At 64.7% G+C, this 112,680-nt stretch carries 106 protein-coding genes (1 of these 106 only partly in view); 38 read left to right on the top strand and 68 right to left on the bottom strand.

Annotated features, from left to right (window positions below; all coding sequences use genetic code 11):
- A protein-coding gene (locus tag BMG00_RS14840) for a TCR/Tet family MFS transporter (RefSeq protein ID WP_078530089.1) crosses the window boundary here: on the bottom strand, positions 1 to 730 show its 5' portion. The gene continues 491 nt to the left of window position 1, outside the view; the window shows 730 of its 1,221 coding nt (coding positions 1–730); it begins with the start codon at positions 728 to 730; the stop codon falls past the left edge of the window.
- A 50-nt stretch (positions 731 to 780) separates the two neighbouring features.
- The gene (locus tag BMG00_RS14835) at positions 781 to 1,458 is read right to left on the bottom strand and encodes an HAD-IA family hydrolase (RefSeq protein ID WP_078574895.1); all 678 of its coding nucleotides are present in this window, start codon (positions 1,456 to 1,458) and stop codon (positions 781 to 783) included.
- 110 nt (positions 1,459 to 1,568) lie between these two features.
- Here BMG00_RS14835 and glmU point away from each other — a divergent pair, with 110 nt between their 5' ends.
- The 3 genes from glmU to BMG00_RS14820 are packed head-to-tail and all read left to right on the top strand — an operon-like array spanning position 1,569 to position 5,581.
- Entirely contained in the window at positions 1,569 to 2,915 is a 1,347-nt protein-coding gene (gene glmU, locus BMG00_RS14830) for a bifunctional UDP-N-acetylglucosamine diphosphorylase/glucosamine-1-phosphate N-acetyltransferase GlmU (protein WP_078530091.1), read from the top strand.
- A 3-nt stretch (positions 2,916 to 2,918) separates the two neighbouring features.
- Positions 2,919 to 4,733, top strand: a complete 1,815-nt coding sequence (gene glmS / locus BMG00_RS14825; protein WP_078530092.1) for a glutamine--fructose-6-phosphate transaminase (isomerizing) — start codon at positions 2,919 to 2,921, stop codon at positions 4,731 to 4,733.
- Positions 4,730 to 5,581: a DNA alkylation repair protein gene (locus BMG00_RS14820; RefSeq protein WP_078574894.1), complete on the top strand. Its 852-nt coding sequence runs from the start codon at positions 4,730 to 4,732 to the stop codon at positions 5,579 to 5,581. Before glmS ends, BMG00_RS14820 begins: the two co-directional genes overlap by 4 nt.
- Here the strand turns inward: BMG00_RS14820 and BMG00_RS14815 are convergent, their stop codons facing one another.
- From BMG00_RS14815 to BMG00_RS14805, 3 genes are all read right to left on the bottom strand, one after another.
- Positions 5,582 to 6,265, bottom strand: coding sequence for a D-lyxose/D-mannose family sugar isomerase (locus tag BMG00_RS14815; protein ID WP_078574893.1), 684 nt, complete (start codon positions 6,263 to 6,265; stop codon positions 5,582 to 5,584).
- A gap of 25 nt (positions 6,266 to 6,290) precedes the next feature.
- On the bottom strand, positions 6,291 to 7,064 hold the full coding sequence (locus tag BMG00_RS14810; RefSeq protein WP_078574892.1) for a gamma-glutamyl-gamma-aminobutyrate hydrolase family protein: 774 nt from the start codon (positions 7,062 to 7,064) through the stop codon (positions 6,291 to 6,293).
- Positions 7,065 to 7,166: 102 nt separating this feature from the next.
- Positions 7,167 to 8,228 (bottom strand): Hint domain-containing protein, encoded by a 1,062-nt coding sequence (locus tag BMG00_RS14805; RefSeq protein ID WP_078574891.1) that lies wholly within the window; start codon positions 8,226 to 8,228, stop codon positions 7,167 to 7,169.
- A 214-nt stretch (positions 8,229 to 8,442) separates the two neighbouring features.
- On the opposite strand from BMG00_RS14805, the gene BMG00_RS14800 reads away from it, so the two are divergent.
- Both BMG00_RS14800 and BMG00_RS14795 read left to right on the top strand, forming a co-directional pair.
- Positions 8,443 to 8,688, top strand: a complete 246-nt coding sequence (locus tag BMG00_RS14800; protein ID WP_078530097.1) for a hypothetical protein — start codon at positions 8,443 to 8,445, stop codon at positions 8,686 to 8,688.
- 3 nt (positions 8,689 to 8,691) lie between these two features.
- On the top strand, positions 8,692 to 9,033 hold the full coding sequence (locus BMG00_RS14795) for a hypothetical protein (RefSeq protein ID WP_078574890.1): 342 nt from the start codon (positions 8,692 to 8,694) through the stop codon (positions 9,031 to 9,033).
- Positions 9,034 to 9,093: 60 nt separating this feature from the next.
- On the opposite strand, the gene cynS is transcribed toward BMG00_RS14795, so the two are convergent.
- The 28 genes from cynS to BMG00_RS14655 form a co-directional block, all read right to left on the bottom strand.
- On the bottom strand, positions 9,094 to 9,558 hold the full coding sequence (gene cynS / locus BMG00_RS14790) for a cyanase (protein ID WP_078530099.1): 465 nt from the start codon (positions 9,556 to 9,558) through the stop codon (positions 9,094 to 9,096).
- Positions 9,559 to 9,602: 44 nt separating this feature from the next.
- On the bottom strand, positions 9,603 to 11,327 hold the full coding sequence (locus BMG00_RS14785; protein ID WP_078574889.1) for a bifunctional protein-serine/threonine kinase/phosphatase: 1,725 nt from the start codon (positions 11,325 to 11,327) through the stop codon (positions 9,603 to 9,605).
- Between the two features lie 84 nt (positions 11,328 to 11,411).
- Positions 11,412 to 12,257 carry a formate/nitrite transporter family protein gene (locus BMG00_RS14780; RefSeq protein WP_078574888.1) on the bottom strand — a complete coding sequence of 282 codons (846 nt, stop codon included), beginning with the start codon at positions 12,255 to 12,257 and terminating at the stop codon, positions 11,412 to 11,414.
- Positions 12,258 to 12,295: 38 nt separating this feature from the next.
- The gene (gene nirD, locus BMG00_RS14775; protein WP_078530102.1) at positions 12,296 to 12,616 is read right to left on the bottom strand and encodes a nitrite reductase small subunit NirD; all 321 of its coding nucleotides are present in this window, start codon (positions 12,614 to 12,616) and stop codon (positions 12,296 to 12,298) included.
- A complete protein-coding gene (gene nirB, locus BMG00_RS14770) occupies positions 12,613 to 15,063 on the bottom strand; it encodes a nitrite reductase large subunit NirB (RefSeq protein WP_078574887.1) in 2,451 nt (816 codons plus the stop codon). The genes nirD and nirB overlap by 4 nt, the downstream gene beginning before the upstream one ends.
- 437 nt (positions 15,064 to 15,500) lie before the next feature.
- Positions 15,501 to 16,307: a uroporphyrinogen-III C-methyltransferase gene (cobA, locus tag BMG00_RS14765; RefSeq protein WP_093470159.1), complete on the bottom strand. Its 807-nt coding sequence runs from the start codon at positions 16,305 to 16,307 to the stop codon at positions 15,501 to 15,503.
- Positions 16,308 to 16,320: 13 nt separating this feature from the next.
- Positions 16,321 to 18,987 (bottom strand): nitrate reductase, encoded by a 2,667-nt coding sequence (locus tag BMG00_RS14760; protein WP_078574886.1) that lies wholly within the window; start codon positions 18,985 to 18,987, stop codon positions 16,321 to 16,323.
- 7 nt (positions 18,988 to 18,994) lie between these two features.
- A complete protein-coding gene (locus tag BMG00_RS14755) occupies positions 18,995 to 20,239 on the bottom strand; it encodes an FAD-dependent oxidoreductase (RefSeq protein ID WP_078575260.1) in 1,245 nt (414 codons plus the stop codon).
- Entirely contained in the window at positions 20,239 to 21,900 is a 1,662-nt protein-coding gene (locus BMG00_RS14750) for an ABC transporter ATP-binding protein (RefSeq protein WP_078530200.1), read from the bottom strand. Before BMG00_RS14750 ends, BMG00_RS14755 begins: the two co-directional genes overlap by 1 nt.
- A 5-nt stretch (positions 21,901 to 21,905) precedes the next feature.
- On the bottom strand, positions 21,906 to 22,991 hold the full coding sequence (locus BMG00_RS14745) for an ABC transporter permease (protein ID WP_078530105.1): 1,086 nt from the start codon (positions 22,989 to 22,991) through the stop codon (positions 21,906 to 21,908).
- 79 nt (positions 22,992 to 23,070) lie between these two features.
- Positions 23,071 to 24,432 (bottom strand): CmpA/NrtA family ABC transporter substrate-binding protein, encoded by a 1,362-nt coding sequence (locus tag BMG00_RS14740; protein ID WP_078530106.1) that lies wholly within the window; start codon positions 24,430 to 24,432, stop codon positions 23,071 to 23,073.
- Positions 24,433 to 24,715: 283 nt separating this feature from the next.
- The gene (locus BMG00_RS14735; RefSeq protein WP_078530107.1) at positions 24,716 to 25,891 is read right to left on the bottom strand and encodes a CmpA/NrtA family ABC transporter substrate-binding protein; all 1,176 of its coding nucleotides are present in this window, start codon (positions 25,889 to 25,891) and stop codon (positions 24,716 to 24,718) included.
- Positions 25,888 to 26,472 carry an ANTAR domain-containing response regulator gene (locus BMG00_RS14730; RefSeq protein WP_078530108.1) on the bottom strand — a complete coding sequence of 195 codons (585 nt, stop codon included), beginning with the start codon at positions 26,470 to 26,472 and terminating at the stop codon, positions 25,888 to 25,890. Before BMG00_RS14730 ends, BMG00_RS14735 begins: the two co-directional genes overlap by 4 nt.
- A 158-nt stretch (positions 26,473 to 26,630) precedes the next feature.
- Entirely contained in the window at positions 26,631 to 27,872 is a 1,242-nt protein-coding gene (locus BMG00_RS14725) for an aminopeptidase (RefSeq protein ID WP_078530109.1), read from the bottom strand.
- An 82-nt stretch (positions 27,873 to 27,954) separates the two neighbouring features.
- Positions 27,955 to 28,929, bottom strand: a complete 975-nt coding sequence (galE, locus tag BMG00_RS14720) for a UDP-glucose 4-epimerase GalE (protein ID WP_078574885.1) — start codon at positions 28,927 to 28,929, stop codon at positions 27,955 to 27,957.
- The gene (locus BMG00_RS14715) at positions 28,926 to 29,978 is read right to left on the bottom strand and encodes a UDP-glucuronic acid decarboxylase family protein (protein WP_078574884.1); all 1,053 of its coding nucleotides are present in this window, start codon (positions 29,976 to 29,978) and stop codon (positions 28,926 to 28,928) included. Before BMG00_RS14715 ends, galE begins: the two co-directional genes overlap by 4 nt.
- Positions 29,979 to 30,160: 182 nt before the next feature.
- Positions 30,161 to 31,516 (bottom strand): tetratricopeptide repeat protein, encoded by a 1,356-nt coding sequence (locus BMG00_RS14710; protein ID WP_093470157.1) that lies wholly within the window; start codon positions 31,514 to 31,516, stop codon positions 30,161 to 30,163.
- 106 nt (positions 31,517 to 31,622) lie between these two features.
- Entirely contained in the window at positions 31,623 to 32,093 is a 471-nt protein-coding gene (locus BMG00_RS14705; RefSeq protein WP_078574882.1) for an A24 family peptidase, read from the bottom strand.
- Entirely contained in the window at positions 32,090 to 32,935 is an 846-nt protein-coding gene (locus BMG00_RS14700) for a helix-turn-helix transcriptional regulator (protein ID WP_158521743.1), read from the bottom strand. Before BMG00_RS14700 ends, BMG00_RS14705 begins: the two co-directional genes overlap by 4 nt.
- 263 nt (positions 32,936 to 33,198) lie before the next feature.
- Positions 33,199 to 34,194, bottom strand: coding sequence for a type II secretion system F family protein (locus BMG00_RS14695; RefSeq protein WP_245795055.1), 996 nt, complete (start codon positions 34,192 to 34,194; stop codon positions 33,199 to 33,201).
- 16 nt (positions 34,195 to 34,210) lie between these two features.
- The gene (locus tag BMG00_RS14690) at positions 34,211 to 35,182 is read right to left on the bottom strand and encodes a type II secretion system F family protein (protein WP_078530115.1); all 972 of its coding nucleotides are present in this window, start codon (positions 35,180 to 35,182) and stop codon (positions 34,211 to 34,213) included.
- A gap of 6 nt (positions 35,183 to 35,188) precedes the next feature.
- Positions 35,189 to 36,619, bottom strand: coding sequence for a TadA family conjugal transfer-associated ATPase (locus tag BMG00_RS14685; protein WP_078574880.1), 1,431 nt, complete (start codon positions 36,617 to 36,619; stop codon positions 35,189 to 35,191).
- Positions 36,620 to 36,633: 14 nt separating this feature from the next.
- Positions 36,634 to 37,542: a CpaE/TadZ family protein gene (locus BMG00_RS14680; protein ID WP_158521742.1), complete on the bottom strand. Its 909-nt coding sequence runs from the start codon at positions 37,540 to 37,542 to the stop codon at positions 36,634 to 36,636.
- A 21-nt stretch (positions 37,543 to 37,563) separates the two neighbouring features.
- On the bottom strand, positions 37,564 to 38,214 hold the full coding sequence (locus BMG00_RS14675; RefSeq protein ID WP_078574878.1) for a TadE/TadG family type IV pilus assembly protein: 651 nt from the start codon (positions 38,212 to 38,214) through the stop codon (positions 37,564 to 37,566).
- Positions 38,211 to 38,720, bottom strand: a complete 510-nt coding sequence (locus BMG00_RS14670) for a TadE/TadG family type IV pilus assembly protein (protein ID WP_078530119.1) — start codon at positions 38,718 to 38,720, stop codon at positions 38,211 to 38,213. The genes BMG00_RS14675 and BMG00_RS14670 overlap by 4 nt, the downstream gene beginning before the upstream one ends.
- A gap of 5 nt (positions 38,721 to 38,725) precedes the next feature.
- The gene (locus tag BMG00_RS14665; RefSeq protein ID WP_078574877.1) at positions 38,726 to 40,264 is read right to left on the bottom strand and encodes a TadE/TadG family type IV pilus assembly protein; all 1,539 of its coding nucleotides are present in this window, start codon (positions 40,262 to 40,264) and stop codon (positions 38,726 to 38,728) included.
- 12 nt (positions 40,265 to 40,276) lie between these two features.
- Positions 40,277 to 41,080 (bottom strand): Flp pilus assembly protein CpaB, encoded by an 804-nt coding sequence (gene cpaB, locus BMG00_RS14660; RefSeq protein ID WP_078574876.1) that lies wholly within the window; start codon positions 41,078 to 41,080, stop codon positions 40,277 to 40,279.
- Positions 41,081 to 41,151: 71 nt separating this feature from the next.
- Positions 41,152 to 41,370: a Flp family type IVb pilin gene (locus tag BMG00_RS14655; RefSeq protein ID WP_211274149.1), complete on the bottom strand. Its 219-nt coding sequence runs from the start codon at positions 41,368 to 41,370 to the stop codon at positions 41,152 to 41,154.
- A gap of 306 nt (positions 41,371 to 41,676) precedes the next feature.
- Here BMG00_RS14655 and BMG00_RS14650 point away from each other — a divergent pair, with 306 nt between their 5' ends.
- Together BMG00_RS14650 and BMG00_RS14645 are read left to right on the top strand one after the other, a co-directional pair.
- Positions 41,677 to 42,927, top strand: coding sequence for an FAD-dependent oxidoreductase (locus tag BMG00_RS14650; protein ID WP_078574874.1), 1,251 nt, complete (start codon positions 41,677 to 41,679; stop codon positions 42,925 to 42,927).
- Between the two features lie 9 nt (positions 42,928 to 42,936).
- The gene (locus tag BMG00_RS14645; protein ID WP_078574873.1) at positions 42,937 to 43,863 is read left to right on the top strand and encodes an ornithine cyclodeaminase family protein; all 927 of its coding nucleotides are present in this window, start codon (positions 42,937 to 42,939) and stop codon (positions 43,861 to 43,863) included.
- 3 nt (positions 43,864 to 43,866) lie between these two features.
- Here BMG00_RS14645 and BMG00_RS14640 read toward each other — a convergent pair whose 3' ends face one another.
- From BMG00_RS14640 to mraZ, 12 genes are all read right to left on the bottom strand, one after another.
- On the bottom strand, positions 43,867 to 44,622 hold the full coding sequence (locus tag BMG00_RS14640; RefSeq protein ID WP_078574872.1) for a LamB/YcsF family protein: 756 nt from the start codon (positions 44,620 to 44,622) through the stop codon (positions 43,867 to 43,869).
- Entirely contained in the window at positions 44,622 to 45,638 is a 1,017-nt protein-coding gene (locus BMG00_RS14635) for a 5-oxoprolinase subunit C family protein (RefSeq protein ID WP_078574871.1), read from the bottom strand. Before BMG00_RS14635 ends, BMG00_RS14640 begins: the two co-directional genes overlap by 1 nt.
- Complete coding sequence (locus BMG00_RS14630) at positions 45,635 to 46,402, bottom strand: 5-oxoprolinase subunit B family protein (RefSeq protein ID WP_078574870.1); 768 nt, start codon at positions 46,400 to 46,402, stop codon at positions 45,635 to 45,637. Before BMG00_RS14630 ends, BMG00_RS14635 begins: the two co-directional genes overlap by 4 nt.
- Positions 46,403 to 46,444: 42 nt before the next feature.
- Positions 46,445 to 47,845, bottom strand: coding sequence for a UDP-N-acetylmuramoyl-L-alanine--D-glutamate ligase (gene murD, locus BMG00_RS14625; protein WP_078574869.1), 1,401 nt, complete (start codon positions 47,843 to 47,845; stop codon positions 46,445 to 46,447).
- A gap of 157 nt (positions 47,846 to 48,002) precedes the next feature.
- The gene (locus BMG00_RS14620) at positions 48,003 to 49,394 is read right to left on the bottom strand and encodes a uracil-xanthine permease family protein (RefSeq protein WP_078574868.1); all 1,392 of its coding nucleotides are present in this window, start codon (positions 49,392 to 49,394) and stop codon (positions 48,003 to 48,005) included.
- A gap of 166 nt (positions 49,395 to 49,560) precedes the next feature.
- Entirely contained in the window at positions 49,561 to 50,643 is a 1,083-nt protein-coding gene (mraY, locus tag BMG00_RS14615) for a phospho-N-acetylmuramoyl-pentapeptide-transferase (protein ID WP_078574867.1), read from the bottom strand.
- A complete protein-coding gene (locus tag BMG00_RS14610) occupies positions 50,643 to 52,091 on the bottom strand; it encodes a UDP-N-acetylmuramoyl-tripeptide--D-alanyl-D-alanine ligase (RefSeq protein ID WP_078574866.1) in 1,449 nt (482 codons plus the stop codon). Before BMG00_RS14610 ends, mraY begins: the two co-directional genes overlap by 1 nt.
- Positions 52,091 to 53,572: a UDP-N-acetylmuramoyl-L-alanyl-D-glutamate--2,6-diaminopimelate ligase gene (locus BMG00_RS14605; protein ID WP_078574865.1), complete on the bottom strand. Its 1,482-nt coding sequence runs from the start codon at positions 53,570 to 53,572 to the stop codon at positions 52,091 to 52,093. The genes BMG00_RS14610 and BMG00_RS14605 overlap by 1 nt, the downstream gene beginning before the upstream one ends.
- Positions 53,573 to 53,691: 119 nt before the next feature.
- Entirely contained in the window at positions 53,692 to 55,506 is a 1,815-nt protein-coding gene (locus tag BMG00_RS14600; RefSeq protein WP_245795054.1) for a peptidoglycan D,D-transpeptidase FtsI family protein, read from the bottom strand.
- The gene (gene ftsL / locus BMG00_RS14595) at positions 55,506 to 55,868 is read right to left on the bottom strand and encodes a cell division protein FtsL (RefSeq protein ID WP_078530134.1); all 363 of its coding nucleotides are present in this window, start codon (positions 55,866 to 55,868) and stop codon (positions 55,506 to 55,508) included. The genes BMG00_RS14600 and ftsL overlap by 1 nt, the downstream gene beginning before the upstream one ends.
- Positions 55,865 to 56,872 carry a 16S rRNA (cytosine(1402)-N(4))-methyltransferase RsmH gene (rsmH, locus tag BMG00_RS14590; protein ID WP_078574864.1) on the bottom strand — a complete coding sequence of 336 codons (1,008 nt, stop codon included), beginning with the start codon at positions 56,870 to 56,872 and terminating at the stop codon, positions 55,865 to 55,867. Before rsmH ends, ftsL begins: the two co-directional genes overlap by 4 nt.
- 3 nt (positions 56,873 to 56,875) lie before the next feature.
- Positions 56,876 to 57,361 (bottom strand): division/cell wall cluster transcriptional repressor MraZ, encoded by a 486-nt coding sequence (gene mraZ / locus BMG00_RS14585; RefSeq protein ID WP_168172795.1) that lies wholly within the window; start codon positions 57,359 to 57,361, stop codon positions 56,876 to 56,878.
- Between the two features lie 53 nt (positions 57,362 to 57,414).
- Between mraZ and BMG00_RS17530 the strand changes: the two genes are divergently transcribed.
- Complete coding sequence (locus BMG00_RS17530; RefSeq protein WP_146642668.1) at positions 57,415 to 57,897, top strand: hypothetical protein; 483 nt, start codon at positions 57,415 to 57,417, stop codon at positions 57,895 to 57,897.
- Positions 57,898 to 58,092: 195 nt separating this feature from the next.
- On the opposite strand, the gene BMG00_RS14580 is transcribed toward BMG00_RS17530, so the two are convergent.
- Positions 58,093 to 59,175 carry an Mrp/NBP35 family ATP-binding protein gene (locus tag BMG00_RS14580; RefSeq protein ID WP_078574863.1) on the bottom strand — a complete coding sequence of 361 codons (1,083 nt, stop codon included), beginning with the start codon at positions 59,173 to 59,175 and terminating at the stop codon, positions 58,093 to 58,095.
- A 342-nt stretch (positions 59,176 to 59,517) separates the two neighbouring features.
- Here BMG00_RS14580 and BMG00_RS14575 point away from each other — a divergent pair, with 342 nt between their 5' ends.
- On the top strand, positions 59,518 to 59,721 hold the full coding sequence (locus BMG00_RS14575; protein WP_078530138.1) for a DUF1127 domain-containing protein: 204 nt from the start codon (positions 59,518 to 59,520) through the stop codon (positions 59,719 to 59,721).
- A gap of 695 nt (positions 59,722 to 60,416) precedes the next feature.
- Positions 60,417 to 61,196 carry a 23S rRNA (adenine(2030)-N(6))-methyltransferase RlmJ gene (locus BMG00_RS14570; RefSeq protein ID WP_078574862.1) on the top strand — a complete coding sequence of 260 codons (780 nt, stop codon included), beginning with the start codon at positions 60,417 to 60,419 and terminating at the stop codon, positions 61,194 to 61,196.
- On the opposite strand, the gene mntR is transcribed toward BMG00_RS14570, so the two are convergent.
- Positions 61,173 to 61,604, bottom strand: coding sequence for a manganese-binding transcriptional regulator MntR (gene mntR, locus BMG00_RS14565; protein WP_078530140.1), 432 nt, complete (start codon positions 61,602 to 61,604; stop codon positions 61,173 to 61,175). The two genes, BMG00_RS14570 and mntR, sit on opposite strands and share 24 nt — an antisense overlap.
- A gap of 198 nt (positions 61,605 to 61,802) precedes the next feature.
- Here mntR and BMG00_RS14560 point away from each other — a divergent pair, with 198 nt between their 5' ends.
- The 3 genes from BMG00_RS14560 (at position 61,803) to BMG00_RS14550 (ending at position 65,649) form a co-directional block, all read left to right on the top strand.
- A complete protein-coding gene (locus tag BMG00_RS14560) occupies positions 61,803 to 63,080 on the top strand; it encodes an Nramp family divalent metal transporter (protein WP_245795053.1) in 1,278 nt (425 codons plus the stop codon).
- 184 nt (positions 63,081 to 63,264) lie between these two features.
- On the top strand, positions 63,265 to 65,214 hold the full coding sequence (gene thrS, locus BMG00_RS14555; RefSeq protein ID WP_078530142.1) for a threonine--tRNA ligase: 1,950 nt from the start codon (positions 63,265 to 63,267) through the stop codon (positions 65,212 to 65,214).
- 228 nt (positions 65,215 to 65,442) lie between these two features.
- Positions 65,443 to 65,649: a cold-shock protein gene (locus BMG00_RS14550; protein WP_038078802.1), complete on the top strand. Its 207-nt coding sequence runs from the start codon at positions 65,443 to 65,445 to the stop codon at positions 65,647 to 65,649.
- 74 nt (positions 65,650 to 65,723) lie between these two features.
- Here BMG00_RS14550 and BMG00_RS14545 read toward each other — a convergent pair whose 3' ends face one another.
- The 5 genes from BMG00_RS14545 to proS all read right to left on the bottom strand — a co-directional run bounded on the left by BMG00_RS14545 (position 65,724) and on the right by proS (position 69,975).
- Positions 65,724 to 66,047 carry an arsenate reductase family protein gene (locus BMG00_RS14545; RefSeq protein WP_078574861.1) on the bottom strand — a complete coding sequence of 108 codons (324 nt, stop codon included), beginning with the start codon at positions 66,045 to 66,047 and terminating at the stop codon, positions 65,724 to 65,726.
- Positions 66,048 to 66,728, bottom strand: coding sequence for an ABC transporter ATP-binding protein (locus BMG00_RS14540; protein WP_078574860.1), 681 nt, complete (start codon positions 66,726 to 66,728; stop codon positions 66,048 to 66,050).
- Positions 66,721 to 68,013: a lipoprotein-releasing ABC transporter permease subunit gene (locus tag BMG00_RS14535; protein ID WP_078575258.1), complete on the bottom strand. Its 1,293-nt coding sequence runs from the start codon at positions 68,011 to 68,013 to the stop codon at positions 66,721 to 66,723. The genes BMG00_RS14540 and BMG00_RS14535 overlap by 8 nt, the downstream gene beginning before the upstream one ends.
- Positions 68,014 to 68,156: 143 nt before the next feature.
- On the bottom strand, positions 68,157 to 68,651 hold the full coding sequence (locus BMG00_RS14530) for a hypothetical protein (RefSeq protein WP_078574859.1): 495 nt from the start codon (positions 68,649 to 68,651) through the stop codon (positions 68,157 to 68,159).
- The gene (gene proS, locus BMG00_RS14525; protein WP_078574858.1) at positions 68,638 to 69,975 is read right to left on the bottom strand and encodes a proline--tRNA ligase; all 1,338 of its coding nucleotides are present in this window, start codon (positions 69,973 to 69,975) and stop codon (positions 68,638 to 68,640) included. The genes BMG00_RS14530 and proS overlap by 14 nt, the downstream gene beginning before the upstream one ends.
- Before the next feature lie 133 nt (positions 69,976 to 70,108).
- Here proS and BMG00_RS14520 point away from each other — a divergent pair, with 133 nt between their 5' ends.
- The 14 genes from BMG00_RS14520 (at position 70,109) to xylB (ending at position 86,927) form a co-directional block, all read left to right on the top strand.
- Complete coding sequence (locus BMG00_RS14520; RefSeq protein WP_078574857.1) at positions 70,109 to 71,467, top strand: pentapeptide repeat-containing protein; 1,359 nt, start codon at positions 70,109 to 70,111, stop codon at positions 71,465 to 71,467.
- Positions 71,468 to 71,528: 61 nt separating this feature from the next.
- The gene (locus BMG00_RS14515; protein WP_078574856.1) at positions 71,529 to 72,644 is read left to right on the top strand and encodes an AI-2E family transporter; all 1,116 of its coding nucleotides are present in this window, start codon (positions 71,529 to 71,531) and stop codon (positions 72,642 to 72,644) included.
- 1 nt (position 72,645) lies between these two features.
- Positions 72,646 to 73,320 (top strand): P-loop NTPase family protein, encoded by a 675-nt coding sequence (locus tag BMG00_RS14510; RefSeq protein WP_078530150.1) that lies wholly within the window; start codon positions 72,646 to 72,648, stop codon positions 73,318 to 73,320.
- Positions 73,321 to 73,370: 50 nt separating this feature from the next.
- A complete protein-coding gene (locus tag BMG00_RS14505) occupies positions 73,371 to 75,536 on the top strand; it encodes an RNA degradosome polyphosphate kinase (protein ID WP_078530151.1) in 2,166 nt (721 codons plus the stop codon).
- Positions 75,537 to 75,575: 39 nt separating this feature from the next.
- A complete protein-coding gene (locus BMG00_RS14500) occupies positions 75,576 to 77,123 on the top strand; it encodes a Ppx/GppA family phosphatase (RefSeq protein ID WP_078530152.1) in 1,548 nt (515 codons plus the stop codon).
- Positions 77,124 to 77,278: 155 nt separating this feature from the next.
- Entirely contained in the window at positions 77,279 to 77,962 is a 684-nt protein-coding gene (locus BMG00_RS14495; protein WP_093470153.1) for an HAD family hydrolase, read from the top strand.
- A complete protein-coding gene (locus tag BMG00_RS14490; protein WP_078574854.1) occupies positions 77,962 to 78,918 on the top strand; it encodes a sugar-binding transcriptional regulator in 957 nt (318 codons plus the stop codon). The genes BMG00_RS14495 and BMG00_RS14490 overlap by 1 nt, the downstream gene beginning before the upstream one ends.
- Positions 78,919 to 79,032: 114 nt before the next feature.
- A complete protein-coding gene (locus tag BMG00_RS14485) occupies positions 79,033 to 80,352 on the top strand; it encodes an ABC transporter substrate-binding protein (RefSeq protein WP_078574853.1) in 1,320 nt (439 codons plus the stop codon).
- Between the two features lie 73 nt (positions 80,353 to 80,425).
- Positions 80,426 to 81,298 (top strand): carbohydrate ABC transporter permease, encoded by an 873-nt coding sequence (locus tag BMG00_RS14480; RefSeq protein ID WP_078530156.1) that lies wholly within the window; start codon positions 80,426 to 80,428, stop codon positions 81,296 to 81,298.
- A 10-nt stretch (positions 81,299 to 81,308) separates the two neighbouring features.
- A complete protein-coding gene (locus tag BMG00_RS14475) occupies positions 81,309 to 82,139 on the top strand; it encodes a carbohydrate ABC transporter permease (protein ID WP_078530157.1) in 831 nt (276 codons plus the stop codon).
- A gap of 10 nt (positions 82,140 to 82,149) precedes the next feature.
- Entirely contained in the window at positions 82,150 to 83,154 is a 1,005-nt protein-coding gene (locus tag BMG00_RS14470) for an ABC transporter ATP-binding protein (RefSeq protein WP_078574852.1), read from the top strand.
- Positions 83,151 to 83,924, top strand: coding sequence for an L-iditol 2-dehydrogenase (locus BMG00_RS14465; protein WP_078574851.1), 774 nt, complete (start codon positions 83,151 to 83,153; stop codon positions 83,922 to 83,924). The genes BMG00_RS14470 and BMG00_RS14465 overlap by 4 nt, the downstream gene beginning before the upstream one ends.
- A 31-nt stretch (positions 83,925 to 83,955) precedes the next feature.
- Positions 83,956 to 85,428 (top strand): mannitol dehydrogenase family protein, encoded by a 1,473-nt coding sequence (locus BMG00_RS14460; protein WP_078574850.1) that lies wholly within the window; start codon positions 83,956 to 83,958, stop codon positions 85,426 to 85,428.
- Between the two features lie 20 nt (positions 85,429 to 85,448).
- Complete coding sequence (gene xylB / locus BMG00_RS14455) at positions 85,449 to 86,927, top strand: xylulokinase (RefSeq protein WP_078574849.1); 1,479 nt, start codon at positions 85,449 to 85,451, stop codon at positions 86,925 to 86,927.
- 61 nt (positions 86,928 to 86,988) lie between these two features.
- Here the strand turns inward: xylB and BMG00_RS14450 are convergent, their stop codons facing one another.
- Both BMG00_RS14450 and BMG00_RS14445 read right to left on the bottom strand, forming a co-directional pair.
- A complete protein-coding gene (locus BMG00_RS14450; protein ID WP_078574848.1) occupies positions 86,989 to 87,357 on the bottom strand; it encodes a VWA domain-containing protein in 369 nt (122 codons plus the stop codon).
- Positions 87,358 to 87,454: 97 nt separating this feature from the next.
- Positions 87,455 to 88,603 (bottom strand): alpha-D-ribose 1-methylphosphonate 5-triphosphate diphosphatase, encoded by a 1,149-nt coding sequence (locus BMG00_RS14445; protein WP_078574847.1) that lies wholly within the window; start codon positions 88,601 to 88,603, stop codon positions 87,455 to 87,457.
- A gap of 80 nt (positions 88,604 to 88,683) precedes the next feature.
- Here BMG00_RS14445 and BMG00_RS14440 point away from each other — a divergent pair, with 80 nt between their 5' ends.
- A complete protein-coding gene (locus BMG00_RS14440; RefSeq protein WP_078574846.1) occupies positions 88,684 to 89,373 on the top strand; it encodes a DUF1045 domain-containing protein in 690 nt (229 codons plus the stop codon).
- Here the strand turns inward: BMG00_RS14440 and phnN are convergent.
- From phnN to phnG, 7 genes are read right to left on the bottom strand one after another with little or no spacing between them, the layout of a single operon-like run.
- Entirely contained in the window at positions 89,355 to 89,894 is a 540-nt protein-coding gene (phnN, locus tag BMG00_RS14435) for a phosphonate metabolism protein/1,5-bisphosphokinase (PRPP-forming) PhnN (protein WP_078530165.1), read from the bottom strand. The genes BMG00_RS14440 and phnN overlap by 19 nt on opposite strands.
- Entirely contained in the window at positions 89,891 to 90,583 is a 693-nt protein-coding gene (gene phnL, locus BMG00_RS14430) for a phosphonate C-P lyase system protein PhnL (protein WP_078574845.1), read from the bottom strand. Before phnL ends, phnN begins: the two co-directional genes overlap by 4 nt.
- Positions 90,584 to 90,587: 4 nt before the next feature.
- Positions 90,588 to 91,358: a phosphonate C-P lyase system protein PhnK gene (gene phnK, locus BMG00_RS14425; protein ID WP_078574844.1), complete on the bottom strand. Its 771-nt coding sequence runs from the start codon at positions 91,356 to 91,358 to the stop codon at positions 90,588 to 90,590.
- Positions 91,355 to 92,224 carry an alpha-D-ribose 1-methylphosphonate 5-phosphate C-P-lyase PhnJ gene (locus BMG00_RS14420; protein ID WP_078574843.1) on the bottom strand — a complete coding sequence of 290 codons (870 nt, stop codon included), beginning with the start codon at positions 92,222 to 92,224 and terminating at the stop codon, positions 91,355 to 91,357. Before BMG00_RS14420 ends, phnK begins: the two co-directional genes overlap by 4 nt.
- Entirely contained in the window at positions 92,221 to 93,306 is a 1,086-nt protein-coding gene (locus BMG00_RS14415) for a carbon-phosphorus lyase complex subunit (RefSeq protein WP_078574842.1), read from the bottom strand. Before BMG00_RS14415 ends, BMG00_RS14420 begins: the two co-directional genes overlap by 4 nt.
- Entirely contained in the window at positions 93,307 to 93,870 is a 564-nt protein-coding gene (gene phnH / locus BMG00_RS14410) for a phosphonate C-P lyase system protein PhnH (RefSeq protein ID WP_078574841.1), read from the bottom strand.
- A complete protein-coding gene (gene phnG / locus BMG00_RS14405; RefSeq protein WP_078574840.1) occupies positions 93,867 to 94,310 on the bottom strand; it encodes a phosphonate C-P lyase system protein PhnG in 444 nt (147 codons plus the stop codon). Before phnG ends, phnH begins: the two co-directional genes overlap by 4 nt.
- A gap of 77 nt (positions 94,311 to 94,387) precedes the next feature.
- Here phnG and phnF point away from each other — a divergent pair, with 77 nt between their 5' ends.
- A complete protein-coding gene (gene phnF, locus BMG00_RS14400; RefSeq protein ID WP_078574839.1) occupies positions 94,388 to 95,128 on the top strand; it encodes a phosphonate metabolism transcriptional regulator PhnF in 741 nt (246 codons plus the stop codon).
- Here the strand turns inward: phnF and BMG00_RS14395 are convergent.
- The 6 genes from BMG00_RS14395 to phnC form a co-directional block, all read right to left on the bottom strand.
- The gene (locus BMG00_RS14395) at positions 95,125 to 95,742 is read right to left on the bottom strand and encodes an LbetaH domain-containing protein (RefSeq protein WP_078574838.1); all 618 of its coding nucleotides are present in this window, start codon (positions 95,740 to 95,742) and stop codon (positions 95,125 to 95,127) included. The two genes, phnF and BMG00_RS14395, sit on opposite strands and share 4 nt — an antisense overlap.
- Positions 95,743 to 95,751: 9 nt before the next feature.
- The gene (locus tag BMG00_RS14390; protein WP_078574837.1) at positions 95,752 to 96,402 is read right to left on the bottom strand and encodes an SDR family NAD(P)-dependent oxidoreductase; all 651 of its coding nucleotides are present in this window, start codon (positions 96,400 to 96,402) and stop codon (positions 95,752 to 95,754) included.
- 4 nt (positions 96,403 to 96,406) lie between these two features.
- Positions 96,407 to 97,744, bottom strand: coding sequence for a phosphonate ABC transporter, permease protein PhnE (gene phnE / locus BMG00_RS14385; protein ID WP_078530175.1), 1,338 nt, complete (start codon positions 97,742 to 97,744; stop codon positions 96,407 to 96,409).
- The gene (gene phnE, locus BMG00_RS14380; RefSeq protein ID WP_078530176.1) at positions 97,741 to 98,613 is read right to left on the bottom strand and encodes a phosphonate ABC transporter, permease protein PhnE; all 873 of its coding nucleotides are present in this window, start codon (positions 98,611 to 98,613) and stop codon (positions 97,741 to 97,743) included. The genes phnE (BMG00_RS14385) and phnE (BMG00_RS14380) overlap by 4 nt, the downstream gene beginning before the upstream one ends.
- 63 nt (positions 98,614 to 98,676) lie before the next feature.
- Positions 98,677 to 99,588, bottom strand: coding sequence for a phosphonate ABC transporter substrate-binding protein (phnD, locus tag BMG00_RS14375; RefSeq protein WP_078530177.1), 912 nt, complete (start codon positions 99,586 to 99,588; stop codon positions 98,677 to 98,679).
- 53 nt (positions 99,589 to 99,641) lie between these two features.
- Positions 99,642 to 100,463, bottom strand: coding sequence for a phosphonate ABC transporter ATP-binding protein (gene phnC, locus BMG00_RS14370; RefSeq protein WP_078530178.1), 822 nt, complete (start codon positions 100,461 to 100,463; stop codon positions 99,642 to 99,644).
- 192 nt (positions 100,464 to 100,655) lie between these two features.
- Here phnC and BMG00_RS14365 point away from each other — a divergent pair, with 192 nt between their 5' ends.
- The 9 genes from BMG00_RS14365 (at position 100,656) to BMG00_RS14325 (ending at position 110,635) form a co-directional block, all read left to right on the top strand.
- Complete coding sequence (locus tag BMG00_RS14365) at positions 100,656 to 101,732, top strand: ABC transporter ATP-binding protein (RefSeq protein WP_245795052.1); 1,077 nt, start codon at positions 100,656 to 100,658, stop codon at positions 101,730 to 101,732.
- 24 nt (positions 101,733 to 101,756) lie between these two features.
- A complete protein-coding gene (locus BMG00_RS14360; protein WP_078574836.1) occupies positions 101,757 to 102,707 on the top strand; it encodes an ABC transporter substrate-binding protein in 951 nt (316 codons plus the stop codon).
- Between the two features lie 24 nt (positions 102,708 to 102,731).
- Entirely contained in the window at positions 102,732 to 104,408 is a 1,677-nt protein-coding gene (locus tag BMG00_RS14355; protein WP_245795051.1) for an ABC transporter permease, read from the top strand.
- A 471-nt stretch (positions 104,409 to 104,879) separates the two neighbouring features.
- Positions 104,880 to 105,623 (top strand): DeoR/GlpR family DNA-binding transcription regulator, encoded by a 744-nt coding sequence (locus BMG00_RS14350; RefSeq protein ID WP_211274148.1) that lies wholly within the window; start codon positions 104,880 to 104,882, stop codon positions 105,621 to 105,623.
- Complete coding sequence (locus tag BMG00_RS14345; RefSeq protein WP_078574833.1) at positions 105,620 to 106,678, top strand: ABC transporter ATP-binding protein; 1,059 nt, start codon at positions 105,620 to 105,622, stop codon at positions 106,676 to 106,678. Before BMG00_RS14350 ends, BMG00_RS14345 begins: the two co-directional genes overlap by 4 nt.
- Positions 106,679 to 106,767: 89 nt before the next feature.
- Positions 106,768 to 108,051, top strand: coding sequence for an ABC transporter substrate-binding protein (locus BMG00_RS14340; protein WP_078530183.1), 1,284 nt, complete (start codon positions 106,768 to 106,770; stop codon positions 108,049 to 108,051).
- A 73-nt stretch (positions 108,052 to 108,124) separates the two neighbouring features.
- Complete coding sequence (locus BMG00_RS14335; RefSeq protein ID WP_078530184.1) at positions 108,125 to 109,000, top strand: carbohydrate ABC transporter permease; 876 nt, start codon at positions 108,125 to 108,127, stop codon at positions 108,998 to 109,000.
- Complete coding sequence (locus BMG00_RS14330; RefSeq protein ID WP_078530185.1) at positions 108,997 to 109,806, top strand: carbohydrate ABC transporter permease; 810 nt, start codon at positions 108,997 to 108,999, stop codon at positions 109,804 to 109,806. Before BMG00_RS14335 ends, BMG00_RS14330 begins: the two co-directional genes overlap by 4 nt.
- A 10-nt stretch (positions 109,807 to 109,816) precedes the next feature.
- The gene (locus tag BMG00_RS14325; RefSeq protein ID WP_078574832.1) at positions 109,817 to 110,635 is read left to right on the top strand and encodes a sugar phosphate isomerase/epimerase family protein; all 819 of its coding nucleotides are present in this window, start codon (positions 109,817 to 109,819) and stop codon (positions 110,633 to 110,635) included.
- A gap of 6 nt (positions 110,636 to 110,641) precedes the next feature.
- On the opposite strand, the gene BMG00_RS14320 is transcribed toward BMG00_RS14325, so the two are convergent.
- Positions 110,642 to 111,922, bottom strand: a complete 1,281-nt coding sequence (locus BMG00_RS14320) for a pyruvate kinase (RefSeq protein ID WP_211274147.1) — start codon at positions 111,920 to 111,922, stop codon at positions 110,642 to 110,644.
- Positions 111,923 to 112,680 lie beyond the last annotated feature (758 nt).

Here is a 112,680-nt window from a genome sequence, read left to right as displayed (position 1 = left end):
GCCAGATCGCCGGATAGACAGCCGAGGCGAAGAGATAGACGCCAAGCGCCGCGCCCATCGGCAAGACGCCCGGATATTGGCGAAACACCGCGAGCGTGCCCAGCGGGTTGCAGGCGCGCCAGTTCACGGGGCGTCGCAGCGCGGGTGGCAGGCTCTCGGGCAGCACGAAGATGCCGTAGAGCAGGTTCAACCCCGACAGTGCCGCCGCCACGAGGAAGGGCACGCGCGGGCCAAGCTCGCCCAGAAAGCCGCCCAGGGCGGGGCCCGCGATGAACCCGAAGCCAAAGGCCGCCCCGATCAGGCCGAAAGCGCGGGCGCGCTCGGCCGGGGGAGTGACATCGGCGAGATAGGCGTTGGCGATCACGTAGGAAGCGCCGCAGACCCCGGCGATAATCCGCCCCACGAACAGCCAGAACACGGTCGGGGCGAACGCATGAAAGAGATAATCGACCCCCAGCCCCCCGATCGCGAGCAGCAGGAGCGGGCGCCGGCCGAAGCGATCCGAGAGGTTCCCCATAAGCGGCGCGAAGAGAAACTGCGCCAGAGAGAAGGCCGCGAACATCCAGCCGCCGATCCGGCTCGCCTGCGCGAGATCGAGATGGCCCACCTGCGCGATCAACGAGGGCAGCACCGGGATGATCAGCCCGAAGCCCACCATGTCGAGAAACACCGCGATCAGGACGAAAGCGGTGGCGTGACGCTTGGCGGGGGCGATCTGGGGACTGTGCATGGGATTTCGCGGAGGAGAGGCGCGCAGGCTGTGCCGCGCGCCCTGCCCTGTCAAGCGCTCCCGAGCATCTGCGCGGCCAGATCGGGCAGCGCGTCGAAATGATCGAGCAAGGCCTCGGGCGCGAGACGCTCGATGGCGCGCCCCTCGGGGCCGAACGTGACAAGGATGCACGGCACGCCCACCGCACGCGCGGTCTCGCGATCGGTATTGGTGTCGCCCACGAGAAGCGAGGCCGCCACAGTCCCGCCCGCCCGCTCGACCGCCGCATGATAGGGCTCGGGCGAGGGCTTGCGCAGCGGCAGCGTATCGGCGCCGATCAGCGCATCGAAGAGGTCGGAAATCGCGAATTTCGCCAGCAGATCGCGCGCCAGCCCCTCGGGTTTGTTGGTACAGATCGCGGTGGCGTAGCCTTGCGTGCGCAAGGTCTGCACCGCTGCGACCGCGCCGGGATAAAGCGTGGTGTAACGGTCGATATTCTCGCCGTAATAGGCCAGAAGCGGATAGTAATCGGCCTCGATCAGTTCCTCGCGCTCGGCCTCGGGCACGCCCAGCCGGTCATACCCTGCCGTCAGCATCGCGCGCCCGCCGTGAAAAGCGATCAGCGCATCGCTGGCCGGGTCGAGCTGAGCCGCATGGCCCCGCGCGGCAAAGCAGGCATTGGCCGCCGCGATCAGATCGCCCGACGTGTCGGCAAGCGTGCCATCGAGATCGAAAACCACCGTACGCATCGGCTCTCCTTTTGTCGCTCGTAACACCGCGAAAGGAAGCGTGAAGACACCCCACTTGCGGCAAAGTTGCCAATGCGTAAAACGGGGGCGAGCAGAAGAAAAGGTTTCTCATGGCCATTGCACTGATCACTCTCGCCGCGGGGCAAGGCACCCGCATGAACTCTGACCTGCCCAAGGTGCTCCATCAGGTCGGCCGCGCGCCGCTGGTGGCCCATGCGCTGGCCGCAGGCCGCGCGCTCGAACCCGAGACGGTGATCGTCGTGGCGGGCCATGGTGCGGATTTGGTGAAGAGGGCGGTGGGCAAGATCGACCCCGAGGCGGAAATCGTGTTGCAGGAAGAACAGCTCGGCACCGGCCATGCCGTAGCGCAGGCCCTGCCCAGGCTCGACGGGTTCGATGGACGCGTGATCGTGCTTTACGGCGACACGCCCTTCATCCGCCCCGAGACGCTGGAGCGTCTTGCAGCCTCCGATGCGGCGGTGACCGTGCTGGGCTTCGAGGCGGCCGATCCGGGGCGCTACGGACGGCTGGTCGCACGCGGCAACGCGCTGGACCGGATCGTCGAGTTCAAGGACGCGTCGGATGAAGAACGCGCAATAACGCTTTGCAATTCCGGCGTGATTGCCTGTGATGCCGTGCTGTTGACCGAACTGGTCGCGGGGCTGTCGAACGAGAATGCCGCCGGCGAATATTACCTCACCGACATCGTTGCCGCGGCGCGCGAGCGCGGCCTCACGGCCGAAGTCGTGACCTGCGACGAGGCGGAAACGCTCGGCATCAACACCCGCGCCGAGCTTGCCCGCGCCGAGGCGCTGTTCCAGGAACGGATGCGTGCCGAGGCGCAAGAAAACGGCGTGACGATGGTCGATCCTGCAACCGTCTGGTTTGCGCTCGACACCTATATCGGGCGCGACGTGGTGATCGGCCCGAACGTGGTCTTCGGCCCCGGCGTGACCATCGAATCCGGCGCCACCATCGAGGCATTCTGTCATCTCGAAGGCTGCCATATCTCGCGCGGGGCGACCGTCGGTCCCTTCGCCCGCCTGCGCCCCGGCGCGGAACTGGCGGAAGACGTGCATATCGGCAATTTCGTCGAGGTGAAGAATTCGATCCTCGCCGAAGGCGTGAAGGTCGGCCACCTGACCTATCTGGGCGATGCCGATATCGGCGAGCATACGAATATCGGAGCGGGCACGGTGACCTGCAATTACGACGGCGTGATGAAGCATCGCACCACGATTGGCGCGAACGCATTCATCGGCTCGGACACGATGCTCGTGGCTCCGGTGACGGTCGGCGACGGGGCGCTGACGGGCTCGGGCTCGGTGATCACGAAGGATGTGCCCGCCGAGGCCATCGCGATCGAACGCGCCGAGCAGGTGAACCGCCCCGGATTGGCGAAAAAGCTATTTGCGAAACTGTGCGCCGAGAAAGAACGGCGCCTGAAGAAAGCCTGATATATGTGCGGAATTATTGGTGTTTTGGGAAATCACGAGGTCTCACCGTTGCTGGTCGAGAGCCTCAAGAGGTTGGAGTATCGCGGCTATGACAGTGCCGGGATCGCGACGGTTAACAATGGGCATCTCGACCGCCGTCGCGCGGTCGGCAAGCTGGTGAACCTCTCGGACCTGCTGGTGCATGAGCCGCTCGCAGGCAAGTCGGGCATTGGCCATACCCGTTGGGCCACGCATGGCGCGGCGACGGCCGGAAATGCCCATCCGCATCGCTCCGGCCCGGTCGCGGTCGTCCATAACGGCATCATCGAGAACTTTCGCGAACTGCGCGCCGAGCTGGCCGAAGCCGGGATCAGTCCCGAAACGGAAACCGACACCGAAACCGTTGCCCTTCTCACCCGCATGTTCATGGATCGGGGCATGGGTCCGAAGGAGGCTGCGGTCGAGGCGCTCGGGCGGCTCGAGGGGGCTTTCGCTCTGCTATGGCTCTTCGATGGCGAGGACGACCTGATGATCGCCGCGCGCAAGGGCTCGCCCTTGGCGATCGGACATGGCGATGGCGAGATGTTCGTGGGCTCGGACGCGATTGCGCTGGCGCCGATGACCGACCGGATCACCTATCTCGAAGAGGGCGACTATGCCTTCGTCACTCGCGCAGGCGCGGAGATCTTCGACGCCTCGGGCCGCCGCGCGAACCGCGACGAGCAACGCATCGACCTCGGTCAGGCGCAGGTCGAGAAGGGCGGCTACAAGCATTTCATGGCCAAGGAGATCGCCGAGCAACCCGTCGTCCTGGCGGATGCTTTGCGACATTATCTGCCGAAATCGGGGCTGAACATGCCCGATGAATTGGACTTTTCCAACATCGACCGGATTATCCTGATCGCCTGTGGTACAGCGCATTACGCCTGCGCAGTGGCCAAATACTGGTTCGAGGAATTCGCCCGCATTCCCTGTGAAATCGACGTGGCCTCGGAATTCCGCTATCGCGAACCGCCTCTGTCAGCGCGCAGCCTCGCGATCTTCGTCAGCCAGTCGGGCGAGACGGCCGACACGCTGGCGGCGCTGCGCTACTGCGCCGAGAATGTCGCCAAGACGGTGGCCGTGGTGAACGTGCCCAGTTCCTCGATTGCGCGCGAGGCCGATATCGCGCTGCCGATCCTTGCAGGCATCGAGGTGGGGGTGGCCTCCACCAAGGCCTTCACCGCGCAGCTTCTGGTCCTTGCCGTGATGGCGCTGAAAGCCGGGCGCGACCGGGGGCAGATCGACGATGAAATCTTGAGCGCACATACCGAGGCGCTGCGCAGCCTTCCCGGCCTTCTGAACCAGGCGATGAGCCTTTCGGAGCCGATCGCGAAGCTCGCCGAGAGCCTCGCCGAGGCGCAGGACATCCTCTTCCTGGGGCGTGGGCCGATGTATCCTCTGGCCCTTGAAGGCGCGCTGAAACTCAAGGAAATCAGCTACATTCACGCCGAAGGCTACGCCTCGGGCGAACTCAAACACGGGCCGATTGCGCTGATCGACCGCTCGGTTCCGGTGATCGTGATGGCGCCGCATGACCGGCTCTTCGACAAGACCGTGTCGAACATGCAGGAGGTGATGGCGCGTCACGGGATGGTGCTGTTGGCTTCGGATGCAAAGGGACTTCAGATCGCCGGAGACGGCACTTGGGCGCAGATTCAACTGCCTGAAATCGCTGAACCTTTCGCGCCGATCCTTTATGCTGTCCCGGCGCAGCTTCTGGCCTATCACACGGCCGTCGCGAAGGGCACGGATGTGGATCAGCCGCGGAACCTCGCGAAATCGGTGACGGTCGAATGAGCCGGAAACGCGGCAAGAAGCGCATCGCCCGCCCGCGCGCAGAGGATTTCGCCCCGCTCGACCCCGTCGAAGACGCGCGCCTTCGCGCCGAGGCCGAGGCCTATGCAGCCTCGGAAGTGGATTACGAGAGTTTCGAGGAACCCGAAGAGGACGAAGCGCCGGTCGGCCCGCCGCCCACGCTTGAGGACGCACTCCATGCGCTCGAGGCTTGGGAGGATGCAGGGAAAGCCGCCGAGATGGCCGCCTATCACAAGGCGGAGCGGCGGTATCTGGGCGTGTCCGTTCCGGCGATTGACGACATGGTGTCGCTCTGGCGCGGACAACTGGACGTCGCGGGGCGCGTGGAATTGGCCCGCGCGCTTTGGGACACCGACATTCACGAGGCCCGTATCGCGGCGGCGAAGCTGCTGACGCAGGCCCGGCTGCGCCCCGATGAAGCGGCTTGGGACCTCATCGCAGGTTGGGTGCCGCAATTCGACGCCTGGGCGATTGCCGATCAGGTGGCCAAGGCGGGCTCGAAACGGCTGCAAGCCGAGCCTGCGCGGCTCGACGAGGTGGCGGACTGGGTGCGCTCGGATCACATGTGGACCCGGCGCGCCGCCTTCGTCTTCACCCTGCCCTGGACCAAGCAGCGCAACCCCAAGCCAGAGGATGAGGTCGTGCGGGACGAGGTTCTGGGCTGGGCTATGCAACTGGCCGATGACCGCGACTGGTTCATCCAGAAAGCGATCGGCTGGTGGCTGCGGGAGCTGGGAAAGAAAGACCCCGAGCGCGTGCGCGCCTGGCTCGCGGATCATGGCGAAAGGCTCAAGCCCTTCGCCCGCAAGGAAGCCGCCAAATACCTTTGATTACAGGAATTTGTCGTAATCGCTCACCAGCAGGTGGCGCGGCGCCTCGTCTTCCTCGATCTCCGAGAACCGCCCGATATCTTCGCGGAAGATATTGTCGGTCTTGTCGTCATTGACAGTCGAGACCTCGCCGATCAGCACATCGCCGCCCTCGCCCCAGAAGGCGTGCCAGTCGCCGGGGCGCAGCGTGACGCTTTCTCCGGGGCGCAGCATCAACACCTCGCCGGGTTCGAAGCGGCGCGGAACGCCGTCGCACATCACCTGCCCGCCGGCGCTCTCGCAGAAATTACCCTCCGCATCCGAGCCATAAAGCTCGATCGCGAGCATCGCCCCGCCCCGGTTGATGATGTCTTCGGCCTTGATGACATGGGTGTGCATCGGACTGATCTGATCGCGGCGCGAGATCAGCAGTTTCTCGGCATAGGCCATGCCGTGCCCTGCCTGAAGGTCGCGCAGATCGCCGTTGCGCAGCGTGAAGAGGAAGAGACCGAGCCTGTCGAAATCGCCCTGCCCGTAATCGGTGATATCCCAGCCCATCGCGGCCTCGACGATACGTTGGGCCTGCGGCAGGCGGGCCTTGAACTCGGCCGGGCTCCACCAGGCGAACGGCGGCAGACGAAAGCCGAACTCCTGGATCATCTCCTCGGCCTCGGCCATGATCTCATTGACGCGCGAGCGCTTCATTCTCTTCTCCCAGATAGGTTTGGTATCAGGCCACACAGGCCGCGGGACGTTCGCCGCAAGCCCAGGCGCGGACCGCATCACCGAAAGCCTCGAATAGCGGACGCGAAACCGGATCTTCCGCCGCCTGCCATTCGGGATGCCATTGCACCGACATCGTGAAACCCGGTGCGTCCTTGACGTAGATCGCCTCGGGAGTGCCATCCTCGGCGCGCCCTTCGATGACGATACGCGCCCCCGGCTGGCAGATCCCCTGCCCGTGCAGCGTGTTGGTGGTCACCTCATCCGCTCCGAGAAGCGTCGCGAAACGCCCTCCGGGGACGAGATGCACGATATGGCGATTGGTGAAAGCCTCCTCCAGCGTGCCTTCGGGGGGCATGCGGTGATTCATCCGGCCCGGAATTTCGCGGATCTCGGGATGGAGAGTGCCGCCCATCGCGACATTCACTTCCTGAAAGCCCCGGCAGATGCCGAAAAAGGGCTGGCCGGTCTCGACGCAGCGGCGCACCAGCGGCAGGGTGATCGCATCGCGGGCGCGATCGAAGGTGCCATGTTTCTCGGTGGGTTCCTCGCCATATTCGGCCGGATGCACATTGGGCCGTCCGCCGGTCAGCAGGAACCCGTCACAGACTTCGCAAAGCTCCTCGACCGAGACGTATTCGGGATCGGCTGGAATCAGCAGCGGGATGCAATCGGCCACCTTGCTCACGGCCTCGGAATTGATCTGCCCGCCCTCATGAACGGGATAGCGGTCATTCACGAGGCCACGATTGCCGATGATGCCGACGACGGGTCTGGTCATGGAGGTCTCCTTTGACCCAAGGCTAGGGCCCGCGGGCGCGAGAGAAAAGGCGCAAAATGCGCACGAAACTGTGCGTCAGGCGCGGAAACCGAGGTGCGGGGATCAGGCGGCGAGATCGTGGCGCAGGATCGCTGCCTCGGAGGCCTTGAGCGCGCGGCGCGCATAGGCGCCATAGCTCAGCGGGTTCTCCGACACATCGGGAAGGATCGCCATCAGCCCCGCCCGTTGCTCGGGCGCGATCATCTCGATTCGGGTCGAGGCGGGGTGGAAGCTCTCGGTCTCGACGCCGTTTGCCCAGAGCACTTCGTGGCGCTCGAACATCAAGTGGATGTAATGCAACTCGGGGATCGCCGCCTCGAAGCGGATCTGGCGGCCGTTCACCAGATCGCAGGCGCGCACCAGAACCTCTTCTTCAGCGAAAAGCGCGCGCGCGGCGGCCCCGCGCACCAGCATCCGATGCTGCGGCGAGACAATCAGGTCGCGATCTGGGCGCCCGATGCCGAAGGCGCCGGCACCGATCCGCACCGGGCGCAGATGCGGCATCGCATGCAGCCGCGCGCCCGAGATCCGGCGCTGCCCGATCCAGCAGATTGGCTGCGCACCATCGTCACGGGTCAACACCCTGTCGCCCTCGCGCAGCGCCTCCACGGGGCGACGTCCGCGATCGGTCTCGATCAGCGTTCCGGGCGTGAAACAGATCACCCCCGCCGGTCCCTTGCGCAGCTCTTTCGGGCGCAGGTCAAGCGCGCGATCGACGACCCAGAGGTCGGTTTGCGCGGGCGGCATACGGCCTGCGAACATCAGGATGCGGGTGCCGCTTTCTGGCAGCTCGATCAGAGTCACGAAATAGGCGCGATGGCCATCGGTGAGGGTAAAGCTCTGGTTGGGCGTGTGGTCCTCATCCTCGCGCGTGCCGATCCCGGGCTGGCCCACCGCCTCGCCCAGGAGCTTGCGAACGGCCCGCGCGGCCTTGGCGCGCAGTTCGGCCTCGCCACGGGCGTTGCGCAGGATCAGCCGGTCATTGGGGCCATCGACGCAGACCGCCTGCCCCGACCAACGCCAGCAAGCGCCGATGATGACGGTCTCTGTCGGCGGCTCCGGCGTGCCGTCGATCTCTGTTTGCGCCCACGAAATGACGAAGGTGCCCTGATACCCGGCCCTCATACCTGCTTTATCCTGCTCGTTTTTCGGGGTCGTGAGTTTGCCCCGTTCATTTTTTGCCATGGTATCACAAGGCTTTGCAGTCAGGGAAGCCCCCGCGTTTCCCCTGACGTCAAGCGGGCGCGGGCGCCGTTCACCGAAACTTGCATGCCCCCCGTCTTGCTTTGCCCATGCGCTCCGCCATCATGAGGCCAGTACCAGTCCGGAGTTTTTCGCGATGAAACACCTTGCCCTGATAGCGGCCCTTGGGGTCGCCGCCCTGCCGGCGCTTTCCCCTCAAAGCGTATTTGCCGGCCAACCGCTCTCGCAACTCGAGATCCAGCGCATCCATGAACTCGTCGGGGATGTGGACCTGTCGAACCTCTCGGCTCGCCAGATCGCGGTGATCAAATCCGTACTCGTTCAACGCACCGACGAGGCCGACAAGAAAGCCACGATCCTCGCCATTCTGAAGGAAAGGTAGACAATGTTTTTCAGCCGCACTCTGACCCGGCTCGGCCTCGCGATGGCGATGAGCGCTTTCGGCGCTTTGGCCGCATCGGCCGCGAGTGGCCCGTCACCGCAAGACATGATGCCCAATGGCGCGTCGAGCGCTGCCAAATCGGGGCCTGATCCGGCGTATTACATGCCCTCGGACCCGCATCTGAGCGCTTTCGACATCTCCCGCGCCACGCCCTTTGCAGGCGGCAAGCCGCTGGACGCGCTCGATTACGAGCAGGTCGCCGCGATCGAGAACGCACTGATCCATCCCTCGCTGGAAAAGACACGCGCGGCGCTCATCGCGCAGAGCCTGGCCAAGGGGATCTGACCGGGAAGACCCGATCTGGATAGCGGGCGCGCGCGGACGACTGCGCGCGCCCGCCTCGCCTCACCAGGCGTTGTATTGCAGGTATTTGCCCGACATCTCGACTTTCACGCGGTCGCCCTTGGGGTGCGACACGCGCGTCACGGACATGTCGAAATCGATGGCCGACATGATCCCGTCGCCGAACTCCTCGTGGATCAGCGCCTTGAGCGTCGGCCCATAGACGCCCACCACCTCGTAGAAGCGGTAGATGCAGGGATCGGTCGGCACGGTCTGGTCAAAGACCTTGGTGGGGCTTTCGGCAAGCACCTCGGCCGCCTCGCCCGGAAGGCCCAGCACCTCGCACAGCGCTTTCGCCTTTTCCGCCGGGAAGGCGTTCATGCCCATGCAAGCGGAATGGGTGAAGACCGGGGACATGCCGATCTTCTCGGCAATCTCGGCCCATTTCAGCCCGAGCTTCTTGCGGGCCGCGATGATCATCACGGTCACGTCTTCCTTGTCGAGAATATCGGGGATCATCATCGTCATCGTCTCTCTCCTGTCAGTAGCGGCCTCTGGCGGGCCATTCGGGGTTATGCGAGCAAGTTCGCGAGCAAGATCACCACTGCGAGCCCCAGAACCGTGCTCAGCCCTTTCCAGAAGGCGAGCGGGTCGCGGTCGATGAGGGGACGACGGTTGCGCGCGACGTAATCGGCTGCGGGACGGCGCAGGTCCGCGATGAACTCGCCCAAGGCATCGGGGCGGCGCGCGGGATCGGGATGGGTGGCACGCTCTAGCGCGGCGTCGATCCAGTCGGGCAGATCGGGGCGCAGATCGGTGAGCGGACGATAGCGAAGTCGCAGCCTATCGCGCGGCGAGGAAATCCGTGCGACCTGCGCCCCAAAGGGCAGACGGCCGGTGAGCATCTCATAGGCGATGACGCCCAGCGAAAACATCTCGGCGCGCCAGCTGATCGCCTCGCCCGAGAAATATTCCGGCGCGCTGTATTGCTGGGTGCCAAGGATATCCTCGTCGCGCGCCGGCCCCGCTTCGGCGACGCCTGCAACCCAGGCCGAGCCGAAATCGATGATCCGCACAACCCCGTCGCGCCCGATCAGGATATTCTCAGGGCGCAGATCCTGATGCAGGATCTCGCGGCGATGCATCAGCCGCAGCCCCTGGGCGATCTGTTCGACGATCTCGCGCACGCTCTCGGCATCGGGACGGGGATTGTCGCGCATCCATTGGCGCAGGCTCTGGCCGGGGATGTAATCCGAGGCGACGTAGAAGGCCGTGCGCTCGCGGGCGGGCGGCGCGGTCATCAGGTAGGGCGAGGCGAAGCGCCGTGCGATCCATTCCTCGGCCATCATCGCACGCAGGTGATCGGGGCGCTCGCGCATCTCGGAGGCGGGGAACTTGAGCACCACCTGCCGTCCCTGGCCGTCCTCGGCGAGAAAGGCATGCGAACGGTCATTGCCGTGCAACGCGCGCAGGATACGGTAGCCGTCGATCTCCTCGCCCGGCGCGGGCGGATCGATCACCGGCAGGTGGGCAGCTTCGGGCATGAGATCGGCGGGTTCGGGATCGGGCAGCGCCTCAATCCGCACGATCTGGATGGTGAGATTGTCGGGCGACCCTGCGGTGAGCGACGCCTCGGCGATCTCGCGCGCGGCCTGATCTAGATCGCTCGACTCCGCGATCCGGCGGGCCACCGCGCGCATATCCCAATAAGCGTGAACCCCGTCGCTGGTGAGCATGAAGACATCGCCCACACGCAAATCGACGTGGCGATAATCGATCTCGATCTGCGGCGCGAGCCCCATCGCCCGCGTCAGCCATCCCCCGCCCGGGGCCGTGTGATCTTCGGTCAGGGGCTCGAGTGCCGCGCCCGAGAGCCGCCAGATGCGGGTGTCTCCCATGTGAAAAAGATGCGCCCGACGCGCCTTCAGGATCAGCGCGCTGAGCGTGCAGATATGCGCGCGGTCCGGATCGTCGATCCCGGCATGGCGTGTCTGGGCGTAAAGCCAGCTATTGGTCGCGGCAATCACCTTGCTTGCCGCGGAGCGCACTGTCTCGGCGGGCGAGGTCGCGAAATAGTCGCCCATCAGCGCCTTCACCGCGCTTTCGGCGGCGACATGGCTGACCGGGCTCGGGGAGATGCCGTCGGCTACGGCCAGAACGATCCCCTTGAGGCGCCGCTCGATGCCCTCGGGCAGAGCCGCGCCATGAAAATCCTGCATCCTCTCCTTGCGGCCCGCGCTCGCGAACTGGCCGAGCGTGACCTCGAGACGGGTCTGGCTGGCGCTGTCCCTCGGCATGGCGGTCGGACCTTTCACAACAGGAGGATGAAAAGGTGCAAGCCCCGCCGGGAAGGGTGACGGGGCTTGCGGGCTGTCGAAGGCTTATTCAGCGGGGACGCCGACGCTGCCTTCGGACTTCGCGGCATTGCGCTTGGGGCTTTCGCGGAAGTGGGTGGCGTAGATCATGCCGCCCACGAAGGTCAGGCCGCCCACGAGGTTGCCCAGCACGACCGGGATCTCGTTGTAAGCAAAGTAGTCGACCCAGGTGAACTGGCCGCCGAGCATGATGCCCGAGGGGAACAGGTACATGTTGACGATCGAATGCTCGAAGCCGAGGTAGAAGAAGATCAGGATCGGCATCCACATCGCCATGATCTTGCCCGAGACCGAGTTCGACATCATCGCCGCGACCACGCCGGTCGAGACCATCCAGTTGCACATCACGGCGCGGATGAAGACGGTCAGCATGCCCGAAGCGCCGGCAGCGGCATATCCCAAGGTCCGGGCCTCGCCGATCTTGCCTATTTTCTGGCCGACAGCATTGGGTTCCTGACTGAAGCCCATGGTGAAGATGATCGCCATGAAGACGGCCACGGTCAGCGCACCGCCGAAATTGCCGACGAACACGAGGCCCCAGTTGCGCAGGACACCGCCGATCGTCACGCCCGGACGTTTGGCCAGCAGCGCCAGCGGCGCCAACGTGAACACGCCGGTCAGCAGGTCGAAGCCGAGCAGGTAGAGGATGCAGAAGCCCACCGGGAACAGCAGCGCCGCTACGAGGAAGTTGCCGGTATTGACCGCGATGGTGACCGCGAAGGCGGCCGCCAGTGCGAGGATGGCCCCCGCCATATAGGCGCGGATCAGGGTATCCTTGGTCGACATGAAGACTTTCGATTCACCGGCGTCGACCATCTTCGCGGCGAATTCCTTCGGTTGAACATAAGACATCGTTTGCGTCCCTCGATGTTGGATGTGGTGGGAGGCCGTCAGAATGCGATCAGGACGGTGTCGTCCTCGACCCTGACGGGGAAAGTACGGGTTTGGCCCTCGTCTGCGCCCTGTGCGGCGCCCGTCTCGAGCGAGATCACCCAGTTATGGAGCGGGCATGTGACACAGCCTTCATGCACGATCCCTTCGCTCAGGGGCCCGTTCTTGTGCGGGCACTTGTCCTCGAGCGCGTAGACACGGTCATCCGACATGCGGAACACCGCGATCTTGATCTGCCCCCAGAGCACGCGGCGCGAGCCCTGGCGGGGAATTTCGGAGAGCGGGCCGATCGCGACCCAGTTTTCGACTTGCGCGTTCATTCCGCTGCCTCCAGCTTGAATTCTGCCATAGGTTTGAATTCGTGGGCGTCCTTGCCCGCGACGCGCTCGGCCCAGGGGTCCACTTGCGCGAATTTCTGGGAGAAGACGAAGCGGTCGTGCAACTCGCGGCGCGCTTCCTTGTCCTCGAGCACGATGGTTTTGATCCGGTTGTAGCCGACGCGATCGGCCCATTTGTAGATCCGCTCGAGATAGAAGCCCTCTTCGCGGTAGAGCTGGGTGAGCGCGGCGGTGATCTCGATCACCTCTTCTTCGGTGGCGACGATGCCAAGCTCGGTCGTGCCCTGGATATGCAGGCCCGCCGCGCCGCCATAGACGATCTGATAGCCGCTATCGACGCAGATGATGCCGATGTCCTTGCAGGTGGCCTCGGCGCAGTTACGCGGGCAGCCGGTGACGGCGAGCTTGAGTTTCGCGGGCGTCCAGGACCCCCAGAGGAATTTCTCGAGCTTGATCCCGAGCCCCATCGAATCCTGCGTCCCGAAACGGCACCATTCCTGACCCACGCAGGTCTTCACCGTGCGCAGCCCCTTGGTATAGGCGCCGCCAGAAACCATGCCGTGCTCATTCAGATCGGCCCAGATGCCCGGCAGGTCTTCTTTCTTGATGCCCAGAAGGTCGATACGCTGGCCGCCGGTGAACTTCACCTCCGGCACGTCGTATTTCTCGGCAATGTCTGCAATGGCGCGCAGTTCGGCGGCGGAGGTCTTGCCGCCCCAGATGCGCGGGACGACCGAATAGGTGCCGTCCTTCTGGATATTGGCGTGGACGCGCTCGTTGATGAAACGCGAGCGGTAATCATCTTCGTATTCGCCCGGCCAGTCCGAGACCAGGTAGTAGTTCAGCGCGGGGCGGCACTTGGCGCAGCCCTCGGGGCTCGACCATTCGAGCTCCTGCATGACCTCGGGGATCGACTTGAGCTCGCGGGCCTTGATCAGGCGGCGCACCTCACCGTGACCGAGCGGCGTGCAACCACACATTCCTTCCGCCTTCTTCTCGAAGGCATCGCCCAGCACCGCCTTGAGCAGGTTCTCGACATTGTTCGCACAGGTACCGCAGGAGGCCGAGGCCTTGGTATGGGCACGCACCTCGCTCAACGCGGTGAGGCCCTTGTCGGTGATCGACTGGACGATCTGGCCCTTGCAGATACCGTTGCAGCCGCAGATCTCGGCGTCGTCCGGCAGGGCCGCGGCTGCCGCCACGGGATCGAAGCTGCCGCCGCCCTGATGGGCCTGACCGAAGATCAGCGTATCGCGCATGTCCGAGACATCGGTCGCGGCACGCAGCATCTCGTTGAACCAGCCGCCATCGGCCACATCGCCATAAAGAACGGCGCCGATGATCTTGTTATCCTTGAGAATGACGCGCTTGTAGCTGCCGCGCTGCGCATCGCGCAGAACGATATCCTCGCGCCCTTCCCCTTCGGCGAAATCTCCCACCGAGTAGAGATCGCAGCCCGTGACCTTGAGCTTGGTCGGGGTCTCGGAATGCTTGAACCCGCTGGTTTCTTCCCCGGCGAGCGCATGGGCCGCAACCTTTGCCATCTCGTAAAGCGGCGCCACGAGGCCATAGACGCGTCCATCGACCTCGGCGCATTCGCCGAGCGCGTAGATCGCGTGATCGGAGGTGCGCATCGTCGCGTCGGTGACGATACCGCGATTGACCTCGATCCCGGCCTCCTTGGCGAGGCCGGAATTGGGACGGATGCCCACGGCCATCACCACGAGATCGGCTTCAAGCACGGTGCCGTCTTCCAGCTCGACGCCCTCGACCTTGTCGGCGCCAAGGATCGCCTTGGTGTTGGCGCGGCATTTCACGTCGATCCCGCGCGCTTCGAGCGCACGCTGCAGCAGGTATCCCGAAGCTTCGTCGAGCTGGCGCTCCATCAGCGAGGGCATCAGGTGCAGCACGGTCACGTCCATGCCGCGCAGGCGCAGCCCCGCCGCCGCCTCGAGGCCGAGAAGACCGCCGCCGATCACCACCGCCTTGCCGCCCTTCTTGGCCGCCGCGACCATGGCCTCGGTATCGTCGAGATCGCGATAGGCGAGCACGCCCGGCAGATCCTTGCCCGGAACGGGGATGATGAACGGCTGCGAACCGGTGGCGATCACGAGCTTGTCGTAATGTTCGACAGTGCCCTTGTCCGAGATCACCCTGCGCTCGACGCGGTCGATCTCGACCACCTTCTCGCCCTTGTGGAGGGTGATGCCGTGCTCGTCATACCAGCCCTGGCCGTGAATGATGATGTCGGCATAGCTCTTGTCGCCCGAGAGCACCGGCGAGAGCATGATGCGATCGTAATTGACCCGCGGCTCGGCGTTGAAGATCGTGACCTCGTAAGCGTCGGTCAGATCGAAGAGATGTTCGAGCATCCGCCCCGGCGCCATGCCGTTGCCGATGATGACCAGTTTTTGTTTCTGCGTTTCCATGCGCGGTCTCCGTGAGTGACTGGGGCGGCCGAGGCCGAAATCGTCCGGAGAATGCGCGGGAAGAAACGGGAGCATCTCCGCGGATCGCGAGCGATCCGAAGGTGCAGCCCCGTTGCCGCTGTGCCCCTCATGGGGCGCTTGACGAGAAATACCGCGCCGTTGCGGTGGAAAGCCCGGGCGCCATGCCCGAGGACTTGATGATTCATCATTACTGCCCTCAATGCTGCACCTGCAAAGAAAACTGCGCGAAATCTCCGGCACCGATCCGAAATTGTCGCGCGACCTTCTCGTTTGACTGCGCACAGGGCGAAGCTGCCCATTTTCGCGGCACCATGAGAACAGCGCCTAACCCTCTCTGCTGCAAGCGCGATTCGAAAAAAGAGCCGCCTTCCCGAAGGAAGGCGGCCGGAGGGGGAAACGATGAGGCTTAATTTGCGTCAGGCCTGTGCGGCCACACCGACCGCCATTGCCCGGCTTTGCGCGAGCGGTTTGGCATAGCGGATCAGGATGATCGCGGGATTGGCGATCTCTTCACGTGCGATCGTCGCGGCCAATTCCGACAGGCAGGTCCGGGCGACTTTCTCGCGCACGGTCGTGGCGGAGGCGACGATCTCGACCTCGACCTCTCCCGGCACGCCCGCCGCAAGCAGGTCGGCGGCGATCTTCGGGGCCTTGCGCACCCCCATGTAAAGCGCAAGCGTCGTGCCGGGACGCAGCACCTCGACCCACTCGGGCGTTTCATCCCCCTCGCGGCAGGTCGCGGTCGCGAAGACCAGCCGGTCGGTCGCGCCGCGCTCGGTCAACGAGCGGTTGAGGGCGGCGCCGGCTGCGGAGGCCGCCGAGACGCCCGGGACGATCTCGATCGGGATATCGTGCTCGGCCGCGGCGGCAAGCTCTTCGGTCGCGCGTCCGAACACGCCCGGATCGCCCGATTTGAGGCGCACCACGCTGCGCCCCTGAAGGGCGGCGGCGACGATGACCTCGTCGATCTTCTCCTGCGGCCAGGCATGGCGCCCGACCTCCTTGCCGACATAGATCCGTTCCGCCTGAGGGCAGAACTCGAGCACGTCTGGATCAACCAACCGGTCGTAGAACACGATCTCGGCCTCTTGCAGGCGGTTGAGCGCGCGCAGGGTCAGCAAATCAGCCGCACCGGGGCCCGCGCCGACAAGCGAGATCCGCCCGCCCTTGCGGCGATCGGGGGTCAGGAACGCATCGGCGAGCGAGACAGGAAGCATGGTCATGGCTGATCTCCGGTCATTCGGCGGCTTGCGCCGGGGTGGCGCTCGCCAGCAGGGCTGCGAGTTCGGGGCGGCAGGATCCGCAATTCGTGCCCGCTTTCAGCGCCAGCCCGATCTGTTCGACCGAGGTCAGACCCTGCTCGCGGATTGCGGCGAGGATGGTGTTCACACCGATGTCGAAACAGGCGCAGATGGTCGCGCCCGGATCGGGGCGGTCAGAGCCCGGACGACCCGACATCAGCGCGGGATCCGGTTGAGCACCGATCTGATCCGTCAGGAAAGCGCGCGAGACCGCGACGGGCTCGGGGGCCGCAAAGAGCGCGGCGAGAACCTGCCCCTCGGCGACGAATGCGATGCGGGCAATGCCGCGCGCCGGATCGAGCAGCGTCACCACCTCGGCCTCGGGCAGATTGAAAAGTCCGCGCGCGTAACCGACCCAATCCTCGGGATCTGCATCGCAAGCCATTTCGACGCGCCAGCCTTTCGCGCTGCGGGCCTTCGCCCAGTAACGGCTGGTCGGCATGATCTCCTCACCGGCGATCGCGAAACCGTACCAGGCGGCGGGAAAAGGGGTGATCCTGACCGCCGAGCCCTTGCTCTCGGGCTGGCCCGAGACCGGATCGGTATTGGCCGCGACCAAAGCGTCGATGCGGCCCGCCGAGGCCGTCTGACCGGTCCAGTGCATCGGTGCGAAGACCTCTCCCCGCCCGATGCGCTCGCTCACCATCGCGCGCAGGATCGCGGTCCCGGCAGGGCTCTCGACGCTCACGAGCTGCGCCGGTTTGATGCCCAGCTTCGCCGCATCGGCCGGGTTCAGCTCCAGATAGGGTTCGGCCATGTGCTGGCTCAGCCGCGCCGATTTCGCGGTGCGCGTCATCGTGTGCCAGTGATCGCGCACGCGGCCGGTGTTGAAGCGGAAGGGATAGGTATCGCTAAGCTGCGATTGCGGCGCGCGGGGCGTGATCGGCAACATCCGGGCGCGGTTGTCCTTGGTGTAGAAATGACCATCCGCGAAGAAACGCCCGCCCGATTTACGCGCGCTCTGCGGCCAGCAGAAAGGCGCGAGCGCTTCATATTCTTCGTCCGAGATCCCGGCGAGCGCAGAGATGTCGAAATCGCGCCCGAGCGCCCCCGCGACACCTGAGAGCGCCGCATATTCACGAAAGATCGCGGCCGGTCCGTCATAGGCGAAGGCCTCGCCCCAGCCCATGCGCGCCGCCACGTCGCAGATGATCTGCCAGTCGGGCCGGGCCGCACCGGGTGCGGGCAGAACGCGGCGCTGGCGCGAGATCATGCGCTCGGAATTGGTGACGGTGCCGTCCTTCTCGCCCCAGCCGGTCGCGGGCAGCAGCACATCGGCGAGCTGCGCGGTGTCGGTGCGCGCAGTGATGTCCGAGACGACAACGAAATCGCACCCCTCAATCGCGGCGCGCACCCGATCGGCTTCGGGCATCGAGACGGCGGGATTGGTCGAGATGATCCAGAGCGCCTTGATCCGCCCCTCCTCGACCGCACGGAACATGTCGACCGCTTTCAGGCCCGGACTGTCGGGCATTTCGGGGCTGACCCAGAAGCCCTGCACCGCATCGCGATGCGCTGGTTCCTCGATATCGAGGTGGCAGGCGAGCATATTCGCCAGACCGCCTACCTCGCGCCCACCCATCGCATTGGGCTGGCCAGTGACCGAGAAGGGCCCCATGCCCGGTTTGCCGATCCGGCCCGTCGCGAGATGGCAGTTGATGATCGCATTGACCTTGTCGCTGCCCGAGCTCGACTGGTTGATGCCCTGGCTGTAGACGGTGACGACCTTCTCGCTGTCGATCCAGAGCTGATAGAAAGCGGCGAGTTCCTCCGCGCTCAGCCCGGTCATGCCGAGATCGCTCGCCTGTGCCGCCGCGACCGCCTCGGGAAACCCCGAGACATTGCGTGCAACATAGTCGCTGTCGACGACACCAGCCTCGACGATGCGCGCAAGCAGCCCGTTGAAGAGCGCCCCATCCCCACCCGGCGCGATTGCCAGATGAAAATCGGCGAGATCCGTGGTCGCGGTGCGGCGGGGGTCGATGGTGACGACTTTCAACTCGGGCCGTGTTTTCTTGGCGGCGGCGAGGCGCTGGTAAAGAACCGGGTGACACCAGGCGAGGTTCGACCCCGTCAGAACCACCAGATCGGCCTCTTGCCAATCGGCATAGAGGCCGGGCACGGTGTCGGTGCCGAAAGCGCGGCGGTGGCCTGCAACCGAAGAGGCCATGCACAGGCGCGAATTGGTGTCGATATTGGCGGTGCCGACATAGCCCTTCATCAGCTTGTTGGCGACGTAGTAATCTTCCGTCAGAAGCTGCCCCGAGACATACATCGCGACGCTGTCGGGTCCGTGTTCCCGAATACTTGCGGCGAATTTCGCGGCGACGAGGTCAAGCGCCTCGCCCCAGCTCGCCTCGCGTCCCATCACCTGCGGCGCAAGCAGCCGGTCATCGAGTGCGACCGTATCGCCCAGTGCCGAGCCTTTCGAGCAGAGCTTGCCCTCATTGGCCGGGTGCGCCTTGTCGCCCCGGATTTTCAGACCGCCCTGCCCGTCCGGTTCGGCCAGCACGCCACAGCCCACACCGCAATAAGGGCAGGTCGTGCGCACGACGCAGGCACGCGCGCCGCGGCGCAGATCGAGGGAAGAGACATCGGTCATCGGGGCCTCACGCGGTCAGGCTGCACAGCCCGCCATAAGGCGCTGGCAGAGGTTGCGGGTCAGCGGGGCCGAAGATCAGCGTCTCGCGCAGAGCGCTGACATCGGCACCGGTTCGGATCAGATCGTGAAACCAGCCGGAGTCGCGGCTGTCGCCATAAAAGACCGCACCTTTCAGGCGACCCTCTTCGAGCACGAGCCGGCGGTAGGTGCCGCGCGCGGGATCGCTGAGCACGATTTCCTCGCGGGTCTCTGCCGGCGCGAAATCTCCCGCCGAGAAGATATCGCAGCCCGTGACCTTGAGCTTCGTCGAGACTTCAGGCGGGGTGAACGCGGCCTCGCGGCCCTGCAGCACATCGGCAAGCACGCGGGCCTGATCGAAGAGCGGCGCGACGAGCCCGAAAAGCTGGCCGTCATGCTCGACACATTCGCCAAGGGCGTAGATCGCGGGGTCGGAGCTGTGGAGCTGATCATCGACAAGGATGCCGCGACCCACCTCGAGCCCTGCCTCTTTTGCAAGCGCCGTGGTCGGGCGGATGCCCACCGCCATGACCAGAAGATCGCAGGGCAGTTCGGTCCCGCCCTCGAGGATCAGCGCGCGGACATGGCCATTCTCACCGGCGATCTCCTTCGAGACCGCGCTGCAGACCACGCGGATGCCGCGATCGTTGAGCGCCTTGCGCAGCAAGAACCCGGCGGCGGGATCGATTTGGCGCTCCATCAGGTGCCCCATGAGATGAACGACGCTCACCTCCATGCCGCGCGCGGCAAGGCCCGCGGCTGCCTCGAGCCCCAGCAGCCCACCGCCGATGACGACGGCACGGCCACCCCGCGAGGCCGCGGCGATCATCGCCTCGGTATCCTCGAAATCGCGATACCCGATCACGCCAGCCAGATCGGCCCCCGGCAGGGGCAACATGACCGGGCTCGAGCCAGTCGCGATCACCAGATGGTCATAAGGCACGTCGCCGCCGGGCGCGTGGACGCGCTTCGCGGCGCGGTCGATCCCGCTCACCCGTTCGCCGAAGCGGCAGGTGATCGCGTGGCGCGCATACCAGGCGTCATCATGGGTGACGATCTCGTCATAGCGCGTCTCGCCCGCCAGCACGGGCGAGAGCATGATGCGGTTATAGGTGCCGCGCGGCTCGGCATTGATGAGCGTGATATCATAGCGGCCGGGCGCTTCCTCGGTGAGATGGTCGAGAAGCCGGCCTGCCGCCATGCCGGCGCCGATGATGACGAGCCGCTCAGCCATCATGCAGCATCCTTCTTCTTGTGAGCGCCGTGCTCGTATTCCTCGAGGAAATTCAGGATTTCCTCGCGATAGGTATAGTAGTCGGGGTGCTCGAGAAGCGCCTTGCGGGTGCGCGGACGCGGCAGGTCGACCTCGGTGATCTTGCCGATCGTGGCGCGCGGCCCGTTCGTCATCATCACCACGCGGTCGGCCAGCAAGATCGCCTCGTCGACGTCATGGGTCACGCAGACGGCGGTGACCTTGGTGCGGCTCCACACCTCCATCAGCACCTCTTGCAGCTCCCAGCGGGTCAGGCTGTCGAGCATCCCGAAGGGCTCGTCGAGAAGGAGCAGTTTCGGCGAAAGGGCGAAGGCGCGCGCGATACCGACACGCTGGCGCATCCCGTTCGACATCTCGGAGGCGGGCTTGTCCATCGCATCGCCAAGCCCCACGCGCTCCAGATAATAGTCGATCACGTCCTGACGCTCGGCGCGCGACGCCTTGGGATAGACCTTGTCGACACCGACCGCCACGTTCTCGCGCGCCGTCAGCCAGGGGAAGAGCGAGGGTGACTGGAACACCACGGCGCGCTCCGGGTCGGCGCCCTTCACTTCGAAACCGTCGAGCTTGATGCCGCCTTTCGACACATCGTTGAGCCCCGCAGTCATCGTTAGAACGGTCGATTTCCCGCAGCCCGAATGGCCGATCAGCGAGACGAACTCGCCCTTCTTCAGGGTGAGGTTGAAATCCTCGACGACGGTCAGCGGCCCTTTCGGCGTCGGGTAGATCTTATGGAGCTGCGAATATTCGAGATATTTGTCTTCGAGCGCCGAGCGCGCGGCCTCCGACACCGCCTTGGGCAGCGCATGCAGCGGCACCACGTCGGGTAGCAGGCGCTTGCCCTCGGCCTTGGCCTGCATCCCCACATCCATCAGGTAATTGGTGACACCGGCGCGCAGGCGCTTGAATTCGGGATCGTGGTTCATCGCCCCCCGGTCACGCGGACGGGGGATCGTGACCTTGAACTCCTCGCCCAGCGTGCCATCGGGGTTGAGCGCGATGATCCGGTCGGCGAGCACAATCGCCTCGTCCACATCGTTGGTGATGAGCACGCAGGTCTTCTTGTCGGCTTCCCAGATATGCTCGATCTCGTCGGCAAGGTTCGCCCGCGTCAGCGCGTCGAGCGCGGAGAGCGGTTCGTCGAGGAGCAGCATCTCGGGGTTCATCGCAAGCGCGCGGGCGACGTTCACCCGCTGGCGCATGCCGCCCGAAAGCTCGGCCGGACGGCGGGCCTTGGCATGGGCTAGCCCCACCATCTGCACGTAATGATCAACCTTTTCCTGACGCTCTTTCCTGGACAGGTTCGGAAAGATCGTGTCGACGGCGAGGCCGACATTGGCGTCCACCGTCAGCCACGGCATCAGCGAGTAGTTCTGGAAGATCACGCCGCGCTCGGGGCCCGGACCGGTGATCCGCTTGCCCTTGAAGCGAACCTCGCCCCGGCTGGGCATCTCGAGACCGGCCATCAGGTTCACCAGCGTTGTCTTCCCGGTTCCGGAGAAGCCCAGGAGCACGAGAAACTCGCCCTCCTCGACTTTGAGGTTCACGTTCTTCAGCACGTCGGTGCGTTCTGCGCCTTCGCCGAAGCTCTTGGAGACATTGTCGAATTCGAGGATATCCATGGCGATCACCGGTTATTCGAGAAGGTGAACATCGACTGGATCGCGAACATCAGGCGATCGAGGATGAAGCCGATGATGCCGATGGTGAAGACCGCGACCATGATCTTGGCGAGCGAGCTGGAAGAGCCGTTCTGGAACTCGTCCCAGACGAATTTGCCAAGACCGGGGTTCTGCGCGAGCATTTCCGCCGCGATCAGCACCATCCAGCCCACACCGAGCGACAGACGCAGTCCGGTGAAGATGAGCGGCAGCGCCGAGGGCAGCACCAGTTTGGTGATCTTGGTCCAGGTGTTCATCTTGAGCACCTTCGAGACGTTCACCAGATCCTTGTCGATCGAAGCCACGCCAAGCGCTGTGTTGATGATCGTGGGCCAGAGCGAGCACAGCGTCACCGTGATCGCCGAGACAAGGAAGCTCTTCGAGAACATGCCGTCCGAGGTGGTGTAGACCGCCGAGACGACCATGGTCACGATCGGCAGCCACGCCAGCGGCGAGACCGGCTTGAAGATCTGGATCAGCGGGTTCATCGCCGCATTCGCCGTCTTCGACAGACCCGCCATGATGCCCAGCGGAACAGCGATGATGGTACCGAGCGCGAAACCGAAGAACACCGTCTTGATCGAGGTCCAGATCTGATCGAAATAGGTCGGCTTGCCAGTGTAATCGCGCCATTTCACGCGGTCGGCCTTGCCGTCGGCGACGAGCTTTTCGTTGCGCACTTCCTGACGCTCGTAAAAGGCCGCGGCCTTGGCGCGTTCGTCGGCATGGTCCTGGTAGAGAACGCCCACCTGCTCCCAGACCTGTGCCGGCCCCGGGATCGCGCCAAGCGAGGTCTGCACCTTCGGCGCCAGCGTTGCCCAGGCGGCGAGAAACAGAACGATCGCGGTGACAGGCACGCCCAGGAGCTGCCAGATCTCCTTCATCTGCGTCTTGGGATTGTCGCCCGCGAAGGCGCGCAGGATCGGCGTGACCCAGCTCAGGCCGAGTACCTTGAACCAGCCATCGGCCTTGTTGATACGGGTGAAGAGACGTTCGCGACGGGCCTCGCGGGCCTCTTGCGCGTTCAGGGCGTCAGGGTCGATGGCGGTCATGGCTGTGCGTCCTTGATGGGCGAGAGAGTTGAAAAAGGGGGGCGAGGCAGGTCGGGGCCTCGCCCGTGGGGGTCAGGGCTTAGCCCTCGACCTTGTTTCCGACGACTTTCTGGCCGGATTTCAGGCCGATCGGCAGGCTGTCGATATAAGCGTTGGGAGTGCGGCCGTTATACTCGACGCCGTCGATGATATCGGACGTCGGATCCCGGTAACCATCGGTATCCCAAGGGAAATCCGCCTTGTCCGCGATGCCTTCCTCGACCAGCATCTGCGCAGCCTTCAGGTAGATCTCGGGCTTGTAGACGGACTTGGCGACCTCGTCATACCAGCTGTCGGGCTGGCTGTCGGAGATCTGGCCCCAGCGGCGCATCTGGGTGAGATACCACACCGCGTCCGAGTAGTAGGGATAGGTCGCGTAGTAGCGGAAGAAGACGTTGAAATCGGGAACGTCGCGCTTGTCGCCCTTCTCGTATTCGAAGGTGCCGGTCATCGAGTTCGCGATGACTTCCGCATCCGCGCCGACATATTCCGACTTGGCGAGGATCTCGACCGCCTCGGGGCGGTTGGCGTTGTCGTTCTCATCGAGCCACATCGCGGCGCGGATCAGCGCCTTGGTGATGGCGAGGGTCGTGTTCGGATTTTCCTCGGCGAATTCGGCGGTGATGCCGAAGACTTTCTCGGGATTGTTCTTCCAGATCTCGTAATCGGTGATGACCGGAACGCCGATCCCCTTGAAGACGGCCTGCTGGTTCCACGGCTCGCCCACGCAATAGCCGTAGATCGTGCCGGCCTCGAGGGTCGCGGGCATCTGCGGCGGCGGGGTCACCGAGAGCAGCACGTCGGCGCCGATCTGACCCGACACGTCATCGGGCGAGTAGTAGCCCGGCTCCAGGCCACCGGCCGCCAGCCAGTAGCGCAACTCGTAATTGTGGGTCGAAACCGGGAAGACCATGCCCATGTTGAAGGGCTTGCCGGCGGCGCGGTAGCTTTCGACAACCGGCTTGAGCGCCGAGGCCGAGATCGGGTGGACCGGCTTGCCTTCGGCGTCGACGGGGATGTTCTTCTTCATTTCTTCCCAGACCTCGTTCGACACGGTGATGCCGTTGCCGTTGAGATCCATCGAGAAGGGCGTGATGACATGGGCCTTGGTGCCGAAGCCGATGGTCGCGGCCAGCGGCTGACCGGCCAGCATATGTGCCCCGTCAAGTTCGCCGTCGATCACGCGATCCAGCAGAACCTTCCAGTTCGCCTGCGGCTCGAGCGTGACGAAAAGGCCCTCATCCTCGAAATAGCCCTTCTCATAGGCCACTGCGAGCGGCGCCATGTCGGTAAGCTTGATGAAGCCGAATTTCAGCTCGTCCTTCTCGACATCGAGCATCTCTGCGAAGGCCGGAGCGCTCAAGATCGTCGTGGTAGCGATAGCTGCCAGAAGCTTTTTCATTGTTCACTGTCCCTGTGTCGTCATTTTTGCGTCGAAAATGAAAAAACCGCCCGATCCAGGCGCGCTTCCAGGGAGGAGGAGTGGAAGTCTGCGCTAAGATCGAGCGGCTTTGCCCGAAGCCACGCTGCAGCGCGCGGCTATGAATGTCTTCGTCGAGACGACCTTGCCTCGATAAGACAGGAATCCCATTGTGCAGCTGCGGCGTCAACGGCCTTGGAAATTTCTGCACCCGCAAAAGGGCCGAATTTTTCGCGGGCCGTTTTATTTGCCCAAATTTTCACCGTCAGGGATTTGAGGGATCAAAAATCCAGCCGTCGAAAAACGCATCCGGTGACAGAATCAGCTTGCCGGATTGCGTGGCGACTGCGGTCGGCTCGGTCATTGCGCCTTCGATCTTCTCGCGCGCGCCGGGCATTTCGGCTCCCAGATCCGCAAGGTTGCGGCGGTAGAGATCGGTCCGGCAGATCGCACGCGCGGCCGCCATCGCTTCTTCCCGACCAAGCCCCATCCGAGCGGCGAGACGCGACGCGACCAGCGCCGCCTGCGACGCCCAGGGATAGGCCGCAGCCCCCTCGAAGAACTCCAGATAGCCGCTGACGCGACGCAGCTCGCCGCGCTGCGAGATTATCAGCTCCCCCGTCAGAGACCGCTCGATCAGTTCGGCGGGCAGGTCGAGATATTCGTGCAGCGCAAGGATTTCAGCTGCAGTGCCGCGATTCTCGGGCCGTGCAAGCCAGCGCCCCGCAAGCCAGGTGGCACGCATCAGGCGCCGTGTGAGACCCGGTTCCGCCTCGGCCCAGTCGTGACGCACGGCCAAAACCTTCTCGGGCGCGTTGGCCCGGATCGCGGTTCCGGGCAGAAGCAGCTCGCCAACCCCGGTTTCGACTGCGATCGAGCCCCAGGGGGCACCCACGCAGAAGGCGTCGATCTCGCCTGCGGCCAAAGCCTCGGCCATCAGCGGTGGCGGCACGGTGCGCACATCGAGATCCTGCGGCGCTTTCAGCCCCAGCGCGCCAAGCCAGTGATAGAGCATCTCTGCATGCATCGAGAACGGGAACGGCACGCCGATGCGCAGCGGCCCGTCAAGCGCTGCGATCAGCGCCTCCCCCGCCCGTTTGGCGCAGGTAAAATCGAACTCGTACCCGTTGGCGCGAATTTTCTCGGCAAGGGCGCGCGATACGCCAATGGAATTTCCATTGAGCGAGAGAACCAGAAGAATGTCGATCCTGGTGCCAAAGCCCCCGAGCCCCAGCGCCGCCGCGACCGGCATCGGGAAGAGCATATGCGCCGCTTCGATCTGCCCCATTGCGAGGCGGTCGCGCAGGGTCGACCAGCTCGGCGCGGGCGCAAGTTTGAGGTCGAGCCCCTCTTCCTCGGCAAACCCGATTTCGCGCGCGATGATCAGCGGTGCGGCATCAACGAGCGGGATGAACCCGACAGAGATCGGCGCGCCACTCATGCCAGAAGCCCCGCCGCCGTAACCAGCGCCTGCGCCACTTCGGCCACACGCTTTCCCTGATCCATCGCCGTTTTGCGCAGCAGCGCATAGGCCGCATCCTCGTCGACCCCGCGCGCCTTCATCAACAAACCCTTGGCACGGTCGATCACCTTGCGCTCTTCCAGCGCACGTTTGGTCGCGGCGAGTTCCGCCCGCATCCGGTGGATCATGTGAAAGCGCGCCACCGCGGCGTCCAGGATCGGCTTGATCCGGTCCGCACGCAGCCCGGCCACGACATAGGCCGACACGCCCGCGTCGATCGCGGCCTTGGTCATTCCCTCGTCTTCTCGATCAACGAACATTGCCACGGGCCGCTCAAGCGGCCCCGAGGCCAGCGCCATCTCTTCGAGCATATCGCGCGAGGGGTTGGCCATGTCGATCAGCACGACGTCCGGGTTGCGCTCGGAAATGCGTCGGGCGAGCCCGGCCGTCTCGGCAATCACAGCAATCTCGAAATCGCCCGCCTCGCGCAGGCTCGCCTCGATCAGGGCGGCTCGCTCGGGCTCGGCTTCGACGACGACGATGGACAATTTCTTCGACATGGCACCCTCTTCGCGCCCAGCGGTAGAGGGTTCAGCCCACACCCGGCAATCTCGCCGCTTTCCGCAGTGCAGCAGAATAACCGGCAGAAGCAGTCGCGCCAAAAAAATGGGCGCACCCGAAAGGATGCGCCCGTTTTTCAGTCAGAGCTGGGAAAACCTCAAACGGCCCATTCGCCCTTGCGGAAAACCGGCACGCGGGCGCCATCGGCGGTGATCCCGTCGATATCGGTCTCGGGCCCGCCGATCATCCAGTCGACATGGATCATCGAGCTGTTACCCCCTTTCGCGGCGATTTCCTCGGGGCTCATCTCGCCCCCGCCGACGAAGCATTTCGAATAGCACTGGCCCATCGCGATATGGCAAGCGGCGTTCTCGTCATAAAGCGTGTTGTAGAACAACAACCCCGATTGCGAGATTGGCGAGCCATGCGGCACCAGCGCCACCTCGCCCAAATGGCGCGCGCCCTCGTCGGTATCGAGGAGCTTTTGCAGGACCGCCTCGCCCCGGCTGGCTTTCGCCTCGACGGCGCGGCCGCCTTCGAAACGCATCTCGATATTTTCGATCAGGCTGCCCTGATGCGAGAGCGGCTTGGTCGCACGCACGACGCCTTCGACCTTCTTGGCATGAGGCGTGGTGAAGACCTCCTCGGTGGGGATGTTGGCGTTGCAGGTGACGCCGTTATTCGCCGTCGAGGCCCCGCCGTTCCATTCGTGGTCATCGGCAAGCCCCACCGTCAGATCGGTGCCGCCGCCCTGAAAATGGAGCGCGGCAAACCGCTGGGTGTTGAGCCATTCAGTGCGCGTACGCAGCGCCGCATTATGCGCCTCCCAGGCCGCGACCGGATCGGGCTGATCGGCACGCGAGGCGGCAAAGATCGCAGCGGCCAGTTTCGCCACCGCCTCGGTTTCGGGCAGGTCGGGGAAGACGCGCTTCGCCCAAGCGGCGGTCGGGTAGCTCACGATCGACCAGTTGATGTCGAAATTCGAGATCTTCTCGAGCGCGGGCTTATAGGCGATCGAATTGGCCTTGCCGGCGCGCGCGACCTTCTCGGGATCCTGCTCGGCCAGCAGCATCGGGTCTTCGCCCACGATCGCCATGCGTGCAGCACCCCCGGCATAGGCCTCGGCCATGCCCTTGTAGAGCCAGCCCGGCGCGTGATCGAAACTGTCGTCATGGGCGTTCTCGAACCGCGCCAGCGTGATCTCGCCATCGCTGAGGATCGGGGTGAAGGTCGATGCCCCCGCGCGGTACGCCTCGGCGGCGATCTTGCGCACGAGTGGCAGCGCCTCGACCGGCGCGGTCAGCACCAGATCCTGTCCCGGTTGCAGGTTGAGCCCCACCTTCACCGCGACCTGCGCGAGCTTGTCGAGGGTTTTCGCGTCGATCGGATCGCTTGCCATGTCTGCCTCCTGATTTGCCTTTGAGGGGCAAGATAGAGATCCTTGCGGCAGGCTCAAGCCCGGCTGGCGGCTGGTCAGGCGGTTAGAGGCCGAACCACGGCGCGGCATGGGCCACGATCTCGTCGAGATCGCGGTAACGTGCGGTGAAGCCCAGCACCTCGGCCGCCTTGGACGGGTCGGCTGTCAGCTCCGCCGGATCACCGGGACGGCGCGGGGCCAGTTCATGGGGCACCTTGCGGCCCGTCACCCGCTCCACCGCGGCCACCACCTCGTGGATCGACGCGCCACGCCCGGTGCCGAGGTTGAGCTTCACGCTCTCGCCCCCCGCCTCGAGGTGATCGAGCGCGAGCAGATGCGCGCGGGCCAGATCGTCGACATGGATATAGTCGCGGATACAGGTGCCATCGGGCGTGGGATAATCGGTGCCGAAGATCTTAACTGGCCCTGCCTGCCCCGAGGCCGCCATCAGCACCAGCGGGATCAGATGGGTCTCGGGGTCATGACGTTCCCCGATCTCGCCCTCTGGGTCGGCCCCGGCGGCGTTGAAATAGCGCAGCGCGGCAAAGCGCAGCCGATGTGCGACCTGAGCATCTTGCAACATCCATTCGCAGACGAGCTTGGTGCGGCCGTAAGGGTTGATCGGAGCCTGCGGCAGGTCCTCCGAGATCGGCAGACGGTCGGGCGTGCCATAGGTCGCGCAGCTCGACGAGAACACGATCTTGTCGATCCCCACCGCTTCGACCGCCTCCAGCAGCGCGGTCATGCCCCCGAGGTTCACGTCGTAATAGTGCTCGGGCGCGCCCACGCTCTCGCCGACATAGGCAAGCGCCGCGAAATGGATCACCGCGCCGATCCGATGCTCGGCCAGCGTTTTCTCGAGTAGCGCACGGTCGCGCATGTCGCCCACCACCAGCGGCCCCCAGCGCACCGCATCCGCATGGCCACGCGAAAGATCGTCATAGACCACCGGCTCGCGCCCGGCCTTTGCCAGCGCCTTGCAGCAATGCGAGCCGATATAGCCCGCCCCCCCTGTCACGAGGATCTTCGGTTTGGTCATGCCACGCCGCCGATGCGCTGCTGCGCCATATCGATCTCCTCGCGGAAATACTCGATCGTCGGGATAAGTCCGTCATGGAGCGGCACTTTCGGCTCCCACCCCAGAAGCGTCTTCGCCCGCGTGATGTCCGGGCGGCGCTGAAGCGGGTCGTCCTTGGGCAGCGGATGGAACTCGCGCTTCACCTTCGCCCCTGTCAGATGAAGCACGAGATCGGCCAGTTCGAGCATGGTGAACTCATGCGGATTGCCGAGGTTCATCGGATCGAAGATCGTCGGCTCCAGTTCATCGGCCTCCATCAGTGACGTCAGACCGTCGAGCATGTCCTCGATATAGCAGAAGGACCGGGTCTGCTCGCCCTCGCCATAGATCGTGAGCGGCTGGCCCGTCAGCGCCTGCACGACGAAATTCGACACCACGCGCCCGTCCTCGGGGTCCATACGCGGCCCGTACGTGTTGAAGATCCGCGCGATGCGCACATCGACATGGGTCTGGCGGTGGCTTTCGTAAAACAGCGTTTCGGTGGCGCGCTTGCCCTCGTCATAGCAGGCGCGCGGGCCGACCGTGTTGACCAGACCGCGATAGCTCTCGGGCTGAGGCGAGATGTCGGGGTCGCCGTAAACTTCGGAGGTCGAGCTTTGCAGGATCCGAGCATTTTTCTTCTCGGCAATCGCGAGCAGGTTCAGCGCCCCGATGAAAGAGGTCTTGAGCGTATGCACCGGATCACGCTGATATTTCGGCGGCGAGGCCGGACAGGCAAGGTTGTAGATCCGGTCCACCGGCCCCTTCACCGTGAAGGGCTCCACGATATCATGCAGGAAGAAGGCGAAGCCGGGATTGGGGATCAGCCCTTCGATATTGGCGCTACGTCCCGTTTCAAGATTGTCGATGCAGATCACCCGGTCGCCCTGCGCCAGCAGACGCCGCGAAAGATTGGACCCGATGAAGCCCGCTCCTCCCGCGATGAGTACTGTGCGGCGATACGCCTGAGCACCCGACAGCGCCCCAGCCCCACTGACAAATGGCGGAACGAATTCTTTTTCGGCTGACATTCTTACCCCTTCCAACACCTCGGGCCTTGCCCACCTGACCCGTCGAACGCCTGAAAGGTATTTGCCCCTTCAAACATATCAAGACTACCAGATTACGTTGTGAATAACCCTGACACAAAGCAATCCTGCCCGTGAACACGCCGTTATCACTGCGAGATTGCGTCGCGGGCAGGATCTGTCGATCAAGGGTTCACGAGAAGGGCACCGACGGTTTTCCGGCTCAGGATGCCGTCCGTGCAATTGAGCCCACCCGGCACAGTCTTGCACAGCTTGTTCATCCCTCTCAGCGTCAACGGCCCCGCCAGCCCATCGAGCTTGCCCGAATAGAGCCCCTTCGCCTTCAGATCCTCCTGAAGGACGTAGATCACCACGTTCGGCGCAGCCTTGAAGAGATCCTCGGCGGCCGCCTGGCTCAGATCGGCGCGGCGCGATTGTACGACAGCCGCAGAGGCCGCGATCCCTTTCGGATCGCGCCGCTTCGCGACATCGATGCTCAACTGCATCGCCGCGCGTTCGGAATCGGTGAAAAGCTCGGGATGGTCCTTGAGCAATGCCTCGGCCGCCGCGCGATCCTTCTGTATATTGAGCCCGTTGCCATCGCGCAAAAGCCCCAGCAGATAGCGCGCGGCTTCGCGATTGCCGGCATTGGAGGCCTGCGTCAACTCCTCGACGGTCTTGGGCCCGTCGGCGCGCATCGAGATACCCCACATCTGGCGGATGGCATCAAGCACCTCGATGCGCTGGTTGCCCGCGGCGCGCGCTTTCTCGGCATAGCCTTCGAATTTCGCGCGCGAGACCGAACCGCCGCCAAGATACCCATACATCGCGCCTTCCGCGAGCGTGGCATAGGCCTGCCCCGCGCCCAGTTCGCCCGCACGGTTGAGGATCGCTTCGGCGCCCTTGGGGTCGCGCTCGCTCCACATCAGCATCTCGCCGTATTTCCAGATGCCCTGCCCGTCGCCCTTGTCGGCGGCGGCTTCGGCAAGCGCCTTGGCTTTCTCCCAATCCTTCGGAAGTCCCGTGCCGTAAAGGTAGAACTCGGCCAGCGCGACCTCGGCCTTTGGATCTCCCTTCGCAACCAGCTCCTCGAGCAGCCCCTTGCCGCGATCCAGATCGCGGGGAATTGCCCAGCCCCCGATCAGTTGCCTGCCAAGGACCAGCTTGGCCTCGCTGTCGCCTGCCGCTGCGGCTTCCGACAGCAGCGCCTCGCCGCGTGCGGGATCAGCCGGAAGCGGCCCACCCCAGAGCAGCATGTTTCCAAGCGAGGTCTGGGAAGGAAGATCGCCCTGCGCCGCCGCAGTCTCAAGCAGCGCAAGCCCGGCAGCGACATCTTTTGTCTGGCCGTCGAGCCCGTAAATCAAAGCCTCGGCCCGACTGCGCGGGGAGACCTGAGTGGCGTCTTGCGAGGCGGCGGGCTCTGTCGCGGGCGCAACGGGTGTCGCCGCATCCTGCGCGAGCGCCACCCCTGTCATACTCATCAACACGCCCGTAGCGAGCGCCGTACCGAGCATCCAATAGCGAAAATCGTGACCACGCATAGCATGTCCCCTGCCTTGTCTATCTTTATAGTATGACACAGAAATCAGGGATGCGCCTTGATCACGCACAAGAACTCTTGATTTCTCGCCGAGTTTTGACGCGCGGTTAACCGATCGCGAGCACGTAAGGCAGCGCCAGACCCGCCATTGCGAGCGAAATGCCCATCGGCAGCTTGCCCCTGCGTCGGCAGGTCACCCAGTCGAATCGCGCCGCGACCGGGGCACGTTGCAAGCCGATCGCGATGCCACTGCCAATGATCAGCGACACCGAGAAGACAATAAGAAACTGCGCCACCGCAGCGGAGGGCACGAAGAGCATCAGCACGGTCAGGAATTTCACATCCCCGCCCCCGAACGCACGCAAGGTGAACAGCACGTAGCCGATCGCGAAGGTCACCCCCGCCACGGTCAGACGCGCGCCGATCTCGGACCAGCCCAGAAGCGGCGCGCACAGGACGAAAAGCCCCAGCGCAATCAGCACCAGCCGGTTAGGGATGCGCATCTCACGCAGGTCGCTGAACGCCACCATGAACAGAAGCGGCGCCAGAGCGACCAGCGGCAGCAGTTGCAGGCTCATGCCAGCCGTCCCGCATGGCGGCGGGTGAGCTCGAATGGCAGATCCGAGACGAGCTGGAAGGTCAGCTCGGCCAGGTTGCGCGCACCTGTCTTGGCATAGAGATTGCTCAGATGCGTGCGCAGGGTCGATTCCGAGATCCCAAGCTCGCCGCGCATCTGATCGGGTGACTGGCCGTGGCTCAGAAGCAGGCAGACGCGATACTCGGCGCGACTGAGCCGTGCGGGATTGTCCGCGCTCAGGATGGGCGAACCCACGGCGGGCGCCGCCTGCGCCGCAGCCGATTTCAGCAGCGCCTCGGTAAAGAGCCCGCGTGCACGGTTGCTCCAGGTCCGGCTGAGCGTATCGGCAAGGATCGTCAGCACCGCTTGCTGATAATGGCGCAGCTTATCAGAGAAATGTAGCTCGATCGTGTCGATCGCGCGGTCACTCACCTCGAGCGGGATCACCACCAACTCGTGCAGCTGGCGCCGGGCCAGAAGCATCGCGGCGGCGGTCGGAAGCTCTTCGTCGCGCATCGTTCCGTACCAGGTCGAACCCGGCTTGGCCTTGTCGAGATAACCATCCAGCAAGAGTTCGGCGAAGCTTTGCTGCAACGGGATCCGATTCCCCGAGCGTGCCCTGTCATGGACCAGAACCCGCGTCGGCGTCTCTCCGGCCCGCGCATAGCGCGAGAGCACGATCGCCTCTGCTCCGATACTGTCAGTCAGAATTCGCAGAGCGCTGCGCAGCGGATTGGTTCCGTGCAAACACTCGCACCATTGCGCCACTGCGCCGATCATGCCGGCTTCAATAGCGCGTTGCTGACCGGGGTCCCCACCCCGATCCATCGCATAGTCCCTCATGGCCCCCACCATCCCAAAGACTTATATAATGTACTCACATATTCTTGGCAGCGTGTGAGTTCCCCCAGCGTAACCCACTTTTCACCGTCGCCCTAAGCTAATCTTTGGATTGATATCCACAGCAGCCTGTGGGCAGTTTTGAGAGACAGTTACTCAACCACAGGTAGACATTTCAGTACGGGCGCCGAGACAAACTTGGGCATTTCTCGTGTTTTTCCAACCGTTTCGCAAATTGAAACGATTCCTTTTCGCCTCGATTCGGCTCAGACATTGTTGAGGTAGCGAATCACGATCGGCCCGAGACAGATCAGGATCAGCGCCGGGAGCATCAGCGAGGCGAGCACGCCCGACATCTGCACAGGCAGCCGGTTGGCCTTTTCCTGGGCGCGCATCTCCCGCATCGCACGCAATTCCTCTGCATAGGTCGTGAGCGCCTGCGCCATGGAGGAGCCGAAGCGCAAGGATTGCGTGGCGACATTGGCGAAGGCACGCACCGTCTCGACCCCGGTGCGATCGGCCATGTCGCGCAAAGCCGCGTCGCGCTCGCGACCCGCCTGTACCTGGCGTTGTACGGACAGGAACTCGAAGGAGATCTCGGCTGAGGTATTGGCAAGCTCGTTGCCCACACGCGTCATCGCCGCGTCAAACCCCATCCCGCTTTCGATCGCGACCTGCATCAGATCGAGCGCGTTCGGAAAGCTCTCCTCGATGCGCAACCGGCGCTCTTTCATGCGTCCGCCCAGCCATTTCAGCGGCGCGAGATAGCCAAAGGCCACAAGCCCGGTCAGGATTTGGTAGGTTGCCATGCCGCTCAGCCCGCCGAGACGGTCCGAGAGGCCGAAAGGCAGGCTCAGTTCGGGCGTGCGGGCGGCAATCAACAGACCGAGGAACAGCCCCGGAAGACCGATACCGAGAATGACACGCACAAGCGTGAACCGGCGCAACGCACCCACATCGGACATCCCCGCCATTTCAAGCTTGCGCTGAAGCGCGCTGCGTTTCTGACGGTCGGCGGGCACGAAGGCCTTCATGAAGCGCCCCGGCGTGGCCTCCGGTGCCTTGAGCAACGCATGCTCGGCGCGGACATTCGCGCGGGCCCCGCCGATCGCGGCGATGCGCTCGACCGCCCGGTCGCGCTGGAACGCCGCCAGAAGCCCCCAGATCACCAGCAGCGCCCCAAGCCCGATGCCCCCTGCGAGGACCGTCTCGGGCGCGATGCCCAGCTCCAGCGCGATGCTCTCGATGCGTGTCATCAGCATGGCTCTTTCCTCCCCGTCAGATCCGGAACGTGACCAGCTTGCGCAGGATCAGCCCGTTGAGCACCACCAGCAGCAGCACGATCGCAGCCATCGGCTTGAAGAGCGGGTCATCGGCGACCTCGCCGAAATAGCCCGGCGAAATGAAATTGGTGAAGCCGAACATGACGAAGGGCAGCGCACTGAGAAACCAGGCCGAGGCCCGCCCCTCCGCCGAGATCGCCTTGATCTTTCGGCGCAACGCGATGCGGCCACGGATCGTCCGGCCCAGCACCTCGAGCACGCGGGCCAGATCTCCACCGGTCCCGTGCTGGATGCCGATGCTTGCGGCGAGGTAGTCCACATCCTCGATCCCCACCCGATCCGCGAAATCCAGCACCGCGTCGGGCAGATCGTCACCATAGGTCACCTGATCGAAGATCAGGCCGAACTCGGTCCCGATCGGATCGGGCATCTCTTCGGCCACGGCCCCGATCGTCATGTTCAGCGGGTGGCCGATCTTGAGCCCCCGCGCGAGCATGTCGAGCGCATCGGGCAGCTGCCCGGTGAGCTTCGTCATCCGGTCCTTGGCGCGAAATCGGACCACCAGCGCCGGGAGCGCCACCCCCACGACCATCGCCACGGCCACCGCCTGAAGCAGGCCGAGAGCCGCGAAGCTGAGCACGAAGCCCCCCACCCCAAGCGAGGCGCAAAGCGCCACGAAACGGTCCGGCGAGATCGGTATGCCGGCGCGGTGCAGCTGTCGCGCGAGGTCGAGCGCCTGCGGCAGATGCGCCGCGATCCCGCTGCGCGGCGCGGGCTTCAGAAGCGCAAGAAGCTCTTCGGTATTGCGCCCTTGGGCGATCATCTTCATCCGGCGGCTCTTCGCCTCGCCGCGTGTCTCGCTGCGGCTGGCCAGATGCAATGCCCCCGTTACTGCCAGCAGCATGCCCAATGCGATGCCGCTATAGGTCAGATAGGCGAACCAGTCATTCTCGATCCCGTTGAACATGGCCCCTCACCCCCGCACGACAAAATCTGAAGGGTCGACCTCGACACCCGCCGCGATCATGTCCTCGAGACAACGCGGGCGCAGGCCGGTCGCGGTGAAGTTGCCCTCGATGGTGCCATCGCCGAGCGTGCCCTTCTTTCGGAAGGTGAAGATGTCCTGCATCATCACGATATCGCCCTCCTGCCCGGTGATCTCGGAGATCGAGAGCACCCGGCGGCGGCCATCGGACATGCGCGCGATCTGCACCACGACGTCGAGCCCCGAAGCGATCTGCGAACGGATCGCGGAGAGCGGCATGTCGAGGCCGATCATGGTCACCATCTGCTCGATCCTGCCCAGCGCGTCGCGGGCGGAATTGGCGTGCACGGTGGTCATCGAGCCATCATGGCCCGTGTTCATCGCCTGAAGCATGTCGAAGGCCTCGCCCCCGCGCACCTCGCCGACGATGATGCGGTCGGGGCGCATCCGCAGCGCATTGCGCACCAGATCGCGCTGATGCACCGCGCCCTGTCCGTTGGGATTGGAGGCACGGGTTTCAAGACGCACCACATGCTCCTGTTGCAGCTGAAGCTCTGCCGCGTCCTCGATGGTGACGATCCGCGCTCGCGGATCGATCGCCGCCGAGATCGCGTTGAGAAGCGTCGTCTTGCCCGAGCCCGTACCGCCCGAGATCAGGATATTCTTGCGTGCCTGCACCAGCCCCTTGAGGAAATGCGCCGCCTGTTCGGTCATCATGCCGGTGCCGACCAGACGCTCCAGCGTGTAAGGCTGGCGGGCGAATTTGCGGATCGAGATGCTCGGGCCGTCGATGGCACAGGGACGGATGATCGCGTTGACGCGGCTGCCATCCTCGAGACGCGCATCGACCCAAGGGTTGCTCTCGTCGATCCGGCGGCCCACGCGCGAGACGATCTTGTCGATGATGCGCAACAGGTGACGCTCGTCGCGAAAACGGACCTGCGTGCGCTCCAGCACGCCGTTGCGTTCGATGAAAACCTTGTGGCAGCCATTCACGAGGATGTCGTTGATCGTGGGATCCGCGATCAACGGTTCGAGCGGGCCAAGGCCGAGCACCTCGTCGAGCAGTTCGTCGACCAGCGTCGTGAACTGATCGGCCCGCAGTGGCGTCTTGGCGTCGCGCAGCTCCTCGGAGACGAGCGTGGCCACTTCGCGACGCAGCTCTTCGGGCACGACCTTGTCGATCATCGACAGGTTCAGACGGTCGAGCAGCGCATCGTGAAGCCGGCTTTTCAGTTCGAGCGCGCGGCGCTGGCTTTCCTCGAATGCCGGAGCGGTTTCGGGCGTCGCCTTGACCGGGGCCTCATGCAGCACGAGCGTATCGGCGGGAGCACCGGCGGCGGCGCGGTGTTGCCCCAGAGGGATCACCTTGTCCTTTTCGGAAGGCTTCGACCCGCGATCGGTGAAATTGCGAAACATGTCTTTCCCTCCGTTCAGCTGACGTGCGCCGCTGCGGCGGCCTTCTTGAGACGATCCTGGGCGAGTTTTCCCACCGCTTTGGCGAGGGACGAATGACGCGCGACACGCCCCAGCGGCAGACCGCGATCGGCGGCTTCCTTCGCCGCGCGCCGATCATCGGGCAGCCAGTGGCGCAGTTCGCGCTCGAGCGCGCGCGCGGCCTCCTGGTGGTGACGGTGCGGCAAAAGCGGACGGGCCTCGTGATTGACCACAATCTCGATCTCCAGCGCGAGGTTGTCCTCGGCATAGGCATCGATCAGGCGCCGCGCCTGCTGGAGCGAGGGCACCGAGAGATCGGTGACGAGATACATCAGCCCGGCATGTGCCAGCACCGGCGAGACCCAGTCGACCAGCGCATGGGGCAGATCGACCACGACATAGTCGTAGCGCGCCTGCAACGCCTCGATGAGGCCGCGCAGCTGGTCAGGCTGCAGCGCATCGAGCGGCGCGAAGGCAGAGGGCGCGCAGAGCACATCGAGCCCATCCGGGGTCGATTGCAGCGATTGATCGAGGAAGGTGTCATCGGGGATGCCGCCATCGCGCGCCATATCGTAAAGCGCGGGGCTCGGTTCGAGATCGAGAAAGCCCGCGACCATGCCGAATTGCAGGTCGAGATCCACAAGCGCAACGCGACGAGCCGGACCGCTCTTGCGCGTGCTGCCGATCGTGGCGAGGTGATGGGCGAGATTGACCGCGAGCATGGTCGCCCCGATCCCGCCCCGGCTGCGCGCAACGGCGATCACATGCCCCTCGTGCGCGGCGGAACCGCCCTTCGCGAGACGCTCGGATTCGGCGGCGAAATTCAGTCGGCGCTGCCCGGATTCGGCCTGCACCGCTTCGGCGGAATCGGCCACCAGGAACATCTGCTTGTTCACGCTCGTCATGTCATCTCTCCCCTTCATCTCTCAGCTCGTCCCATCCCGTCCCAATGCTTCCCCCGGCATCGAGGTGCTCAGGCTCGGGAAGGTCACGCGCGATATCTGTGTGACCTCCTCGCTCGTCCAAAGCGAAGCGAAGGCCCCGATCGGCGTCACGAACTGGAAGTCGAGATTTTGCAGCTTGACGGTCACGATCGGCACATAAGGCCCACCCAGGAAGCCGAGGTCGGGATCGTAGGAATAGGAAAACGACAGATCCCTGATTTCGGCGTCATTGGGCAGCGCGCGCTGGACGATCGACCAGATATCCTTGGCCGTGCCATTGTCGGCATTGCCCGCGCAGGTGATCGTGCCGGGATTGGCGCAGGTCGTGTCGGAGGCGTTGCAATTCGTGCCGAAATTCGGCTCGATCTCCCCTTGTGGCGTAACCCCGCGTTCGTGGATCGGAGGAACGCCATCGCACGCGGGCGAACGCACTGCCACCAGCCGCGCCGCGACCTGAAGCGCGCGTTGCGCGTTCACATAGTGAAAGGCCATCCGCCCGAAATCGATCAGCGCGAAGAAGATCATCAGGTAGAGCCCGATCACCAGCGCGAACTCGACCAGCGTTGCCCCGCTCTCGTCGCGGGCAAAGCCGCGCAGCGCCTTGCGGGCGCGAGATGCGAGCCGCGCGCTCATGTTCCGTAAGCCCGGTGTTCATCGGCGACGCTCGTCGAGAGCGTGCCCAGCGTCTGCCCGCCCGCAAAGGAGAAGATCGCACCGAATGGAAAGGTGATGCTCAGAGCCGCGCTGACGCTGACGACCGGGGCGGTGCCGAAACGGTAATCACCCGTCGTGCAGGTCAGGCTCGGAGTGACGCCGGTAACCGTGATGCCGCTCGGCAGCAGTCTTTCGCCGGTCAGGGCCTTTTCCACGATATCGGTCAGATCATCGCCGCGCCCGTCGAAACTGTCTTCATTGTCACAGATGTCGCGCGGCGTGACACGGGCGAGATAACGGCTCGCGTCGCGCACGCCGCCGATCACCGTCTGGTAGGAAAGGAACATCCGCCCGCCCTCGACGATCGTCGCGAAAAGCACCAGCAGGATCGGCAGAACCAGCGCGAATTCGACCAGTTGAGCGCCTTCCTCGTCGCGCCAGAGACGGCGCAGGCTTTGGATCGGATATGCGATCGTCCCCCACATCGCGCTCACCGGTAAAGCTGGACGACATCGCGCACGATGCCCCCAGTCCCCGTATCTTCCGACCCGCCATCGCTGGCCGAGCCGATGATCTCGCCCCAGATATCCATCACGGGCGGTGTCGAGCCATCCTCGCCCACCGGCTCGGTGAGGAAGACCTTGACGAATTCCTTCACGGGAACGTCCGACATCGCCCCCTTGATCACGGCTCCGGTCTCGGCCGAGCAATCGATCCCCGCTACGATCAGCACGCGGCGGTCGGGGTTGCTCGACGCGGCAGGCGCGCAGGTAGGCAGCCCCGTCTCGGCGCGGTCAGTCAGGATCTCGCCGCCAGCGGCCGCCTTGATTTCGGCGAGGTAATAATCGTAGCGCGTGACCGCGTCCGGGTGCGGATCGTCGACACCCGCGCCGTAATTCGTCGCGACATAGGTTTCGCGCCCCTCGCTCCAGTCGCCATCACCAAAGCGATCGCAGCTTTTATCCATGAAGCAATCGTCCCGGGGCAACCCGACCGTGTCAGGTGAAACCTGCTCGGCCTCGCCGATGCAATTCGCTTTGCCCTGGCCCTGATTCTGGTTGGAGCTGTTCCCCGGATCCTTCTTGATGATCCCCTTGATCACATTGGGCGCGGGCGCATAGTCTTCGTCGTTGCTCAGCCCGTTCATGATCGCCTGATACATGTCGAAGCGGACATTGAAGATCGAGGCGTTGAGCCCTTCTTTCTGGCCCGGCTCCGTATCGACGCCGCGCTGGTTGAAGCATTGCGTGATGCTCTGTTGCGCCCCCAGCAAGCAAGCGTCGAGATGCGCGCCGTTCAGCTTTGCGCAAGGGCCTTCGTCATCGACCTTGATCTTGTCGGGATCGAGAAAGCCGAAGTCTCCCGGGCCCCATGCCGCACCGCTCCCGCCCGCGCGAATACGTACCATCGTGCCGATATTGGCCGAAGCCTTGAACCCCGGGGGCACGCAGAACATCAGAGGCGTCACATCGCAGGCCTGAATTTCGAGCCCCGCGATGGCATCCGCCTCGGCGCTGCCGTCGAATGCGTCAAAGCCCCCCAGTGTCGTGAAGACCGCCGCGAATGTCGCGCTGACATCGTGGCGCGCAACGGCGGCATGGACGAAAGCCGCTTTCGCGGGCTCGGTCGTCGCGACATCCGCGATTGTCTCGGTATCTTTCGGCAGCCGCGAGAGGTACGTGAGCGTGACGTCGCTCACCACGTCAGCGCCGTCAGCATTATCGGGATCGATCTCGGCATAGCCGAGCGAATGCCCGCCCGCGCCGAATGTCTGCGTGTCCGAAACGAGCGCTGCGGCGGAATTGGCGCGCGAGATCGCGTCAGAATTGCCGTCAAGCTCTCCCGCGGCGGCCAGCGCCACGGAATCGGCGTAGGATTGTAGCTCGGAGCGGGTGCTCCCGAGACGACCGAGATCGAAGGAAAGGGCCACCAATCCGAACAGGATCACGAGGCTCATGCCGAAGAAGACGAGGATCGTCCCGTCTTCATCTTGGGCAAAGCGCCGGATGCTTTCGCGGATGCGTGCCATCTTTCCTGCGCCTCACTTGATCGCGGTCTCGGTGACTTCGGTGCCGCGGCGGATGATCACCGTGCGCACCTGGGTCGGCTCGAGCTTGGAGGGGCGTTCGCTCAGGATATCGGCAAGACCGATCGAGGGCAGCGGTTCGCTCTCGGCGTCGTCGAGCGTGCGCAGCGTCAGGCTGAGCGTCCCCGCCTTTTGCGCCAGAGCGAGGCGCTGGCCCTGTTCGGGCGTCACCTCGACCGTCACGGTGCGCGCGACACCGGGCGTCTTCACCTTTTCATCCGAGGTCTGGTCGACACCGATCACCCGGACGTCCTGAAGGATCGTGACGGTCTTGAGCGTGTCGTTGCTACCCCGCGTCATCATTACGTCGACCTTGTCGCCGGGCGTGACGAAGCCACCCACACCAGTGGAAGCATTTACACTGATCGCCATCGCGCGGCTGTTCGGACCGAGGGTCTGGACGATGGTGATTTTCTCGCCATAGCCGGAGACTTTGGAGGCAAGGATCAACTCACCCTGCGCGATCTCGGCCTTTGCGCGGCGCGGTTGCTGGCCTTGAGCGGGCAGCAGCGCCGCAGTGTCGGTAAAGACACCCGGCGGCAACGCTTCTTTCGGCCAGGCGATCGCGGTCAGCTTCTGGGATTCGATGGTCTGGCCGAACGGAATATTCTGTGCGGCTGCAAGAACTTCGACGAGCCCGGCCTTTTCGGCAGCAGCCTCGCGCTGAAGCTTTGCTTCGAAGAAGTTCTGCGCTAGGTACGCAGATCCTCCCGCCACGGCAAGGCCAGCAGCAAAAGTGAGCATTGAAGCGATGCGCATGACGTTTCCCCTTAAAAAAAGATAATAGCATCAGGCGTTGCGAACCAACGCCTGATAGCTGGTGATCGACCTCAACCACCTTCTGCAGGGTTCGCGCCATACCCTGCGGGCGTTTCCCCCATGATCGTCGCCGCGCCTGCCAACTTATTGTAAACTCCGGTACCGACAGTGGTATAAATCAAACCACCAATGCCGACAGCGATCGCCAGCGCGATGCCGTATTCGACGACGGTGACGCCCTCTTCGTCGTTCTTCAGGTCGCGAAGGGTCTTGAATTTGAACAGTTTCATCTTGCACTCCATTTGCTTTTTCAAAGCCGGGCTCCCCGGCGGAAATGGCCCCGTGTCCCCAGACGTGCCGGGCAGCCAAGTCCAAGGCTAAGCCCTGCCAAAGCCATCGCGCATCGGTGCTGCGTGGCGAAAACACCACCTGAGGTTGTATTACTTGTCATACGACACATTTCTTTGCGCCGGTCGGGCTTGCTTGACGGGCTTCTGGGCCGCCGATAGCCTCTCCGCGACTCTCAAGAAGGGGCCGCAAATGCCCGGTTTTCCGACCAATTCCTCCATCGCAGCCCGCCGCTTGGGGTGGCGCGCATGAGCGTCGTCGTTCTCGGCGCGGGCGTTGTGGGCATCCAGACCGCCTATGCGTTGGCGCGGCGCGGCACAAAGGTGACGGTGATCGAGCGCGGATCGGCGCCGGCGAACCTGTGCTCGAAAGGCAATGCGGGGATCATCTCGATCGGCCATGCCGAGGCCTGGGCCGGACCCGGTGCGCTTGGCACGATGATCCGCGCCGCCGCGGGGCGCGATCCGGGCGTGAAGGTCAGCCGCTGGAGCGATCCAGCGCTGATCCGCTGGGGGTTGGAATTCCTGCGCAACTGTTCCGCCGAGGCGCACGGGGCCAATAGCGACCGGCTCGCACGGCTCTGCCGGTTCAGCCGCGCGCGCCTGCCCGTGGTCGCCGAAGAGGCCGGGCTTGGCGGGCTCGTACGCCACGCGGGGGGCTTTTACCTGCATACCGACCGCGCCGAGTTCGAGACCTTCCGCGACAGCCATGCGAGCGCGCATCTCCAGCCGGTCACCGCCGCCGAGATCGTCGCGAGAGACCCGCGCCTGAGCCGGATGACGGATCATTTCGCGGGCGGCTTCTACGCGCCCGAGGACAGCGTGGGCGATTGCCACCTCTTCACCAACGAGCTTGGCGCGCATCTGGGGCGGCTGAACCATGTCACCCTGCGCTACGACACCGAGTTCGAAGGGTTCGAGCGGCAGAACGGCACGATCACAGGCATCCGCGCGGGCGGCGAGGTGATTGCCGCCGATCACGTCATCCTCGCGACCGGGATCGAGACCCCCGACCTCACGCGCCCCTTGGGCTTTGCGCCCAATATCTATCCGGTGAAGGGCTATTCCGGCAGCTGGCGGATCAAGGATGCCGAAGCTGCGCCGACCCTGCCCTTCATCGACGAGGCCGCGCGGCTTGCCGTCGGCGTCTATAGCGGCATCCTGCGGATCACCGCGCTCGCGGAATTCGCGGGCCGCAATCGCGACATGCCCGAGAAGCGGCTCGACATCCTGCGCCGCTATGCCGAACGCCATTTCGCGGATGTGGTCGATCTCGACGATGGCACCTTCTGGACGGGACTTCGCCCGACCACCCCCGCCAGCGCCCCCTATCTTGGACGGGTGCGCGCCTATCCCAATCTCTGGATCAATGCGGGCCACGGCTCGCTTGGCTGGACCGCCTCGGCGGGCTGCGGCGAGCTGCTGGCGCAGGCGATTTCGGGCGAGGCGCGCGAGGTACAAGATGTGTCGGCCCAGGCGCGCTGGCTCGACCCGTTATAAGGAGAGACGATGAGCATCCCGACCCTGACCTATGACGCGATGATCAACCGGCTCGACTGGGCGGAAGCGGTGGAGGCACTGCGCGAAGGTCACAAACGCCCGCAGGCCGAGATCGGAGACACGTTCCTCGGCCCCGCGACCGGAACGCTGCTCAGCCGCTCGGCCTATGTTCCGGGGCTGGGCTACGGGGTCAAAAGCTTCACCGTTTTCGATGGGAACCCAAAGGCTGGCCTGCCGACGGTGCAAGGCGCTATGCTGGTCTTCGAGCCCGAGCATGGCTGCCTGCGCGCCATCGTCGAGAGCCCGCTCGTCACCGAGATCAAGACAGCCGCCGATAGCGGCCTTGGCGCGCGACTTCTGGCGCGACCCGACAGCAAACGCCTTCTGATCGTGGGCGGCGGGACGGTGGCCCGTTCGCTGATCGCGGCTTATGGCGCGCTCTTTCCGGGGCTTGAGCGGATCACCCTTTGGACGCGGCGCCCCGAACAGGCGCAGGCGCTGGTGGAGGATGTCGAAAGCGCCATTCCCCTTACTGCCGCGCCAGATCTGGCCGAGGCGGCAGGCATGGCCGATATAATCTCCTGCGCGACGATGGCGCGCGAGCCGGTGCTGCATGGCGACTGGATCAGGCCCGGCACTCATGTCGACCTGATCGGCGCCTACAAGGCCGACATGCGCGAGGCTGATGATGCGCTGATCTCAAAGGGACGGTTGTTCGTCGACAGCCGCGCGACAACGCTTGGCCATATCGGGGAGCTGCTGATCCCGATGCGCGCGGGCGTGATCTCGGAAGACGACGTGCTGGGCGATCTCTACGATCTGGTCGGTGGCTCCGCGAAAGGTCGTGAGAGCGCCGAGGAGATCACGATCTTCAAGAATGGCGGCGGCGCGCATCTCGACCTGATGACCGCGAATTACATCGCCTCGAAGGCCTGAGCCTCAGCCAAAGCGCGCGATCCCGATCCCCTCGGCCGCGAGATGGCCCCGCAGCGCGCGCGCCATCGCAACCGCATCGGGGCTGTCGCCATGCACGCAGACCGTGTCGATCCGGCACGGCAGCACCTTGCCCGAGCCGGTTACGATCCCGCCCGCGCGCAGCATCGCCGCCACCCGTTCGGCCGCCTCGCTTGCATCATGGATCATCGCGCCCGGCGTACCTCGCGGGGCCAGAAGACCTGTTTCGGTATAGGCGCGATCGGCAAAGACCTCGCCCGCCCGCTTCGCACCCAGCGCTTCCGCCGCCTCGTCCATTGCGGTCAGAGGCATCACCACGACAATGAGCTCGGGATCGACCGCAAGCGCCGCCTCGAAACAGGCGCGCGCGATCGAGGCATCCTCGGCCGCCATGTTCGAGAGCGCCCCGTGAAGTTTCAGATGCCGCACCTGCCCGCCCGCGCGCCGGGCCATCGCCTGCGCAGCCCCCAGCTGATAGGCGACCAGATTTCCGAGCTCCTCGGAGGAAAGAGACATCCGCCGCCGCCCGAAACCTTGCATGTCGGCAAATCCCGGATGCGCGCCGATGCCCACTCCCTGCGTCACCGCCGCGCGCATCACCGCAGCCATGTGATCGGGGTCGCCCGCATGAAAAGCGCAGGCGATATTGGCCGAGCTGATCACGTCGAGCAGCGCCGTGTCATCGCCCATGCTCCAGGGGCCGAAACCCTCGCCCATATCGGCATTGAGATCGATACGCATCAGCCCCTCTCCAGATCGTCGCCCGAGGTTACACCGCCGATGAGCTGGTAGGAAAGCAGATCCCCCATTTCGGACGGGTCGCGGATCAGCGGATGGCAGGCGGCCCGAAGGGTACGCAACTGCTCGGCCTCGGACCGCCAGAGCGCATCGGCCTGATCAGGCGACAGCCGGGAGAAGCGCAGCCGCGCTCCGGGCGGGGCCTGCGCGACAATCGGCAGATCAGCAGGGATCACCTTGCCGATCCTTGGATAGCCGCCGATGGTCTGGCATTCGGCGAGCAGAACGTAGGGCACGCCGTCACCCGTCATCTGAACGTCTCCCGGCCCGATCACGTCCGATGCCAGCCCCGCCGCCCCCTGCGCCGCAAACCGCGTCTCCGCATCGAGTTGCACGCCCTGGCGGTTCCCACGCGGGGCGCGCACAAAACCCGTTTCATAGAATGACGCGATCACTGCGGGGTCAAAAAGCGCGGTTTGCGGGCCGTCTGCCACCCGCACCGTGCCACCGTCGAAACGCTGGGTTGCGGGCAATCCGCGCGCCGGACGGTCCGGCGCGGGATCGTCTGCGCAGGGAAACGTCAGGCCGCTCTCCACCCGCGCGCCAATCCCGACCGACAGATGTGCCGCGCGGCTGCCCAGCCAGCCGGGTGTCGCAAACTCACCGCCCGGCACGAGATAGCCGTAACTGCCCGCCTGCGCGCCGCCGATGCGCAGCTGTTGTCCGGGCAAAACCGGATGGGCCGCGTTCCAGCGCAGCGCCACCCCGTCGAGATCGGCCCGCATCGGCGCGCCGGTCAGGGCGATCCGCATCGGCCGGGTGACCTCGAAAAGCCCCCCTGCCCCGGCCATCTCGAGCCCTGCCAGCGGGGTCTCTGCCCCCAGCAAAGCAGCCGCCTCCAGAAGCGCCAGACGGTCCATCGCACCACCGCGCGAAAGGCCTTGGGAGAGATAGCCCTCGCGGCCCATATCCTGCACCGAGATCAACCCGTCGGCGCGCAAGACCCGCAGCGCGCTCATGCCAGATGCTCCAGCCGCGCGCCGCCCATACCGTCGGGCGTATCGAGCGCCGCCAGTTCCCCGGCGCTGATCGGCACGAAACGGATCGCATCGCCCGCGCGCAGGGGCATCGGCTCGGTCCGCGCGGGATCGAAACAGCGAAAATGCGAGCGTGCGACCTGCCGCCACCCTGTTGCCGAGGACGCACCGAAAAGCACGATCTGGCGCACCGCGACGACCACGGCACCGGAGGGCACCGAGGGCACCAGCTCTGGCAGGCGCGGCAGGTTCCAGGGTTCGGGCAGAAGACCGAGATAGGGCTGACCGGGAAAGAAGCCGATCGCGAGCACGCGAAGATCCGCTTTGCAGATCTCACCCACAGCTTCCCTCTCGCTCAGGCCAAGCTGGCGGGCAATGGGGGCAAGCTCGGGGCCGTTGTCACCCCCGAAAGCCGCGGGGATCTGCCAGCGGCGGATCGGGTCCGGCCGGTGACCTGCCTCGCGTGCCGCGCGCTCTGCCAGAGGGCGCAGGGCCGCGATCAGATCGGCGCGCCGGGTCTGCGCGGGATCGAAGCGCAGCAGCACCGAGACGAGCGCGGGCGCCACCTCGATCACCCCGGCGGGCCGGGCCTCTTCCAGCGCAAGCTCGAAACCCTGCGCGGCCGCCATCGCGACCGGGTCGGGGCTGAGTGCGAACCGCACGAGCATTCCATCCGTGCCCGCAGGCAGTAACTCGGGCGTCGGGGTCGAGATAGTTCCGGCTTCACTCTTGGGGGCATCGCTCATGGGCTCAGCATCGCCATTGCACGCGCGGGCGCAAGCCCGGGTTTACCCCGGCAGCGCATCCACGAGCTGCGCGAAATGCTCGCCGCGCTTTTCGAAATTGGGATATTGATCGAAGCTCGCCGCCGCCGGTGCAAGCAGAACCGTATCTCCGGGTTCCGCGTCGCGCGCACACGCCGCGACCGCAGCCTCCATCGTCTCGCAGATCTCGTGTTCGAGCGGGGCGAGTTCCAACGCGAAATCACGCGCCGAATGGCCGATGAAATAGGCTTTGCGCACATGTTCGAGATGGCCCGCGAGGCTCGCCACCCCGCCCTCCTTGCCCAGCCCCCCCGCGATCCAGCGGATATTGCGGAACGCATCGAGCGCCTTGGCTGCGCTGTCGGTATTGGTGGCCTTGGAGTCGTTGACCCAGCGCACGCCTCCCTTGTCCGCCACCGTCTGGCTGCGATGAGGCAGCCCCGCGAAAGAGTGGAACGCCTGCTCGATCATCCGCGGCGCGATCCCGATCGCGCGCGTCGCGGCATAGGCGGCGCAGGCGTTCTGGTGGTTATGCGCGCCCGGAAGCCCAGTGATTTCGCGCAGGTCGATAGAAGCCATTTGCCGCCCCTTGCGCCATTCGCTCAGGAACCCCTTGCGGGCAAAGACAGACCAGCCCCAGTCGCCGAGCTTGCGCGCCGAGGAGACCCGGATCAGCCGGTCGTCCTCGCGCCCCATCGAGATCTGGTTGGCGAGATAGACGCCCTCGGGCTCGTCCACCCCGATCACCGCGCGATCGGGGCCGCCCTCGGCGAAAAGGCGACGCTTGGCCGCGAAATAGCCGCCCATCCCTGCATGGCGATCGAGGTGATCGGGAGATAGATTGGTGAAGACTGCAATGTCGGGGGTCAGGGCCCGCGCGAGATCGGTCTGGTAGCTCGACAGTTCCAGCACCACGACCTCGCCATCCTCGGCCGGTTCGATATCGAGCACGCCGCGCCCGATATTGCCCGCCATTTGCGTCGGGCGGCCCGCCTCTTGCAGGATATGATGGATGAGCGCCGTGGTGGTCGATTTCCCGTTCGAGCCGGTCACGCAGATCGTGCGCGGAGTGGTGTCGAAATTGTCGAACTCGCGCGTCGCCCAAGAGCGGAAGAAAAGCCCGATATCATTGTCGACCGGAATGCCTGCCGCCATTGCTGCCGCGATCACCGGGTTGGGCTTGGGGTAGAGATGCGGAATCCCCGGCGAGACGATCAGCGCCGCGACCCCGTCGAAGGCGATTTGCCGGGTGAGGTCGTGGATCGCAAAGCCCGCCTCCTCTGCGCGGGCCCGCCCCTCGGGACTGTCATCCCAGCAAAGTGGCTCTGCCCCGCCTGCGCGCAGGGCCGCCGCTGTAGCCAGGCCCGAACGCCCGAGGCCCAGAACCGCCACCTTATGTCCGTCAAAGCCCTGAACCGGGATCATCGCAGCCTCCTGTCGCGCGCGGGGGCCAACCCCCGCTCCCCCGGGATATTTGAAGCGGTTGGAAAGGGAAAGGGGCGGGAAGCTCAGGCACCACAGCGGCGCATGGGAAAAGAGGAGGTCCGTCCGCCCTTATTGGTAATCACGGCGGTGAGAGGCGTTACTCCGCGCCACTGACCGGGGCCTCTTGGGCTTCTTCTGCGATTTCGCCTTTGGATGTCGGGCTTTCGGGGATCAGCAGTGACAGCAGGATCGCCGAGAGACCCGCAAGTGTGATCGGAGTCGCCACGACCTGCTTGACCAGCACCGGCAGATATTGCGTAGCCTCGGGGACCAGCGTCACGCCGAGCCCGAGACCGAAGCTCACCGCCATGATATAGACGCGGCGCATGTCGATCGGCTCGGAGGCGATGATGCGAATGCCAGCAACCGCGATCGAGCCGAAGAGCAAAAGCGTGGCACCGCCCAGAACCGGTTTGGGGATCAGCAGGAAAACGGCGCCAATGATCGGAAAGAATCCGAGAATGACAAGGAAGCCCGCGATGTAGCGCCCGACGTGACGGCTCGCCACGCCGGTCATCTGGATGACCCCGTTATTTTGCGAAAACGTCGTGTTCGGGAAGGTATTGAAGATCGCCGCCAGTCCCGAATTCACACCATCGCCCAGCACGCCGCCCTTGATCCGGCTGAGATAGAGAGGCCCGCGCACCGGCTGACCCGAGATCACCGAGTTCGCCGTCAGGTCGCCCGAGGTCTCGATGGCCGTCACGAGGTAGAGAAAGGCGATCGGGATGAAGAGGCCGAAGTCGAAATCGAAGCCGAATTTGAAGGGCACAGGAAACGCCAGCCATTGCGCCTGCGCCAGCGGAGATGGGTCCACCATGCCGAAGAGCGCTGCGACAATCGTCCCCGCAATGAGCCCGATCATGATCGCCGCGATCCGCAGCATCGGCTTGCCGAGGAAGGTGGTCATCAGGATCACCGCGACGACGAGGGTGCCAAGCGCCAGGTTCAGCGGCCGACCGAGGTTTTTACCCGCCTCTGCGCCGCCCGCGAAATCGGTGAAGCCGACCTTCACGAGGCTCAGCCCGATCACGGTGATCACGACGCCGGTCACGGTCGGGTTCACCACCCTTCCCAGCTTGTCGAGGAATTGCGACAGCACGATCTCGACGACACAGCCGACGAGGCAGAGACCGAAGATCATTGCGAGAATATCCTCGGGCGTGCCGCCGCGCTCTTTCACCGTAAAACCCGCAGCGAGGATCGCGCCAAGAAAGGCGAAGGAGGTGCCCTGCACGCTCAGGAGCCCAGAGCCCACCGGCCCGACCCGGTTCGACTGGATGAAGGTCGCCACGCCCGAGACGAAAAGTGACATGGCGATCAGGTAGGGTACGTGCTCGCCCAGACCCAGCGCACCGCCGATCACCAGCGTAGGCGTCACGATGCCCACGATCGAGGCGAGGATATGCTGGAGCGCGGCGAGCGAGGCCGGCCCCGGTGCAGGCCTGTCCTCAAGCCCGTAGATCAGCGCTTGTTTACCTTGTCCCATTCTCATTCCCCGTGCAGCCCCTCTGCATGCAGCGGAGCGCGAAAGGCATACAGGCACAAATCTCGCAGCCTCTGCGCCGCCCCGCAAGGCGGCGCATCGGGCATAGCCGGGTCAGGTTTCATTGCACCGCCTTATAAATCGGCGGCGTGAAAACCGTTTGTCGGGATCAGCGGATCTTCAGAGTGGCAAGACCGATCAGCGCGAGGATCAGCGAAATGATCCAGAAACGGATCACGATCTGCGGTTCGGACCAGCCCTTCTTCTCGAAATGGTGGTGGATCGGAGCCATCAGGAAAACGCGTTTGCCGGTGCGTTTGAAATAGGCGACCTGGATGATCACCGAGAGCGCCTCGACCACGAAGAGGCCGCCGACAATACCGAGCACGATCTCGTGCTGGGTGCAGACCGCGATGGCGCCGAGCGCACCGCCCAGGGCCAGCGAGCCGGTATCGCCCATGAACACCGCCGCCGGCGGCGCGTTATACCACAAGAAGCCAAGTCCGCCGCCCATCAGCGCGGCGGTAAAGATCGCCAGCTCCCCGGTGCCGGGCACGAATTGCACGCCCAGATATTCGGTGAAGTCGGTGCGGCCCACGACATAGGCAATCGCGCCCAGCGTTCCCGCGGCGATCATCACCGGCATGATCGCCAGACCGTCGAGCCCGTCGGTGAGGTTCACCGCATTGGCCGCCCCCACGATCACGAACATCGCGAAGGGGATGTAGAAATAGCCGAGATTCAGGATCAAATCCTTGAGGAACGGCACCGCTACATGACCGGCCAGCTCCGTGGGATGCAGGTACCAAGTCGCGACCGAGGCCAGAAGCGCCAGCAGGAAGCCCAAGCCCAGCCGCGCCTTGCCGCTCACGCCCTTGGTGTTCTGCTTGGACACCTTGGCATAATCGTCGGCAAACCCGATCGCGGCATAGCCATAGGTGACCATGAGCACGACCCAGATATAGCCATTGTCGAGCCGCGCCCAGAGCAGCGTCGAGACCAGAAGCGCAGTGAGGATCAGGATCCCGCCCATCGTCGGCGTGCCCGCCTTGGCCAGATGCCCCTCAGGGCCGTCATCGCGGATCGGCTGGCCCTTGCCCTGCTTCATCCGCAGGATGTTGATCAGCCACGGCCCGAAGATGAAGCCAACCAGTAGTGCCGTGAAGAAGGCCCCACCCGCCCGGAAGGTGATGTAGCGAAACAGGTTGAACACGCCCCCGCCATCGGACAGGTCGGTAAGCCAATACAACATTACTCTTTTCCTCTATGCGCCTCGGCCGCGCCGGGCTGGCGCAGTTTTTTCAATGCATCAACGACAAGGCTGACCTTGGAACCCTTCGAGCCCTTCACCAGCACCACGTCGCCGGGATCGACGAGATGGCGCGCGCGTTCGGCCAGTTCCTCGGCGCTCTTGTACCATTCACCGCGTTTGGCCCGCGGAAGTGCGTCGCGCAGCGCCGCCATGCGCGGGCCTGCCATATGCACCAGATCGACCGAGGCCATCGAGGGCAGATCCGCGATCGCGGCATGGAGCGCGGCTTCGTCCGCTCCCAGCTCGAGCATGTCTCCGAGGATCGCGATGCGGCGGCCCTTCACGGTTCGCCCCACCCCGTCGCGGGGGCTCGCGCCCGCCAGCACGTCGAGCGCTGCGGCCATCGAAGCCGGGTTGGCGTTGAACGCGTCATCGAAAAGATCGAAACTCTCGGCCTCGTCCACGATATCGAGATAGATCCGCTCGCGCTGACCGCGTCCTGCGGGCGGCAGCCACGAGCCCAGATCCATCGCCGCGACCGCCGGATCGCAGCCCGCGGCCTCGGCCAGTGCCAGCACGCCCAGAGCGTTCGTGGCAAAATGCTTGCCCGGCGTCATAACCTTGAAAAGCATCGGCTTTCCGTGGTGCTCAGCCTGAACGACCGTCGCGTCTCCCGCGATGCGCGCCTCGATCAGCCGGTAGTCGGCGCCTGCTTCGGGACCGAAGCTGACGACCGCGGCGGCAGTCGCCGCCGCCTCACGCAGGATCGGCGTCACTTCGAGCCCGGTCGGGATCACGGCGGTGCCGCCCGCGACCAGCCCCTCGAAGATCGCTCCCTTTTCGCGCGCGATGCCCTCGATATTTTCAAAGGCCGCGAGATGGGCCGGGGCGACGGTGGTGATCATCGCCGCATGGGGCCGCGCGAGGCGGGCGAGCGGCGCGATCTCACCGGGATTGCTCATTCCGATCTCGATCACCGCGAAATCGGCGTCCTCGGGCATCCGCGCCAGCGTGATCGGCACGCCCCAGTGGTTATTGAAACTGGCCTCGGCGGCATGGACCCTGCCTTGCGCAGACAGGACCGCGCGCAGCATCTCCTTGCTAGAGGTCTTGCCGACCGAACCGGTCACGGCAAGCACCCGGGCGCGAGACCGGGCGCGTCCGGCACGCCCCAGCGCCTCGAGCGCGGGCAGAACCTCGGGCACGATCAGCAACGGATCGGATGTCGAACACCCTTCGGGAATGCGGCTCACCAGCGCCGCCGCCGCGCCCTTGTCGAACGCCTGACGTACGAAATCATGCCCGTCGCGGACATCCTTGAGCGCGACGAAGAGATCACCCGGACGGATCGTGCGGGTATCGATGGAAATCCCCGTCACGGCAAAAGGTTGCGTCACCTGCCCTTGGGTCGCGGTCGCCGCGTCGGTCGAAGTCCAGAGCACGCCCATCAGATCTTCCCGTCCAGTGCGGCCACGGCCACGCTCGCCTGTTCGGCATCGTCGAACGGGTAGATGTCCGACCCGATCACCTGCCCGCTCTCATGGCCCTTGCCCATCACCAGCAGCGCGTCGCCCGGACCGAGCGCATCGACGCCGCGCAGGATCGCCTCGGCACGATCGCCCACCTCCATCGCCCCCGGCGCGCCCTCCATCACCGCGGCGCGGATCGTGGCGGGGTCTTCGGTGCGCGGGTTGTCGTCAGTCACGATCACCAGATCGGCATTCTCGGCCGCCGCCTTGCCCATCAGCGGGCGCTTGGTCGTGTCACGATCCCCACCCGCGCCGACGATGGCGATGAGGCGCCCCATCACATGAGGGCGCAGCGCCTTGAGCGCGGTCTGCACCGCGTCGGGCGTATGGGCGTAATCGACGAAGACCGTCGCACCGTTCTCGCGAGTCGCGGCCAGCTGCATCCGCCCGCGCACCGTGGTCAGGCGCGGTAGGGTGGCGAAGACCTCTTCGGGCTCGGCGCCACAAGCAATGGCAAGCGACGCGGCCGTGAGCACGTTCATCGCCTGGAACCCGCCGATCAGCGGCAGGCGGGTCATCTGCGTCCAGCCTTCCCAGGCGAAGCGCACATCCTGCCCCGTCGCGTCGAAACGCTGACCGAGGATCTGCATCTCGCATTGCTCGGAATGGCCGATCCCGATCAGCTCCTGCCCGCGTGCGGTGACGTATTTCGCGAGTTCCTGCCCCTTGGGATCGTCGAGATTGATCACCGCCGCGCCATCCTCGGGCAGAACGCGGGTGAAGAGCCCCGCCTTGGCCGCGAAATACTCGTCAAAGCTCGCATGATAATCGAGGTGGTCTTGCGTGAAATTCGTGAAGGCCGCGGCGGTCAGCGTCACCCCGTCGAGGCGTCGCTGCGCGAGCCCGTGCGAGCTGGCCTCCATCGCCGCATGGGTCACGCCCACACCCGCCATGTCCGAGAGCAGCCGATGCAGGGTGATCGGCTCGGGCGTGGTATGCGACGAGGGCGCGGAATAGCTGCCCTCGACACCGGTCGTGCCGATATTGGCCGCCTCGAAGCCCAGCAGCTGCCAGATCTGGCGGGTGAAGGTCGCGACGGAGGTCTTTCCGTTCGTGCCGGTGACCGCGATCATCGTCTCGGGCTGGCGCCCGAACCAGAGGGCTGCGGCGAAGGCCAGCGCCTGACGCGGATCCTCGGTGATCACGATGGCGGTATCGGTGCCTTCCAGCGCTTCGCGCGCGATCGGCTCACCGGCGCGATCGGTCAGAACGGCAGCCGCGCCCATGCGCAGCGCGTAGGGGATGAACTCGGCCCCGTGGATCTTCGTCCCGGGAAGCGCCGCGAAGAGATGACCTGGTTTGACCTGACGACTGTCGACCGAAAGCCCCGAGATCGCGCGATCCCCTCCGTGCAAAGGGGTCAGCCCCAATTCGCTCAGCATTTTGCTGCCAGCGGCCATGTCGTTCGTCCCTCACTCAGCTTGTCGCACTTATCCGGTGGCAGCCTTGCAAGGTCAAGGCGCGAGCACCCCGGCCCGGGCCCCATGCGCGGCATCGTGCACGGGGCGTGAAAGCGGCTTCAATCCTTCTTCACAAGGCGGATCCCGTCGAGCGTATCCGGCGTGGTCGGCTCGGGGCGCAGACCCAGCAGGGGCGCCACGCGGCGGATCGTTTCGGCGGCCACCGGAACGGCGGTCCAGCCCGCGGTGCGGCGCGGTTCCTTGCCCGAGGTGTCGGTCGGCTCGTCGAGCGTCAGCACCAGAACGTATTCGGGGCTGGTCACCGGGAAGACGCCCGCGAAGGTCGAGATCACCTTGTCGTCGTAATAGCCGCCCTGCGGATTGGGCTTGTCGGCGGTGCCGGTCTTGCCCGCGACCTGATAGCCCGCGACATCGCCGAAGCTCGCAGTGCCGCGCGTGACCACTGCGCGCATCATCGCCAGCGCCTTGCGCGCGACGGAAGGCGAGACGACCTGATCGCCTTCGGGCGCGCCGAATTCCTGCTTATGCGGCTCTCGCGGGCCGCCTTGTGCGATGAGCGTGGGAAGCACGCGCTTGCCGTCATTGGCGATGGTCGCATAGGCGGCGGCCAGTTGCAGCGGGCTGTCGGACAGGCCGTGCCCATAGCCGATGGTCATCGCCGAGAGTTCGGACCATTTCGAGGGCAGGATCGGACGGCCCGTGGGCGCCTCGATCAACTCGACCGGCGAGGGCTCGAGCAGGCCGAGCTTGCCAAGGAATTCACGCTGCTTCTCGGGGCCGATCTGCTGCACGATCCGGGCGGTACCGATATTCGAGCTGTGCACGATCACATCCGTGACCGAGAGCTGTTTGCCGTAATCGTGGAAGTCGTGGATCCTGAATTTGCCCCAACGAAGCGGGCCCTTGGTGTCGATCATCGTGGAGGGGGTGACGAGCCCGTCCTGCATCGCTTGCGCCACCGCGAAGATCTTGAAGGTCGAGCCGAGCTCGTACATCCCCTGCACCGCGCGATTGAACAGCGGGCTGTCGGAGGGATCGCCCTTCAAAAGCGGTGCGGGCCGGTCGTTGGGGTCGAAATCGGGCAGGCTCGCCATCGCGACGATCTCGCCGGTATGGACCTTCATCAAAACCGCCGTCGCGCCCTTGGCGTTCATCAGCTTCATGCCGCCCGCGAGCACGTCTTCCAGCGCCGCCTGCACCGTCAGATCGAGCGAGAGCTTGAGCGGCTGACCGCCGTTGCCCGGATCGCGCAACCAGCCGTCATATTCCTTCTCGATCCCGGCCACGCCAAGGATCTCGGCCGAGTTCACCCCTTCGGTGCCATAGCGAGAGCCGCCAAGGATATGCGCGGCAAGATGCCCGTTCGGGTAAAGCCGCATCTCGCGCGGGCCGAACAGAAGCCCCGGATCACCGATATCATGCACGGCCTGCATCTGCTCGGGGCTGATGCGCTTCTTGATCCAGACGAATTTGCGCCCGCCGGTGAAATCCTTGATCAGCCGTTCGCGATCGAGATCGGGGAAGATCGCGACCAGCTTGTCGACCGTGCCCTTGGGGTCGATCATCATCGGCGGCTGGGCGTAGAGAGCATGGGTGAGAAGGTTGGTGGCCAGCACCCTGCCCTTGCGATCGACGATATCGGCGCGTTGAGCGTGGATCTGCTCGGTCGAGATATCGGTTTGCGGCTCTTCGGGGCGTGACGCCGCGAAGGATCCCATCCGCAGCCCGACCGTCAGGAAGGCCGCGAGAAACAGCACCGACATGACCAGCAGACGACCCTCGGCGCGCTGACGGGCCTTGTCGCGGGTCGCCTCGCCACGCAGGCGGCGGTTTTCACGCTCGATCGCGTCGGGATTCTCGCCCCTGGCACGGGCGTCGAGGATACGGGCAAGCGGACGAAGGGGCGTGCGCATCAGTTCCCTCCCTCGGGATCGGCCTTCACATCAACCGGGTCGGACAGACCGGAGGTGTCGGGCGCGTCGGCTTGCGGGGTCGGATAGGCGATCTGGGCGACGGTGCCGAATTGCTCGGGCGTCATCGGCAGCAGGCGCAGCGAGGCGAAGTTCAGGTTGACAAGCTCTCGCAGGCGCTCGGGACGGTTGAGATAGGCCCATTCGGCATTGAGAACCGAAAGACCCTCGTTGAGCGAGGCGATTTCACGGTTGAGATCGCGCAGCTCGTCGAGCTTGTCCTGCGTGTCGTAATTGACGTGATAGGCCCAGAAGGCGAGCCCCATGACGAAGACAGACGTGGCGAGATAGGCAAGCAGTCTCAACGGCGTTTCCCCTTCTTATCTCCGGTCACGAGCGCGGGCAGGCCCAGCTGACTGCGATCAGCCTTGCCGGCCGGCGCCTGCGTGCGCCGCCCCACCCGCAGCCGCGCAGAGCGCGAACGCGGATTCTCGGCTAGTTCCTCTTCGTCCGGACCATCGCCTTTGACGAGAATTTCGAACGCCGGATCAAGGGTTTGCTGAACCGGCGCATAGCGCGACCCGCCACCACCCGTGGAGGAGCGTGCCGCAAAGAAGCGCTTCACCACACGATCCTCAAGCGAGTGGAAGCTGACCACCGCCAGAAGCCCGCCCGGCTTGAGCGCGCGCTCTGCCGCCTCCAACCCCTCGATGAGCTGGCCAAATTCGTCATTCACCGCGATGCGGATGCCCTGGAAACTGCGCGTGGCCGGGTGGCTCTGGCCCGGTTTCGGGCGCGGCAGGCAACGCTCGATCACCTTCACGAGTTGCTGCGTGGTCTCGAAAGGCTGAACCTTGCGCGCCTCGACGATCGCCTTGGCGATCCGGCGCGAGGCGCGTTCCTCGCCGTATTGATAGAGGATATCGGCGAGATCGGCCTCGTCCGTCTCGTTCACCAGATCGGCGGCGGACGGCCCCTCTTGCGACATCCGCATGTCGAGCGGTCCGTCGCGCAGGAAGGAAAACCCGCGCTCGGCCTGATCGAGCTGCATCGACGACACACCAAGATCGAGCACCACCCCGTCGAGCGGTTCTTCGCAATAGGTATCGAGTTCGGAAAACGTGCCTTCGACCAGTTCGAGCCGGTCGCCATATTGTCCACGCCAGCTTTCGGCCATCTCGAACACGGCCGGGTCGCGATCGACCCCGATCACCTTGTCGGCCCCGGCCTCGAGCAGGCCACGCGTGTAGCCGCCCGCGCCGAAAGTACCGTCAAGCCAGATGCCGGAGACAGGCGCGACCGCCCGAAGGAGCGGCCGCAGCAAAACCGGGATATGGGGGGCGTCTGGCAGGGCGTCCCGATCCGACATGGCTCACCCCTGTGACAAAAGGCTGAGCGGGTCGAAATCTTCGCCCTGCTCCTCGACCCACTGGTCGATATTCGCTTCGTCGGCAGCGGCGAAGGTCTCGGGGTTCCAGATTTCGAAGGTCTCGCCCACGCCGGAGAAATAGGCCTCGCTCGACAGACCGATCTTCGCGCGAAGCGGCGCCGGGATCACCAGGCGACCATCATTGTCGACCTCGGTCGGATGCGATTTCGAAAGCACGAGACGCTGCAGGATCGTGCGCTGCTTCGAGCCGCGCGGAAGCGCCGCGATATCGGCGGCCAGCGCTTCGAAAGCGGCCTGCGTATAGACCTGGAGCATTTTCTGGGTATCGGCGCCGTAGACGATGACCATGCGCGGACGCTCTTTGTTCGGACGGTCGGGGTCGCCCTCCTCGAGCTCACGACGAAACAGCGCGGGGATCGACACGCGACCCTTGCTGTCCACCTTGAAGGTGTATTCGCCTATGAACATGCCCGCCAAAGCGCGCTCCTATCACCTGTCCCGAACCGGGCCGGAGCCCGGAAATGAAAACGGCGGATTGGGCTGCTGCCACTGCCCAATCCGCCGCCCTCGTTCCCATCTCTGGGTATGTCCGACTGCACGCGCCACCTGGGGGGGATGTCTGCTCGCTCGCGCGCCGGATCTCTTATTTTCGTGAAGCGGGTGCCTGTATGAAACCTGCGTATCGCCGTGAGGTCTTTATGCCTCTTTGTGTCCTCGCTTCCGATGAATTAGGGATGCCATGGGAATTCATGGCACGCAAGAAAAAATTTGCCGAGAAATGGGAAGAGATCACGCCGAAAGGGCATCAGGAACTGAGACCTTCGGGTAAAACATGCTTTATATGGCATGAATTTTCGGACTCAACCCCATATTTAGTGGCAAAGCTCGGGTGGGTTAAGTTCCCAGAGGATTCAAATTTTTTCCAAAAGATCGACCCAAGCACGCCTTTCGTGGCGAAAATATCCCAGGGGCCAAGCCTCAAACCGCCCATCACGAAAGGATGATTTGCCTCGACTCGGCGCGATTTCCCTGTGATTTCCCGATTTTCGCCGCGACTCGCCCCCTCACGTCAGCCACACGCTCCCGTGAATTCCCAGAACAAGATCCCACGAATTCCCGTGAGCCCCCGAAGCGCCGCGCGCAGAATGAGAAAAAAGGCGCCGCGAAGGGCGCCCTTTCGAATCTTCATATGGAATGGATCAGACCGCGCCGCGCGCGATCAATGCCTCCGCAAGCGCCGCATAGGCCTCGGCCGCGGCCCCTTCGCCCGCCGCAGCCGGCGTGCCGGCATCACCCGCGAGCCGCACATCGAGATCAAGCGGCAGCGCACCAAGGAAAGGCAAGCCCAGACGCGCCGCCTCCGCCTCGACCCCGCCCTGACCGAAAGGATGCGCCTCATGCCCGCAATTGGCGCATATATAAGAGGACATGTTCTCGATCAGCCCCAGCACGGGGGCATCGAGCCTGCGGAACATGTCGATCGCCTTCTTCGCATCGAGCAGCGCCACGTCCTGCGGAGTCGACACGACGATCGTTCCATCGAGTTTCGTCTTCTGGCACAGCGTAAGCTGCACATCGCCGGTTCCGGGCGGCAGGTCGATCAAGAGCACGTCGAGCGGGCCGAACTCGTCCCATTTCACCTGGAAAAGCATTTGCTGCATCGCGCCCATCAGCATCGGACCGCGCCAGATCACCGCCTCGTCCTCTTTCAGCATCAGGCCGACCGACATCAGCGCGACGCCATGCGCCTTCAGCGGCAGGATGGTCTGGCCATCGGGCGAAGAGGGCCGCTGCGTTGCTCCCATCATCCTCGGTTGGGACGGGCCATAGATATCGGCATCGAGCAGCCCCACCCGTTTGCCCGCTCGCGAAAGCGCAACGGCAAGGTTGGAGCTGACGGTGGATTTGCCCACGCCACCCTTGCCGGAACCGACCGCGATGATCCTGGCCACCCCCGGCACAGGCTGCGGACCCGATTGGGGCTTGGGATGACCGCCGATTGCCGGGCCGCGCACCTGTTGCGCCGTCCCGCCCATACCGCGCGGCGGCCCCGCGGGCACCACGATCGTCACGCTCGCCACCCCAGGCAGCGCCTTCACCGCCGCTTCGAGCACCGGGCGCATCGCCTCGAGTTCAGCCTGCGGCGCACCCTCGAGCACGAATCTCACAACCCCGTCCTGCACCGCGAGCGCACGCAGAAGATCGCGACTCACCGCGGTTCCGCCCCCCGGCACCTCGACTGCACGCAGCACATCAAGCACCTGCTCCTTGCTCAGAGCCATGCAAACCCTCCGATTCCCCGGACTGTTAGCGTCCGTCAAAATGGTCAATTCGCCGGGAACTGTGGCGTTTTTGCCGCGCAGTTCAAGCGCATTCCTGTCTAAACCGACAGGTTCAGATGCGAACATGCATCCGAAGCGCACGTTTCTTGCGCATATGCCTCGGAAATGGGTCAGAATCATTCATGCATTTTCTGCATGGCGGCATTGAGGCCTCGGCGCATTGTGCACCCGCAGCATTCGGCCCATCTTAGGGACAACGCGACAGAAAGCGCAGTGACGAATTCGGGCCCAGAAGCGGGAAAACGCTCAGGGCCCCGTACGAGAAAAGAAGAGGCGAAGACGATGGCACTCGTTCACGACATCCAACTGAGCGAAAGCGGCTTCTCGAAGCTCAAGGCAAAACTCTCCGACGCCATGGCGCGTCGCAAGGTGTACCGTCAGACGCTCAACGAACTCCGCTCGCTGTCCTCCCGCGAGCTCGACGATCTCGGGATGCATCGCTCGATGATCACCCGCGTGGCCTATGAGGCCGCATACGGCAAGTAATTGATTTCCGAAGCCCCTCTCCTCCTCCCTGGGGCTTAGGAACTCGGCGGCGCCCTCCTCCTCCTCCCTGAGGGCGCCGCCATCCAGACCATACCGGCCCCGCGCGGCGAGACGCTGCGATGCCGGAACCGAGCTGCCCGGGTCTCTCTCCTCCTCCCTGAGACCCGCGCTGAGCAGGCGGCGATCTCTCTCCTCCTCCCTGAGGTCGCCGCCTACAATCAGCGCGCAGGTGCGACAGGCTGTCGCATGCTGCAGTGCAGCACTTGATATGCGGACCAAAGGGTCCAAACTGAGTACAAGAATGCGAAAGGTCCTCTCCTCCTCCCTGGACCGATCGTTTTGGCGGCACCCTCCTCCTCCTCCCTGAGGGTGCCGCCCACCAGATACCGAAGGCCCTATCCTCCTCCTTGGGCCCAAGGGTAAGACGCTGCTTCTTCCTCCTCCCTGAAGCGGCGTCGGACATGCCGAAGGGTCTCTCCTCCTCCCTGAGACCCAAGGTAGCAAAGAGACGGCGGCGCCCCTCCTCCTCCCTGGGCGCCGCCGTTTTCTTTTCTCGCCATGCGGAGAGGTCGAGGGGGCCCTGCCCTCACGCCGTGCGGCGCCCCCCGAGATATTTGGATCAAGAAGAAGGCCCGCGCTTCGGGATTGCCCTCACGCGCGGCGCAGGGCAGGAAGGAGCGCAAGGAGGCCCGCCGATGCTGTCTTATCAACACGCCTATCACGCCGGAAATCTCGCCGATGTGCACAAGCACGCACTGCTGGCCTCGGCGCTCGACTACCTCACGCGCAAGGACAAGCCGTTGAGTTACCTCGAGACCCATGCCGGGCGCGGGCTCTATGCGCTGGATGCGGCCGAGGCGGTGAAAACGGGCGAGGCAGCGGCGGGGATCGCACGGATCGAGGGCTTGGGCTGGTTTGCGCCCGATCACCCCTATATGCGGGCGCTCGCCACGGTTCGGGCCAAGCATGGGCCGCAAGCCTATCCGGGCTCGCCGCTGGTGGCCATGGCGCTCTTGCGGGACATCGACACGATCCAGCTTTGCGAGCTGCATCCGCAGGAATTCACCGCGCTGCGCCAGGCTGTGGGGCGCAAGATCACCGTTCACAAGGCAGACGGGCGCGAGATGGCTCTGGCGCTCACGCCCCCCACCCCGCGCCGCGGCCTGATGCTGATCGATCCGAGCTTCGAGGAGAAGGCGGATTATGTCGCGATGCCGAAGCTGATCGGTCAGGTCGCGAAAAAGTGGAACGTCGGGATCATCGCATTGTGGTACCCGGTTCTGGCCTCAGGCGCACAGGAGGGGATGGTCGCCGCATTGCGCGGCGCTTTCCCCGAGGCACTGAGCCACGAGGTGCGCTTCCCCCCCGCGCGCGAAGGCCATGGCATGATCGGCTCGGGTATGTTCGTGGTGAATCCGCCCTTCGGACTTGCGGGCGAGGCAGAGCGCCTCTCAGCCCGTTTTGCCGCCTTGTGAGGCAAGGAAAGCCTCGAACGCCTTGAGGGTGCGGGTCGAGACATGGTGCTCAATCCCTTCGGCATCGAGCTCGGCCAGATCCTCGGGCACCCCCACGGCGCGTAGAAGCGCCACGACGGTTCGGTGCCGCGCGCGCACCTGCTCGGCCAATGCCTCGCCGGCTTCGGTCAGGAACACCCCGCGATAGGGACGTGAGACCGCCAGTCCCTCCCGCTTGAGCCGCGCAACGGCCTTCGTGGCCGTCGGATGAGCCACGCCGAGCCGCGCCGCGATTTCGGTGATCCGAGCTTCGCCGAATTCGGCCGCCAGATCCGCGATCATCTCGACATAATCCTCCAGCAACGCCCGGGAGGCGCGCTCACGGGCACGGTTGAAGCCCTTGATCTGAGAGGGGTCGGTTTCGCTCATCGCTCCTGTCTCGCCGGGTGCCTGATGCGGGGGCCGCCCGCATAGCGCAGCGCCTGCCGGAAGCCAAGGAAAAGGATGACGCGGGCACTCCTCCCAAGTCAACGTAATTTAGCCCCTTGCGAAATTTGTAGCCAAGGCTACATTTCGCGAGCGCAGCAACAGGAGACCCGGGCAATGAACAGTCGCGCAGGACAGGGAATGAGTGACAGGACACGGTCGGCCATGGCCGAGGTTCTGGCCGGATCGCCCCGGCGCGGCGCGATGTGGCTTTTCTTCGGCCCTGCCGTGATCGCTTCGGTCGCCTATATGGATCCCGGCAATTACGCGACGAATATCGGGGCGGGCGCGGGTTATGGATACAAGCTCCTGTGGGTGGTACTGGCCGCGAACCTGATCGCGATGCTCTTCCAGGGGATCTCGGCGCGGGTCGGGATCGTCACGGGCAAGAACCTGGCCGAACTGTCGCGCGAGAATTTCTCGAAACCCGTCACGATCGCGATGTGGATCGTCTCGGAGATTGCCGCGATGGCGACCGATCTTGCGGAGTTTCTGGGCGGCGCGCTCGGGTTGTCACTGCTTTTTGGCTGGCCGCTGATCTGGGGGATGGGCGTGACGGCGGTGGTCACCTACGCGATCCTGATGTTCGAACGTGGCGGCTTCCGGCCGATGGAGATCGTGATCGGCGCGCTCGTGGCGCTGATCGGGGCCTGTTACCTGGCAGAGATGTTCGTGGCCCCCGTCGATTGGGGCAGCGCGCTTGCGGGTCTGACCACCCCCACGATGCCCGATGCCCGCGCCCTGACGATCGCGGTGGGCATCATCGGCGCGACGGTGATGCCGCATGCGATCTTCCTGCATTCAGGTCTGACCCAGCACCGGGCGCTCACCAGCGACCCTGCGCAAAAGGCAAGGTTGGTGAGCTTCTCGAACCGCGAGGTGATCATCGCGCTCGCCGTCGCAGGAATGGTGAACATGGCGATGGTGATCATGGCGGCCTCTGCCTTCCATCAGGGTCATGCCGAAGTGGCCGAGATCGAGACTGCCTATCACACACTGACGCCACTTCTGGGCGGGTTCGCCGCTGCCGCCTTCCTGACCTCGCTGATCGCCTCGGGGATTTCCTCTTCGGTCGTGGGCACGATGGCGGGGCAGATGATCATGCAGGGCTTCATCCGCCGCCACATTCCGGTCTGGTTGCGCCGCGTGATCACGATGGCCCCCGCTTTCGTCGTCGTCTGGCTGGGCGTGAACACGACCGAAGCGCTGGTGATGAGCCAAGTGGTGTTGTCGATCGCCCTGCCCGTCCCGATGGTGGCGCTTCTGGTCTTCGCGCGGCGCCCCGACATCATGGGCCGGTTCGCGATCCGCGGGCCGGTGCTGTGGCTCGCGGTGCTGGGGGCGACGGTGGTACTGGGGCTCAATTTCGTGCTGCTGTGGCAATCGGCGGGACTGCCGGTGCCGGGGCTCGTCGAGTAGGAGCGCGGGCAACTTCGCCGCATCGGCCCATTTCGGCGGGCCAATTTCCGGCGGCGACAAGCCCCGCGACATCTCTGCATCCCCCGCCCCATTGACAGGCCCGCCCTGCGCGCGCAAAAGGCTCGGGCAACATATATCCCGCAACCGGGCGTTCCGTGGGCGCCAAACCGACGAGGAGGACGACATGTCCCAGATCTCCCTCACCTTCCCTGATGGCAATTCGCGCGAGTACGACGCAGGCGTGACGCCGGCCGAAGTGGCCGCCTCGATCGCGCCCTCGCTTGCGAAGAAAGCGATCTCCGCGCAGGTCAACGGCGCGCATTGGGATCTGCAATGGCCGATCCATGAGGATGCGCAGATCGCGATCAACACGATGGCCGATGACGGCCCCGCGCTGGAGCTGATCCGCCATGACCTCGCCCATATCATGGCCCGCGCGGTGCAGGACCTCTATCCCGGCGTGAAGGTCACGATCGGCCCGGTGCGCGACAATGGCTGGTTTTACGATTTCGACCGCGAAGAGCCCTTCACCCCCGAAGACCTCGGCGCCATCGAAAAGAAGATGCGCGAGATCATCAACGCACGCGACCCGGTCAAGACCGAGGTCTGGAGCCGCAAACATGCGATCGACCACTACCTGGCCACGAACGAGCCGTACAAGGTCGAGCTGATCAACCGGATCCCGCCCGGCGAGGATATCCGGATGTACTGGCACGGGAACTGGCAGGATCTCTGCCGGGGCCCGCACCTTCAGCATACCGGTCAGGTGCCCGCCGACGCGTTCAAGCTGACCCATGTCGCAGGCGCCTATTGGCTGGGCGACTCGAGCCGCCCGATGCTCCAGCGCATCTATGGCGTGGCGTTCAAGACCAAGAAGGATCTCAACGCCTGGGTCACGATGATGGAGGAGGCCGCCAAGCGCGACCACCGCAAACTCGGCCGCGAGATGGATCTCTTCCACATGCAGGAAGAGGCGCCGGGCCAGATCTTCTGGCATCCCAACGGCTGGACGATCTACACCGCGCTTCAGGACTACATGCGCCGCAAGCAGCGCGCCGACGGCTATGTCGAAGTGAACACCCCGCAGGTCGTCAACCGAAAGCTCTGGGAAGCCTCGGGCCACTGGGAGAACTATCAGGAGAACATGTTCATCGTCGAAGTCGACGAGGAGCATGCCCGCGAAAAGACGATCAACGCGCTCAAGCCGATGAACTGCCCCTGTCACGTGCAGATCTTCAATCAGGGCGTGAAGAGCTATCGCGACCTGCCGCTGCGCATGGCCGAGTTCGGGTCCTGCGCGCGCTATGAGCCCTCGGGCGCGCTGCACGGTATCATGCGCGTGCGCGGCTTCACGCAGGACGATGCGCATATCTTCTGCACCGAGGACCAGATCGAATCCGAGACGAAGAAATTCATCGAATTCCTCGCCGGGATCTATTCCGACCTTGGATTCGACGACTGGTCGGTGAAGCTCTCGACCCGACCCGAAAAGCGTATCGGCTCGGAAGAGAGCTGGGACCATGCCGAGGAAAGCCTCGGCAATGCCTGCCGCAATGCCGGTTACGATTACGAGATCCAGGAGGGCGAAGGCGCCTTCTACGGCCCGAAACTGGAATTCACCCTGACCGATGCGATCGGTCGGCAATGGCAGTGCGGCACCCTTCAGGTCGACCCGAACCTGCCCGAGCGCCTCGATGCCGATTACGTGGGGTCGGATGGCGACCGTCACCGTCCGGTCATGCTCCACCGCGCCGTTCTGGGCTCCTTCGAGCGTTTCCTCGGCATTCTGATCGAGAGCCATGCGGGAAAGATGCCGCTCTGGCTCGCCCCGCGTCAGGTCGTGGTCGCCTCGATCGTTTCGGATGCCGATGACTACGTGCGCGAAGTCACCGAGAAGCTCCGTGCCGCGGGCCTGCGCGCCGAGGCCGATACCCGCAACGAGAAGATCAATTATAAGGTCCGCGAGCATTCGCTGGCCAAGGTGCCCTATATCTTCGCGATCGGTATGAAAGAGGTCGAGGAGCGCACCGTTTCGGTCCGCAAGCTCGGCGACACCCGCACTGCGACGGTCGCGCTCGACGAGATCGTGGCCGAGCTGGTGGCCGAATCGACCCCGCCGGACCTGCGCGGATAATTGCCGCAAAAACAGGCGGATCGCCAAATTTCACTGGCCTGTGAGGGAGTTGCGCCCCTCACGGATTGTCATTGCATTTTTGCAAAACTCATAGAGACTCGGAAAGCGTGTTTCGCAGACTTTCCTACCGCCTCGCTTCTGTAAAAGGCAGCCGGAAGACCCGAAAGACACTGGCTGCACGGCCCGGCGGCAATCTCGCCCCCGGGAGACTACGAAGGAGAAGACGGTATGGCCACTGGCACCGTGAAATGGTTCAATTCCACCAAGGGCTATGGTTTCATCGCCCCCGACGAAGGCGGCAAGGATGTGTTCGTGCACATCTCGGCGGTCGAGCGTGCGGGCCTCAAGGAACTCGCCGACAACCAGAAAGTGTCGTACGAGCTCCAGTCGGGTCGCGACGGTCGCGCCTCGGCTTCGGATCTGCAACTGCTCTGAGCGGTTGACACAGGTTTGACCCGAACGGCCCGCGCCATTTGCGCGGGTCGTTTGCTTTCGAGCGTCTCAGACGCTCAGAGCCACTCGGCCTGAACCGGCTTCGCCCAGCCCAGCGTGAGTTTGTCGCCCTCGCGGATTACCGGGCGCTTCATCAGCGTCGGATGGGCCCTCAGCAGATCGGCGATGGGCGCCGCGCGCTCTTCCTCGCTCAGAGCGCGCCAAGTGGTCGAGGCGCGGTTGACGATCTTTTCGTCAAACGCCGCTTCGAACTCGGCAATCTCTTCGGTCGTCAGGGGCTCGGCGCGCACGTCGCGAAACTCCACGTCGCGGCCCGCCGCTTCCAGAGCCTTGCGCGCCTTGCGCACCGTGTCACAGGTCGAAATCCCAAAGACGATCATTTACCCCTCCGTCAAAGCGCCATTCTCGAGCCGCAGCACGCGATCCATCTTCGCGGCCAGCTCCAAGTTATGCGTCGCGATCAGCGCCGAAAGTCCCGTTTCGCGCACGAGCCCCATCAGCACGTCGAAGACCGTGTCCGAGGTTGCGGGATCGAGGTTGCCCGTCGGCTCGTCGGCCAAAAGCAGGCTCGGCGCGTTGGCCAGCGCCCGGCAGAAGGCCACACGCTGCTGCTCGCCACCAGAGAGCGCGGAAGGGCGGTGATCCATCCGCGCAGACAGCCCCACCCAGCCAAGAAGATCCGCCGCACGCGCCTCGGCTGCGGATCGGCTCACGCCATTGGCGAGCTGCGGCAAGATAATGTTCTCGGCCGCCGTAAACTCCGGCAGCAGGTGGTGGAACTGGTAGACGAAACCCAGCTTCTCGCGCCGCGCCGCCGTGCGCTTGCCGTCGCGCGCGCCCGACAGATCCTCGCCGTCGATCACCACCCGCCCCGCATCGGGCGTATCCAGGAGCCCCGCGATATGCAGCAGCGTCGACTTGCCCGCGCCCGAAGGCGCAACCAGCGCGGTCACCTTCCCTTTCGGGATCGTGAGGCTCAGGTCGCGCAGCACCGTGATCTCGTTGGGCTTCCCCCGGTTGTAACTCTTCGCGATGCCTTCGCAGATCAGCACGTCATTCATAGCGCAACGCCTCCACCGGGTTCATCCGCGCGGCGCGCCGCGCGGGGAAGATCGTCACGATGAAGCTCAGCGAAAGCGACAACGCCACCGCCTTGATCACGTCCAGCGGCTGAAGTTTCGCCGGCAGGTGATAGATCCCACGGATCGACGGATCCCAGACCCCGCCCCCGTTCAGCCAGTTCACGAAACTCATGACGCTGTCGATATTGACCGCGAACAGCACCCCCAGCGTCAGCCCGGCGATCGTGCCGATCACGCCGGTGAACGCCCCGCAGAGGAAGAACACCCGCAGGATCGAGCCCTGGCTCAGCCCCATCGTGCGCAGGATGCCGATATCGCGGCCCTTGTTCTTGACCAGCATGATCAGCCCCGAGGTGATGTTCATCGAGGCGATCAGCACCAGGATCGAGAGGATGATGAACATCACGTTATCCTCGACCGTGAGCGCACGCAGGAAACTGCCCGAAGCATCCTTCCAGGTCCACAGCAGGGTTCCCGGCCCGCTCGCATCGCTGATCGCGGCCTCCCAGCTTTCGACCTCTTCGGGATCGGTCACATCCACGTCGATCTCGTCCGCCCCTCCCTCACGGTTGAAATAGCTCTGCGCCTCGCTGAAGGGCATGTAGAGCCGCGTCTGGTCGATATCGTAGCGCCCCGCCGAGAAGATATAGACGACCTTGTAGGCATTGACCCGCGGGCTCGTCCCAAGCGGCGTCTTCGCACCATTGGGCGAGATCAGCTTGATCGTGTCACCGACCGAGACGCCCAGATCGCGCGCCATCCCGATCCCCATCGCGATCCCTGCACCGAAATCGTCGATATCGCCCTGCGCATCCTCGGAATGGGCGATATTGGGAATGTTCTTCAGATCGCTCAACGCCAACCCGTAGACATCGCCCACGTTCGAGCGCTCGCCGAAACTCACCATCGCCTGACCACGCACCGCAGGCGCGGCGCTCACCACGCCCGGGATCGCCTTGATGCGCTCGGTGCGCTGCGTGTAATCGCGGATCAGGCGCGAATAGACCCCAGATCCCTCCACCACCTCGGTCGGCGCGGAATAGACGGTGATCTGCGGGTTCGAGCCCACGATGGTGCCGACGAACTCTGCGCGAAACCCTGCGCGCACCGCGAGCGTCGCAATCAGCGCGGCCACGCCCAGCGTGATGCCGATGAGCGAAATCCAGGTCATCACCGACACGCCTCCTTCGGCGCGACGCGCGCGCAGGTAACGCCAGGCGATCATGAACTCGAAACGGGAAAACGGGGCAGTGCGTGCGGCCATCGGCTCCATCCACCAAAATTCGGCGCAAGCTGGCGCGGCTGATCCGAAAGGTCAAGGCCGCACGCCCCGTCTTGGCGGGTGCACGCCTCTTCATCTTGCCCGAAATACCTCGGGGGGCGCGTCAGCGCGGGGGCAGCGCCCCCTCAACGGCAGGTCAGCGTGGCCGGCACCTGTGCCAGAAGCGGCGCCATCTGCGCTGCCATCCCGGCCGGATAATCGGTCTGCACCGAGGCGAGCAGCGCCCCGCTTGCGCAATCGAGCCGCTCGGTCTGGTGCAGTGTCACCTTTCCGAAAGCATCTTGCGAGCGGATCGCGAAACCGGCCGTGCCCTGGTCGTCGCTCAGAACCGTCTCGCCATCGAGCAGGATCGCGCGCAGGAGCTGGTCATGGGCCGCGTCCAGATCCGAACCGTTGTCGGCATGGGCCCGCAGCGCCACATGAGGCGCCTTGTGCGGATCGATGCCGGGCGCCGAGAACAACACCCCGCCACCTGGCATCGTATCCGAGACCCAGCCTTGCGGCACCTGCGCGGCGATGCCCAGATCCCCATCGGACCACGCGACCAGACCGCCCGCCTGCGCGGCCCCTGCAAGCAGGAGCCCCGCGACCAGCGCGACGATCGGATCAGAGCGCCGCATAGATCCCCGCGACCTTCTCGACCGCCTTTTCCGCCGACATCTCTTCGCTCTCGCCGGTACGGCGGCAGGTGAGTTCCACCTTGTTCGCCGCAATCCCGCGCGGCCCGACGGTGATGCGCCAGGGCAGACCGATCAGGTCCATCGTCGCGAATTTCGCCCCCGCCCGTTCCTCGCGGTCGTCATAGAGCGGGTCGAGCCCGTGCTCGACAAAGGCGCGATACAGAGCCTCGCAGGCGGAATCGCAGCTCACATCACCCTGCTTGAGGTTCACGATCCCGACATGGAACGGCGTCACGCCCTCGGGCCAGATGATGCCCTTCTCGTCGTGGTTCGCCTCGATCAGCGCGCCGACGAGACGGCTCACCCCGATCCCGTGCGAGCCCATATGGACCGGCACCTTGCCCTGATCGGGGGTGTTCACGGTCGCGCCCATCGGCTCGGAATATTTGGTGCCGAAATAGAAGATCTGCCCGACCTCGATACCGCGGCCGACCTTGCGACGCTCCTCGGGGATCTCGTTGAAGAGCGCCTCGTCATGGGTCTCGTCGGTGCGGGCGTAAAGCGTGGTGAACTCCTCGCAGATGCCCGCGACCTCGTCGCGATTGTCGTAATCGACGGCGCGCTTGCCCAGTTTCAGCTCGGGCACCTTGGCGTCGTAGAACACTTCCGACTCGCCCGTCTCGGCCAGCACGAGGAATTCATGCGTATCGTCCCCCCCGATCGGGCCGCTATCGGCGCGCATCGGGATCGCGGTGAGGCCCATGCGCTCATAGGTGCGCAGGTAGCTGACCATGTGGCGGTTATAGGCGTGCAGCGCGTCTTCCTTGGTCAGGTCGAAATTGTAGCCGTCCTTCATCAGGAATTCGCGGCCGCGCATCACGCCGAAACGCGGCCGCACCTCGTCGCGGAATTTCCACTGGATGTGGTAGAGCGTCAGCGGCAGCGACTTGTAGCTTTCCACATGGCTGCGGAAGATGTCGGTGATCATCTCTTCGTTGGTGGGACCATAGAGCATGTCGCGATCATGGCGGTCGCGGATGCGCAGCATCTCGGGGCCGTAAGCATCGTAACGGCCCGATTCCTGCCACAGCGTCGCGGGCTGGAGCGTCGGCATCAAGAGCGGAATATGCCCCGCGCGGATCTGCTCTTCATGCACGATCTGCTCGATCCGCTTGAGCACCTTGTAGCCCATCGGCAGCCAGGAATAGATCCCGGCCTGCTGTTGCTTGATCATGCCCGCGCGCAGCATCAGGCGGTGCGAGGCGATCTGCGCCTCGGCGGGCGTTTCTTTCAGAACGGGAAGAAAGTAGCGGGACAGGCGCATCGGCGGTCCTTTGAGCGTTGAGGTCGTTTGTTGCGCTTGGCCTAGAGGAAACGGGGGGATTGGGCAAGATGGCAGCGCCTTGGCAGATGTTTGGAGTTGCTCCATGCTACGGGAATTGTAACGCGAGCATTTGATGGCAAAGAAACCTCGTCCCGAAGACCTTCTCGACTGGATCGGCCTCACCGACGCCCCGGACTGGAAACTGGCCCGCCCCTATGGGCGGTTGATCGGATTTGTCGTCTCGGCGATTCTGATCTTCGTCCCGATACTCGTGATCTTCGCCCTGATCGCGGCCTTCGTCGTCGTTCTTGGGACCTCCCATCAGGTCTGGACCGGCGCGGGCGGCCCCAATCTGGGGGCAGGCGCTTTGATCGCGGCGATCCTCGGCGCGCCCTTCGTGATCTGGGGCACGGTGATCAAGCACCGCCAGCTCGGTTTCCAGAAGGAGGGCCATATCACCGACCGGATCTCGAAGGCGGTGGAGCAACTGGGCGCGGAGAAGGTGGTCAAGATCGACGGGGAGGAGCGTAGCGAACCCAATATCGAGGTGCGGATCGGCGGGCTCCTCTCGCTCGAACGGATCTCGCAGGACTCAGTGGCTTATGACAAGGGCCGTGACCATGTGCGGGTGATGGAAATCCTCTGCGCCTATATCCGCAACAACGCGCCGGCGAGCGAGGCGAGGATCTCGATGAGAGAAACCTACGAGCGCGAGACAACGTCGAGCGGTCCGGATGATCCGCCATTGCGTGACGAGGATTTCAAAGAGAAATACAATATTCGGCAGCAGGACGATTTAGAAGATTGGATATCTCCCGAGGCGACCAAGACTTGGGCTAGTCGTCTCCCCAAGCCGCGCGGGGACATCCAGCTTGCGCTGTCGATCCTCGGGCGCCGTGACGCCAATCAATGCCGACACGAGGCGCGCTGGGGCACGGATGCCAAACCGGATGCAGACTGGGTTTTCGACACGCCCTACCCCGCCTTGCCTGAGGCCGACGAAGTGGCGTTGACGGAAGAGGCGCTCGACACTTACGAAAGGGAATTGTTCGCTTGGATGGAACTGATCGGCGCCTATGCCGGCTACCGGCTCGACCTGCGCGGCTCCAACCTGCAAAACGCCGACCTATCCTCCGCCATCTTATCCGGCGCACGCCTCAATAAGACGCGGATGGAGGGGGCGGACCTCCGCAGGGCGCGGATGGATACCTCTACGTCTCTCAGCGCAGCTACTTTCCAAGGTGCTGCGCTGAGAGACGTAGATTACCACGATGTCGAACTCACCGCCGATCAAATCTCCGCCGCCTTCGGGGACGCCTCGGTGATCCTGCCCGAGGGAGTGCCGCGCCCGGCTCATTGGCCAGAGTGGGAGTTGCCCATATTCACTGACGACGACCCAAACGACTTCTACACCCAATGGCGCAAATGGCAGGCCGATCCCGAGGCTTATGTCCCGCCACCGCCCCCCGATCCCGCCCCGGATGCGAGCTGAGCCTTGATTTCCCCCGCTGTTTCGCCACGTTAGGACAACGCCCTTTCGCAAAGGAGCCGCGATGGCCCTGCCTGTTCGCCAGCAGATCACCTATTGGAGCCTCGCCACGCTGGTGCTGGTGTTTTCACTATGGTGGCTGGGCAATGTGATCCTTCCCTTCATCATGGGGGGCGCAATCGCCTATTTCCTCGACCCGCTGGCCGACCGGCTGGAAAAGCTGGGGCTCTCGCGGGCGGCCTCGACGGCGATCATCGCGCTGGTGGCGGTGCTGGCCTTCGTCATCCTGTCGCTCGCGATCGTTCCGATGCTGGTGCGTCAGCTGAGCCAACTCGTCGCTCTGGCCCCCGACCTATTGCGCTCGCTTCAGGCGTTCCTCGTCGAACGCTTCCCGAACCTGTTGCAGAATTCCGTCGTCAACGACACGCTCAACAGCCTCGGTGACGCGATCAAGTCGCGTGGCGGGGAGCTCGCCGCGACGCTCCTGAGCTCGGCGATGACTGTGGTCAATGTCGTCATCTACATCGTTGTGGTGCCGGTAGTGGCTTTCTACATGCTGCTCGACTGGGACAGGATGGTCGCCAAGATCGACGGCTGGCTGCCACGCGACCACGTCACCACGATCCGCCAGATCGCACGCGACATCGACCGGGTGCTTTCGGGGTTCGTGCGTGGGCAGGTCACGGTCTGCCTCGTGCTCGGCACTTTCTACGCGGTGGCGCTGATGGCGGCGGGGCTCGATTTCGGGTTACTCGTGGGCTCGGTTGCCGGTGCGCTGACCTTCATTCCCTATATCGGCGCGATCATCGGCGGTACGCTCGCGATCGGGCTGGCTCTGTTCCAGTTCTGGGGCGAATGGCTCAATATCGGGATCGTCGCGGGCATTTTCGCGCTTGGCCAGTTTCTCGAAGGCAATTTCGTGACGCCGAAACTCGTTGGCGATTCCGTGGGGCTTCATCCTCTCTGGCTGATTTTCGCGCTTTCCGCCTTCGGCACGCTCTTCGGTTTCGTCGGCATGCTGGTCGCGGTGCCGGTCGCGGCGGTGATCGGAGTGGTTGCGCGTTTCTTCATTGACCAATATCTGCATGGGGCGCTCTATCGCGGCCTGTCGGCGCAAAGCCTTCCAGCGGAGACAGGGACCGGCACGGGCGCAGCCGAGACGAGCGACAACGAGAGCTGAAATGGCCGAGCAGTTGACCTTCCCGCTGCATCTGCGTTCCGCGCAGGGGCGCGAGGACTTCTTCATCGCCCCCGCGAATGCGCTGGCGCTGACCACGCTGGACAGCCCAGAGGCCTGGCCACTGGGGCGGATGATCCTGATCGGGCCCGAGGGTGCGGGCAAGACGCATCTCGCCGCGATCTGGGCCGACGAGCACGGAGCGGACGTGCTCCGCGCCCGCGATCTCACCGAAGACATGGCCCCCGACCTGGTCGCCCAGGGTGCGGCGGTGATCGAGGATGCCGAAGCGATCGCGCAAAGCCCCGAGCATCAGCGCGCGCTCTTTCACCTGCATAACCTGATGCAGGCCGAGGGCGGGCAACTGCTGCTGACCGCACGCACGCCGCCGCGCGACTGGGGCCTCACCCTACCCGACCTGATCAGCCGGATGGAAGCGACCGCCACGGTGCGCATCACGCCCCCCGATGACGCGCTTCTGGCCGCGGTTCTGGTCAAGCTGTTTGCCGACCGCCAGCTGACCGTGGCGCCGAACCTGATCTCGTGGCTGGTGACGCGGATGGACCGCTCGCTTGCCACCGCGCGCAAGCTGGTCGCCGCGCTCGACCGGCAGGCGCTCGCGCAGCGTCGCGCGATCACCCAAAGGCTCGCCGCAGAGGTGCTGGACAGTCTCGACTGAGCCGCGCAAACTGTCACGCAGGCATTACAAACTCCAACGATAAGCGCGCCATGACACAAGCCGATTTCCTCAAGTCCCCCTTCCCGACCCCGATCACGCTGCCCGAAGCGGAGATCACCGGACCGGGGCGTTTCTTCAACCGCGAACTGAGCTGGCTTGCCTTCAACTGGCGGGTGCTGGAAGAGGCGCGCAATCCGCGTGTGCCCCTTCTCGAGCGGGTGCGGTTCCTGTCGATCTCGGCCACCAACCTCGATGAATTCTATACCGTGCGCGTGGCCGGCCTGATGGAGCTGGTGCGCGAGGGCAACGTGAACTCTTCCGACGACGGGCTGTCGCCGGCCGAGCAGCTCGAGAAGATCAACGCCAATGCGCGCCGCCTGATGGATACGCAGCAGGCGACATGGTCGGCGCTCAAGCGCGAGATGGAACGCGAGGGGATCCATGTCGTATCGCGCTCGCGGCTGACCAAGCGCGACCTCGACTTTCTTTCGGATCACTTCCTCAACAAGGTCTTCCCGGTGCTCTCGCCGCTGGCGATCGACCCGGCGCACCCCTTCCCCTTCATCCCCAATACGGGCTTCTGCCTCGCGCTCGAGCTGGAGCGCGACAACGATCATCGCCGCCTGCAGGCTCTGCTGCCGATCCCGCAGCAGATCGACCGCTTCGTGCGCCTGCCCGGTGAAGCCCGCTTCCTGCCGCTCGAACAGCTCCTGATGCTGCATCTCGGCTCGCTCTTTCCGGGCTACAAGGATGTGGGCTCGTGCTCGTTCCGGGTGCTGCGTGACAGCGATCTCGAAGTCGAGGACGAGGCCGAAGACCTCGTGCGCGAATTCGAAACCGCACTCAAGCGCCGCCGTCGGGGCCAGGTCATCCGCATGTCGGTCTCGGCCGGCGCGCCCGAGGACCTGCAAGCGCTCGTGATGCGCGAATTGCACGTCGCTCCCGAGGACGTGGTCGAGGAAAAGGGGCTCGTCGGCATCGCTGATGTGAAGGAACTGGTTCTGGGCGAGCGCCCCGACCTGCTCTGGCCGCCCTTCACCCCGCGCGTGCCCGAACGCGTGCAGGACCACGAGGGCGACATGTTCGCCGCAATCAAGCAGAAGGACATCCTTCTGCATCACCCCTATGAGACCTTCGACCTCGTGGTGCGCTTCCTCGATCAGGCCGCCAACGATCCGAACGTGCTGGCGATCAAGCAGACGCTCTATCGCACCTCGAAGGACAGCCCGATCGTCTCGTCACTTTGCGAGGCCGCCGAGAACGGCAAGTCGGTTACTGCATTGGTCGAACTGAAAGCGCGCTTCGACGAGGCCGCGAACATCCGCCAGTCGCGCCGGCTGGAGCGCTCGGGCGCGCATGTCGTCTACGGCTTCATCAACTACAAGACCCATGCCAAGATCTCGACCGTGGTGCGCCGCGAGGGCGACCAGCTCGTGACCTATACCCACTACGGCACCGGCAACTACCACCCGATCACCGCGAAGATCTACACGGACCTGAGCTTCTTCACCTGCGACGCGGCGCTGGGGCGCGATGCGACCAAGGTGTTCAATTACCTCTCGGGCTATGTGCAGCCCGAAGGGCTTGAAAACCTCGCGATCTCGCCGATCTCGCTCAAGCCGCGCCTGCTCGAGCTGATCGCGCGCGAGGCCGAGAACGCGCGGCAGGGCAAGCCCGCCGAGATCTGGGCGAAGATGAACTCGCTGATCGAATCCGAAGTGATCGACGCGCTCTATGCCGCCAGTCAGGCGGGGGTGAAGATCTCGCTCGTGATCCGCGGCATCTGCGGCATTCGCCCGGGCATCAAGGGCCTGTCCGAAAACATCCGGGTGAAATCCATCGTCGGGCGTTTCCTTGAACATTCGCGCATCGTCTGCTTCGGCAATGGCCACAGCCTGCCCTCGAACGAGGCGCGCGTGTTCTTCTCCTCAGCCGACTGGATGGGGCGCAACCTCAACCGCCGGGTCGAGACGCTGATCGAGGCGAAGAACCCCACCGTGAAAGCGCAGATCGTCGGCCAGATCATGTCCGCGAACATGGCCGACGAGGCGCAGAGCTGGATCCTGCAACCCGACGGCAAGTTCATCCGCCACCTGCCCGAGGGCAAGGAGGATCTCTTCTCCTGCCACCGGTTCTTCATGGAATATCCCTCGCTCTCGGGCCGGGGTTCCGCAGGGGCACAGGACGTTCCGAAACTTGCCCACAGCTTCGACTAGCCCTAGCGTGGGGCCGGACGACTCACTCGGACGGGCTCGATGACGAAAAACAAGGCGCCGCTGGAACTTGCCGATGGCGACGATTGGGATCCCTTTGGTCAGCCGCTCTTCGACGATCCGTCCGTGCGCGCGCTTTCGCGCGTCGGCGTCGTCGATATCGGATCGAACTCGATCCGCATGGTGGTCTTCGACGGGGCGGCCCGCAGCCCGGCTTATTTCTTCAACGAAAAGGTAATGGCGGGCCTCGGTCAGGGGCTGGCCGAGACCGGTCGGCTCAATCCCGAGGGGCGCGCGCGCGGCCTTGTGGCGCTCAAACGCTTCGCCGCCCTTGCCGAAGGGATGGATATCGGCCCGCTCACCTGCGTTGCGACCGCCGCGATGCGCGATGCCGAGGACGGCCCCGAGTATCACGCGCAGATCGAGAAAGAGACCGGCCTCAAGGTCCATGTGATCGACGGGATCGAGGAGGCGAGGCTCTCGGCGCAGGGCGTGCTTCTGGGCTGGCCCGAGGCCGAGGGGCTTGTCTGCGACATCGGCGGCAACTCGATGGAGCTGGCCGAGATCCGCGCCGGGAAGGTCTGGCGCCGCGCCACCTCGCAACTCGGCCCGTTCCGCCTGCAACAGATCGAGGGCGGCAAGAAGGCCGTCACCGCGCATATCCAGGCCACGATGGCCGAGCTTGCCGCACAGGTCGGCACCGATCACGAACGCATCTACCTCGTGGGTGGCTCGTGGCGCGCGATCGCACGGCTCGACATGGAGCGGCGCGGCTATCCGCTGCTGGTTTTGCACGAATACCGGATGGACCCCGAGGGGTTGGTGGAGACGATCGACTGGATCGCCAAATCCGACAACGAGAAGCTGCGGGCCAAGACCGGCACCTCCTCCGCGCGGATGGAGCTGGTCCCGCTTGCCACGCAAGTGCTGCGCGAGCTGATCGAGACCTTCCAGCCCAAGGAGATCGACGTCTCGGCCTACGGTATCCGCGAGGGTCTGCTCTACGAGCAGATGCCCGAGCGCCTGCGCCGCCGTGACCCATTGGTCGAGGCTGCCCGCCATACCGAGCGCGTGATGAGCCGGATGCCCGGATTTGGCAAGAAACTGCACGCCTTCATCGAGCCGATCTTCGGTCCGCTGCCGCCCGAGAAATTCCGCCTCGTGCGCGCCGCCTGCCTGCTTCACGACACGACGTGGCGCACGCATCCCGATTACCGCGCCGAGGCCTGTTTCGAGAATGTCACCCGCGCGAATTACTCGGCCATGTCCCATGCCGAGCGGATCTGGCTCGGAGTGGCGCTCCTGCACCGTTACAAGAACTCTCGCAACGGCTCGCGCCTTGAACCGTTCCTGCCCCTGCTGAGCGACGAGGACATTCAGGAAGCAGAGGTGCTGGGCAAGGCGATGCGCTTCGGATCGATGTTCGCGACCCACAGCCCCGGCGACGCCGGAGAGCTCCAATATTCGGCCAAGAAGGGCGTTCTGGAGCTGAAGCTGACCAAGCGCGGCACCGCACTTTTCGGAGAGGTCGCCGAGGCGCGTTTCCGCTCTCTTGCCAATGCGCTCAAGGCCGAGGCGAAGATCTCGTGACATAGATCGCGACGCGGTCTGGACTGCTGTTCCGCGGCCGCTGCGTCAGCCAGCGCAGGATCGCGTTTGCGGGGCAAGGACGCCTTGGCGCTTGAGAAATTGCTCAACCTCGCGATAGGTTGCTCACTGGACATGGGGAGCGAAGGGACGTGGACATGGGCGCAGCCATCGAGCTCGTCATCTTCGATTGCGACGGGGTGCTGATCGACAGCGAGGTGATCAGCGCGCGGATGCTGATTGCCGAATTGGCTGAACATGGCATCGAGATCGACATGGGCTTTGTCGCCCGGAACTTTCTCGGGCGCAGCTATCCAGTGGTGCTCCAGCGCGTGCGCGAGGAATTCGGCATCACCCTCCCCGACCAGTTCGAAGCCGATTACCGCGCCCGTCTCCTGGCGGCGTTCGAGCGCGATCTGACGATCATGCCGGGGGTTGCCGAGGTGCTCTCGCGGCTGACGGTGCCGTTTTGCGCCGCGACCTCTTCAAGCCCCGCACGCGTGGCGCGCTCGCTCCAGCTCACCGGGCTTTCCGAAGCTTTCGCGGGCCGCATCTTCACCGCCTCGCAGGTCGCAAATGGCAAGCCCGCCCCCGATCTCTTTCTCCACGCCGCAGCCCAGATGGGCGCGGAACCTGCGCGCTGCCTCGTGATCGAAGACAGCCTGATGGGCCTGCGCGCAGGCCAGGCAGCCGGGATGCGTCTGTGCCATTTCACCGGAGGCAGCCACATGAGCGATGTACACCTGCCGGAGGGCATGCCGCCTCCCGAGGTGACACTTGGTGGCTTTTCGCGCTTTTTCGTGCAATTCCCGGAGTTGCAAGCGAAGGAGCCCGCCCGCTGATGAAAAAGCGCCTGCCCGATCCCGAGGAAAGCGCGACCGATGCGGCAGCGCGTGCGGCCTGGCTCTATTATGTCGGCGGGCTGACCCAGGATCAGATCGCGACAGAGCTTGGCGTCTCGCGCCAGCGCGCCCAGCGCCTTGTTTCCAAGGCCATGGCGGAGGGGCTGATCCATGTCCGGCTGGAGCATCGCATCGCCGGATGCCTCGCGCTCGAGGCCGAACTGAAACGGCGCTATGACCTGAAAACCGTCCGTGTCGCCCCGCGCTTGGGTGAGGGCGCCGATCCCACCCATGCGATCGCCCCCGTCGCGGCGAGCGTGATGGAGCGTTTCCTGCGCCAGCCCGAACCGCAGACGATCGCGCTTGGCACCGGGCGCGCGCTGCGCGCGATGGTCGAAGAATTGCCGAAGATCAATTGCGAGCAGCACAAGCTCGTTTCCCTGATCGGCAACATCTCTCCCGACGGGACCGCGTCGAATTATGACGTGATCATGCGGGCGGCCGACAAGCTGAACGCACGCCACTACCCGATGCCCCTGCCGGTGCTGCTCGACGACCCCGAGATCCGGCGCAGTTTCTACGCGCTGCCGCAGCTCAAGATCGTCGCATTGCTCGCGGCAGAGGCCGATGTGACCTTCGTGGGCGTCGGCCAGATGAGCGAGAGCGCGCCGCTTTACGTCGACGGGTTCATCTCGGCCGATGATCTGCGCGAGGAGCGCGCGCTTGGCGCTGTGGGCGAGATCGCCTCCTGGTGCTTCGATTCGCAGGGGCGTTTTCTCGAAAGCCGCCTGTCGCGACGTGTTGGCGGCTTGCGCCCGGGTGGGCGCGAGGGGGCTCACACGATCGGGATCGCTGCGGGCCCCGAGAAGGTCACCCCCCTGCGCGCGGCGCTAAAGGGACGCCTGCTCAACGGGTTGGTGACGTCCGAACAAACCGCCGAGGCGCTTCTCTCCTAATCTCTTCTCCCACGAACCGGACGGTTTTCGAAAAGGGAGTTGACAGAAAATCGCACATGAGTGAGCATTCGCTCATACTCTGGGCATCTGCTCGGATTCTTTGGGAGGAGAAACATGACAATGAAATTTCGCGCGCTCGCGGGCGCGTGCGTCCTTGGCTTGACCGCCAGCGGCGCAATGGCAGAGACCACTATCACCGTCGCGACCGTGAACAACGGCGACATGATCCGCATGCAGGGATTGATGGATGACTTCTACGCCGCGCATCCCGACATCAAGGTGAACTGGGTCACCATGGAAGAGAACGTCCTGCGCCAGAAGGTGACGACGGACGTGGCGACCAAGGCCGGTCAGTATGACGTGATGACCATCGGCACCTACGAGGTTCCGATCTGGGGCAAGCAGGGCTGGCTCGTGGCTCTCGACGATCTGCCCGACAGCTATGACGTGAACGACCTTTTGCCGGCGATCCGCTCGGGCCTGACGGTGGATGATCACCTCTACGCCCTGCCCTTCTACGGCGAGAGCTCCTTCACCATGTATCGCAAGGACCTGATGGAGAAGGCCGGGCTCACGATGCCCGAGGACCCGACCTGGGCCGACATCGAGAAAGCCGCCGCCGCGATGACCGACAAGGAAGCGGGCATCTACGGCATCTGCCTGCGCGGCAAGGCCGGCTGGGGCGAGAACATGGCTTTCCTCTCGGCGATGGACAACTCGATGGGTGGCCGCTGGTTCGACATGGACTGGAACCCGCAGTTCAACACGCCGGAGTGGAAGAACACCCTCACCACCTATCTGAACCTGATGAACGAATACGGCCCGCCCGGCGCCTCGTCGAACGGCTTCAACGAGAACCTGGCGCTGTTCCAGCAGGGCAAGTGCGGCATGTGGATGGACGCAACCGTCGCGGCCTCCTTCGTGACCAACCCCAAGGACAGCAAGGTCGCCGATCAGGTCGGCTTCGCGATGGCCCCGCACAAGGATGGCGTGGCGAAGAACGGCAACTGGCTTTGGGCCTGGACGCTGGCGATCCCGGCGGGCACTCAGAAGGAAGACGCCGCGAAGACCTTCATCGAATGGGCGACCTCGAAGGAATACACCGCGCTCGTCGCCTCGAAAGAAGGTTGGGCGAACGTGCCCCCGGGCACCCGCACCTCGCTCTACGAGAACCCCGACTACACCAGCGCGGCGCCTTTCGCGGATCTGACGCTGAAGTCGATCAACGCGGCTGATCCGAAGAGCCCCTCGGTGCAGGACGTGCCCTATACCGGCGTGCAATTCGTCGCGATCCCCGAGTTCCAGGCGATCGGCACCGCTGTCGGCCAGCAGTTCTCGGCGGCCCTCGCGGGTCAGATCACGGCCGATCAGGCGCTTCAGAACGCGCAGTCCCTGACCGAGCGTGAAATGAAGAAGGCAGGCTACATCAAGTAAGCCGCCCACCCCGGCGGGGCCGCCCCATACCGGCCCCGCCACCAAATTCTGCCGTCAAACGAGGGAGGGGGAGATGGCCACCAAGCATTCACGCGCCGCATCGCGGCTGATGATCTCACCGGCAGTCCTGCTGCTGCTGGGCTGGATGATCGTCCCGCTGTCGATGACGATCTACTTCTCGTTCCTCAACTACAACCTGTTGATGCCGGGCGCGCATAACTTCATCGGCTTCGACAATTACAAGTATTTCCTCACCGATCCCGCCTTCACCACCGCGTTGATCAATACGCTGGTGCTGGTCGGGGGCGTCCTCCTCATCACCACGGTCGGCGGTACGCTGCTGGCGCTGCTCCTCGATCAGCCGATCTGGGGACAGGGGATCGTCAGGGTCCTGGTGATCGCCCCCTTCTTCGTCATGCCCACCGTCTCGGCGCTGGTCTGGAAGAACATGTTCATGAACCCGGTGAACGGGCTCTTCGGCTGGATCGCGACCTCGCTCGGGCTGCCGCCCTTCGATTTCCTCGCCCATGCGCCGCTGTTCTCGGTCATCATGATCGTGGCCTGGCAATGGCTGCCCTTCTCGACGCTGATCCTGCTGACCGCGCTGCAATCGCTTGATAGCGAGCAGATGGAAGCGGCCGAGATGGACGGGGCCGGGGCGATCTCGCGCTTCGTCTATATCACCGTGCCGCACCTGGCGCGCGCGACGACCGTGGTCATCCTGATCCAGACGATCTTCCTGCTGTCGGTCTTCGCCGAGATCCTGGTGACCACGAATGGCGGGCCCGGTACGGCCTCGACCAACCTGACCTATCTCGTCTACGCCCAGTCGCTGCTGCAATTCGACGTGGGCGGAGGCTCCGCCGGCGGCATCATTGCCGTCATCCTCGCCAATATCGTTGCGATCTTCCTGATGCGGATGATCGGCAAGAACCTCGACGCGTGAGGAGGATATCATGGCTCGCAGAGTTTCCACCCGCCGCCGCGTGATCGTGACCGCCATTGCCTGGGCCGTGGCCTTCCTGATCTTCTTCCCGATCCTGTGGACCTTCCTGACCTCGTTCAAGACCGAAGGGGAGGCCGTGGCCACGCCACCGCATTTCCTCTTCTTCAACTGGACGCTGGAGAACTACATCGAGGTCAACGAGCGCTCGGACTACTTCCTGCATTTCATGAACTCGGTGGTGATCTCGGTCGGCTCGACCGTGCTCGGGCTGATCATCGCGATCCCCGCCGCCTGGTCGATGGCGTTCGTGCCCGGAAAGCGCACCAAGGACGTGCTGATGTGGATGCTCTCGACCAAGATGCTTCCGCCGGTGGGCGTGCTGATCCCGATCTTCCTGCTGTTCAAGAACACCGGGCTGATGGATACGCGCACGGGTCTGGTGATCATCCTGACCCTGATCGACCTGCCGATCATCGTCTGGATGCTCTACACCTATTTCAAGGAAATCCCCGGCGAGATCCTCGAAGCCGCCCGCATGGACGGGGCGGGGCTGCGCGAGGAGGTAATTCATATCCTCACGCCGATGGCGATACCGGGGATCGCCTCGACGCTCCTGCTCAACGTCATCCTCGCCTGGAACGAGGCCTTCTGGACGCTGAACCTGACGGCTGCGAACGCCGCACCACTCACCGCCTTCATCGCCTCCTATTCCAGCCCCGAGGGCCTTTTCTACGCCAAACTCTCCGCCGCCTCCATGATGGCCATCGCGCCGATCCTGATCCTGGGGTGGTTCTCTCAGAAACAGCTTGTCCGCGGCCTGACCTTCGGCGCGGTGAAATAGGGGGCGCGACATGGGACAGATCACCCTTTCCAAGGTCACCAAGAAATTCGGCGAGGTCGAGGTCATCCCGCCGCTCGATCTGGAGATCAACGATGGCGAGTTCGCCGTCTTCGTCGGCCCCTCGGGTTGTGGCAAGTCGACGCTTCTGCGCCTGATCGCGGGGCTCGAGGATGTCACGAGCGGCACGATCGCGATCGACGGGACGGATGCGACCGGGCTGGTGCCCGCGAAACGCCGCCTCGCCATGGTGTTCCAGAGCTATGCGCTCTACCCGCATATGTCGGTGCGCAAGAACATCGCCTTCCCGCTGAAGATGGCGAAGTTCGATCAGGCCGAGATCGACAGGCGCGTGGAAGCGGCGGCGAAGGTTCTCAACCTCGGGGATTACCTCGATCGCCGCCCCGGCCAGCTTTCGGGCGGTCAGCGCCAGCGCGTCGCCATCGGCCGCGCCATCGTGCGCGAACCGGCAGCCTTCCTCTTCGACGAACCTCTGTCGAACCTCGACGCGGCGCTGCGCGTTGGAATGCGGCTGGAGATTTCCGAGCTGCATAACCGCCTCGCCACGACGATGATCTACGTCACCCACGATCAGGTCGAGGCAATGACCATGGCCGACAAGATCGTGGTGCTGCAAGCGGGCCGGATCGAGCAGGTCGGCGCTCCGCTCGAACTCTACGAGCGCCCGCGCAATCTCTTCGTCGCAGGCTTCATCGGCAGTCCGAAGATGAATTTCATCACCGGCGCGGAAGCCGCGAGACTTGGTGCGCATACCATCGGCATCCGCCCCGAACACATCTCGATCTCGCCCAGCGAAGGCGCGTGGAAGGGCACGGTCGGCGTTTCCGAGCATCTGGGTTCGGACACGTTCTTCCACGTGATGGGCACCGGGCTCGCCGAGAGCATGACCGTGCGCACCAGCGGCGAAGTCAGCCTGCGCCATGGCGACACGATCTTCCTCACCCCGCAGGAGGACAAGATCCATCGCTTCGACGCGGACGGGATGCGGATCGCATGAGCGCGCTCGCGGGCAAGGTCGCCCTCGTCACCGGAGGGGCGCGCGGGATCGGCCGGGCCATCTGCGCGGCCTATGTCGCGGCGGGGGCGCGGGTCGCCGTGGCCGACCGGCTCGAAGCGGAGGCGGCAGAGACTGCCGCCGCCCTCGGCCCCGAGGCGATGGCCGTCGCGATGGATGTCACCGACCGCGAGGAGATCGCGGCAGGCGTCGCCTCCATCGAGGCACGCTGGGGCGGGATCGACATTCTCGTGAACAATGCGGGCGTCTTCAACATGGCCCCGATCGAAGAGATCACCTTCGAGGACTACCGCCGCCAATACGACATCAACGTCGCGGGCACGCTCTTTACCATTCAGGCCGTCGTGCCGGGGATGAAGCGGCGCGGAAAAGGCGGCGCAATCGTGAATTTCAGCTCGCAGGCCGGACGGCGGGGCGAGCCGAACATCGCGATCTACTGTTCGACCAAGGCGGCGGTGATCTCGCTCACGCAATCGCTCGCGCTGGAATTCGCCCCCCACAAGATCCGCGTGAACGCCATCGCGCCGGGCGTGGTCGACACCCCGATGTGGGATCAGGTCGACGCGCTTTTCGCGAAATACGAGCACCGCGCACCAGGCGAGAAGAAACGCCTTGTCGGCGAGGCCGTGCCGCTCGGACGGATGGGCCGCCCTGAGGACATCGCCGATCCATGCGTTTTTCTCGCTTCCGACGACGCCCGATACATAACCGCCCAGACGCTCAATGTCGATGGCGGCAACTGGATGAGTTGACCGGCCCACGCCGGAAGAAGGAGCCCCCGAGATGGCCATCAAGCTCTCGAATGCGACCCTGAACCGCCTGCCCGAAAGCGTGGAGCGGCCCCGCTATGACCGAAGCGCGCTCCGCGCCGGGATCGTGCATATCGGGCTGGGCAATTTTCACCGCGCGCATCAGGCGTGGTATCTGCACCGATTGATGCAGCAGGGTCTCGCACAGGATTGGGCTATCGTCGGCGCAGGCGTGCGCCCCTATGACGCCGTGCAGCGCGCGAAACTGGCCGCTCAGGACTATCTGACGACGCTGATCGAACTTGGCCCCGAAAGCTCCTCGGCCGAGGTCGTGGGCTCGATGATCGACTATGTCGCGATCGAGGACGGCAATGGCGCGCTCATCGCGCGGATGGCCGAGCCCGATATCCGCATCGTCGCGCTGACCGTGACCGAGGGTGGCTATTACATCGAACCCGCCGGCAAGGGCTTTGACGCGGCCCATCCCGATATCGTCCATGACGCGGCCAATCCCGATCGCCCGCGCACCGCATTCGGCGCGATGGTCGCGGCGCTGCGACTACGGCGCGAGCGCGGCACCGGCCCCTTCACCGGCCAGAGCTGCGACAATCTGCAAGGCAATGGCCGCATCCTGCGTCAGACGGTGGTCTCGCTCGCGCGGATGCAGGATCCCGAGCTCGCGGACTGGATCGAGGCGAATTGCTCCTTTCCCAATTCGATGGTCGATTGCATCGTGCCCGCGACCGGCCCGAAAGAGCTCGCCCAGGCGCTCGCTTTCGGGATCGACGACGCGGCGCCGGTCACGCATGAGAATTTCCGTCAATGGGTGATCGAGGACGATTTCTGCGCCGGGCGCCCCGATTGGGACCGCGCGGGCGCGACCTTCTCGAACCGGGTGCATGATTACGAGGTGATGAAGATCCGCATTCTCAATGGCGGGCATCAGGTGATTTCCGTGCCCGGCGAGGTGCTGCGCGTCGAGACGATCTCGGGCTGCATGGAGCACCCCAAGATCCGCGCGCTCTACGACAAGGTCGAGCGTGAGGAGATCGCTCCCCATGTCGCCGAAGTGCCCGGAATGACACCCGAAGCCTATGTCGACTTGATCGCGCGGCGGTTCTCGAACCCCGCCATCGTCGACACGACGCGGCGCGTGGCTTTCGACGGATCGTCGCGTCACCCGGGCTTCGTTCTGCCTTCGGTGCGCGAGGGTCTGGCCGCAGGCAAGCCGGTATCCGGGCTTGCACTGGTCGAGGCTGCCTGGGCGCGGATGTGCGCCGGCACCCGCGAGGACGGCTCCGAGATCACCCCGAACGATCCGTTCTGGGAGGCGCTCACGCTGCGCGCGCAGGAGGCGAAATCCGATCCCCGCCGCTGGCTCGAGATGCGCCAGACCTATGGCGATCTTGCCGACACGCCGCGTTTCGCCGACGCTTTCGCCCATTGGCTCGAGATGATCTGGGCCGAGGGCATGAGCGCCGCGATCGACGCCTATCTCGCGTCCTGAGCGGCATTAGGAAAGAAGACATGACGCGCGAGACCTATCTGGGCATCGATCTGGGCACCTCCGGGGTCAAGGCGGCGCTGATCGACCCGACCGGCACGGTTGTGGCCGAAGCGCATCAGCCCCTCTCGGTCTCGCGCCCGCATCCGGGCTGGTCCGAGCAAGGCCCCGAGGACTGGTGGCAGGCAACGCTCGCCGCGCTCGACGCGCTGGCCGCGAAGGCGCCCAAGGATATGGCTGCGCTGCGCGGGCTGGGATTGTCGGGACAGATGCATGGGGCGGTTCTGCTCGATGCTGCCGACGCGGTGCTGCGCCCCGCGATCCTTTGGAACGACATGCGCTCAGCCGAGGAATGCGCGGCACTTGAAACTGACGCCCCCGATCTGCACGCAATCACCGGCAACCTCGCGATGCCCGGCTTCACCGCGCCCAAACTGATCTGGGTCGCGCGCCACGAGCCCGCGATCTTCGAGAAAGTCGCGAAAGTGCTCCTGCCGAAGGATTACCTTCGGCTGCGTCTGACCGGCGAGCATATCTCGGAGATGTCGGATGCGGCGGGCACGCTCTGGCTCGATGTCGGCAGGCGCGACTGGTCCGATACGATCCTCGCGGCGACGGGGCTCGCGCGCAACCATATGCCCGCCCTCGTCGAGGGCACTGCGGTCGCAGGCGCATTGCGCGCCGAACTGCGCGCGCGCTGGGGGATTTCCAGCCCCGTCCCCGTTGCGGGCGGCGGCGGCGACAATGCCGCCTCGGCTTGCGGGATCGGTGCGATCACCCCCGGCAAGGGCTTCGTCTCGCTTGGCACCTCCGGCGTGCTTTTCGTCGCAGATGACCGGTTTTCGCCCAATACGGCTGGCGCGGTGCACAGCTTCTGCCATGCCCTGCCCGGCATGTGGCACCAGATGGGGGTGATCCTGTCGGCAAGCGACAGCCTCAACTGGATCGCAAATCTGGTCGGGCGGGATGTCGTAGAGCTGACCGGTTCCGTGGCGCGCGGCTATCGGGGCCCGGGAGAAGAGATCTTCCTGCCCTATCTCTCGGGCGAGCGCACCCCGCATAACGACGCGACCGCGCGCGGCAGTTTCACCGGGTTGTCGCATCTGAGTACCGCCGAGAGCATGACACAAGCGGTGATGGAGGGCGTCGCCTTCGCCTTCCGGGACTGTCAGCGGGTGCTGGCAGAGGCCGGGACGCGGGTCGATCAGCTGATCGCGGTCGGCGGCGGCTCGCGGTCGCGGCTCTGGCTCGAGATGATCGCAACCAATCTCGACACCGAGATCCTGCTGCCCGAAGCCGGGGATTACGGCGCGGCTTTCGGGGCGGCCCGCCTCGGCCTTTGCGCTGCGACCAACGCCGCTCCGTCCGAGATCTGCACCGCACCGGCCATCGCCGAGCGCATCGCCCCACGCGCGGATCTCCGTGTCGCCTTTGACGCGCAATATGCCCGCTACCGCGCGCTGCATCCCGCGATCCGCGACGCGCGCAAGTCCGGTGGATGACCTCTCGATTTGCGCGCCGCGAGTCCGGGGCCAATCAGTGCCTGACGGATGCCGCGCGAACCTAGCGCGTCAGTCTGAGATAGAACGACAAGAGCTTGTCCGGCAGCGTGTTGAGCGTGTCGATCTGGATAAAGCCGTTCCGTCCGAAGATAGCGGCCTCCTGTTCCTTGTTCCGCGGTCCGGGGCCGACGCAGAAAACATCGATTCCCATCGCGCTCAGGCTGCGGACGGCGCGCTGCGCATCTCGAACCAGATATTCCGGATCGGGCGTGTCGATATCGGAGGGCTCACCATCCGTGATAAGAAGCAACAAGCGGCGATGACGCGGCACTTGGCCGAGATCTCTCCCGGCATGGCGCAAAGCGGCCCCAAGTCGCGCCGAATAGCCCGGCTTCAACCCCGAAAGCGCCGCCCCGGTCGCCGCGTCCATCGAGTCCGAAAACCTCTTCACCGCAACGAGAACGTCGCCCTTTGCCTGCCGCGAACGGTACACGCACGATCAGATGACCGGCGTTGCGGGCAAGATTTCAGCCCACACGCTCGCCCTTGACCCAAGTGCCGCGCAGCGCACCGGACCCGTTGAACCGGTGCACGCGGATGACATCCGCGCGTTTGCCAGGCTCGAGCCGCCCGCGATCTTCAAGCCCGACCGCATCGGCCGGCGCCGCGGTCACGGTGGCGATCCCGCGCGCCAGATCATCCCAGAGATCGCCCAGCAGAAGCGCCGCCGACAGAAGCGCCGAGGGCACGTAATCCGACGAGACGATATCGAGCAGGTCCGCTTCTGCCAGCTCATGCGCCGCGACATTGCCCGAATGCGAGCCGCCCCGGATCAAGTTCGGCGCCCCCATCATCACCGCGATCCCCTGCGCTCGACATGCCTCGGCCGCCTCGCGCGTCGTCGGGAACTCGGCAAAATGCACGCCCTGCGCCGCCGATTGCGCGACCTGCTCGGCCGTGGTGTCGTCATGGCTGGCGAGCACCGCGCCGTAGCGCCCCGCCGCCGCGATCGCGGCTTCCAGATGATGCGCACCAAGGCGTTCCTTCAGCGCGATCTGGCTTGCGACGTGATCGTCGAAAGCGGCATCGCTCAGCCCGTGCTTGCCGCAGACATAATCGCGCAGCTTGCTCAGGTCGCGGAACTGGCGCTCGCCGGGGGTGTGATCCATCAGGCTCACGATCCCCACGCGATCCTCGGGCCCGAATTTCGCAAGCTCCTCGATCAGGGTCTCGGAACAGGTTTCGGCGCGCAGATGCAGATAATGGCTGATGCGCAGCCCGCCCGCATCGCGCATCCCCAGAATTTCACTCGCGAGAGCACGCGCATATTCGTGGTAATCGGTCCGGCTCGACCCGGAGACACCGATCGAGCCCACGCGCAGCGCGTCGAAAACGGTGGTGATCCCCACCGAGGCAAGTTCCGCGTCATGGGCGATGATCGCTGCCGAATGCGGCCAGTTCACCTTGGGGCGCGGCTCGATATGGCGTTCGAGATTGTCAGTGTGCAACTCGATCAGCCCCGGCATCACCAGATCGCCACCGCAATCCGTCGCGCCTTCGGGAATGCTCGCGCCCTCGTCGATCCGCGCGATATGCCCGTCTTCGATGACGAGCGATCCGCGGATCACCTCGCGGGGCAGAACGAGGGTTGCATTGGCGAGGATGAGATCACTCATGGGAGGCTCCGGTTGAACGTCTTGCCGCTTTCGCAGCGAAGTGTCACATCGACGTGACAAAACGCGGGGAAAAGGCGGGCATGGGATATTACACACGATATGCGATCTACTACGCGCCGCGCGACGGGTTGATGCAGGCTGGCTCGGCCTGGCTGGGTTGGGACGCGGTGACGGGTGCCGAGGTCGCGCAGCCGCAGCTTGACGGGCTGCCTCTGCCGCTGTCCGAGATCACCGAAACACCGCGCAAATACGGGTTTCACGCCACGATCAAGGCGCCGTTCCGGCTGGCCGAGGGGCTGACGGGCGACGATCTGGGCGAGGCGCTCGGAGCCTTGGCCGGGCAGCTTGCACCGGTCACGCTGGACGGGCTGGAAGTGGCGCGCCTGGGCGATTTTCTTGCGCTGCGTCCGGTCGGGGATGTGACGCTGTTGCAAGCCATGGCGGGAGAGGTGGTCGAACGGCTCGACCGCACCCGCGCACCGCTCAGCGAGAGCGAGCTGGCCAAGCGCAACCCCGAGGCGCTCAGCGACCGCCAGCGCGACTTGCTGGAGTGCTTCGGCTACCCTTACGTCTTCGAGCAATTCCAGATGCATCTGACCCTGAGCGGCCGCCTTTCCCCCGAGGTCGCAGAGGCTGTGGCCGTCGTCGCCCGACGCGAATTCGCGCCCTATCTGGACGCGCCGCATGTGATCGACTCGCTGTGCCTTTTCGGGGAGGCGCCTGAAAGTGGACGGTTCCATCTGCTGCATCGCTACGCCCTGACCGGCTGAAGGGCCGCAAGCAGACGCTCGACGCCCTCCTCGACCGTGCCGTCATTCATCACCCGGCGCAGGGGCAGTCCCTCGGGCAGCTCCTTGCAACTGCGCGCGATCCGGTCCGCGATCTCATCCGCACTTTCGCGGCCGCGTGCCGCGAGCCGCTTGACCAGCAGCACGGACGGGGCGGTGACTTCGATGGCCTGCAAATCGGGAAACTGCTCATATGCCTCGGCCAAAGCGGCACGCGAGCCGTTGAAGAGAACGGTGGCCCCGTCCTCCATCGGCAGCAGCTCGGCCCGCGCCACCCCGTAACGCAGCCCATGCGCCTGCCAATGCAGCGCGAAGCGATCCGCCGCGAGGCGACTGTCGAATTCGTCTTCGGTCAGGCTTTCGAACGGCTCGGTCCCCGAGGGCGGGCGCGTAACCGAGCGACGCGCCCAGTGCAGCGCGGGATCACGCGCCATCGCGCCGCGGATCAGCGTGTCCTTGCCCGCGCCCGACGGGCCCACAACCGCGATCAGCCGCCCGCTCATGCCGCCCCCCGCGCCGCAGCCGGGGTGAAGCCGGTGACATCGACCTCGCGGTCGCAGACCCGCGCCCGCGCCGCCTCGTCGTGGAAGATGCCCACGATCGCCGCGCCGCGCGCCTTGGCGTCTTCGATCAGCCGCAGCACGACCTCGCGGTTGGTCGCGTCGAGCGAGGCGGTGGGCTCATCGAGCAACAGCGCGGGGTAGCCATGCACGAAGCCGCGCGCGATATTCACCCGCTGCTGCTCGCCGCCCGAGAAAGTCGTGGGCGAAAGGCTCCAGAGCCGTTCGGGAATGTTGAGCTGGGCGAGGAGTTCAGCGGCGCGCGCCTCGGCCTGCGCCTCGGGTGTTCCCAGGGATAGAAGCGGTTCGGCCACCACCCGCAGCGTCGGCACGCGCGGCACGACCCGCAGGAACTGGCTGACATAGCCGAGCGTGTCGCGCCTGAGCGCGATGATCTCGCGCGGGGCAGCGCGCGTGATGTCGAGCCCGCCGACCCGGATCGAGCCCGAGGCGGCAAGGTAGTTGCCCCAGATCATCCGCATCAGCGTGGACTTGCCCGCGCCCGACGCGCCTGTCAGAGCCACGCATTCCCCGGGGGCCACGCTCAGATGCGCGCCCGCCATCACCGGGATCGTGGCGCCGCCCTGATTGTGCAGGGTAAAGGATTTGGAGAGGTTTTCGATCTCGATCATGGGCTCATACCTGCAGGACGGAAGACACGAGAAGCTGCGTATAGGGCGCCTGCGGATCGTCGAGCACCTGATCGGTCAGCCCGTGCTCGATCACATGCCCGCCCTGCATCACCATCAGCCGGTCGGCCAGCAGCCGTGCCACGGCGAGGTCATGGGTGACGAGGATCACCGACAGCCCCATATCGCGCACCAGCCCGCGCAGCAGGTCCAAAAGCCGCGCCTGTACGCTCACGTCGAGCCCGCCGGTCGGTTCGTCCATGAACACGAGCTTCGGCCCGGTCACGAGGTTGCGCGCAATCTGCAAGCGCTGCTGCATCCCGCCCGAGAACTGCCGCGGGCGGTCGTCGATCCGGCCTGCGTCGATCTCGACCCGGGCGAGCCAGTCGGTCGCGGCCTCGCGGATCGCGCCGTAATTGCGTGCGCCCACCGCCATCAGCCGCTCGCCCACATTGCCGCCCGCCGAGACGCCCATGCGCAACCCGTCACGCGGGTTCTGATGCACGAAGGCCCAGTCGGTGCGGCCCAGCACCCGGCGTTCGGGTTCATTCATCGCGAGGGTGTCGCGCCCCTGATAAAGCACGCGCCCATGATCGGGGGTGAGATGACCTGCGAGGCAGCTCAGCAGTGTGGATTTGCCCGAGCCACTCTCGCCCACGATCCCCAGAACCTCACCCGGCCAGAGATCAAAGCTCACATCCGCGCAGCCGATCCGCGCGCCATAGCGCTTGGTCAGCCCCTCGACCTGCAGAAGGGCGGTATCCTTGAAATCCCTCATGCCATCTCCTCCGGGCTCAACCGCCCGCGATGCCCCGCGCTCCGGCGGCTTTCGCAGAAATCGGTATCCGAGCAGACGAACATTCGCCCGCCCCGGTCGTCGGTGATGACCTCGTCGAGATAGCTCGTGGCGCAGCCGCACAGATCGCAATCATGATCGGCTTTCGAGGCCTGAAACGGGTGATCCTCGAAATCGAGGCTGACGACCTCGGTGAAGGGCGGCAGCGCATAGATCCGCTGCTCGCGCCCTGCCCCGAACAGCTGGATCGCGGGATTGCCGCCCAGTTTCGGATTGTCGAATTTCGGTATCGGCGACGGGTCCATCACATAGCGCCCCTCGACGTTCACCGGATAGGCATAGGAAGTCGAGATTTCGCCATGGCGCGCGATGTCCTCGTAGAGTTTCACATGCATCAGCCCGTATTCCTCGAGCGCGTGCATTTTGCGGGTCTCGCTCTCACGCGGTTCGAGGAAGCGCAAAGGCTCCGGGATCGGCACCTGATAGACGAGGATCTGGCCTTCACGCAGCGGCTCTTCGGGGATGCGGTGGCGGGTCTGGATGACGCTCGCCTCGCTCGTGTGGGTGGTAGTCTCCACCCCGCCCGTGCGTTCGAAGAACTTGCGGATCGAGACCGCGTTCGTGGTGTCATCCGCGCCCTGGTCGATCACCTTGAGCGTATCTTCGGGCGTGAGGCAGGCCGCCGTCACCTGCACGCCGCCCGTGCCCCAGCCATAGGGCATCGGCATCTCGCGGCTGGCAAAGGGCACCTGATAGCCCGGCACCGCGATGCCCTTGAGAATCGCGCGGCGGATCATCCGTTTGGTGGCCTCGTCGAGATAGGCGAAATTGTAGGCATGGTCGGTCATTCCGCGGCCTCCTGCATGTCGGCCCCGGCCGCCTTGCGCAGGCGTCGGATCAGCTCCAGTTCGGACTGGAAATCGACGTAATGGGGCAGCTTGATATGCTCGAGGAAGCCCGTCGCCTGGATGTTGTCGCAGTGATAGAGGACGAATTCGGCATCCTGCGCCGGGGCGCCGGTGTCATCCTCGCCCAGCTCCTCCCAGCGCAAACTCCGGTCCACGAGGCTCATCGAGATCGACTTGCGCTCGTTCTGGCCGAAGACGAGCCCGTAGCCACGGGTGAATTGCGGCGGTTCGGTTTTCGAGCCGGTGAACTGGTTGACCGTCTCGCATTCCGACAGCTCCACCTCCCCGATCTCGACAGAGAAACCCAGCTCGGGGATTTCCATCTCGACCGCGCAGGTGCCGATACGCAGTTCGCCCACGAAGGCATGGGTGCGCCCGTAGCCGCGCTGCGTGGAATAGGCCATCGAGAGCACGAACCCCTCATCGCCCCGGGTCAGCGCCTGCAGACGCAGCGGGCGGTCGGCGGGCATCTCCAGCGGCTCGCGGGTCAGATCACCGGGCTCGGCATCCGACATCTCCAGAGGCTCCATCAGCCCGTCGCGATCCAGAAGTGCGAGCACATGCGGCGCGGGCGTGTCATCGGCGGGCTTGCGCGCGGCCTCCGGCGCCTCGCCCTCGGCGGCGAGTTTGAAATCGAGCAGCCGGTGCGTGTAATCGAAGGTCGGGCCCAGCACCTGACCGCCCGGCACATCCTTGAACGTGGCCGAGATCCGGCGCGTGATCGCCATTGCGTCGGTCTCGACCGGCAGGCTCGCCCCGAAGCGCGGCAGCGTCGTGCGATAGGCGCGGATCAGGAAGATCGCCTCGATCAGGTCGCCCCGCGCCTGCTTGATCGCAAGCGCCGCGAGATCGGGATCATAAAGCGAGCCCTCCGCCATCACCCGGTTCACCGCAAGACGCATCTGCTCGCGGATCTGCGCGATGGAAAGCTCGGGCACCGACGGGTCGCCACGGCGTTCCTCGGCGAGCCAGTCATGGGCCGCGTCGATCGCGCGCTCGCCCCCTTTGGTCGCGACATACATCTAGATCGCCTCCACTTCGGTCGAGCGCGGCAGGCCCAGCACCTGATCTTGCGCGGTGAACAGGCAATCGAAGCCCAGCGGGAAGCTTGCGTGATTGGCCACGAAGGCGGAGGTCTCGGGCAAATGCGCGAGGGCTTCGGTTTCGATCCCCGGCCCGGTGAGGCGGGCATTGGCCGGCGCCAGCGCGTCGCACTCGACGATCAGGGTCGCGGAACGGTCGGGATAATCCGGCGTGCCGATCGCAAAGCGCGCGACCGGTTGCAGCGCCTCCCAGGTGCCCAGCGCGAAATCGGCAGCGTCCGCCTCGGTCAGCGGCGCGCCGCAATGGAAGGCGATCCAGTGCCGGATTTCGGGCGTGTCATGCGAGGGTGCGAGATAGAGCCGCGTGGATTGATCGACGAGCGTCAGCAGCACCGCGCCCGCGGCGGGCGACAGCGGCGCGGGCGGGGCGGCCCCGTCGAGCACCTGCACGCGGCCGGGTCGTGCCATCGCCTCGAGAACCGCGCGGAAGGCGCGCGCCGATTGCTGGGGGGCTTGGGTGAAGCCTCCGGACAGATCGCTCATTGATCCTCTCCCCGCACCATCGTGAAGAACTCGACCTTGGTCGCCGCGGCTTTCTCGGCGCGTTCGGTGCGACGCGCAGCTTCCTCGGCGCACAGGGCGTTCAGGATCGGCGCGACCTGCTCCGAACCAGCCTCGCCCAGCGCATCGAGCGCGGCGGCGCGTAGCGCATGGGACTTGTCGCGCCCCTGCACATAGGCATGGCCCACCGCGCCCCCCTCGAGGCGCAACGAACAGCGCGTGACCGTCATTTCGCCAAGGTTGAACGGACCGCCCGACGCCCCGACCCGGCCGCGCACCATCACTGCGCCCGCTTCGGGCGCGCGCAGCAGCTCATGCACTGGGATTTCGGGGAATAGCTTTTCGAGCCGCGACGGTTCGGCGCGGGCCAGAAGCCCCATGCGGTCACGCCGCGCTATTTGATCTTGGTTAAGACTGGACATCTTGCCGACTTGCCTAGTTTACTATACAACTAGACAAATCTGGACAGATTCCCTCTCAGGTGGCAAGTGAAATTTCCATGACGACCCGTGAGCCAATCTGGCGTCAGATCGCCAATGCCCTGAAAGAAGAGCTGGCCGCCGGGCTTTATCCGCCGGGTGCGAGGCTGCCCACCGAGGCGCAGCTTTCCACGCGTTTCGGCGTCAACCGGCATACGGTGCGGCGCGCGCTGGCTGCGCTGGCCGAAGATCGTCTCGTGATCGCGCGGCGCGGTTCGGGTGTTTTCGTGGCCGATGCTCCGCGCGCAGATTACCCGATTTCGCGGCGCGTGCGGTTTCAGCAAAACGTCGCCGCCTCGGGTCGAACGCCTTCTCGCGAGGTGCTGCGGATCGAGACCCGCCGCGCGGCCCCCGAGGAAGCCACGGCGCTCGACCTGCCCGAGCACGCGCAGGTGCATGTCTTCGAAGGCATCTCGCTTGGCGACGAAATGCCGCTCGCGCATTTCCGGTCCGTCTTTCCGGCTGAACGGTTTCCCGAGCTGCCCGCTGGCCTGAGACAACACGCCTCGGTCACGTCGGCGCTGCGCGCGGCGGGGCTGGCCGATTACGTCCGCATCTCGACCCGGGTCACCGCGACGCTGGCCAAGGGCACCCGCGCGGGGCTGATGCGCCTGCCCGAGGGCGCGGCCCTGCTGCGCACCGAGGCGATCAACGCAGACCCGGACGGGCGACCCATCGAATTCGGTATCAGTTGGTTTTCCGGCGACCGGGTGGCACTGACGATCGGACCGGATGATCTGAAGCGGCAAGACGCACCTTAGCCCTTATACTTCGCGACGAACTCCGCAGCCGGAAGGGCCCGGAAATCGGCCAGCGCCGTGTGCAACCGCTCATGCTCCCAATCCCACCAAGCGAGATCGAGCAGGTCCTGTGCGACCTCGTCGGGAAAACGCATCCGCAGCGGTTCGGCCGCGACCCCGGCCACGATCGTGAAGGGGGCCACATCCTTCGTCACCACCGCGCCCGAGGCGACCACGGCCCCTGCCCCGATCGTGACTTCGGGCTTGATGATCGCGCCATGCCCGATCCAGCAATCCGGCCCCAGCATCGTGCGGCGCGACGCGCGATGGGCGAAGAACTCGGCCCAATCCTCCTCGCCGTCGAAATAGTAGTGGGAACGGTAGAGGAAGTGATGCTGCGCCGCGTTGCGCCACGGGTGATCGGTCGGCCCGATCCGGGTGAACGCGGCGATATTGGCGAATTTCCCGACGCTCGCATTCGCGATATCGGCATAGCGGTCGCAATAGGCGTAATCGCCAAATTCGGAGTTGAGCACGCGACTGCCGCGCCCCAACTCGCAATAGCGGCCGAACTGCGAATTGCTCACCTCACAATTCTCGGGGATCAAGGGCGTGTCGGGATCGAGCCTGGGCATAGTCGCCTCTCAGAAAGGACGGGGACGCCCGTCGGAATGAAGGAAAGCGCCGGTCTGCGAGAGCGTCAGGGCGCCAGCCGTGTCGAGAATTTCGCGCGCCACGTCGCCGGGGTCGCGATCGGCCTGCGCCCCACCCATATCGGTGCGCACCCAGCCGGGGTCGATCAGCGCGACGGGAAGACCTTCGGGTTCAAGTTCGGTGGCAAGCCCCTGCATTACCTTGTTGAGCGCCGCTTTCGATGCGCGATAGGCGATCCGGTCGGGTTTGCGATAGCCCATCCAGGCCATCTGGGAAGAGATCGCGAGAATGCGGCCACCCTTCCCCGCGCGCAGATTGGGCAAGAGCGCCTGCGCGAGCGCAAGGGGGGCTAGCGTGTTGATCCGTATCGTCTCGGCGAAACCATCGAAATCCATCTCGAGCGGGCTTTGCATCGCGGGCCCGATGATGCCCGCATTGAGGATCACGCAGTCGAGAGGGCCGACCCGGGCGGCGAGGTCCGCGAAGGTATCGAACTCTCCCATGTCCAGCGCATGAGCCACGACGCCGGACGGCGCGTCGCCCCGCCGCAACGTGCCCTGCACCTCCCAGCCGCGCGCGACGCCCGCTTCGACCATGGCTCGACCCAGGCCGCGATTGACGCCCGTGATCAGTATTTTCATGCGCTCAGCCCTTGATGAAGCGACGGCGCAGCCAGCCCGAAATCGTATCCATCGCCATCACCGTCAGCACGATCAGGATCACGTAATAGCAGACCTCTTCCCAGTCCTTCTGGGTGATGATCGCCTGCGTCAGCAGCAGGCCGATCCCGCCGCCCACCAGAGCGCCGATCACCGTGGCCGAGCGAGTGTTGGATTCGAGGTAATACAGAAGCTGCGACAGGATCACCGGCGCGAGCTGAGGGATCACCCCGAAGCGCGCGCGCTGCAGCGCATTGGCCCCGGTCGAATTGACGCCCTCGACCTGCTTGCCGTCGATGTTCTCCAGCGCCTCCGAGAACATCTTTCCGAACGTGCCGGTGTCGGTCATCAGGATCGCGAGCGAGCCGGTCAGCGGCCCCGGCCCGAAGGCGCGGCTCAGGATCACGGTCCAGATCAGCCCGTCCACCCCGCGCAGGAAATCGAAAAAGCGGCGCAGGCTCAGGCGGATCGCGTTGAGCGGCGTGAAATTGCTGGCCGCGAGGAAAGCCAGCGGCAACGCGATCAGACCCGCGCCCATCGTGCCGAGGAAGGCCATCAGAACGGTTTCGCACATCGCCCAGAACACATCGGAATGATGCCACATCTGGTTGTTCCAGAAATCGCCGAACATGGCCGAGAGGTTCGACATCTCGGGGTTCACCCGTTCGCCAGAAACCGCAAGCCACACGAGGTCGGGAAGGGACTTGCCGTGGAAAGGGCTGTCGAGCGTGAAGAAGAACAGCTCCCAGCCGGGGAAATATCGGAAGGTTTCGGTGCGGCTCGGCGTCATCGAGAACCGCCAGTCCCCGTGATCCATCGAGACCCGGCTACGGGAGGCAGAGATCCAGTCGGGCATCTCTCTGCCCTCGGGCAGCGTGAGCGCCACCTTGCGGCCCTCAAGGCTGACGTGGAGTGTGCCGTACCCGGGCACCAGAACGTCGGCCGCCTTGTCGGTATAGGTGACCTGCGCGCCCTTGGGCAGGGTGATCTCGGTCGTCGCGCCCTGCCGCGCGATCCAATCGGGCGACTGGCCCTCGGGATAGATGCCGCGACGCTCGCCCTCGATGGCGACCGTCACCTCGCCCGAGCGGTTATCGCGGCTGACATGGGTCTTGTAGGACCAGAAATCGCCCAGCAGGATCGCCGCGTTCTCGGGCCGCGCCTTGGCCGCCAGGCCGGGGATGTCGAAGGCGAAGAGGATGTAGATCAGGTAGCCGAGGATCCCCAGTGGCACGACGAAGGCGCGCAGGCGTCGCCGCCAGAACAGATCGTCGATCTCGGCGAAGCGGGTGCCTGCGTTGATGTCGGTCGCGGTCATGGTCATATCCGGCCCTCCTTCGCGGTCGCTCCGCGCACCAGACGCGCCCGGGCGCGATCCGAGAAGTGATCGACGAGGATGATCGTCGCGAAGAGCAGCGCGAAGATCGCGACCACCGCGTCATAGCGTCCCTGCCCCCATTGCAGCGCGGTCTTGAGGTCGTAGCCGATCCCGCCCGCGCCGACGAAGCCGAGGATGGCCGAGGCGCGGATATTGATCTCGAAACGCAAGAGCGCGTAGGAAGACCAGTTCGGCGCGACCTGCGGGAGCACCCCCACCCACATCTGCTGGAACCAGCTCGCCCCGGTGGAGCCGAGCCCCTCGACCGGCTTGAGATCGGCATTCTCGGCGACCTCGGAGAACAGCTTGCCAAGCGCCCCCATCGTATGCAGCGCGATCGCCGCCATCGCGGGCACCGGCCCGACGCCCAGCAGGAAGATCAGCACCAGCGCCACGACGATCTCGGGCAAGGCGCGCATCACGTCCATCGCGCGGCGAAAGACCGGAATCGCACGTGGCCAGAGCGAGAGGCCGCGGGTCGACAGAAGCGCCAGCACAATCGCCGCGATCCCGCCGATCAGGGTCGAGACGGCCGCGATGTTGAGCGTCTCGATCAGCGAGGGAAGATAGCGCCAGAGAAGCCCGGGAATGTTTTGCCATTTGGCGATGGCTTCTGAGAAGATCTCGGCCGGGAAATCGAAGAAACGATGCAGCCCCTCGAAGAACCCGCCCGCGTTGCGCGCATCGGCGAGACGAAAACCCGAGGCCATCATGGCGACGAAAATCGCCAGAAGGATCGCGCCGTAAAGCCGCTTGCGGCGGGTCTGCGCGAGATAATCCTCGGCGGTGGCACTGGGCGGGGCGATATCGGTCATGCAGGGCTCTTGAAAAAGGGAAAGCGGCCGGGAGCGCGTCGCCCCCGGCCGCAGATGGAAAGCTTACGAGCCTTCGGCGATCTTCTTGCGACGCACTTCGATGATCGTGTCGTAGTAGTCGTGGGTGATCGGAACGAAGCCCGCGGTGTCACCGGCCGCCACGCCATAGGCGCATTCGGCATCCTTGGCCTTGAGGCCTTCGACCAGCGCGGTCATCTTTTCCTTCACATCCGCCGGCAGCGCCTTGCGCAGCACGACCGGGCCTTCCGGGATCGGCTTCGAGCGCCAGATCTCGACCAGATTGTTCATGTCCACGAGGCCCGCATCGACGGCCTTGCGCAGCGCGCCCGAGTTGTAGCCGTCTTCCCAGTTGCCCTGACCGTCGGCCCAGGTCACGCCAGCGTCGATATCGCCGTTGTTCACCGCGACGATGGTCTGCTCGTGGCCGCCGGTGAATTTCACTTCACCGAAATAATCGCCCGACTGCATCGAGTGACCGGTTTGCTGCGGGATCTCGACCGAGGGGATCAGGTAGCCCGAGGTGGAATTCGGATCGCCGAAGCCGAAGGTCTTGCCCTGCAGATCCTCGAGGGACTTGATGCCGCTGTCCTTGCGCGCAAAGCCGATCGAGTAATAGGTATACGAGCCGTCGAGATTGGCCTTCACCAGCACCGGCTCGACCGCTTCGGGGTCGGTCAGGTAGGTCTTGGCATAGCCCGAGGCACCCAGCCAGGCCATGTCGATCGTGCCGCCCAGCAGGCCCTGGATCACGCCGTCATAGTCGGCCGGCGCAAACAGCTTGACCGGCACGCCCAGCGTCTCTTCGGCGTATTTCGCAAGGCAGTCGTTCGAAGCCAGACGGTCCTGCGCGTTCTCGCCGCCCAGAATACCGATATTGAATTCCTTGATCCCTTCCGCGGACGCAGCCCCCGCCAGAGCGGTCGTCGCGGCCAGAATGGCAAGCATCTGTTTCATGGTCGTTCCCTCTAGGATGTGGCCCTTGTTCTTGGCAGCGGGCCGGTTGCTACTCAGTCGCCCAGCATGGCGGCTGCGTATTCCTGATCGTCACCGAGCGCCCCGATCTCGGTCGAGGTGGCGGCTTCGGAAAAGCTGGCATCGGCGCCGTAGATATCGCGCGCGACGCCGGTGGTGAGTTGATCGGGGCGCCCGTCGAAGACGACGCGCCCGTCGCGCATCCCGATCACGCGGTCGCAATAACGGCGCGCGGTATCGAGCGTGTGCAGGTTTGCGATCACCATCCGCCCGTCCTCGACCTGAATCCGTTTGAGCGCGTCCATCACCACCTGGGCATTCATCGGGTCGAGCGAGGCGATCGGTTCATCGGCGAGAATGATCGCCGGATCCTGCATCAGGGCGCGCGCGATCGCGACGCGCTGTTGCTGGCCGCCCGAAAGCGCCTCGGCACGTTTGGCGGCCTGTTCGGCGATGCCGAGACGGTCGAGAATGCCCAGCGCGCGGCGAATGTCTGCCTCGGACCACAGGTTGAACAGGGTCGAGAGGGTCGAACGCCGCCCCAGCAGCCCGTGCAGCACGTTCGAGGCCACGTCCATACGCGGCACGAGGTTGAATTGCTGGAACACCATCGCGCAGCGAGCCTGCCAGTCGCGCTTGTCCCTGCCACTCAGGGCAAGAATATCCGCATCGTCGAACAGGATCTGTCCCGAGCTGGCGTCGCCCAAGCGATTGATCATCCGCAGGAGCGTCGATTTTCCGGCACCCGAGCGACCGATCACGCCGATGAACCCGGCACCTTCGATCGACAGTGATACGTTGTCCACGGCGGCCTTGCTGCCGAAAACCTTGCTGACATGTCTGAATTCGAGCCGCATGCGCCCTCCGAGGTTTCGAGGGCGGAATTAGGCAGCGCGTGTAACGGCTCCGTTATCCTCACGTGACGAATATATGATACTCACCGGCTAGCGATGGTTTTCTCACCCTGATCGGTCGCACGCTGTCTTTGGTCACCACGTCACCGTTCTGTTACACCGCTTCAATATGGCCAGTTCCCGAAAGTGGGCGGGATGATGCTGGCAAATCTGAAAGAGACCAACCTGCGCGCCGCGCATGAAGACGCGGCGCTCGCGGTGCGTTCGCTGCGTCTGAGTTATGGCCCGGCCGAGATCCTGCGCGGCATAGACCTGTCGCTCGCACCGGGCAAGGCGCTGGCGCTGCTCGGCCCCTCGGGCAGCGGCAAGACGACCTTGCTTCGCGTGCTTGCGGGGTTGGAGGCGCCCAGCGCGGGCGAGGTGTTCGTCCATGGCGGCTGCGTCGCGGCCCCCGCCCGCGGCCTCTTCCTGCCCCCCGAACGCCGCAAGCTTGGCATGGTGTTTCAGGATTACGCGCTCTGGCCGCATATGAGCGTCGCGCAGAACGTGGGCTTTCCGCTCGAGATGCAAGGCATTGGCCGCGCCGAACGTCTGTCCAGAGCGCAAGCTGCGCTCGCGCGTGTCGGGCTCGAGGCGATGGGTGACCGGCGTCCCTCGGCGCTGTCTGGCGGGCAACAACAGCGCGTGGGCATCGCCCGAGCGATCGCCTCGGGCGCGCGCACGGTCCTGTTCGACGAGCCGCTCTCCAACCTCGACCGCGAGCTGCGCGAAAGCATGGTGGACGAAATCGCGGGGCTCGTGGCCGATCTCGGGCTGACCGCGCTTTACGTCACGCATGACCACTCGGAGGCATTCTCTTTGGCCGACGAAGTCGCGATCCTGCGCGAGGGCCAGATCGTTCAGGCCGCCCCGCCCGAGATTTTGGTCGATCGCCCCGCAAACCCGTGGGTCGCCGAATTTCTCAGGCTCGGCGCAGTCCTGTCGGCAGATGCCGCGCGCGCTGTGTTGCGAGATCTCGCCGTCCCGCAAATGGCGAAGGCGGTATTGCTCCCGCGCCGCGACATCCGGATCTGCGGGACGAGCGAGACCTCCCTGCGCGCCCGCGTGCTGCGCTGCCTGTTTCGCGGCGACGACTATCAACTCGCCCTCGCGCTCCCCGACGGGAGCGAAATCCAGATCTCGGCCGCGTCGCGCATCGCGCCGGGCCAGGAGATCGGCCTGCATATCGCGCCCGAGGCGCTGCGCTGGTTCGACATACCGAAAAGACCCTGACGATTGAACTCAACGGAGATACCGATGAAAACCACCCTTCGCAGCGGCCTTCTGGCCCTCGCCCTGAGCGCCACGGGCTTTGCCGCCCAAGCCGACATCACCGTCTATACCGCTGGCCCCGCGAGCCTCGCCAAAGCGCTCGCGGCCGATTTCACCGCCGAGACCGGGATCAATGTGAACCTCTATCAGGCAACCACCGGCAAGGTGATGGCGCGCCTGAAGGCCGAAGAGAGCAATCCGCAGGCGGATGTCGTGATCTCGGCCTCGTGGGACACTGCAACCGCGTTTGCCGATCAGGGGCTCCTGATGGCTTACACCTCGCCCAATGCGCAAAACGTCCCGGACTTCCTGAAGTCCGACACGGCGGTCGCGCAAGGCGTCGCCGCGCTGGGAATCGCGTGGAATCCGAACTCCGGAACGCCGAAGCCCACGGAATGGGCGGATCTGGCCAAGGACGACTTCAAACTGATGGTCACCATGCCCGATCCGGCGGCTTCCGGCTCTGCTTATGAACTGGTCTCGGGCCTTTACGCAAACGGTCAGGGCGAGCTTTTCGACAAGCTTGCCGGGAACGGCGCTCTGGTTGCGGGTGCGAACAAGGCCGCGCTCACCCCGGTTCTTCAAGGCGCGAAAGCTGCCGTCTTCGGCGCGGTCGATTACATCGCGCTCGGCTCGAAGGCCACGGGCGAGTCGATTGACGTGATCTGGCCCGAGAGCGGCACGGTGATCGCGGCGCGACCGATGATGATCCTCAAATCCACGCAGAACGCCGAAGACGCGAAGAAGTTCATCGACTTCGTTCTGTCCGACAAGGGCCAGGAAGAGGTTGCGAAAGTCTACCTGATGCCCGCGCGCACCGACATCAAGGCACTGCGTCCGACGATCACCGAACTGAAGCAACTGCCGAAATCGGGCACCGAGGCCGGCAGCCGTGGCGAGGTGCTCGACATGTTCACCAAAGCCTTCGGAAAATAAGAGATGGCGGAACGAAGGGCAGCAGTGAGCGGCGTCACGACCGCCTTGACCACAGCGGCATTGATTGTCGTTGTCGCGTTGCCCTTCGTCTTCATCGTCCTTCAGGCGATCTTTCCCGACATCGGGGCCGGGTCATTTTCCCGGCCCTTCGAACATCTCGGCGCCGTCCTCAAATCCGAGGATTTCGCCACGCAGAGCGCGAATTCTCTGATCCTCGGCGCGGGGGTGGTTCTGACTTCCGCGCTGATCGCGACCCCGCTTGCCGCGATACGCGCCCTCTACCGGTTGCCCGGCGCGCTGATCTGGGATCTGCTGTTTCTCGTGCCCTTCATGATCCCGCCCTATATTGCGACGCTGGGCTGGGTTCTCTCGCTGCAACCGGCGGGCTATCTGCAACAGCTCACCGGCATCAACCTGGCGGGGTTCCTGTTCTCGCTGCCCGGCATCGTCTTCGTGATGGCGATGCATACCTTTCCGGTGATCTATTTCGCGGCCTCGCGCAGCTTCGCCGCGATCGGCGCGCGCTATTCGGATGTATCGCGCGTTTTCGGGGCGGGACCGGGGCGGGCGTTCTGGCGCATCACCCTGCCGCTCGCGACGCCCGCAGTGGCCGCGAGCCTTCTGCTCGTCTTCGCGATGACGATCGAGGAATACGGAACACCCGCGGTGCTTGGCGCGCGGTTCGATTTCGACGTGCTCGTCACCGGCATTGACACTTCTCTTTCGGATTGGCCGATCGACCTGCCCAAGGCCGCGCTCCTGTCGCTGGCCCTGATCGCCCTGTCGCTCGCGGCTTTCGGCTTTCAGAGGCGCATCGCCACAGCACGTGACTTCGATGTAGTGGGCGGAAAAAGCACGCGCGCCCCACAGCGAAATCTCGGCATCTGGCGCGGCCCTGCGTTAACGCTCTTTGCACTGGTGGCCTTTGTCTCGACGGGCTTTCCGTTACTGGCCATCCTCGCCACGGCGCTTTCGCGCACGATCTCGGGCGGCCTGAAACCCTCGAATATGGGATTTGAGAACTTTCGCGCGATCATGACAGACAGTTCGGGGGCGCTCTCCGCGATGGGAACGAGTTTCGGCCTCGGGCTCGTGGCCGCCATCGTCGCGGGCTTTTTCGGCATCGCCATCGCCTATGTGACGACACGCGGAGGAAGCGGTCGAGGACGTAGCTTGATCGATGCGCTCGCGATGCTGCCCAACGCAGCCCCCGGCGTGGTCGTCGCACTTGGCCTGATCCTGCTGTGGAACCAGCCTGCCCTGCCGGTCACGCCCTATAATACGCTGGGCATACTCGTTCTCGCCTATGTCTGCATTCTTCTGCCCCAACCCGTGCGGTACACCGTGGCCGCCTTCCAGCAGGTCAACCCCTCGCTGGAAGCGGCGGCGCGCGTGCATGGCGCGAGTGCGACGCGCACCGCCTGGCGCGTGCTGGTGCCGCTCGTGGCGCCATCAGTGCTGGCGGCGATGCTGCTGGTCTTCACCGTCGCTGCGCGCGAACTCGTCGCCTCGCTGCTCGTCGCGCCGGTCGGGACCGACACCATCGGCACCTATGTCTGGCGGCAGTTCGATCAGGGCTCCATAGGCGAGGGCATGGCCGTGGCCTTCCTCACCATCATCGCAACGACGCTCGTGCCGCTGGGGATTCTTTCAGCCCTGCGCAAGGTCGAGCGTTCGGGATCCTCGGCGACCAATCTCTAGATGTCCCCGAGATGCCCGGATCTCATCGGGCGGTTCCGCTGCGCAGGCTCTCCACCCAATCGCGAATGGAGTCGAGCGATGCGCCGGACAATTTGGCGTCATCGAGCAGAACCGAAACCTCGTCGAGCTCTTCCCGCCCCGTTCCAACTGGCCGTGGTGAACGTACCCCGCGCCCGGCTCGCCAAAGCGCCACGATATTCCCATCGCCATCTGTTTCCGCAATGAAGCTAACCACTTCCGGCCCCATCCTTCATGTCCAACACGTGATTGCCTTAGCCGAGAGCGAAGCGCCTTGGCGACAAGTGACCAAAGGTCAACTTCGCTCGGGAGGCGCCGGTTTGAGCGGATGATCCGTCACCAGAGTTTCACACGAATGCAACCGAGGTTTCATTTGAATGGTCAAACTGCAGCACGGAACGAAACCCGTGATGCGGACCCCGGATGGAAAACTCGCTCTCCGATCGACAGAAAATGATTCTCGACCAGGTCCGTGCGCGCGGGCAGGTCGGCATCGAGGAGCTGTCGCAAATTCATGACGTCTCCCCCCAGACGATCCGGCGCGACGTGAACGAGCTTTGCGCGACCGGCGTTCTGCGGCGCGTTCACGGCGGCGTCGAACTGCCGGGCTCGGAGAACCTTCTCTACACCTCGCGGCGGATGATGAACGAAAGCGCCAAGCGCGCGATCGGCGGCGTCTTCGCCGAGCTGATCCCTTCGGGTGCCTCGCTCGCGGTCTCGATCGGCACCACGCCCGAGATCGCGATCCAGTCGCTGAGCGCGCGCTCGGATCTGATGGTGGTGACGAACAATCTCAACATCGCGCTGATCGCCTCGGATCGCGCGGATTGGAGTGTGCGCATCCCCGGTGGCGCCGTGCGCCCGGGCGATCGCGATGTGCTCGGCCCGCAGGTCGAGGCTTTCTTCGCGCGTTATCAGGTGGATTTCGGCGTCTTCGGCGTGGGCGGCGTCTCCGAGGATGGCAGCCTTCTCGATTTCACCGAAGAAGAGGTCGCCGCCCGGATGGCGATCCTGCGCAATTGCCGCCGCTCGGTGCTGCTGCTCGATCACACGAAATTCGGCCGCTCCGCCCATGTGCGCGGCGGCCATCTGCGCGATCTCGACGTGGTGATCTGCGACCGGGCGATCCCCGCGCATCACGCGACGGCGCTGATCTCGCGCGGTGCGCAGTTGGTCATCGCGGAGGAGCAGGCATGAGCGGCGGCGCGATCAGCCTGCAAGGCATCTCGAAGAGCTGGGGCGAAACTCAGGCGCTCGACGGGATCGACATCGAGGTGCCCGCCGGCAGCTTCACCGCGTTGCTGGGGCCCTCGGGCTGCGGCAAGTCCACGCTCTTGCGCATCGTCTCGGGGCTGGAAGAGGCCAGCGGCGGTCAGGTGATGATCGCCGGGCAGGACGTGACGCAGCGCCCCGCCGACAAGCGCAACCTGTCGATGGTGTTCCAATCCTACGCGCTCTTCCCGCATCTCTCGGTGGCCGAGAACATCACCTTCGGGCTGCGCACCCGCCGCGTTCCAAAGGCGGAGCGCGCAGAGCGTCTGACCAAGGTTGCCGCGCTTCTGGGGCTGAGCGATTACCTTTCACGCAAGCCCGGCCAGCTCTCGGGCGGGCAGCAGCAGCGCGTGGCTCTGGGCCGCGCGGTGATCTCGGAACGTCCGGTCTGCCTGATGGACGAGCCGCTCTCGAACCTCGATGCCAAGCTGCGCCACGCAATGCGGGTGGAACTGCGCGCGCTGCAGCAAAGCCTTGGCTTCACGATGCTTTACGTGACCCACGATCAGGTCGAGGCGATCACCATGGCCGATCAGGTCGTGCTGATGAATGCGGGCCGGGTCGAGCAGGTGGCCGATCCGAAAACGCTCTACGAGCGCCCCGAAACCACCTTTGCCGCGCGCTTCATCGGCACGCCGCCAATGCAGATCCTGCCCGCAACCGCGTTGGGAGAGATCGGCGCGCGGGCCGAGGCCGCGACAGGTCGCGCGCTGCAATTCGGCATCCGTCCCGAGGCGCTGTTCGAGAACCGCGAAGGCCCGTTCGAGATGGTGGTGACCGGCGGCGAATATCTGGGCGCCGATGCGCTGGTCTCGGGCCGGATTGGCGGCTCGGAGGCGCTGATGCGGGTGCCGGGACGCGCCTTGCCCGGCCCCGGTGCGGGGCTGCGGCTCGGCCTCGCGCCCGGCGATCTTCACTTTTTCGACGCGAGGACAGGACGGCGGGTCACCCCGCCCTCCGGCTTCGCGCCGTTCCCCTGACCGGACGACCCGGCTCAAACACCCGGCGCGCAGGCGCCGTTCAACAGCCCCGGCGCGGCTGCGCCACATAACAGGAAGGACGACTGACAATGCTTGCCAATTTCCTCAAGGGCTCCGCGGCTGCCGCTGCCCTGTCGCTGATTGCGGCGCTGCCCGCCAGCGCCGTTGACCTGCAATTCTACTTCCCCGTCGCCGTCGGCGGCGGTGCGGCGAAGACGATCGAAGGCCTGACCGAGACCTATATGAAGGACCACCCGGACGTGAAGATCGACCCGATCTACGCGGGCTCCTACCAGGACACGATCACCAAGGTGATCACCGCCGCGCGCGGCGGCAACGCGCCCCAGATCGCGGTGGCGCTGTCGACCGACATGTTCACGCTGCTCGACGATGACCTGATCCTGCCCTTCGACGATTACGCCAAGGGCGAAGAGGGCAAAAAATGGATCGAAGGCTTCTACCCGGCCTTCATGGAAAACAGCCAGTTCGACGGCAAGACCTACGGCATCCCGTTCCAGCGCTCGACCCCGGTGCTCTACTGGAACAAGGACGCGTTCAAGGAAGCGGGCCTCGATCCCGAAACCCCGCCCGCGACCTGGGACGAGATGGTCGAGATGGGCAAGAAGCTCACCAAGACGGACGCTTCGGGCAACACGACCCAATGGGGTGTGCGTATCCCGTCCTCGGGCTTCCCCTACTGGCTGTTCCAGGGGCTCGTCATCGAAGCGGGCGGAAAGCTCACCAATGGCGAAGGGACCGAGACCTATTTCGACAGCCCCGAAGTGATCGAGGCCGCGCAATATCTCGTGGACCTGTCGACCAAGGACAAGGTGATGGAGCCCGGCATCCTTGACTGGGGTGCGACGCCCAAGGACTTCTTCGAGCGCCGCTCGGCGATGGTCTGGACCACCACCGGCAACCTGACCAACATGCATGACAACGCGCCCTTCCCCTTCGGCGTGGCGATGCTGCCCGAGAAGGCGCAGCGCGGTGCGCCCACCGGCGGCGGCAACTTCTACCTTTTCAAGGGCAGCTCGGATGAGCAGCTCGAAGCGGCGGTTAAGTTCATCGAATGGATCACCGCACCCGAGCAATCGGCGATCTGGACCAAGGCAACCGGTTATGTCGCTCCGCGTCCGGCCACCTGGGACACCGAGACGATGAAGGACTATGCCAAGGGCTTCCCGCAGGTCCTCGTGGCGCGTGATCAGCTGCAATACGCCAAGGCGGAGCTGTCCACTCACGAGAACCAGCGCGTGACGCAGTTCCTCAACGATGCGCTTGCCGCCGCGATCACCGGCCAGAAGCCGGTCGAGGAGGCGCTGAAGGAAGCGCAGGCCAAGGCCGATCAGGTGCTGGCCGCCTATCGCTGATCCCCGAGAGGGGCACTCCCCGGGGGTGGGCCACGTGCGGGCCCGCCCCCAACTCAATCAGGAAAGACCGAGCATGAAGATCAAACGCGACTGGATCTGGGGATGGACCCTGATCGCGCCGGCACTGGCGCTGATCTTCCTGTTCACGCATATCCCGGCGCTGATGACGCTCTGGGGATCGCTGTTCTCCACCCCGCGCGGGCGCAAACCCTCGCATTTCGTGGGGCTCGCGAATTACGAGCGGCTGATCCAGGACCCGACCTTCTGGAAGGTGCTTGGCAATAACGCGATCTATGCGCTCGGAACGATCCCGGTCTCCATGGCGCTGGCGCTTGCGATGGCGCTGCTGGTCAACCGCCCCTTCAAGGGGCGCGCGCTGGCGCGGATGGCCTATTTCACGCCGACCGTGCTGCCGCTGATCGCCGTCGCGAATATCTGGCTTTTCTTCTACACGCCGGGCTTCGGGCTGATCGACCAGGTGCTGGGGCTATTCGGGGCCGGGCAGAGCAATTTCCTCGGCAATGCCGGAACCGCCCTGCCCGCGATCATGGTGGTTGCGATCTGGAAAGAGGCCGGGTTCTTCATGATCTTCTACCTCGCAGCGCTGCAGGCGATCCCGCCGCAACTGGCCGAGGCCGCGAAGATCGAGGGCGCGGGCGCGTGGACGATCTTTCGCCGCATCACCCTGCCGCTTCTGATGCCGACCACGCTGTTCGTCTCGATCAACGCGGTGATCAACGCCTTCCGGCTGGTCGATCACATCTTCATCCTCACCGGCGGCGGACCGGACAACGCGTCGTCCTTGCTGCTCTACTACATCTACGAGACCTCGTTCCGGTTCTGGGACACCGCCTATGGCGCGACGCTGAGCGTGGTTCTGCTGGCGCTGATGTGCCTGCTGGCGATCGGGCAATTCTTCCTCTTCGACCGCAAGGTGCATTACAAATGAGCGCGTTCGACCGATATCTGTGGAATGGCGGCGCGGCGTTGCTGGCCGCGCTCTGGATCGCGCCGCTGCTTTACGCGGTCTGGACGGCGTTTCACCCCTCGGCCTATGAGGCGCATTTCACGCTGACCGCGCCGCTCACGCTGGAGAATTTCGTCAAGGCGTGGAACGCGGCCCCCTTCGCGCGCTACTTCCTCAACACCTTCATATTGGTGACCGGGATCACGGCGGCACAGTTCGTGCTGTGCTCGCTCGCAGCCTATGGCTTTGCGCGGTTCTCCTTTCCGGGGCGCGACCTGCTGTTCAGTCTTGTCCTGCTGCAATTGCTGGTGATGCCCGACATCCTGATCGTCGAGAATTACAAGATCATCCACGCGATGAATGCCGTCGATACGCTGCAGGCGATCGCCCTGCCCTATATCGCCTCGGGCTTTGGCGTGTTCCTGATCCGGCAGGCCTTCATGACGGTCCCGCGCGAGCTCGACGATGCTGCCCGGATCGAAGGCTCGGGTCCGCTCGCGATCCTCTGGCGGGTCTATGTGCCGCTCGCCAAACCTACCTATCTCGCCTATGGGCTCGTCTCGGTCAGCTATCACTGGAACAATTTCCTCTGGCCCTTGATCGTCACCAATTCGGTCGAGACCCGCCCCGTCACCGTCGGCCTGTCGGTCTTTGCCACCACCGATAGCGGCACCGAATGGGCGGTGATCAACGCAGCCACGCTGATGACCTCGGCGCCGCTCCTGCTCGCCTTCCTGCTGTTCCAGCGCCAGTTCGTGCAAAGCTTCATGCGCGCCGGCATCAAATGAGGACTTCCCGATGACCCTTCCGCTTCTGGGCGCTGCCATCCGGCGCCGCGATCTCGACACCCTGCGCGACTGGATCTTCGAGCCCGCCCGCGCCATCGAAATCCAGGATTTCGTGATGCCCGAAATCTTCGCCGGCGACCCGAGCGAACTCATCGCAAGCTACAAGCGCGCGCTCGACGGTCACCGCGGGCTGCGCGGCATTCATGGACCGTTCTTCGGGCTCGACCTGTCGAACCCCGACAGGGAAATCCGCGCCGTGATCCAGCGCCGCCTGCTCAAGGGGCTCGAGATTGCCAAGGCTCTGGGCGGCAGCCACATGGTCGTGCACTCACCCTTCACCTACTGGCATGTGCTCAATCGCGACAATTACCCTGCCGTCGCCGATCAGATGCTGAACGCGATGGCCGATTGCCTCGCCCCGGTGCTGGTTCGGGCGGGAGAGTTCGGCTGCACCGTGATGCTGGAGAATATCGACGACACCGACCCGTCGGCGCGCGTGCGCGTGGTGCAGGCGATCGACCATCCGCAGCTGCGCGTCTCGCTCGATACCGGCCACGCGGAACTGGCCCATGGCCGCTACGGCGCCCCGCCTGTGGTGGACTATGTCGCACAGGCCGGAGCCTGGCTTGGCCATGTCCATCTGCAAGATGCCGACGGCTATGCGGATCGCCACTGGCATCCGGGCGAAGGTACGATTCCCTGGCCTGCGGTCTTTGCCGCCCTAGAACGGAGCGAGGCGAGTCCGCGCCTGATCCTCGAAGTGCGCGACCGTCTCGAGCGGCTGCCCGCGACGGTGAAGGCGCTCGAGGCGCAGGGACTCGCGCGCTGATGCCCCTTACCAGCTCTTCAACGCGCGCAGCTGGGGTGTTTTCTTGTTCATATGTGTGGCCATGCGCCCGAAGAGATGATCAAGCTCCCCGATCGCTTCGAAGAGATAGGGGCCCTTGTTGAGCATCACGCATTCCGCCCGTGCACCCATCGCCGCGTCGGTCATCTCGCCGCGGGTGGGCAGGCCCGTCTTGAGGAAGCTCTCAAGAACCTGCGTGGCCCAGATAACCGGCACCTGAGCGGCCTCGCAAAGCCACAGGATTTCCTCCTGGATCTCGGCGAGACGGGCGAAGCCGATCTCAACCGCCAGATCGCCGCGCGCGATCATCACGGCCGTTGGCTGGCGCCCAGCCGCGCGCACGAGCATATCCGGCAGATTGCGTACCGCGCGCTCGGTCTCGATCTTCAGGACGAGGCTGAGTTCGTGCCAGTCATCGGGGCGGATCTCGGCCAGAAGCGATTGTAGAAGCTCAACGTCTTGCAATTCCTGCACGAAGGAGAACTCGATCCCGTCGGCATGCTCCGCCGCGAAGCGCAAGGCCTCTTGATCGGCCTCGGTGAGCGCCGGGATATTCAAAGCGCAATCGGGGAAGTTCAGCCCCTTTTCCGGCTTGAGCTTGTAGCCCTTTTCCAAAGGGGCGATCTCGGCATGCAATTTCACGCCCCAATCTTCGCGCGCGATCACCCGCGTCGAGAGCTTGCCGTCATCGACAAACACACGATGCCCAAGCGCGAGGGCTTCGATGGGTTCGGCCAAGCTGCATTCGATCGCCGGTTGGCCCGAGGGGACCATCCCGAGCCTGCCCGGAAAGCAAAGCGCGAAGCTATCACCGAGACGCACGCGTTTCTGCCCCTTCTCGTCGCGAAGCGCTCCCGTGCGGATCTTCGGACCGGCCAGATCCATCAGAATTTTCATCCTCCGACCAACGGTCCCGGCGGCGGCGTCGACATGAGCGATCATGCGACGCCAAATCTCGGGGTCGTCATGCGCGCAGTTGATCCGGACCGCTTCGACTCCCGCCGCTGCAAGCTTCTCGCAGAAGCCAGGATCCTGCGCGGAGATACTTGGCATCGTAACCAGCAGTCCCACGGGGCCATGGTCGGTAAGCGGTCCGAAGATCCGTCTGGCGCGTTCGGAAATCCGGTTCTGACCGGCGAAGAAAGCGGCTTCCGAAGCGGGGGCGAATTGTGCTCCGTCAATCAACGCATCGAGGATCGCGATCACCTGATCCAGTTCGGGAAGTACCTTGCTCTCGACCCTTCCCAAAGAGGACAGACCAAATCGCATAAGTTTTCGCTGTAAAGGGCGAATGTCGTGGCGGCGCAGGGCAAGGTAATGCGCGAAATTTTCCGCGCTGGCTGCAAAATCCTCGCAGTCCATCCAATCCCGCCACGCCTCGAGCCGCACTACCGCAGCGCGCGAAATCGTTTCACGCAACGCACCGACTTCGCGCCGTAGTTCGATCAAATCATCAGTCATCATCGACCACTCCGTTTTGGCGCGGAGTACCAAGGATTGGATTCAGCTTTGTGACCGTTCGGTCGGGAGCGACACTGCGGCGCACCACGTCGCGAAGGCCAAGCGAATAAACGCTTATGGGGGAAAGATGGATCATCGTGCCCTGCCGCGCCGCGAAGACAATGCGCCATGACAGAGGAGGGCAACAACAGCGACGAGAGACCTGAGCGCGACATGGCGGCGGTTAACGCACAGTAGCCAGTTGCGAGGCAGTCATCGGAGGGTCGCGCCTCCTCGCCATGCATTCGGCGCCGTTACGAATCTGGGACAAGGTGCCTGGAGAAAAAGAAACCGAGTTTCTCAGCGATGCTGCGAGACATTTTCGAAATAGTTTCCAAACGTTCCGTAGATCGATCCGAGCAGATCGTGTGCAGTTCAAGACCCGCGCCGTATGACGATAGGAGCCTTGACCTGTTGGCGGCTTACACGTTTCGGCGTTTGCACTGTCTTTGCTTCCAGCGGAGGAATCCGAATGCAAAAAGCGCCCCTTGGGGCGCCATCGAACTGTATTTCATAAGATTTGGTTG

This window comes from Thioclava marina (assembly GCF_002020135.1).
GTDB classification, from domain to species: Bacteria; Pseudomonadota; Alphaproteobacteria; order Rhodobacterales; family Rhodobacteraceae; genus Thioclava; species Thioclava marina.
Note: the sequence above shows the minus strand (reverse complement) of the source record. Positions and strands in the feature narration are given on the sequence as shown.

Bases quoted from the DNA above. Each gene is read 5' to 3' on its own strand.
- BMG00_RS14685 (WP_078574880.1), bottom strand. From the start codon at position 36,619: ATGTTTCGCAATTTCACCGATCGCGGGTCGAAGCCTTCCGAAAAGGAC.
- BMG00_RS14570 (WP_078574862.1), top strand. From the start codon at position 60,417: ATGCTGTCTTATCAACACGCCTATCACGCCGGAAATCTCGCCGATGTG.
- BMG00_RS14460 (WP_078574850.1), top strand. From the start codon at position 83,956: ATGGCCATCAAGCTCTCGAATGCGACCCTGAACCGCCTGCCCGAAAGC.
- BMG00_RS14320 (WP_211274147.1), bottom strand. From the start codon at position 111,922: ATGCGATTTGGTCTGTCCTCTTTGGGAAGGGTCGAGAGCAAGGTACTT.
- BMG00_RS14575 (WP_078530138.1), top strand. From the start codon at position 59,518: ATGGCACTCGTTCACGACATCCAACTGAGCGAAAGCGGCTTCTCGAAG.
- BMG00_RS14730 (WP_078530108.1), bottom strand. From the start codon at position 26,472: ATGTCGAAGAAATTGTCCATCGTCGTCGTCGAAGCCGAGCCCGAGCGA.
- BMG00_RS14785 (WP_078574889.1), bottom strand. From the start codon at position 11,327: ATGCCGAGGGACAGCGCCAGCCAGACCCGTCTCGAGGTCACGCTCGGC.
- BMG00_RS14520 (WP_078574857.1), top strand. From the start codon at position 70,109: ATGGCAAAGAAACCTCGTCCCGAAGACCTTCTCGACTGGATCGGCCTC.
- BMG00_RS14495 (WP_093470153.1), top strand. From the start codon at position 77,279: ATGGGCGCAGCCATCGAGCTCGTCATCTTCGATTGCGACGGGGTGCTG.
- cynS (WP_078530099.1), bottom strand. From the start codon at position 9,558: ATGACGATGATGATCCCCGATATTCTCGACAAGGAAGACGTGACCGTG.
- BMG00_RS14820 (WP_078574894.1), top strand. From the start codon at position 4,730: ATGAGCCGGAAACGCGGCAAGAAGCGCATCGCCCGCCCGCGCGCAGAG.
- BMG00_RS14440 (WP_078574846.1), top strand. From the start codon at position 88,684: ATGGGATATTACACACGATATGCGATCTACTACGCGCCGCGCGACGGG.
- phnD (WP_078530177.1), bottom strand. From the start codon at position 99,588: ATGAAACAGATGCTTGCCATTCTGGCCGCGACGACCGCTCTGGCGGGG.
- phnN (WP_078530165.1), bottom strand. From the start codon at position 89,894: ATGAGCGGGCGGCTGATCGCGGTTGTGGGCCCGTCGGGCGCGGGCAAG.
- BMG00_RS14390 (WP_078574837.1), bottom strand. From the start codon at position 96,402: ATGAAAATACTGATCACGGGCGTCAATCGCGGCCTGGGTCGAGCCATG.
- BMG00_RS14605 (WP_078574865.1), bottom strand. From the start codon at position 53,572: ATGGCCGCTGGCAGCAAAATGCTGAGCGAATTGGGGCTGACCCCTTTG.
- BMG00_RS14350 (WP_211274148.1), top strand. From the start codon at position 104,880: ATGATTCTCGACCAGGTCCGTGCGCGCGGGCAGGTCGGCATCGAGGAG.
- BMG00_RS14755 (WP_078575260.1), bottom strand. From the start codon at position 20,239: ATGGCTGAGCGGCTCGTCATCATCGGCGCCGGCATGGCGGCAGGCCGG.
- nirB (WP_078574887.1), bottom strand. From the start codon at position 15,063: ATGGAAACGCAGAAACAAAAACTGGTCATCATCGGCAACGGCATGGCG.
- BMG00_RS14325 (WP_078574832.1), top strand. From the start codon at position 109,817: ATGACCCTTCCGCTTCTGGGCGCTGCCATCCGGCGCCGCGATCTCGAC.
- BMG00_RS14815 (WP_078574893.1), bottom strand. From the start codon at position 6,265: ATGAAGCGCTCGCGCGTCAATGAGATCATGGCCGAGGCCGAGGAGATG.
- BMG00_RS14750 (WP_078530200.1), bottom strand. From the start codon at position 21,900: ATGGATATCCTCGAATTCGACAATGTCTCCAAGAGCTTCGGCGAAGGC.
- BMG00_RS14450 (WP_078574848.1), bottom strand. From the start codon at position 87,357: ATGGACGCGGCGACCGGGGCGGCGCTTTCGGGGTTGAAGCCGGGCTAT.
- BMG00_RS14680 (WP_158521742.1), bottom strand. From the start codon at position 37,542: ATGACGAGCGTGAACAAGCAGATGTTCCTGGTGGCCGATTCCGCCGAA.
- BMG00_RS14670 (WP_078530119.1), bottom strand. From the start codon at position 38,720: ATGTGGGGGACGATCGCATATCCGATCCAAAGCCTGCGCCGTCTCTGG.
- BMG00_RS14610 (WP_078574866.1), bottom strand. From the start codon at position 52,091: ATGGGCGTGCTCTGGACTTCGACCGACGCGGCGACCGCGACCCAAGGG.
- BMG00_RS14620 (WP_078574868.1), bottom strand. From the start codon at position 49,394: ATGGGACAAGGTAAACAAGCGCTGATCTACGGGCTTGAGGACAGGCCT.
- BMG00_RS14745 (WP_078530105.1), bottom strand. From the start codon at position 22,991: ATGACCGCCATCGACCCTGACGCCCTGAACGCGCAAGAGGCCCGCGAG.
- BMG00_RS14700 (WP_158521743.1), bottom strand. From the start codon at position 32,935: ATGAGGGACTATGCGATGGATCGGGGTGGGGACCCCGGTCAGCAACGC.
- BMG00_RS14475 (WP_078530157.1), top strand. From the start codon at position 81,309: ATGGCTCGCAGAGTTTCCACCCGCCGCCGCGTGATCGTGACCGCCATT.
- phnE (WP_078530175.1), bottom strand. From the start codon at position 97,744: ATGACCATGACCGCGACCGACATCAACGCAGGCACCCGCTTCGCCGAG.
- BMG00_RS14535 (WP_078575258.1), bottom strand. From the start codon at position 68,013: ATGGCCGCACGCACTGCCCCGTTTTCCCGTTTCGAGTTCATGATCGCC.
- BMG00_RS14810 (WP_078574892.1), bottom strand. From the start codon at position 7,064: ATGACCAGACCCGTCGTCGGCATCATCGGCAATCGTGGCCTCGTGAAT.
- BMG00_RS14345 (WP_078574833.1), top strand. From the start codon at position 105,620: ATGAGCGGCGGCGCGATCAGCCTGCAAGGCATCTCGAAGAGCTGGGGC.
- phnG (WP_078574840.1), bottom strand. From the start codon at position 94,310: ATGTCCAGTCTTAACCAAGATCAAATAGCGCGGCGTGACCGCATGGGG.
- phnE (WP_078530176.1), bottom strand. From the start codon at position 98,613: ATGACCGATATCGCCCCGCCCAGTGCCACCGCCGAGGATTATCTCGCG.
- murD (WP_078574869.1), bottom strand. From the start codon at position 47,845: ATGATCCCGGTTCAGGGCTTTGACGGACATAAGGTGGCGGTTCTGGGC.
- BMG00_RS14630 (WP_078574870.1), bottom strand. From the start codon at position 46,402: ATGAGCGATGCCCCCAAGAGTGAAGCCGGAACTATCTCGACCCCGACG.
- BMG00_RS14715 (WP_078574884.1), bottom strand. From the start codon at position 29,978: ATGTCAGCCGAAAAAGAATTCGTTCCGCCATTTGTCAGTGGGGCTGGG.
- BMG00_RS14650 (WP_078574874.1), top strand. From the start codon at position 41,677: ATGAGCGTCGTCGTTCTCGGCGCGGGCGTTGTGGGCATCCAGACCGCC.
- proS (WP_078574858.1), bottom strand. From the start codon at position 69,975: ATGCGCCTGTCCCGCTACTTTCTTCCCGTTCTGAAAGAAACGCCCGCC.
- BMG00_RS14760 (WP_078574886.1), bottom strand. From the start codon at position 18,987: ATGACCGATGTCTCTTCCCTCGATCTGCGCCGCGGCGCGCGTGCCTGC.
- phnC (WP_078530178.1), bottom strand. From the start codon at position 100,463: ATGCGGCTCGAATTCAGACATGTCAGCAAGGTTTTCGGCAGCAAGGCC.
- BMG00_RS14675 (WP_078574878.1), bottom strand. From the start codon at position 38,214: ATGAGCGCGCGGCTCGCATCTCGCGCCCGCAAGGCGCTGCGCGGCTTT.
- BMG00_RS14795 (WP_078574890.1), top strand. From the start codon at position 8,692: ATGTTTTTCAGCCGCACTCTGACCCGGCTCGGCCTCGCGATGGCGATG.
- BMG00_RS14500 (WP_078530152.1), top strand. From the start codon at position 75,576: ATGACGAAAAACAAGGCGCCGCTGGAACTTGCCGATGGCGACGATTGG.
- BMG00_RS14640 (WP_078574872.1), bottom strand. From the start codon at position 44,622: ATGCGTATCGATCTCAATGCCGATATGGGCGAGGGTTTCGGCCCCTGG.
- BMG00_RS14340 (WP_078530183.1), top strand. From the start codon at position 106,768: ATGCTTGCCAATTTCCTCAAGGGCTCCGCGGCTGCCGCTGCCCTGTCG.
- phnH (WP_078574841.1), bottom strand. From the start codon at position 93,870: ATGAGCGATCTGTCCGGAGGCTTCACCCAAGCCCCCCAGCAATCGGCG.
- cobA (WP_093470159.1), bottom strand. From the start codon at position 16,307: ATGACCATGCTTCCTGTCTCGCTCGCCGATGCGTTCCTGACCCCCGAT.
- BMG00_RS14540 (WP_078574860.1), bottom strand. From the start codon at position 66,728: ATGAATGACGTGCTGATCTGCGAAGGCATCGCGAAGAGTTACAACCGG.
- BMG00_RS14600 (WP_245795054.1), bottom strand. From the start codon at position 55,506: ATGCGCACGCCCCTTCGTCCGCTTGCCCGTATCCTCGACGCCCGTGCC.
- BMG00_RS17530 (WP_146642668.1), top strand. From the start codon at position 57,415: ATGAAAACGGCGGATTGGGCTGCTGCCACTGCCCAATCCGCCGCCCTC.
- BMG00_RS14415 (WP_078574842.1), bottom strand. From the start codon at position 93,306: ATGTATGTCGCGACCAAAGGGGGCGAGCGCGCGATCGACGCGGCCCAT.
- BMG00_RS14490 (WP_078574854.1), top strand. From the start codon at position 77,962: ATGAAAAAGCGCCTGCCCGATCCCGAGGAAAGCGCGACCGATGCGGCA.
- BMG00_RS14580 (WP_078574863.1), bottom strand. From the start codon at position 59,175: ATGGCTCTGAGCAAGGAGCAGGTGCTTGATGTGCTGCGTGCAGTCGAG.
- BMG00_RS14485 (WP_078574853.1), top strand. From the start codon at position 79,033: ATGACAATGAAATTTCGCGCGCTCGCGGGCGCGTGCGTCCTTGGCTTG.
- BMG00_RS14665 (WP_078574877.1), bottom strand. From the start codon at position 40,264: ATGGCACGCATCCGCGAAAGCATCCGGCGCTTTGCCCAAGATGAAGAC.
- BMG00_RS14480 (WP_078530156.1), top strand. From the start codon at position 80,426: ATGGCCACCAAGCATTCACGCGCCGCATCGCGGCTGATGATCTCACCG.
- phnF (WP_078574839.1), top strand. From the start codon at position 94,388: ATGACGACCCGTGAGCCAATCTGGCGTCAGATCGCCAATGCCCTGAAA.
- nirD (WP_078530102.1), bottom strand. From the start codon at position 12,616: ATGAACGCGCAAGTCGAAAACTGGGTCGCGATCGGCCCGCTCTCCGAA.
- BMG00_RS14335 (WP_078530184.1), top strand. From the start codon at position 108,125: ATGAAGATCAAACGCGACTGGATCTGGGGATGGACCCTGATCGCGCCG.
- BMG00_RS14705 (WP_078574882.1), bottom strand. From the start codon at position 32,093: ATGAGCCTGCAACTGCTGCCGCTGGTCGCTCTGGCGCCGCTTCTGTTC.
- BMG00_RS14800 (WP_078530097.1), top strand. From the start codon at position 8,443: ATGAAACACCTTGCCCTGATAGCGGCCCTTGGGGTCGCCGCCCTGCCG.
- BMG00_RS14835 (WP_078574895.1), bottom strand. From the start codon at position 1,458: ATGCGTACGGTGGTTTTCGATCTCGATGGCACGCTTGCCGACACGTCG.
- BMG00_RS14420 (WP_078574843.1), bottom strand. From the start codon at position 92,224: ATGACCGACCATGCCTACAATTTCGCCTATCTCGACGAGGCCACCAAA.
- phnL (WP_078574845.1), bottom strand. From the start codon at position 90,583: ATGATCGAGATCGAAAACCTCTCCAAATCCTTTACCCTGCACAATCAG.
- BMG00_RS14725 (WP_078530109.1), bottom strand. From the start codon at position 27,872: ATGGCAAGCGATCCGATCGACGCGAAAACCCTCGACAAGCTCGCGCAG.
- mraY (WP_078574867.1), bottom strand. From the start codon at position 50,643: ATGTTGTATTGGCTTACCGACCTGTCCGATGGCGGGGGCGTGTTCAAC.
- BMG00_RS14445 (WP_078574847.1), bottom strand. From the start codon at position 88,603: ATGAGTGATCTCATCCTCGCCAATGCAACCCTCGTTCTGCCCCGCGAG.
- glmU (WP_078530091.1), top strand. From the start codon at position 1,569: ATGGCCATTGCACTGATCACTCTCGCCGCGGGGCAAGGCACCCGCATG.
- BMG00_RS14530 (WP_078574859.1), bottom strand. From the start codon at position 68,651: ATGCGGCGCTCTGATCCGATCGTCGCGCTGGTCGCGGGGCTCCTGCTT.
- rsmH (WP_078574864.1), bottom strand. From the start codon at position 56,872: ATGTCGGATCGGGACGCCCTGCCAGACGCCCCCCATATCCCGGTTTTG.
- glmS (WP_078530092.1), top strand. From the start codon at position 2,919: ATGTGCGGAATTATTGGTGTTTTGGGAAATCACGAGGTCTCACCGTTG.
- xylB (WP_078574849.1), top strand. From the start codon at position 85,449: ATGACGCGCGAGACCTATCTGGGCATCGATCTGGGCACCTCCGGGGTC.
- BMG00_RS14365 (WP_245795052.1), top strand. From the start codon at position 100,656: ATGATGCTGGCAAATCTGAAAGAGACCAACCTGCGCGCCGCGCATGAA.
- BMG00_RS14330 (WP_078530185.1), top strand. From the start codon at position 108,997: ATGAGCGCGTTCGACCGATATCTGTGGAATGGCGGCGCGGCGTTGCTG.
- thrS (WP_078530142.1), top strand. From the start codon at position 63,265: ATGTCCCAGATCTCCCTCACCTTCCCTGATGGCAATTCGCGCGAGTAC.
- BMG00_RS14505 (WP_078530151.1), top strand. From the start codon at position 73,371: ATGACACAAGCCGATTTCCTCAAGTCCCCCTTCCCGACCCCGATCACG.
- BMG00_RS14735 (WP_078530107.1), bottom strand. From the start codon at position 25,891: ATGAGTGGCGCGCCGATCTCTGTCGGGTTCATCCCGCTCGTTGATGCC.
- BMG00_RS14645 (WP_078574873.1), top strand. From the start codon at position 42,937: ATGAGCATCCCGACCCTGACCTATGACGCGATGATCAACCGGCTCGAC.
- BMG00_RS14510 (WP_078530150.1), top strand. From the start codon at position 72,646: ATGGCCGAGCAGTTGACCTTCCCGCTGCATCTGCGTTCCGCGCAGGGG.
- BMG00_RS14635 (WP_078574871.1), bottom strand. From the start codon at position 45,638: ATGAGCGCGCTGCGGGTCTTGCGCGCCGACGGGTTGATCTCGGTGCAG.
- BMG00_RS14360 (WP_078574836.1), top strand. From the start codon at position 101,757: ATGAAAACCACCCTTCGCAGCGGCCTTCTGGCCCTCGCCCTGAGCGCC.
- BMG00_RS14690 (WP_078530115.1), bottom strand. From the start codon at position 35,182: ATGTTCAACGGGATCGAGAATGACTGGTTCGCCTATCTGACCTATAGC.
- BMG00_RS14805 (WP_078574891.1), bottom strand. From the start codon at position 8,228: ATGAGGGCCGGGTATCAGGGCACCTTCGTCATTTCGTGGGCGCAAACA.
- BMG00_RS14550 (WP_038078802.1), top strand. From the start codon at position 65,443: ATGGCCACTGGCACCGTGAAATGGTTCAATTCCACCAAGGGCTATGGT.
- BMG00_RS14740 (WP_078530106.1), bottom strand. From the start codon at position 24,432: ATGAAAAAGCTTCTGGCAGCTATCGCTACCACGACGATCTTGAGCGCT.
- galE (WP_078574885.1), bottom strand. From the start codon at position 28,929: ATGACCAAACCGAAGATCCTCGTGACAGGGGGGGCGGGCTATATCGGC.
- BMG00_RS14395 (WP_078574838.1), bottom strand. From the start codon at position 95,742: ATGCCCAGGCTCGATCCCGACACGCCCTTGATCCCCGAGAATTGTGAG.
- cpaB (WP_078574876.1), bottom strand. From the start codon at position 41,080: ATGCGCATCGCTTCAATGCTCACTTTTGCTGCTGGCCTTGCCGTGGCG.
- BMG00_RS14465 (WP_078574851.1), top strand. From the start codon at position 83,151: ATGAGCGCGCTCGCGGGCAAGGTCGCCCTCGTCACCGGAGGGGCGCGC.
- BMG00_RS14780 (WP_078574888.1), bottom strand. From the start codon at position 12,257: ATGTCTTATGTTCAACCGAAGGAATTCGCCGCGAAGATGGTCGACGCC.
- BMG00_RS14695 (WP_245795055.1), bottom strand. From the start codon at position 34,194: ATGCTGATGACACGCATCGAGAGCATCGCGCTGGAGCTGGGCATCGCG.
- BMG00_RS14710 (WP_093470157.1), bottom strand. From the start codon at position 31,516: ATGCGTGGTCACGATTTTCGCTATTGGATGCTCGGTACGGCGCTCGCT.
- phnK (WP_078574844.1), bottom strand. From the start codon at position 91,358: ATGAGGGATTTCAAGGATACCGCCCTTCTGCAGGTCGAGGGGCTGACC.
- BMG00_RS14560 (WP_245795053.1), top strand. From the start codon at position 61,803: ATGAGTGACAGGACACGGTCGGCCATGGCCGAGGTTCTGGCCGGATCG.
- BMG00_RS14545 (WP_078574861.1), bottom strand. From the start codon at position 66,047: ATGATCGTCTTTGGGATTTCGACCTGTGACACGGTGCGCAAGGCGCGC.
- mntR (WP_078530140.1), bottom strand. From the start codon at position 61,604: ATGAGCGAAACCGACCCCTCTCAGATCAAGGGCTTCAACCGTGCCCGT.
- BMG00_RS14470 (WP_078574852.1), top strand. From the start codon at position 82,150: ATGGGACAGATCACCCTTTCCAAGGTCACCAAGAAATTCGGCGAGGTC.
- BMG00_RS14655 (WP_211274149.1), bottom strand. From the start codon at position 41,370: ATGAAACTGTTCAAATTCAAGACCCTTCGCGACCTGAAGAACGACGAA.
- BMG00_RS14515 (WP_078574856.1), top strand. From the start codon at position 71,529: ATGGCCCTGCCTGTTCGCCAGCAGATCACCTATTGGAGCCTCGCCACG.
- mraZ (WP_168172795.1), bottom strand. From the start codon at position 57,361: ATGTTCATAGGCGAATACACCTTCAAGGTGGACAGCAAGGGTCGCGTG.